Annotated in this window: 107 protein-coding genes, 1 pseudogene and 1 riboswitch (1 of these 109 only partly in view); of the genes and pseudogenes, 66 read left to right on the top strand and 42 right to left on the bottom strand. The window is 72.8% G+C overall.

Going from position 1 to position 113352, the window contains the following annotated elements; translation table 11 throughout:
* Both tal and tkt read right to left on the bottom strand, forming a co-directional pair.
* A protein-coding gene (gene tal / locus A949_RS0122790) for a transaldolase (protein ID WP_019358349.1) crosses the window boundary here: on the bottom strand, positions 1-655 show its 5' portion. Its footprint begins 464 nt before the window's first position; only the first 655 of its 1119 coding nucleotides appear in the window; the start codon lies at positions 653-655; its stop codon lies off the left edge, out of view.
* Between the two features lie 130 nt (positions 656-785).
* Positions 786-2861: a transketolase gene (tkt, locus tag A949_RS0122785; RefSeq protein ID WP_019358348.1), complete on the bottom strand. Its 2076-nt coding sequence runs from the start codon at positions 2859-2861 to the stop codon at positions 786-788.
* A gap of 561 nt (positions 2862-3422) precedes the next feature.
* Between tkt and A949_RS0122780 the strand changes: the two genes are divergently transcribed.
* Positions 3423-4367 carry a heme o synthase gene (locus A949_RS0122780; protein ID WP_019358347.1) on the top strand — a complete coding sequence of 315 codons (945 nt, stop codon included), beginning with the start codon at positions 3423-3425 and terminating at the stop codon, positions 4365-4367.
* A gap of 150 nt (positions 4368-4517) precedes the next feature.
* Here the strand turns inward: A949_RS0122780 and A949_RS0122775 are convergent, their stop codons facing one another.
* The 4 genes from A949_RS0122775 to A949_RS0122760 form a co-directional block, all read right to left on the bottom strand.
* Complete coding sequence (locus A949_RS0122775; protein ID WP_019358346.1) at positions 4518-4835, bottom strand: hypothetical protein; 318 nt, start codon at positions 4833-4835, stop codon at positions 4518-4520.
* A 53-nt stretch (positions 4836-4888) separates the two neighbouring features.
* Positions 4889-5959, bottom strand: coding sequence for a COX15/CtaA family protein (locus A949_RS0122770; protein WP_019358345.1), 1071 nt, complete (start codon positions 5957-5959; stop codon positions 4889-4891).
* Positions 5960-5982: 23 nt separating this feature from the next.
* A complete protein-coding gene (locus A949_RS0122765) occupies positions 5983-6699 on the bottom strand; it encodes an ABC transporter permease (RefSeq protein WP_078565508.1) in 717 nt (238 codons plus the stop codon).
* Between the two features lie 62 nt (positions 6700-6761).
* Positions 6762-7688, bottom strand: a complete 927-nt coding sequence (locus A949_RS0122760) for an ABC transporter ATP-binding protein (protein WP_026004933.1) — start codon at positions 7686-7688, stop codon at positions 6762-6764.
* 211 nt (positions 7689-7899) lie between these two features.
* Between A949_RS0122760 and A949_RS0122755 the strand changes: the two genes are divergently transcribed.
* The 12 genes from A949_RS0122755 (at position 7900) to A949_RS34205 (ending at position 17889) form a co-directional block, all read left to right on the top strand.
* Positions 7900-8709: a helix-turn-helix transcriptional regulator gene (locus A949_RS0122755; protein ID WP_019358342.1), complete on the top strand. Its 810-nt coding sequence runs from the start codon at positions 7900-7902 to the stop codon at positions 8707-8709.
* On the top strand, positions 8706-10127 hold the full coding sequence (sufB, locus tag A949_RS0122750; protein WP_019358341.1) for a Fe-S cluster assembly protein SufB: 1422 nt from the start codon (positions 8706-8708) through the stop codon (positions 10125-10127). Before A949_RS0122755 ends, sufB begins: the two co-directional genes overlap by 4 nt.
* A gap of 201 nt (positions 10128-10328) precedes the next feature.
* On the top strand, positions 10329-11507 hold the full coding sequence (gene sufD, locus A949_RS0122745; protein ID WP_019358340.1) for a Fe-S cluster assembly protein SufD: 1179 nt from the start codon (positions 10329-10331) through the stop codon (positions 11505-11507).
* Positions 11507-11842 carry a non-heme iron oxygenase ferredoxin subunit gene (locus A949_RS0122740; protein ID WP_019358339.1) on the top strand — a complete coding sequence of 112 codons (336 nt, stop codon included), beginning with the start codon at positions 11507-11509 and terminating at the stop codon, positions 11840-11842. The genes sufD and A949_RS0122740 overlap by 1 nt, the downstream gene beginning before the upstream one ends.
* Before the next feature lie 7 nt (positions 11843-11849).
* Entirely contained in the window at positions 11850-12614 is a 765-nt protein-coding gene (gene sufC, locus A949_RS0122735; protein ID WP_019358338.1) for a Fe-S cluster assembly ATPase SufC, read from the top strand.
* Positions 12611-13867, top strand: coding sequence for a cysteine desulfurase (locus A949_RS0122730; RefSeq protein ID WP_019358337.1), 1257 nt, complete (start codon positions 12611-12613; stop codon positions 13865-13867). The genes sufC and A949_RS0122730 overlap by 4 nt, the downstream gene beginning before the upstream one ends.
* A gap of 9 nt (positions 13868-13876) precedes the next feature.
* Positions 13877-14377, top strand: coding sequence for a Fe-S cluster assembly sulfur transfer protein SufU (gene sufU, locus A949_RS0122725; RefSeq protein WP_019358336.1), 501 nt, complete (start codon positions 13877-13879; stop codon positions 14375-14377).
* A complete protein-coding gene (locus A949_RS0122720) occupies positions 14374-14703 on the top strand; it encodes a metal-sulfur cluster assembly factor (protein WP_019358335.1) in 330 nt (109 codons plus the stop codon). Before sufU ends, A949_RS0122720 begins: the two co-directional genes overlap by 4 nt.
* 125 nt (positions 14704-14828) lie before the next feature.
* Complete coding sequence (locus tag A949_RS0122715; protein WP_019358334.1) at positions 14829-15149, top strand: DMT family transporter; 321 nt, start codon at positions 14829-14831, stop codon at positions 15147-15149.
* Complete coding sequence (locus A949_RS0122710) at positions 15149-15721, top strand: TetR/AcrR family transcriptional regulator (RefSeq protein WP_019358333.1); 573 nt, start codon at positions 15149-15151, stop codon at positions 15719-15721. The genes A949_RS0122715 and A949_RS0122710 overlap by 1 nt, the downstream gene beginning before the upstream one ends.
* Positions 15722-15780: 59 nt before the next feature.
* Positions 15781-16767 carry a 2,3,4,5-tetrahydropyridine-2,6-dicarboxylate N-succinyltransferase gene (dapD, locus tag A949_RS0122705; RefSeq protein WP_019358332.1) on the top strand — a complete coding sequence of 329 codons (987 nt, stop codon included), beginning with the start codon at positions 15781-15783 and terminating at the stop codon, positions 16765-16767.
* Between the two features lie 138 nt (positions 16768-16905).
* A complete protein-coding gene (locus A949_RS34205) occupies positions 16906-17889 on the top strand; it encodes an EI24 domain-containing protein (protein ID WP_051019592.1) in 984 nt (327 codons plus the stop codon).
* A gap of 79 nt (positions 17890-17968) precedes the next feature.
* Here A949_RS34205 and A949_RS0122695 read toward each other — a convergent pair whose 3' ends face one another.
* Positions 17969-19891: an endonuclease/exonuclease/phosphatase family protein gene (locus tag A949_RS0122695; RefSeq protein ID WP_106428880.1), complete on the bottom strand. Its 1923-nt coding sequence runs from the start codon at positions 19889-19891 to the stop codon at positions 17969-17971.
* 505 nt (positions 19892-20396) lie between these two features.
* Between A949_RS0122695 and gap the strand changes: the two genes are divergently transcribed.
* The 14 genes from gap to A949_RS0122625 all read left to right on the top strand — a co-directional run bounded on the left by gap (position 20397) and on the right by A949_RS0122625 (position 38875).
* Positions 20397-21401, top strand: a complete 1005-nt coding sequence (gene gap, locus A949_RS0122690; RefSeq protein ID WP_019358329.1) for a type I glyceraldehyde-3-phosphate dehydrogenase — start codon at positions 20397-20399, stop codon at positions 21399-21401.
* 177 nt (positions 21402-21578) lie between these two features.
* On the top strand, positions 21579-22778 hold the full coding sequence (penM, locus tag A949_RS0122685) for a pentalenolactone synthase (protein WP_019358328.1): 1200 nt from the start codon (positions 21579-21581) through the stop codon (positions 22776-22778).
* A gap of 366 nt (positions 22779-23144) precedes the next feature.
* On the top strand, positions 23145-23996 hold the full coding sequence (ptlH, locus tag A949_RS0122680; RefSeq protein ID WP_019358327.1) for a 1-deoxypentalenic acid 11-beta-hydroxylase: 852 nt from the start codon (positions 23145-23147) through the stop codon (positions 23994-23996).
* A 55-nt stretch (positions 23997-24051) separates the two neighbouring features.
* Positions 24052-25506 (top strand): MFS transporter, encoded by a 1455-nt coding sequence (locus tag A949_RS0122675; RefSeq protein ID WP_019358326.1) that lies wholly within the window; start codon positions 24052-24054, stop codon positions 25504-25506.
* A 96-nt stretch (positions 25507-25602) separates the two neighbouring features.
* Positions 25603-26382 (top strand): 1-deoxy-11-beta-hydroxypentalenate dehydrogenase, encoded by a 780-nt coding sequence (gene ptlF / locus A949_RS0122670; protein WP_019358325.1) that lies wholly within the window; start codon positions 25603-25605, stop codon positions 26380-26382.
* Between the two features lie 2 nt (positions 26383-26384).
* Positions 26385-28199: a neopentalenolactone/pentalenolactone D synthase gene (ptlE, locus tag A949_RS0122665; protein WP_019358324.1), complete on the top strand. Its 1815-nt coding sequence runs from the start codon at positions 26385-26387 to the stop codon at positions 28197-28199.
* Between the two features lie 34 nt (positions 28200-28233).
* Positions 28234-29133: a neopentalenolactone/pentalenolactone F synthase gene (gene ptlD, locus A949_RS0122660; RefSeq protein ID WP_019358323.1), complete on the top strand. Its 900-nt coding sequence runs from the start codon at positions 28234-28236 to the stop codon at positions 29131-29133.
* On the top strand, positions 29130-30143 hold the full coding sequence (locus A949_RS0122655; protein WP_019358322.1) for a polyprenyl synthetase family protein: 1014 nt from the start codon (positions 29130-29132) through the stop codon (positions 30141-30143). Before ptlD ends, A949_RS0122655 begins: the two co-directional genes overlap by 4 nt.
* Positions 30144-30245: 102 nt before the next feature.
* Positions 30246-31259 carry a pentalenene synthase gene (gene ptlA / locus A949_RS0122650; protein ID WP_019358321.1) on the top strand — a complete coding sequence of 338 codons (1014 nt, stop codon included), beginning with the start codon at positions 30246-30248 and terminating at the stop codon, positions 31257-31259.
* A 109-nt stretch (positions 31260-31368) separates the two neighbouring features.
* Positions 31369-32763, top strand: a complete 1395-nt coding sequence (gene ptlI / locus A949_RS0122645) for a pentalenene oxygenase (RefSeq protein WP_019358320.1) — start codon at positions 31369-31371, stop codon at positions 32761-32763.
* Positions 32760-33755, top strand: coding sequence for a 4-hydroxy-3-methylbut-2-enyl diphosphate reductase (gene ispH / locus A949_RS0122640; protein ID WP_019358319.1), 996 nt, complete (start codon positions 32760-32762; stop codon positions 33753-33755). The genes ptlI and ispH overlap by 4 nt, the downstream gene beginning before the upstream one ends.
* Before the next feature lie 69 nt (positions 33756-33824).
* Positions 33825-35000: a flavodoxin-dependent (E)-4-hydroxy-3-methylbut-2-enyl-diphosphate synthase gene (gene ispG / locus A949_RS0122635; protein ID WP_078565499.1), complete on the top strand. Its 1176-nt coding sequence runs from the start codon at positions 33825-33827 to the stop codon at positions 34998-35000.
* A gap of 365 nt (positions 35001-35365) precedes the next feature.
* A complete protein-coding gene (locus tag A949_RS0122630; RefSeq protein WP_019358317.1) occupies positions 35366-36976 on the top strand; it encodes a hypothetical protein in 1611 nt (536 codons plus the stop codon).
* 342 nt (positions 36977-37318) lie between these two features.
* The gene (locus tag A949_RS0122625) at positions 37319-38875 is read left to right on the top strand and encodes an MFS transporter (RefSeq protein WP_051019601.1); all 1557 of its coding nucleotides are present in this window, start codon (positions 37319-37321) and stop codon (positions 38873-38875) included.
* A gap of 19 nt (positions 38876-38894) precedes the next feature.
* Here A949_RS0122625 and A949_RS0122620 read toward each other — a convergent pair whose 3' ends face one another.
* From A949_RS0122620 to A949_RS0122610, 3 genes are all read right to left on the bottom strand, one after another.
* Positions 38895-39443 (bottom strand): DUF1648 domain-containing protein, encoded by a 549-nt coding sequence (locus tag A949_RS0122620; RefSeq protein WP_019358315.1) that lies wholly within the window; start codon positions 39441-39443, stop codon positions 38895-38897.
* 97 nt (positions 39444-39540) lie between these two features.
* Positions 39541-39756: a hypothetical protein gene (locus tag A949_RS0122615; RefSeq protein WP_019358314.1), complete on the bottom strand. Its 216-nt coding sequence runs from the start codon at positions 39754-39756 to the stop codon at positions 39541-39543.
* A 118-nt stretch (positions 39757-39874) separates the two neighbouring features.
* Positions 39875-40525 carry a TetR/AcrR family transcriptional regulator gene (locus tag A949_RS0122610; RefSeq protein ID WP_019358313.1) on the bottom strand — a complete coding sequence of 217 codons (651 nt, stop codon included), beginning with the start codon at positions 40523-40525 and terminating at the stop codon, positions 39875-39877.
* Between the two features lie 294 nt (positions 40526-40819).
* On the opposite strand from A949_RS0122610, the gene A949_RS0122605 reads away from it, so the two are divergent.
* Positions 40820-42013, top strand: coding sequence for a TerD family protein (locus A949_RS0122605; RefSeq protein ID WP_026004930.1), 1194 nt, complete (start codon positions 40820-40822; stop codon positions 42011-42013).
* A gap of 90 nt (positions 42014-42103) precedes the next feature.
* Here A949_RS0122605 and A949_RS0122600 read toward each other — a convergent pair whose 3' ends face one another.
* The 4 genes from A949_RS0122600 to A949_RS0122585 form a co-directional block, all read right to left on the bottom strand.
* Positions 42104-42574 carry an SSI family serine proteinase inhibitor gene (locus A949_RS0122600; protein WP_019358311.1) on the bottom strand — a complete coding sequence of 157 codons (471 nt, stop codon included), beginning with the start codon at positions 42572-42574 and terminating at the stop codon, positions 42104-42106.
* Positions 42575-42931: 357 nt separating this feature from the next.
* Positions 42932-43279 carry a GlsB/YeaQ/YmgE family stress response membrane protein gene (locus A949_RS0122595; protein WP_019358310.1) on the bottom strand — a complete coding sequence of 116 codons (348 nt, stop codon included), beginning with the start codon at positions 43277-43279 and terminating at the stop codon, positions 42932-42934.
* 96 nt (positions 43280-43375) lie between these two features.
* Positions 43376-44212 carry an NAD-dependent epimerase/dehydratase family protein gene (locus tag A949_RS0122590; RefSeq protein ID WP_019358309.1) on the bottom strand — a complete coding sequence of 279 codons (837 nt, stop codon included), beginning with the start codon at positions 44210-44212 and terminating at the stop codon, positions 43376-43378.
* A gap of 182 nt (positions 44213-44394) precedes the next feature.
* Positions 44395-45165: an IclR family transcriptional regulator gene (locus A949_RS0122585; RefSeq protein ID WP_019358308.1), complete on the bottom strand. Its 771-nt coding sequence runs from the start codon at positions 45163-45165 to the stop codon at positions 44395-44397.
* A gap of 148 nt (positions 45166-45313) precedes the next feature.
* Between A949_RS0122585 and A949_RS0122580 the strand changes: the two genes are divergently transcribed.
* Both A949_RS0122580 and A949_RS0122575 read left to right on the top strand, forming a co-directional pair.
* Complete coding sequence (locus A949_RS0122580; protein WP_051019591.1) at positions 45314-46879, top strand: aldehyde dehydrogenase (NADP(+)); 1566 nt, start codon at positions 45314-45316, stop codon at positions 46877-46879.
* A gap of 39 nt (positions 46880-46918) precedes the next feature.
* Complete coding sequence (locus A949_RS0122575) at positions 46919-47983, top strand: aminotransferase class V-fold PLP-dependent enzyme (RefSeq protein WP_019358306.1); 1065 nt, start codon at positions 46919-46921, stop codon at positions 47981-47983.
* Positions 47984-48119: 136 nt separating this feature from the next.
* Here A949_RS0122575 and thpD read toward each other — a convergent pair whose 3' ends face one another.
* From thpD to ectA, 4 genes are all read right to left on the bottom strand, one after another.
* A complete protein-coding gene (gene thpD, locus A949_RS0122570; RefSeq protein ID WP_019358305.1) occupies positions 48120-49019 on the bottom strand; it encodes an ectoine hydroxylase in 900 nt (299 codons plus the stop codon).
* A gap of 172 nt (positions 49020-49191) precedes the next feature.
* The gene (locus tag A949_RS0122565) at positions 49192-49596 is read right to left on the bottom strand and encodes an ectoine synthase (RefSeq protein ID WP_019358304.1); all 405 of its coding nucleotides are present in this window, start codon (positions 49594-49596) and stop codon (positions 49192-49194) included.
* A gap of 137 nt (positions 49597-49733) precedes the next feature.
* Entirely contained in the window at positions 49734-51002 is a 1269-nt protein-coding gene (gene ectB, locus A949_RS0122560; protein WP_019358303.1) for a diaminobutyrate--2-oxoglutarate transaminase, read from the bottom strand.
* Positions 51003-51093: 91 nt separating this feature from the next.
* Positions 51094-51609, bottom strand: a complete 516-nt coding sequence (gene ectA / locus A949_RS0122555) for a diaminobutyrate acetyltransferase (protein WP_019358302.1) — start codon at positions 51607-51609, stop codon at positions 51094-51096.
* Positions 51610-52121: 512 nt separating this feature from the next.
* Here ectA and A949_RS0122550 point away from each other — a divergent pair.
* The 6 genes from A949_RS0122550 (at position 52122) to A949_RS0122525 (ending at position 59493) form a co-directional block, all read left to right on the top strand.
* The gene (locus tag A949_RS0122550) at positions 52122-53219 is read left to right on the top strand and encodes an amidohydrolase family protein (protein WP_026004928.1); all 1098 of its coding nucleotides are present in this window, start codon (positions 52122-52124) and stop codon (positions 53217-53219) included.
* 160 nt (positions 53220-53379) lie between these two features.
* Positions 53380-54882 (top strand): carboxyl transferase domain-containing protein, encoded by a 1503-nt coding sequence (locus tag A949_RS0122545; protein WP_019358300.1) that lies wholly within the window; start codon positions 53380-53382, stop codon positions 54880-54882.
* A 10-nt stretch (positions 54883-54892) separates the two neighbouring features.
* Positions 54893-55750, top strand: coding sequence for an ABC transporter ATP-binding protein (locus A949_RS0122540; protein WP_026004927.1), 858 nt, complete (start codon positions 54893-54895; stop codon positions 55748-55750).
* The gene (locus A949_RS0122535; RefSeq protein ID WP_019358298.1) at positions 55747-56724 is read left to right on the top strand and encodes an ABC transporter substrate-binding protein; all 978 of its coding nucleotides are present in this window, start codon (positions 55747-55749) and stop codon (positions 56722-56724) included. Before A949_RS0122540 ends, A949_RS0122535 begins: the two co-directional genes overlap by 4 nt.
* A 4-nt stretch (positions 56725-56728) precedes the next feature.
* Positions 56729-58822, top strand: a complete 2094-nt coding sequence (locus A949_RS0122530) for an iron ABC transporter permease (protein WP_019358297.1) — start codon at positions 56729-56731, stop codon at positions 58820-58822.
* A 260-nt stretch (positions 58823-59082) separates the two neighbouring features.
* Positions 59083-59493 carry a J-domain-containing protein gene (locus A949_RS0122525; RefSeq protein ID WP_019358296.1) on the top strand — a complete coding sequence of 137 codons (411 nt, stop codon included), beginning with the start codon at positions 59083-59085 and terminating at the stop codon, positions 59491-59493.
* Positions 59494-59535: 42 nt separating this feature from the next.
* Here A949_RS0122525 and A949_RS0122520 read toward each other — a convergent pair whose 3' ends face one another.
* The 10 genes from A949_RS0122520 to A949_RS0122475 form a co-directional block, all read right to left on the bottom strand.
* Positions 59536-60849 (bottom strand): alpha/beta fold hydrolase, encoded by a 1314-nt coding sequence (locus A949_RS0122520; RefSeq protein ID WP_019358295.1) that lies wholly within the window; start codon positions 60847-60849, stop codon positions 59536-59538.
* Positions 60850-60901: 52 nt separating this feature from the next.
* Positions 60902-62017 carry an Rv2231c family pyridoxal phosphate-dependent protein CobC gene (gene cobC, locus A949_RS0122515; protein WP_019358294.1) on the bottom strand — a complete coding sequence of 372 codons (1116 nt, stop codon included), beginning with the start codon at positions 62015-62017 and terminating at the stop codon, positions 60902-60904.
* A complete protein-coding gene (locus A949_RS0122510) occupies positions 62014-62529 on the bottom strand; it encodes a cobalamin biosynthesis protein (protein ID WP_019358293.1) in 516 nt (171 codons plus the stop codon). Before A949_RS0122510 ends, cobC begins: the two co-directional genes overlap by 4 nt.
* The gene (locus tag A949_RS0122505) at positions 62526-63908 is read right to left on the bottom strand and encodes a cobyrinate a,c-diamide synthase (RefSeq protein WP_019358292.1); all 1383 of its coding nucleotides are present in this window, start codon (positions 63906-63908) and stop codon (positions 62526-62528) included. The genes A949_RS0122510 and A949_RS0122505 overlap by 4 nt, the downstream gene beginning before the upstream one ends.
* 34 nt (positions 63909-63942) lie before the next feature.
* Positions 63943-64551, bottom strand: coding sequence for a cob(I)yrinic acid a,c-diamide adenosyltransferase (cobO, locus tag A949_RS0122500; RefSeq protein WP_019358291.1), 609 nt, complete (start codon positions 64549-64551; stop codon positions 63943-63945).
* Positions 64551-66719 (bottom strand): putative cobaltochelatase, encoded by a 2169-nt coding sequence (locus A949_RS0122495; protein WP_019358290.1) that lies wholly within the window; start codon positions 66717-66719, stop codon positions 64551-64553. The genes cobO and A949_RS0122495 overlap by 1 nt, the downstream gene beginning before the upstream one ends.
* Before the next feature lie 268 nt (positions 66720-66987).
* Positions 66988-68595 (bottom strand): cobyric acid synthase, encoded by a 1608-nt coding sequence (locus A949_RS0122490; protein WP_019358289.1) that lies wholly within the window; start codon positions 68593-68595, stop codon positions 66988-66990.
* On the bottom strand, positions 68592-69566 hold the full coding sequence (locus A949_RS0122485) for a cobalamin biosynthesis protein (RefSeq protein ID WP_019358288.1): 975 nt from the start codon (positions 69564-69566) through the stop codon (positions 68592-68594). Before A949_RS0122485 ends, A949_RS0122490 begins: the two co-directional genes overlap by 4 nt.
* Positions 69567-69726: 160 nt before the next feature.
* Positions 69727-69850: riboswitch (cobalamin riboswitch) on the bottom strand.
* Between the two features lie 190 nt (positions 69851-70040).
* Entirely contained in the window at positions 70041-70253 is a 213-nt protein-coding gene (locus tag A949_RS0122480; RefSeq protein ID WP_019358287.1) for a hypothetical protein, read from the bottom strand.
* A gap of 17 nt (positions 70254-70270) precedes the next feature.
* Positions 70271-71596, bottom strand: a complete 1326-nt coding sequence (locus tag A949_RS0122475; protein WP_019358286.1) for an inorganic phosphate transporter — start codon at positions 71594-71596, stop codon at positions 70271-70273.
* A gap of 287 nt (positions 71597-71883) precedes the next feature.
* Between A949_RS0122475 and A949_RS0122470 the strand changes: the two genes are divergently transcribed.
* The 5 genes from A949_RS0122470 to A949_RS0122450 all read left to right on the top strand — a co-directional run bounded on the left by A949_RS0122470 (position 71884) and on the right by A949_RS0122450 (position 77870).
* Complete coding sequence (locus tag A949_RS0122470) at positions 71884-73041, top strand: alpha/beta hydrolase family protein (RefSeq protein ID WP_019358285.1); 1158 nt, start codon at positions 71884-71886, stop codon at positions 73039-73041.
* 354 nt (positions 73042-73395) lie between these two features.
* Positions 73396-74661, top strand: coding sequence for a hypothetical protein (locus A949_RS0122465; RefSeq protein WP_019358284.1), 1266 nt, complete (start codon positions 73396-73398; stop codon positions 74659-74661).
* 186 nt (positions 74662-74847) lie between these two features.
* Positions 74848-76446 (top strand): ABC-F family ATP-binding cassette domain-containing protein, encoded by a 1599-nt coding sequence (locus tag A949_RS0122460; RefSeq protein WP_019358283.1) that lies wholly within the window; start codon positions 74848-74850, stop codon positions 76444-76446.
* A 347-nt stretch (positions 76447-76793) separates the two neighbouring features.
* Complete coding sequence (locus A949_RS0122455) at positions 76794-77015, top strand: helix-turn-helix domain-containing protein (RefSeq protein ID WP_019358282.1); 222 nt, start codon at positions 76794-76796, stop codon at positions 77013-77015.
* A gap of 75 nt (positions 77016-77090) precedes the next feature.
* On the top strand, positions 77091-77870 hold the full coding sequence (locus tag A949_RS0122450) for an enoyl-CoA hydratase/isomerase family protein (protein ID WP_019358281.1): 780 nt from the start codon (positions 77091-77093) through the stop codon (positions 77868-77870).
* Positions 77871-77892: 22 nt separating this feature from the next.
* Here the strand turns inward: A949_RS0122450 and A949_RS0122445 are convergent, their stop codons facing one another.
* Entirely contained in the window at positions 77893-78714 is an 822-nt protein-coding gene (locus tag A949_RS0122445) for a hypothetical protein (RefSeq protein ID WP_019358280.1), read from the bottom strand.
* A gap of 214 nt (positions 78715-78928) precedes the next feature.
* Here A949_RS0122445 and A949_RS0122440 point away from each other — a divergent pair, with 214 nt between their 5' ends.
* The 5 genes from A949_RS0122440 to amaP all read left to right on the top strand — a co-directional run bounded on the left by A949_RS0122440 (position 78929) and on the right by amaP (position 81484).
* A complete protein-coding gene (locus A949_RS0122440) occupies positions 78929-79429 on the top strand; it encodes an Asp23/Gls24 family envelope stress response protein (protein ID WP_019358279.1) in 501 nt (166 codons plus the stop codon).
* A gap of 73 nt (positions 79430-79502) precedes the next feature.
* A complete protein-coding gene (locus tag A949_RS0122435) occupies positions 79503-79691 on the top strand; it encodes a hypothetical protein (RefSeq protein ID WP_026004925.1) in 189 nt (62 codons plus the stop codon).
* Positions 79692-79695: 4 nt separating this feature from the next.
* Positions 79696-80076: a hypothetical protein gene (locus A949_RS0122430; RefSeq protein ID WP_019358277.1), complete on the top strand. Its 381-nt coding sequence runs from the start codon at positions 79696-79698 to the stop codon at positions 80074-80076.
* 278 nt (positions 80077-80354) lie between these two features.
* Entirely contained in the window at positions 80355-80876 is a 522-nt protein-coding gene (locus A949_RS0122425; protein WP_019358276.1) for a DUF6286 domain-containing protein, read from the top strand.
* 11 nt (positions 80877-80887) lie between these two features.
* Positions 80888-81484 carry an alkaline shock response membrane anchor protein AmaP gene (amaP, locus tag A949_RS0122420; protein ID WP_026004924.1) on the top strand — a complete coding sequence of 199 codons (597 nt, stop codon included), beginning with the start codon at positions 80888-80890 and terminating at the stop codon, positions 81482-81484.
* Positions 81485-81521: 37 nt separating this feature from the next.
* Here amaP and A949_RS0122415 read toward each other — a convergent pair whose 3' ends face one another.
* The 3 genes from A949_RS0122415 to A949_RS0122405 form a co-directional block, all read right to left on the bottom strand.
* Positions 81522-82301, bottom strand: coding sequence for an SDR family oxidoreductase (locus tag A949_RS0122415; RefSeq protein ID WP_019358274.1), 780 nt, complete (start codon positions 82299-82301; stop codon positions 81522-81524).
* Positions 82302-82365: 64 nt separating this feature from the next.
* Entirely contained in the window at positions 82366-83166 is an 801-nt protein-coding gene (locus tag A949_RS0122410) for an SURF1 family cytochrome oxidase biogenesis protein (RefSeq protein WP_019358273.1), read from the bottom strand.
* A 26-nt stretch (positions 83167-83192) separates the two neighbouring features.
* Positions 83193-84242, bottom strand: coding sequence for a DEDDh family exonuclease (locus tag A949_RS0122405; RefSeq protein ID WP_078534720.1), 1050 nt, complete (start codon positions 84240-84242; stop codon positions 83193-83195).
* Positions 84243-84550: 308 nt separating this feature from the next.
* Here A949_RS0122405 and A949_RS0122400 point away from each other — a divergent pair, with 308 nt between their 5' ends.
* Positions 84551-85435 carry a sterol desaturase family protein gene (locus A949_RS0122400; RefSeq protein ID WP_026004923.1) on the top strand — a complete coding sequence of 295 codons (885 nt, stop codon included), beginning with the start codon at positions 84551-84553 and terminating at the stop codon, positions 85433-85435.
* Between the two features lie 162 nt (positions 85436-85597).
* On the opposite strand, the gene A949_RS0122395 is transcribed toward A949_RS0122400, so the two are convergent.
* Positions 85598-87148, bottom strand: a complete 1551-nt coding sequence (locus A949_RS0122395) for a S8 family peptidase (RefSeq protein ID WP_175488469.1) — start codon at positions 87146-87148, stop codon at positions 85598-85600.
* Between the two features lie 248 nt (positions 87149-87396).
* Between A949_RS0122395 and A949_RS39240 the strand changes: the two are divergent.
* The 3 genes and pseudogenes from A949_RS39240 to moaA form a co-directional block, all read left to right on the top strand.
* A pseudogene (locus A949_RS39240) lies at positions 87397-87732 on the top strand (DUF485 domain-containing protein); the annotation flags it as partial.
* Between the two features lie 98 nt (positions 87733-87830).
* Positions 87831-89477 (top strand): solute symporter family protein, encoded by a 1647-nt coding sequence (locus A949_RS0122385; RefSeq protein WP_019358268.1) that lies wholly within the window; start codon positions 87831-87833, stop codon positions 89475-89477.
* Positions 89478-89753: 276 nt separating this feature from the next.
* On the top strand, positions 89754-90743 hold the full coding sequence (gene moaA, locus A949_RS0122380) for a GTP 3',8-cyclase MoaA (protein WP_019358267.1): 990 nt from the start codon (positions 89754-89756) through the stop codon (positions 90741-90743).
* A 59-nt stretch (positions 90744-90802) separates the two neighbouring features.
* Here moaA and A949_RS0122375 read toward each other — a convergent pair whose 3' ends face one another.
* From A949_RS0122375 to tyrS, 3 genes are all read right to left on the bottom strand, one after another.
* Positions 90803-91066, bottom strand: coding sequence for a hypothetical protein (locus A949_RS0122375; protein ID WP_237735880.1), 264 nt, complete (start codon positions 91064-91066; stop codon positions 90803-90805).
* Between the two features lie 174 nt (positions 91067-91240).
* The gene (locus A949_RS34200) at positions 91241-91624 is read right to left on the bottom strand and encodes a DUF3099 domain-containing protein (RefSeq protein ID WP_019358265.1); all 384 of its coding nucleotides are present in this window, start codon (positions 91622-91624) and stop codon (positions 91241-91243) included.
* 118 nt (positions 91625-91742) lie between these two features.
* Complete coding sequence (gene tyrS, locus A949_RS0122365) at positions 91743-93161, bottom strand: tyrosine--tRNA ligase (protein ID WP_019358264.1); 1419 nt, start codon at positions 93159-93161, stop codon at positions 91743-91745.
* 262 nt (positions 93162-93423) lie between these two features.
* Here tyrS and fabG point away from each other — a divergent pair, with 262 nt between their 5' ends.
* The gene (fabG, locus tag A949_RS0122360; protein WP_026004921.1) at positions 93424-94128 is read left to right on the top strand and encodes a 3-oxoacyl-[acyl-carrier-protein] reductase; all 705 of its coding nucleotides are present in this window, start codon (positions 93424-93426) and stop codon (positions 94126-94128) included.
* A gap of 2 nt (positions 94129-94130) precedes the next feature.
* Entirely contained in the window at positions 94131-94901 is a 771-nt protein-coding gene (fabI, locus tag A949_RS0122355) for an enoyl-ACP reductase FabI (RefSeq protein ID WP_019358262.1), read from the top strand.
* A 114-nt stretch (positions 94902-95015) separates the two neighbouring features.
* Here the strand turns inward: fabI and A949_RS0122350 are convergent, their stop codons facing one another.
* Positions 95016-95735 carry a FadR/GntR family transcriptional regulator gene (locus tag A949_RS0122350; RefSeq protein ID WP_051019590.1) on the bottom strand — a complete coding sequence of 240 codons (720 nt, stop codon included), beginning with the start codon at positions 95733-95735 and terminating at the stop codon, positions 95016-95018.
* A 23-nt stretch (positions 95736-95758) separates the two neighbouring features.
* Here A949_RS0122350 and A949_RS0122345 point away from each other — a divergent pair, with 23 nt between their 5' ends.
* The 4 genes from A949_RS0122345 (at position 95759) to A949_RS0122330 (ending at position 98355) form a co-directional block, all read left to right on the top strand.
* Entirely contained in the window at positions 95759-97174 is a 1416-nt protein-coding gene (locus A949_RS0122345; protein WP_051019597.1) for a CynX/NimT family MFS transporter, read from the top strand.
* 17 nt (positions 97175-97191) lie between these two features.
* A complete protein-coding gene (locus A949_RS39545; protein ID WP_254693415.1) occupies positions 97192-97308 on the top strand; it encodes an SGM_5486 family transporter-associated protein in 117 nt (38 codons plus the stop codon).
* Between the two features lie 160 nt (positions 97309-97468).
* Positions 97469-97723, top strand: coding sequence for a hypothetical protein (locus tag A949_RS0122335; RefSeq protein ID WP_019358258.1), 255 nt, complete (start codon positions 97469-97471; stop codon positions 97721-97723).
* A 116-nt stretch (positions 97724-97839) separates the two neighbouring features.
* Positions 97840-98355, top strand: coding sequence for a SixA phosphatase family protein (locus A949_RS0122330; RefSeq protein ID WP_026004919.1), 516 nt, complete (start codon positions 97840-97842; stop codon positions 98353-98355).
* Between the two features lie 43 nt (positions 98356-98398).
* On the opposite strand, the gene serB is transcribed toward A949_RS0122330, so the two are convergent.
* Positions 98399-99643, bottom strand: coding sequence for a phosphoserine phosphatase SerB (serB, locus tag A949_RS0122325; protein ID WP_051019589.1), 1245 nt, complete (start codon positions 99641-99643; stop codon positions 98399-98401).
* 395 nt (positions 99644-100038) lie between these two features.
* Between serB and A949_RS0122320 the strand changes: the two genes are divergently transcribed.
* The 4 genes from A949_RS0122320 (at position 100039) to A949_RS0122305 (ending at position 105143) form a co-directional block, all read left to right on the top strand.
* The gene (locus A949_RS0122320) at positions 100039-102750 is read left to right on the top strand and encodes an FHA domain-containing protein (RefSeq protein WP_026004918.1); all 2712 of its coding nucleotides are present in this window, start codon (positions 100039-100041) and stop codon (positions 102748-102750) included.
* Between the two features lie 168 nt (positions 102751-102918).
* Complete coding sequence (locus A949_RS0122315) at positions 102919-104085, top strand: GAF domain-containing sensor histidine kinase (protein ID WP_026004917.1); 1167 nt, start codon at positions 102919-102921, stop codon at positions 104083-104085.
* The gene (locus A949_RS0122310) at positions 104078-104716 is read left to right on the top strand and encodes a response regulator (RefSeq protein WP_019358253.1); all 639 of its coding nucleotides are present in this window, start codon (positions 104078-104080) and stop codon (positions 104714-104716) included. The genes A949_RS0122315 and A949_RS0122310 overlap by 8 nt, the downstream gene beginning before the upstream one ends.
* A 187-nt stretch (positions 104717-104903) precedes the next feature.
* Positions 104904-105143, top strand: coding sequence for a chaplin (locus A949_RS0122305; protein ID WP_019358252.1), 240 nt, complete (start codon positions 104904-104906; stop codon positions 105141-105143).
* A gap of 39 nt (positions 105144-105182) precedes the next feature.
* On the opposite strand, the gene A949_RS0122300 is transcribed toward A949_RS0122305, so the two are convergent.
* Complete coding sequence (locus A949_RS0122300; protein WP_019358251.1) at positions 105183-106013, bottom strand: hypothetical protein; 831 nt, start codon at positions 106011-106013, stop codon at positions 105183-105185.
* 105 nt (positions 106014-106118) lie between these two features.
* Between A949_RS0122300 and A949_RS0122295 the strand changes: the two genes are divergently transcribed.
* The 4 genes from A949_RS0122295 (at position 106119) to A949_RS0122280 (ending at position 109285) form a co-directional block, all read left to right on the top strand.
* Positions 106119-106910, top strand: coding sequence for an ABC transporter ATP-binding protein (locus tag A949_RS0122295; RefSeq protein ID WP_019358250.1), 792 nt, complete (start codon positions 106119-106121; stop codon positions 106908-106910).
* Between the two features lie 21 nt (positions 106911-106931).
* On the top strand, positions 106932-107354 hold the full coding sequence (locus A949_RS0122290; RefSeq protein WP_019358249.1) for an NfeD family protein: 423 nt from the start codon (positions 106932-106934) through the stop codon (positions 107352-107354).
* Between the two features lie 73 nt (positions 107355-107427).
* Positions 107428-108393, top strand: a complete 966-nt coding sequence (locus tag A949_RS0122285) for an SPFH domain-containing protein (RefSeq protein ID WP_019358248.1) — start codon at positions 107428-107430, stop codon at positions 108391-108393.
* A 124-nt stretch (positions 108394-108517) separates the two neighbouring features.
* Positions 108518-109285, top strand: coding sequence for a sulfite exporter TauE/SafE family protein (locus A949_RS0122280; RefSeq protein WP_019358247.1), 768 nt, complete (start codon positions 108518-108520; stop codon positions 109283-109285).
* 24 nt (positions 109286-109309) lie between these two features.
* Here A949_RS0122280 and A949_RS0122275 read toward each other — a convergent pair whose 3' ends face one another.
* Positions 109310-109819, bottom strand: coding sequence for an HNH endonuclease (locus A949_RS0122275; RefSeq protein WP_019358246.1), 510 nt, complete (start codon positions 109817-109819; stop codon positions 109310-109312).
* Between the two features lie 568 nt (positions 109820-110387).
* Entirely contained in the window at positions 110388-110927 is a 540-nt protein-coding gene (locus A949_RS0122270) for a YbhB/YbcL family Raf kinase inhibitor-like protein (protein ID WP_019358245.1), read from the bottom strand.
* A gap of 179 nt (positions 110928-111106) precedes the next feature.
* On the opposite strand from A949_RS0122270, the gene A949_RS0122265 reads away from it, so the two are divergent.
* Positions 111107-111538 (top strand): barstar family protein, encoded by a 432-nt coding sequence (locus tag A949_RS0122265; protein WP_019358244.1) that lies wholly within the window; start codon positions 111107-111109, stop codon positions 111536-111538.
* Positions 111539-111574: 36 nt separating this feature from the next.
* Here the strand turns inward: A949_RS0122265 and A949_RS0122260 are convergent, their stop codons facing one another.
* A complete protein-coding gene (locus tag A949_RS0122260; RefSeq protein WP_019358243.1) occupies positions 111575-112357 on the bottom strand; it encodes a sporulation protein in 783 nt (260 codons plus the stop codon).
* Positions 112358-112462: 105 nt separating this feature from the next.
* On the opposite strand from A949_RS0122260, the gene A949_RS0122255 reads away from it, so the two are divergent.
* Positions 112463-113167: a DNA-3-methyladenine glycosylase gene (locus A949_RS0122255; protein ID WP_019358242.1), complete on the top strand. Its 705-nt coding sequence runs from the start codon at positions 112463-112465 to the stop codon at positions 113165-113167.
* Positions 113168-113352: the final 185 nt, after the last annotated feature.

Genomic DNA, 113352 nt, shown 5'->3' with positions numbered 1-113352 from the left:
CCAGCGCCGCCAGCCGCTTGTCGACCTCGGTGTCCACGCGGGAGACGAAGAAGGAGGCCACGGAGTGGATCTGCGACAGGTCGATGCCCAGCGCCTTGGCCTTCTCCAGGCCCGCCATGTAGGCGTCCATGACCGCGCGGTAGCGCTCCAGCGAGAAGATCAGCGTGACGTTGACGCTGATGCCCTTGCCGATGGTCTCGGTGATGGCCGGGAGGCCGGCCTCGGTGGCCGGGATCTTGATGAACGTGTTCGGACGGTCCACCAGCCAGGCGAGCTGCCGGGCCTCGGCGATGGTGGCCTGCGTGTTGTGCGCCAGGCGCGGGTCGACCTCGATGGAGACCCGGCCGTCCTTGCCGCCGGTCGCCTCGTGGACCGGGCGGAGGATGTCGGCGGCGTCGCGGACGTCCGCGGTGGTGATCATCCGGACGGCCTCGTCGACCGAGACGCGGCGGGCGGCCAGGTCGGAGACCTGCTGCTGGTAGCCGTCGCCCGCCGAGATCGCCTTCTGGAAGATGGTCGGGTTGGTCGTCACACCGACCACGTGCTGCTCGTCCTTCAGCTCGCCGAGGTTGCCCGACGTGATGCGCTTGCGCGACAGGTCGTCCAGCCAGATCGCGACGCCTTCGTCGGAGAGGCGCTTCAGTGCGTCTGTCATGGGATTCGCATCTCCAGTGCTCGTTGGCTTCTTGTTGTGCCGGGTGCGCCGCGGGGACCGGCCGCCCGGCTGGGGCGGCCGGGCCGCCGGGGCACCTCCCGGGCCGGGGCCGGGGAGGTGCCCCGCACGGTCAGCGTGCGGCCGCCTGCAGCGACTCCTTCGCCGCCAGGTGCACGGCCTCGGCGGTGAGGCCGAACTCCCGGAAGAGGACCTTGCCGTCCGCCGAGGCACCGAAGTGCTCCAGCGACACGATCCGCCCGGCCTCGCCCACGTACCGGTGCCAGGTCAGACCCACGCCCGCCTCGACGGCGACCCGCGCCTTGATGTCCGGGGGCAGCACGCTGTCCCGGTAGGACTGCTCCTGCTCCTCGAACCATTCCAGGCACGGCATCGAGACCACCCTGGTGGGCACCCCCTGCTCCTGGAGCCGCTCGCGCGCCTCGACGGCGAGCTGCACCTCCGAGCCGGTGCCGATCAGGACCACCTGCGGGTGGCCGCCCTCGGCCTCGAAGAGCACGTACCCGCCCTTGGCCGCGGCCGGGTCGGCCTCGTAGGTCGGTACGCCCTGCCGGGTGAGGGCCAGACCGTGCGGCGCCGGCTTGCTGGTGTGGCGGCGCATGATCTCCGCCCACACCGCGGAGGTCTCGTTGGCGTCCGCCGGACGGACGACGTTGAGACCGGGGATGGCGCGCAGCGCGGCCAGATGCTCGACCGGCTGGTGCGTCGGACCGTCCTCGCCCAGACCGATGGAGTCGTGCGTCCACACGTAGGTGACCGGCGCCTTGAGCAGCGCGGCCAGCCGGACGGCGGGACGCATGTAGTCGGAGAAGACCAGGAACGTACCGCCGTAGATCCGGGTGTTCCCGTGCAGCGCGATGCCGTTCATCGTCGAACCCATCGCGTGCTCGCGGATGCCCCAGTGCACCGTACGCCCGTACGGGTCGGCGCCCGGCAGCGGGCCGCCCTCCGGCAGGAAGGAGGTGTCGGCGAACGTGGTGTTGTTCGACCCCGCCAGGTCGGCTGAGCCGCCCCACAGCTCGGGGACGACCGGGCCCAGCGCCTTGAGCACGCTGCCGGACGCCTTGCGGGTGGCCACCGACTCACCGGCGGGGAAGACGGGCAGCGCCTTCTCCCAGCCCTCCGGCAGCCGGCCCGCGCGGATCCGGTCGAACTCGGCGGCCCGCTGCGGGTTGGCGGCGCGCCAGGTGGCCATCCGCTTGTCCCACTCGGCCTGCATCGCGCGCCCGCGGTCGCTGGCCTCGCGGACGTGCGCGAGGACCTCGTCGGAGACGGCGAAGTGCTGGTCCGGGTCGAAGCCCAGGACCCGCTTGGTGGCCGCGACCTCCTCCTCGCCGAGCGCGGAGCCGTGCGCCGCCGCGGTGTTCTGCGCGTCGGGGGCCGGCCAGGCGATGATGGAGCGCATCGCGATGAAGGAAGGGCGCCCGGTCTCGGCCCGCGCCGCCTCCAGCGCCGCGTGCAGGGCCTCGGGATCCAGGTCCCCGTTCTCCTGCTGGTCCACCCGCTGCACGTGCCAGCCGTAGGCCTCGTACCGCTGCAGGGTGTCCTCGGAGAAGGCGGTCGCCGTGTCGCCCTCGATGGAGATGTGGTTGTCGTCCCACATGACGATCAGATTGCCGAGCCGCTGGTGGCCGGCGAGCGAGGACGCCTCGGCCGACACGCCCTCCTCCAGGTCGCCGTCGCTGGCGATGACCCAGACCGTGTGGTCGAAGGGGGAGTCGCCCTCGGCCGCCTCCGGGTCGAAGAGCCCCCGCTCGTAGCGGGCCGCCATCGCCATGCCGACCGCGTTGGCGACGCCCTGGCCCAGCGGGCCGGTCGTCGTCTCGACGCCCGCCGTGTGCCCGTGCTCGGGGTGCCCGGGGGTGCGGCTGCCCCAGGTGCGGAACGCCTTGAGGTCGTCCAGCTCCAGGCCGTATCCGGCCAGGAAGAGCTGGATGTACTGGGTCAGGCTGGAGTGGCCCGCGGAGAGGACGAAGCGGTCCCGGCCCGTCCAGTCCGGATCGGTCGGGTCGTGGCGCATCAGCTTCTGGTAGAGCAGGTACGCGACGGGCGCCAGGCTCATGGCCGTACCGGGATGGCCGTTACCGACCTTCTGCACGGCATCCATGGCCAGGACTCGAACCGTGTCCACGGCCTGCTGGTCCAGGTCGGTCCACTCAAAATCTGTGGTGGTCGGCTTGGTGCTCACCCTGCGTCAGGGCTCCTCTCCACATGTTCGATGGCCGGTGTCTGTGCGCTCACCGGGCGGTGTCGAGCGTACCTCTGCCGGGACGTGCGACTTTTCGACAGTTCACTCTGTGGTCGTCACGGGTGGTCACCCTTCGCGCCGCGGCCGACGGCCGGGAGCCGGCCCCGGACAGCCGGCCGTCCTCCCGGTCCGCGGCGAGCGACGCCGGAGCACCACTCCCAGGCTGACGTCTGTTCCCCCGATCCGCCCGTCGGACACGACCCGGTTGCCGCGGAAGCCGGGTCCGGCGGGAGGCGGGCCCCTCCTGAGCCGCCCGGAGGGGTGCGGCCCGGCCGGAGCCGCCGGCGCCGCGGCGCCCGCCCGCCGCCGGGCCCGCCCGGACGCCCGGGCCCGGGCTCCTCAGCGGTGCCCGGGCCCCGGGGCCAACACGGTGACCCCCCATGACCGGCGAGGTATCGCCAACGTCTAAAGTGGCGTGGTACGCGCGAGCTTGACCCGGGCCTGCACCTTTCCTTCTGTGCGCCGGTGCGGGCTCGCTGATTCCTTATGACGCGATCAGGGGTGTCCGTGACGGCCGTCGAATCCCGTCCTGCGGGGGCGCTGGAGCCCAGCGGTCACCGGCCGACCGGTGCCCGCGTCAAGGCGTTCATCGAGCTGACCAAGCCGCGGATCATCGAGCTGCTCCTCATGACCACCATCCCGGTCATGTTCCTGGCGGCCCAGGGTGTCCCCGACCTCTGGCTGGTGGTGATCACCTGCCTGGGCGGCTATCTGTCGGCCGGCGGTGCCAACGCGCTCAACATGTACATCGACCGGGACATCGACGCGCTGATGCACCGCACCGAGCGGCGCCCCCTCGTCACCGGCATGGTCAGCCCGCGCGAGTGCCTGGCGTTCGGCATCAGCCTGGCGGTGGTCTCCACCCTGATGTTCGGGCTGCTGGTCAACTGGCTCTCCGCCGCGCTGTCGTTGGGTGCGCTGCTCTTCTACGTCGTCGTCTACACGATGCTCCTCAAGCGGCGCACCTCGCAGAACATCGTGTGGGGCGGTATCGCGGGCTGTCTGCCGGTCTTCATCGGCTGGTCGGCGGTGACCAACGAGCTGAGCTGGGCCGCCGTCATCCTCTTCCTGGTGATGTTCTTCTGGACCCCGCCGCACTACTGGCCGCTGTCGATGAAGGTCACCGAGGACTACAAGCGGGTCGGCGTGCCGATGCTCCCGGCCGTGGCGGGCAATGTCGTGGTGGCCAACCAGATCGTGGTCTACAGCTGGGTGATGGTCGTCGTCTCCCTGCTGCTGTGGCCCCTCGGCTACGTCGGCTGGTTCTACCCGCTCGTCGCGGTGCTGGCGGGCGGACTGTGGCTCTGGGAAGCCCACGCGCTGCGGGCCCGCGCCCGGGCCGGGCTGACCGGCGCCAAGCTCAAGGAGATGCGGCTCTTCCACTGGTCGATCACCTACGTCTCGCTGGTCTTCGCAGCGGTCGCCATCGACCCCTTCCTGCGCTGAGCGCCGCGTCTCCTCCCGCACCGCGCGCACCCCGCCCACCACGAACGAGCCGCCCCGGCCGCGCACCACGACGCACGGAGGGCCGGTCCCTCCCGGCGACGGGAGGGACCGGCCCTCGGCGGTGTCGGCGCCGGCCGGGGTACGCCGCTGCTAGCGGCCGCCGGGTGCGCCCAGTTGGACACCGGCCATGCGCTCCCACTCATAGGGTCCGGTGCGCATGTGCTCGGCCATCTCCCCGTCGAAGCTCTCCCGCAGGGTGACGCCCTCGGCCCGCACGGCCTCCTCGGCGGCCTCCTTGGAGGGGGCCATCAGGTCGCCCCAGGTGCCGTCCGCACCGACCAGGGAGATCCGGAAGCCGACCTGTCCCACGTAGGCGATCTGTGCCTCGGCGCTCCCGCCGTGCCGCTGCGCGAACGCGCCGGTCTGCTTGACGAGGCGGGCCGTCCGCTTGCTGCTGTCTGCTGCCATGCCCCGATGCTACCCGTGAGTAGTCGAGGCGGCGAGAGGCACCGGGACGCGGGTCAGCGGCTCGGAGCCGGAGCCGGAGCCGGTTCCGCCGCGGCGGCAATCGGCGCCGTGCCCAGGGAAGCACCGGAAGGAGCGGGAGCCGCGTCCCCGGCAGCCGCCGGGAGACCGCGCTCCCGGGTGGAGAGCACCACCCGCAGCACGCCGATCCACACCAGCGTCGAGCCCAGCAGATGCAGCCCGACCAGGACCTCGGGCAGATCGGTCGCGTACTGCACATATCCGAGGGCGCCCTGCGCCAGCAGCACCAGGATCAGGTTCCGCACCGTCCTGCGCGGACCGGCCGGCGCGTCCATCAGGCGCAGCCCGAGGGCGAGGACGAGGGCCAGCAGCACCACGATCCAGGCGAACGCCGCGTGGGTGCGGGTGGCCAGCTCCACGGCGACCGGCATCCGGTCCACCTCGCTGCTGTCACCCGCGTGCGGCCCCGCCCCGGTGACCACGGTGCCCGCGACGACCAGGCAGGCCGTGAAGCCGAGCAGGACGTGGGTGAGCCTGCGCACCGGCCTGCCCACCAGCGGCCGGGGCGGCGCGTCGCCCTCCCGCGCGCGCAGCCAGGTGAGGGTGGTGACGGTCAGCAGCGCGGTCGCGGCCAGGAAGTGCCCGGCGACGACGAAGGGGTTCAGCTTCACCCACACCGTGATGCCGCCCACCACGCCGTTGCCCACCACGACCCAGAACTGCGCCCAGGCGAGCCGGCTCAGGCCCCGGCGGGCGGGCTTCGCCGCCCGTACGGCGACGATGGTCCAGCCGACCGCGGCCGAGACCACCCAGGTCATCATGCGGTTGCCGAACTCGATGGCCCCGTGCACCCCCATGGCGGAGGTGGCCGTGAGGCTGTCGTCGCTGCACTTGGGCCAGGTGTCGCAGCCCAGGCCCGAGCCGGTCAGCCGCACCGCGCCGCCGGTCACCACGATGACGATGCTCATCAGCAGCGCGGCCAGTGCCGCCCGCTCCACGGTGCGGGGCGAGGGGGTCCAGCGCGCGGCGATGTACGCGACGGGGTTACGTACGAGTTCGAGCAGTTTCGGCACGAAGCCATGGTAGAGGGCCGCTTGTGCGCGCATTCACGAGGGTCGCCCGGGGGGCGTCACTCCCACTTGAAGAACCGCGCGGCGGCCCCGAGGCCCAGTACCGCCCAGACCGCCAGCACCCCCAGATCGCCCCACGGCATCCCGGTCCCGTGCCGGAGCACCTCGCGCAGCCCGTCGGAGAGGGCGGAGATGGGCAGCAGCCGCAGCACGCCCTGCACGGCGTCCGGGAACCGCTCCAGCGGGACCACGACCCCGCCGCCCACCAGCAGCAGGATGAACACCAGATTGGCCGCCGCCAGCGTGGCCTCCGCCCGCAGGGTGCCGGCCATCAGCAGCCCGAGTCCGGAGAAGGCCGCCGTGCCCAGCAGCAGGAGGAGCAGCACCGCGCCGGGGTTGCCGTGCGGCGACCAGCCCAGCGCCAGCGCCACCACGCTCAGCAGCAGCACCTGCAGGGCCTCGATCACCAGCACCGAGCAGGTCTTCGCGGTCATCAGCCCCCACCGCGGCAGCGGCGAGGCGCCCAGCCGCTTGAGGACGCCGTAGCGGCGCTCGAAGCCGGTGGCGATGGCCTGCCCGGTGAAGGCGGTGGAGAGCACGGCCAGCGCCAGGATGCCGGGCGCCAGGAAGTCGACCCGGGAGCCGCGGCCGGTGTCGACGATGTCGACGGCGCCGAAGAGCACCAGCAGCAGCGTCGGGATGACGACGGTCAGCAGCAGCTGCTCGCCGTTGCGCAGCTGGGTGCGGGTCTCCAGCCACGCCTGCGCCCGCACCATGCGCGGCAGCGGCGCGGCTCCCGGCGCGGGCGCGTACCTGCCGCCGGCGGTACCGGTTCCGTTCACGAGCGCAGCTCCTTCCCCGTCAGTTCCAGGAAGACGTCCTCCAGCGTTCTGCGCTCCACGGAGATCCGGTCGGGCAGGACGCCGTTCTGCGCGCACCAGGACGTCACGGTGGCCAGGAGCTGCGGGTCGACCGTGCCGGTGAGCCGGTAGCTGCCGGGGCTGAGCTCGGCCGCGCCGGTCTGCGGCGGCAGCGCTTTGAGCAGCGACTTCAGGTCGAGCCCCGGGCGTCCGGTGAAGCGCAGGGTGTTCTCCGCGCCGCCCCGGCACAGCTCCTCGGGGGAGCCGTGGGCGATGACCCTGCCGCCGTCGACGATGGCGACGTCGTCGGACAGCTCCTCGGCCTCGTCCATGGCGTGGGTGGTCAGCAGCACCGTCACTCCGTCGGCGCGCAGCTCGCGCACCAGGTCCCAGGTGGCGTGCCGGGCCTGCGGGTCGAGCCCGGCGGTCGGTTCGTCCAGGAAGACCAGCTCGGGGCGGCCCACCAGGGCCAGTGCCAGACCGAGCCGCTGCTGCTGGCCGCCGGAGAGTCTGCGGTAGGGGGTGCGGCCGCAGCCGCCCAGGCCGAGGCGGTCGATCAGCGCGGGCACCTCCAGCGGGTGCGCGTGCAGTGCCGCCATGTGGCGGAGTGTCTCCTCGGCTCTGGCCGTGGGGTAGATCCCGCCGCTCTGGAGCATCACCCCGATCCGGGGCCGCAGCTCGGCGCCCTGGGCGATCGGGTCGAGGCCGAGCACCCGCACGGTGCCGGAGTCCGGCCTGCGGTAGCCCTCGCAGGTCTCGACGGTGGTGGTCTTACCCGCTCCGTTGGGGCCGAGGAACGCGGTGACGGTGCCCCGCGCGACGGTCAGATCGAGTCCGTCGACGGCGGTCCTGCTGCCGTACCGCTTCACCAGCCCGGCGACCTCCACAGCCGCTGAACTTCGCATGCAGGCAGTCTAGGGAGCGGGCCGCGGCGCTCCTGCGGCGGGCTGCGGCGGGCTGCGGCGGCCCAACCGGCGGACGCAGGCCCGCCGGTTAGGCCAGCCTTACGTGATGTACTCCATCGGGGCTGGTCAGGGCTGTCGCTTGCCGGGTTCGGCGGAATTAAGCAACAATGGCGTTGTGAAAAAGAGGGACCACGCTCGGGAGCATCGACCGATGGCCGCACCGGCCACCGGCGGAGCCGCGTCGGGCCCCTCCGCGCAGGATGAACAGCACGGCACGCGGAACAAGGTCGCGCGCTCCGTCCTGGATCACGGCCCTTCCACCGCGGCCGAGCTGGCGCTGCGGCTGGAGCTGACCCAGGCGGCCGTCCGCCGTCATCTGGACGCGCTCGTGGCCGAGGGCGTCGTGGAGCCCCGCGACAAGCGGGTCTACGGCTCGCGCGGCCGGGGCCGCCCCGCCAAGGTCTTCGCCCTGACCGACTGCGGGCGGGATGCGTTCGACCAGGCGTACGACGAGCTCGCCGCCGACGCCCTGCGCTGGATCGCCCGGACCGCCGGGGACGGCGAGGTCGGGGAGGCCGCGGTCGCGGCCTTCGCGCGCGCCCGGGTGGAGGCGCAGGCGGAGAAGTACCAGGAGGCCCTGGAGCGGGTCGTGCCCGAGGACCGGGTGCGGGCCCTGGCGCAGGCGCTGACCGCGGACGGGTACGCTGCCACCGCGCGTGACGCGCCCGCGCAGGCCGGCGAGCAGCTCTGCCAGCACCACTGCCCGGTGGCCCACACGGCCGAGCAGTTCCCCCAGCTGTGCGAGGCGGAGACGGAGGTCTTCTCGCGACTGCTGGGTACGCATGTCCAGCGGCTGGCGACCATCGCGCACGGCGACGGAGTGTGCACGACGTTCATCCCCAGGACACATCCGCACCCCGGGACCGTCGCGGCCCGGCCACCGGCAGCCAGGACCCCCGCACGACCACCGAAGACCAGCAACGCCACCAACGTGAACGACGCCGGGAGGAACCCCGCATGACCGCTCCTACGGAGACTGCTCACCCTGAGCTCGAGGGGCTGGGCAAGTACGAGTACGGCTGGTCCGACTCCGACGCCGCGGGTGCAGCCGCGAAGCGCGGCCTCTCCCAGGATGTCGTCCGCGACATCTCGGAGAAGAAGAACGAGCCCGACTGGATGCTCAAGCTGCGCCTCAAGGGGCACAAGCTCTTCGAGAAGAAGCCGATGCCCAACTGGGGCTCGGACCTGTCGGGCATCGACTTCGACAACATCAAGTACTTCGTGCGGTCCACCGAGAAGCAGGCGCAGTCCTGGGAGGACCTGCCCGAGGACATCAAGAACACCTACGACAAGCTCGGCATCCCGGAGGCGGAGAAGCAGCGCCTGGTCGCCGGTGTCGCCGCGCAGTACGAGTCGGAGGTCGTCTACCACCAGATCCGCGAGGACCTGGAGAAGCAGGGCGTCCTCTTCCTGGACACGGACACGGCGCTGCGCGAGCACCCCGAGCTGTTCCAGGAGCACTTCGGCACCGTCATCCCGGCCGGCGACAACAAGTTCGCCGCGCTGAACACGGCGGTGTGGTCGGGCGGCTCCTTCATCTACGTGCCGCCGGGCGTGCACGTCGACATCCCGCTCCAGGCCTACTTCCGGATCAACACCGAGAACATGGGCCAGTTCGAGCGGACGCTGATCATCGTCGACGAGGACGCCTATGTGCACTACGTCGAGGGCTGCACGGCGCCGATCTACGACTCGGACTCGCTGCACTCGGCCGTCGTCGAGATCATCGTCAAGAAGGGCGGCCGCTGCCGCTACACGACCATCCAGAACTGGTCGAACAACGTCTACAACCTGGTCACCAAGCGCGCCGTGGCCTACGAGGGCGCGACCATGGAGTGGGTGGACGGCAACCTCGGCTCCAAGGTGACGATGAAGTACCCGGCGGTCTACCTCATGGGTGAGCACGCCAAGGGCGAGACGCTGTCCGTCGCCTTCGCGGGCGAGGGCCAGCACCAGGACGCGGGCGCCAAGATGGTCCACATGGCCCCCCGCACCTCCTCGAACATCGTCTCGAAGTCGGTGGCCCGCAGCGGTGGCCGGACCTCCTACCGGGGTCTCATCGAGATCGGTGAGGGCGCCGAGGGCTCCAAGTCCAACGTGCTGTGCGACGCGCTGCTGGTGGACACCGTCTCGCGCTCCGACACCTACCCCTACGTCGACGTCCGCGAGGACGACGTGACGATGGGCCACGAGGCGACCGTCTCCAAGGTCAGCGACGACCAGCTCTTCTACCTGATGAGCCGCGGTCTGTCCGAGGACGAGGCCATGGCGATGATCGTGCGCGGCTTCGTCGAGCCGATCGCCAAGGAGCTGCCCATGGAGTACGCGCTGGAGCTGAACCGGCTGATCGAGCTGCAGATGGAAGGAGCGGTCGGCTGACGCCGCCCGCCCCCGTTCCGAGTCATCCGTGACCCCTTCTCCGACCAGGTGAGCGAGCCGAAGGGGGCGCCGGTGCCGAAGTGGAGAACGCGCGCGGGTCCCGGATGACGAGGGAGCGAGCACGATCGAACGCCGGCACCGGGTCCGAGCCCCCGGAGGCGGGCGCACACAAAGAGGCAGAAAGCGAGCAACACGACAGCCATGGCTGAGGCCCAGAACATCCCCGTCGGTTCCAACACCACGGGATCCATCGCGGTGGCCGCAGAGTCCACCACCGCCACCAGGATGAGCGCCCCGCCGTCCTTCGACGTGGCGGACTTCCCGGTGCCGCACGGCCGCGAGGAGGAGTGGCGCTTCACTCCTCTGGACCGGCTCAAGGGCCTGCACGACGGTACGGCGCAGGCGACCGGCTCGGTCAAGACCGAGGTGTCCGCGCCCGACGGGGTCACCGTCGAGAAGGTGTCGCGGGACGACGCGCGCGTCGGCCGTGCCGGCAAGCCGGTGGACCGGGTGGCGGCGCAGGCGTTCTCCGCGTTCGAGAAGGCCAGTGTCATCTCGGTGCCCAAGGACGCGGTGCTGACCGAGCCGGTGCGGGTGTCCCTGCACGGCGAGGGCGGTGTGACCTACGGCCACACCGTCTTCGACATCGGCGCCTTCGCGGAGGCCGTCATCGTCATCGACCACACCGGTGACGCGGTGCGCTCGGCCAATGTCGAGTTCGTGCTCGGCGACGGCGCCAAGGTGACCGTCGTCTCCGTGCAGGACTGGGACGACACCGCCGTGCACTGCTCGCAGCACAACGCGCTGGTGGGCCGGGACGCGACCTTCAAGTCGGTCGTGGTCACCTTCGGCGGCGACCTGGTGCGGCTCAACCCCCGGGTCAGCTACGCCGGCCCCGGAGCCGAGGCCGAGCTGTACGGCCTGTACTTCACCGACGCCGGGCAGCACCAGGAGCACCGGCTGCTCGTCGACCACGACACCCCCAACTGCCGCAGCAACGTCGCCTACAAGGGCGCGCTCCAGGGCGACGACGCGCACGCGGTGTGGATCGGTGACGTGCTCATCCAGGCGGCGGCCACCGGCACCGACACCTACGAGCTGAACCGCAACCTGGTGCTCACGGACGGCTCGCGTGTCGACTCGGTCCCCAACCTGGAGATCGAGACCGGCGAGATCGTCGGCGCCGGGCACGCCTCGGCGACCGGCCGCTTCGAGGACGAGCAGCTCTTCTACCTGATGGCGCGCGGCATCTCGGAGCGCGAGGCGCGCCGGCTGGTGGTGCGCGGCTTCTTCGCCGAGCTCGTCCAGCAGGTCGGCATTGCGGACGTGGAGGAGCGCCTCCTCGCCCGGATCGAGGCGGAGCTGGAGGCGTCGGTCTGATGAGCGAGAGCTTCGTCAGGGCCGCCTCGCTGGGCGACCTGGAGGAGGACACCCCGCTGCGGGTGGAGCTGGACGGCGTTCCGGTCTCCCTCGTGCGCACCGAGGGTGAGGTGTTCGCCGTCAACGACATCTGCTCGCACGCCAATGTGTCGCTCTCGGAGGGCGACGTGGAGGACTGCACCATCGAGTGCTGGCTGCACGGCTCCCGCTTCGACCTGCGCACCGGCAAGCCCTCCGGGCTGCCCGCCACCCGCCCCGTCCCCGTGTACCCCGTCAAGATCGAAGGAGACGGCCCCGATGCGGCAGTGCTCGTCTCCGTCACACAGGAGTCCTGAAGTCCCCATGGCAACGCTTGAGATCAACGACCTGCACGTCTCCGTCGAAACCGAGGGCGGCCCCAACGAGATCCTGCGCGGTGTCGACCTGACCGTGAAGCAGGGCGAGACGCACGCGATCATGGGGCCGAACGGCTCCGGCAAGTCCACGCTGGCCTACTCGCTGGCGGGGCACCCCAAGTACACCGTCACCAGCGGCTCGGTGAAGCTCGACGGCGAGGACGTCCTGGAGATGTCCGTCGACGAGCGCGCCCGCGCGGGTGTCTTCCTCGCCATGCAGTACCCGGTCGAGGTCCCGGGTGTCTCCGTCTCCAACTTCCTGCGCACCTCCGCCACCGCCGTCCGCGGCGAGGCCCCCAAGCTGCGTACCTGGGTCAAGGAGGTCAAGGAGGCCATGGAGCGCCTCTCGATCGACCCGAAGTTCGCCGAGCGCAACGTGAACGAGGGCTTCTCCGGCGGTGAGAAGAAGCGGCACGAGATCCTGCAGCTGGAGCTGCTGAAGCCGAAGATCGCGATCCTGGACGAGACCGACTCCGGCCTCGACGTGGACGCGCTGCGCGTCGTCTCCGAGGGCGTCAACCGGGTCCGGGAGACCGGCGAGGTGGGCACCCTGCTGATCACGCACTACACCCGCATCCTGCGCTACGTCAAGCCCGACCACGTGCATGTCTTCGCCAACGGGCGGATCGCCGAGTCCGGCGGTGCCGAGCTGGCCGACAAGCTGGAGGAAGAGGGCTACGAGGAGTACGTGAAGGGTGGTGCCACTGCGTGACACAGCTCCCGGGTCTGCTGGACACCGAGGCGATCCGTAAGGACTTCCCGATCCTGGACCGCCTGGTGCACGACGGGCAGAAGGTCGTCTACCTGGACAACGCCGCCACCTCGCAGAAGCCGACGCAGGTGCTCGACGCCCTCGCCGACTACTACGAGAAGCACAACGCCAACGTCCACCGCGGCGTGCATGTGCTGGCCGAGGAGGCCACGGCGCTGTACGAGGGCGCGCGCGACAAGGTCGCCGCGTTCATCAACGCGCCCAGCCGCGACGAGGTGATCTTCACCAAGAACGCCTCGGAGTCGCTCAACCTGGTGGCCAACATGCTCGGCTGGGCCGACGAGCCCTACCGCGTCGAGCGGGACACCGAGATCGTCATCACGGAGATGGAGCACCACTCCAACATCGTTCCGTGGCAGCTGCTCTCGCAGCGCACCGGCGCGAAGCTGAAGTGGTTCGGTCTCACCGACGAGGGCCGGCTGGACATGGCCGGGGTCGAGGAGCTGATCACGGAGCGCACCAAGGTGGTCGCGCTCACGCTCGTCTCCAACATCATGGGCACCTTCAACCCCGTCGAGGAGATCGTGCGGCGGGCGCAGGAGGTCGGCGCGCTGGTCGTGGTGGACGCCTCGCAGGCGGCCCCGCACATGGTGCTGGACGTGCAGGCGCTCCAGGCCGACTTCGTGGCCTTCACCGGCCACAAGATGTGCGGTCCCACCGGCATCGGCGTGCTGTGGGGGCGCCAGGAGCTGCTCAACGACCTGCCGCCGTTCCTCGGCGGCGGGGAGATGATCGAGACCGTCACGATGCACTCGTCGACGTACGCTCCGGCGCCGCACAAGTTCGAGGCGGGCACCCCGCCGATCGCGCAGGCGGTCGGGCTCGGTGCCGCCGTCGACTACCTCGGCGCGATCGGTATGGACCGGATCCACCAGCACGAGCAGGCACTGACGGAGTACGCGGTGCGCAAGCTCCAGGAGATCCCGGACCTGCGGATCATCGGCCCCGCCACGGCCGAGGACCGCGGTGCCACGATCTCCTTCACACTGGGTGACATTCATCCGCACGATGTCGGCCAGGTGCTGGACGAGCAGGGCATCGCGGTGCGGGTGGGCCATCACTGCGCCCGCCCGGTCTGCCTGCGGTACGGAATTCCTGCCACCACGCGAGCGTCGTTCTATCTGTACTCCACGCCCGCCGAGGTGGACGCCCTGGCGGACGGGCTGGAACACGTACGGAATTTCTTCGCTTAGGGGCTGTCGGTGAAGCTGGACTCGATGTACCAGGAAGTCATCCTGGACCACTACAAGCATCCGCACGGGCGCGGGCTGCGCGACGGCGATGCCGAGGTGCACCACGTCAACCCGACGTGCGGTGACGAGATCACCTTGCGTGTGCGGTACGACGGCGACACCATCGAGGATGTGTCGTACGAGGGCCAGGGCTGTTCGATCAGCCAGGCCAGCGCCTCGGTGCTGAACGAGCTGCTGGTCGGCAAGGAACTGCCCGAGGCCCGCAGGATCCAGGAGACGTTCCTGGAGCTGATGCAGTCCAAGGGTCAGCTCGAGCCGGACGACAGCATGGAGGACCTGCTGGAGGACGCCGTGGCGTTCGCCGGGGTCTCGAAGTACCCGGCGCGGGTGAAGTGCGCGCTGCTGAGCTGGATGGCGTGGAAGGACGCGACATCCAAGGCGTTCAGCGGGGCGGACGTGAGCGCGCAGGAGCCGGGGGAAGCCGACTCGGCCAAGGAGAAGACGGCATGACCGAGATGACCACCAAGCCCGCGAGCGAGGAAGAGGTCCGCGAGGCGCTCATGGACGTCGTCGACCCGGAGCTGGGTATCGACGTCGTCAACCTCGGCCTGATCTACGGGATCCACGTCGACGACGCGAACATCGCCACCATCGACATGACGCTCACCTCGGCGGCCTGTCCGCTGACCGACGTCATCGAGGACCAGGCGCAGTCCGCGACCGAGGGCATCGTCAACGAACTCAGGATCAATTGGGTCTGGATGCCCCCGTGGGGCCCCGACAAGATCACTGACGACGGGCGCGAGCAGCTCAGGGCGCTGGGCTTCAACGTCTGAGCGCTCCGGCAGCTGTTCCGCGTACGGCGGGTGACGGCCGCGCACCTTCGGGGTGCGCGGCCGTTTCGCATGGCCGGAAACCTTCCTGTGTACGACCGTACGCAACGTTGTGTACGCTCGTACGCATGACCTATGTGACGCTGGCGGCGGCGATCCTCGCGGAGGTACTGGGGACGACCGCGATGAAGTACAGCGAGGGCTTCAGCAGACTGGTGCCCTCGCTGCTGACGGCGGCCGGCTATCTGGTGGCGTTCGTGCTCCTCGCGCAGACGCTCAAGAGCCTGTCCGTGGGGACCGCCTATGCCATCTGGTCCGGTGCGGGGACGGCGGCGATCGCGCTGATCGGCATGGTGTTCATCGGCGAGTCGGTCACCGCCGCGAAGATCCTCGGCCTGCTGCTGGTGATATGCGGAGTCGTGGTGCTCAACCTGGGAGGCGCGCACTGATGGGACGGCGATACGACCCCGAGCGGCGGCAGCGGATCATCGACGCCGCGATCCGGCTGGTGGAGCTGAAGGGCATCTCGGCACTCAGCCACCGCTCCGTCGCGGCCGAGGCGGACGTGCCGCTGGGCTCCACCACCTACCACTTCGGGAGCCTGGACGATCTGCTCGTCGCGGCGCTCCAGCAGGTCACCTGCGGGCCGCAGTCCGAGATCGAGACCTGGGACCGGGAACTGTCCGGCCGGGAATCCCTGCTGGATGTGATGGTGCGGATCCTGGAGGAGTACGCCTCGGGAGCGCACGGACGCATCCGGCTGGAGTACGAGCTCTATCTCGCCGCCCTGCGCCGCCCGCCGCTCCAGCCGGTCGCGGCGGCCTGGATCGACGACTGGGTCGAGGTGGTCGGCCGGCACACCGCGGACCCGGCCACGGCCCGGGCGCTGGCCGCGCTGATCGACGGACTGCTGCTGCAGATCCTGCTCACCGACCGCCCCTTCGACCGGACGGAGGTCCGCTCGGCGCTCGCCCGGGTGCTCGGCGGCCCGGGCCCGGCCGCGGACGGTGACCGCTCCTAGCCTGACCGGCCCGTGGACCGGTTCGTCATCGCCCGCCCGCTCCGGATAGCGTTCGAGGTATGACCGACGCACCCACTCTCCGCACCACCGGCGCCGTCGCCGCCGGCCTCGCCACCGTCGCCGACGGCACGGTCCTGGACACCTGGTTCCCCAGCCCGGAGCTCGTCGCGGAGCCCGGCCCGGCGGGCAGCGAGCGGCTGAACGCCGAGCGCGCCGCCGAGCTGCTCGGCAGCGCCGCGCCGCAGGCACTCGGGGAGGACCCGCGCCGCGGCGTCGAGATCGTCGCCGTCCGCACGGTCATCTCCTCCCTGGACGACAAGCCGCTGGACGCGCACGACGTGTATCTGCGCCTGCACCTGCTCAGCCACCGCCTGGTACGCCCGCACGGGCTCAGCCTGGAAGGGCAGTTCGCGCACCTGGCCAATGTCGCCTGGACCAACCTGGGTCCGGTGCCGGTCGACCAGGTCGACCGGGCCCGGCTCGCCGCCCGTGCCTCCGGTGCGCACCTGGCGGTGACCAGCGTGGACAAGTTCCCGCGGATGACCGACTACGTGGTCCCCAAGGGCGTCCGGATCGGCGACGCCGACCGGGTCCGGCTGGGCGCGCACCTCGCCGAGGGCACCACCGTCATGCACGAGGGCTTCTGCAACTTCAACGCCGGCACCCTGGGCACCTCCATGGTCGAGGGCCGGATCAGCGCGGGAGTCGTCCTCGGCGACGGCACCGACCTGGGCGGCGGCGCCTCGATCATGGGCACCCTCTCCGGCGGCGGCAAGCAGGTCGTCTCCATCGGCGAGCGCTGCCTGATCGGTGCCGAGGCGGGCATCGGGATCTCGCTCGGCGACGACTCGGTCGTCGAGGCCGGCCTCTATGTCACGGCCGGTACCCGCGTCACCCTCCCGGACGGGAAGATCGTCAAGGCGCTGGAGCTGTCCGGCGCCAACAACCTGCTCTTCCGCCGCAACTCGGTCACCGGCGCCGTCGAGGCCCTGCAGCGCAGCGGCTCGTGGGGCGGCCTGAACGAGGCGCTGCACAGCCACAACTGAGCCGGCCGGGTGCGTCCGCGCCGCCACGCCACCGCTGGAGCGGAGCGCGGCGGCGCGGCGTCACAACTGCGCAACCGATCGGGAGGGCGGCGGGCGCACCCGTCCCGCACCCGGGCCCGCAGGCCGTAGGCTTGCCATATGCGTGATCTTGGGGCCGGGCTGCGGTACTTGGGGCGGGGACAGCGGTGGGTGCTCACCCACGGGCGGTGGTTCGGGTTCGGGCTGCTGCCCGCGCTGATCACATTCGTCCTCTACGCGGCGGCCCTCGTCGCGCTCGGCTTCTACGCCGACGACCTCGCCGCCTGGGCCACGCCCTTCGCCGACGACTGGGACGCCACCGGCCGCGCCCTGACCCGCGGTGCCTTCGCGGTCATGCTGTGGTGCGCCGTGCTGATGCTGGCCGTGGTGACGTTCGCGGCGGTCACCCTGCTGATCGGCGACCCGTTCTACGAGAAGCTCTCCGAACGGGTCGAGGAGAGCGAGGGCGGACTGCCCGGGCAGGTCGTCGACCGGCCCCTGTGGCGGGAGCTGTGGACCTCGCTGTGCGACAGCGCCTACGTGCTCTTCCGGACGCTGCTGTTCACGGTTCCGCTCTTCTTCCTCGGCTTCGTCCCGCTGCTCGGGCAGAGCGTCGTCCCGGCGCTCGGCTTCTGCGTCGCGGGATTCTTCCTCACCCTGGAACTCGCCTCGGTCGGGCTGCAACGCCGGGGCGTCCCGGTTCGGGAGCGGCTGGCGATGCTGCGCCGGCGCAAGGCCCTCGCGCTGGGCTTCGGAGTGCCCCTGGCGCTGGCCTTCCTGGTGCCGCTGCTCGCCGTCCCGCTGATGCCGGGTGCCGTCGCGGGCGCGACCCTGCTGGTGCGGGACCTGACCGGAACCCGGCCCGGGCCCGGCGCACCCGGAGCGGCGCCGGGTGCCGGAGGGCCGCCGCCCCAGGGTCCGGCCGGCCGCCCGGGCCCGGTCCCCGGAGCGCCGGGCGCCCCGTACGGCGCCCCTCCGGTACCGCCCCACGGCGCGCCGGGGACACCGCCCCACGGCTCGCCCGGGGCGCCCCCGCACGGCGGACAGCCCGCTGTTCCGCCGCCGTCCGGGCACCGGGGCGGCAAGCCGCCGCGGTGGGCCTGACCGACCCGCCGGTGAGCGGCGGGACGGGCGCGCCGCCCCGCAGCCGTCCGGGCCGGGACCGCCTCGCGGCGGCGCCTGCTCAGCGGCGGGTGATCCGGACGACCGACGGATCGTGGTCGCTGACCTGGTCGGCGAACTCCGCGTTGATGTGGACGATGTCGTACTCGGGCCGCCCGGCGCCCGGGCTGGTCAGCAGATGGTCCAGGGTCTGGGAGTTCCCGTTGTAGACGTAGCCGTACCGCTCGTCGCGGGGCAGCCGGTCGAGCGGGCTGGTCAGCGCGTGGCCCGAGCGCAGCGTGCGCAGGGTGGGGGAGAAGGGGAAGTCGTTGAAGTCGCCGCCCGCCACGACCACCGCTTCCGGGTCGACGTCCCGCAGCGTGCGCACGAAGCCGTTCACCGCCTCGGCCTGTGCGACGCGCTGCTGTTCCGAGTGCCGGGCGGGCGGCTGGATGCGGCCCTCCATCGGCTGGTCGCCGCCCTTGGAGCTGAAGTGGCCGGCGATCACGAAGACCGTGCTGCCCCGGAAGCGGAACTCGCCCGCCAGCGGCTTGCGGCTGTCCTCCCAGGCGGCGTCCCGCGGTGCGATCCGGCCGGGTGAGGCGGACAGCGCGGGCTCGCCGCCCCGCTCCAGGACCCGTACCGGGGTGGTGGCGTCGCCGCCGGGCCGGTCGGTGAAGGACACCCGGGCGGGGTTGTAGAGGAAGGCCACGCGGATGTTGCCGCCGGGCCGGCCGCCGTCCGCCTTGTCCTCCGGGTCGATCTGGCGCCACGCGTAGGAGGGCCCGCCCGCCTTCCGGATGGCCTCGGTCAGTCTCGTGAGCGTCCGCTCCGCGCCGACGGTGCCGTCGTCCTGCGGCCCCGAGTCGCCCTGGACCTCCTCGACGGTGACGATGTCGGGGGAGGAGAGGTTGGTGACCAGGCCCTCGGCCAGCCGCTCGAACTTGGCGGGCTCGGAGGCGGGGGAGAGGTTCTCGACGTTGTACGTCGCCACTGCCAGTTCGTTCCGCCGCTGCCTGCGGGTCCGTTCGCGCTCCAGGCCGTTGTCCCGGAGCTCGCCCAGTGCGGTGGCGCGCAGCGTGTAGCCGCCGTACTGCTCGTAGTCCAGCGGGCCTTCGGTGGTGCCGCGCAGCGAGTCGCCGACGTCGGCCTCGGGGAAGGGGTGCGTGTCGAGGGGGAGCAGCGAGGAGATCTTCATCCGGGCGCCGTTGCGGTCCTCGTAGGAGCCGTAGAGGGTGCCGCCGCGCGGAGTCGGGTGCTGGTCCGGGTCGGTGGTCACCCACAGGTCGTGGTAGCGGCTGGTGGGACCGGTGACCCGCACGTCGTGCACGGAGACGCGCATGCCCTCCAGCGACTCGTAGCGGTCCAGCGCGTAACGGTCCGGGCGCAGCGGCCGGTTCTCGATGCTCCCTCCCTCGAGTGCTCCGGATCCGGGGGGACCCCCAGCCGCGTCCGGCGCGTACGCCTCCGGTACCGAGTGCGCGGTGAGCCGGACGGCCCTCGGCAGCCTCCCGCGCGGGCGGTGGCCGGTGGTCCGCCAGGTGGCGCCGCTCAGTTCGGTGACCGACTGGTTGCCCGCCTCCTTGCCGCCCGGGTAGTACTCCTGCACCTTCCCGGTCACCCGCAGCGCGTCGCCGGTCTCGACCCCGGGGCTGTCCCCTCCGGTGTGGACGTAGATCCCCTCGCTGGTGGCCCGGTCGCGGTCGGGGTGCGGGTCCTGCAACCAGAAGCCGCGTGCCGCACCGAAGTCGCGGACCCCGGTGACGACACCGGGTACCCCGGTGACCTCCCGGCCCGCGAACGGGGAGAGTCGGGTGCGGCCCTGGATGTCGTGGATGCGCGGAGCGTGCGCGGCGCCGGCGCCGGGCGCGTCGGCGGCCCCGGCGGATGAGGGCAGCACGAGCAGCCCGCAGCAGGCGGCGGCGACGGCGGCCGGTGCGGCCCGGAGCCGCCGGAGCGGTGTCCGGGGCCGGAGCGAGGGTCGGGGCGAGGAGCGGGGCGGCAGGAACGGCGGGCGGAACGGCACCTGGGCCTCCGGGTGTAGGGGGAGCGTGTACGGCGGTGCACGGGCATTCTCTACGCGCGTAAAGCATGGCGGGCCGATGCCGGTTGTCAAGGTCGTGACGGTTCGGCCAACTCCTTCGCCGCATCCCTTCGGGCTTGAGGAACGTCGGGCCGCGGTTCACGCCGGCTGGTGATCCTGGTCCCTGTGCCGTGGATGCCGATGCGGGCGGCCGGCTCGCGCGGTGTCGGCTGCGACGGCTTCCCCGCCGCGGGAACCGGATGCGGTGGGGGTTGATTTCTCGAACGCGCCGGTGAGGGACCAGCTGCCGCCAAGTCGGTTGTGGGATCGGCACGCTGAGCGTGAATCACCCTGGAAATGTATCGCAAACTTATATAAGCTCGTGCTTGATCGCGTGCCGGAGCCTCGTCCGGGCACACGGCTGCATTGCACCTCGGCGCAACGGCGCGTCAAAGACTTCTAGAGCGCTAGGTGAGGAACAACGCCCATGACTGTGCGAATCGGCATCAACGGCTTCGGACGCATCGGTCGCAACGTCTTCCGTGCGGCGGCTGCGCGGGGTTCGGAGCTGGAGGTCGTCGCTGTCAACGACCTCGGTGACGTGCCCACGATGGCCCACCTGCTCGCCTACGACTCGATCCTGGGCCGCTTCCCCGAGGAGGTCACCGCCGAGTCGGGCGCCATCCGTGTGGGGGACCGGACGGTCAAGGTGCTCGCCGAGCGCGACCCGGGCGACCTGCCCTGGGGCGACCTCGGAGTGGACATCGTGATCGAGTCCACCGGCATCTTCACCGACGCCGCGAAGGCGCGTTCACATGTTGAAGGCGGCGCGAAGAAGGTCCTCATCGCGGCGCCGGCCAAGGACGAGGACATCACGGTGGTCCTGGGGGTCAACGACGGCGACTACGACCCCGAGCGCCACACCATCATCTCCAACGCATCCTGCACCACCAACTGCCTCGGTGTGCTGGCCAAGGTGCTGCACGACGCCGTCGGCATCGACAGCGGCATGATGACCACGGCGCACGCCTACACGCAGGACCAGAACCTCCAGGACGCCCCGCACAAGGACCTGCGCCGGGCCCGGGCCGCGGCCATGAACATCGTGCCCACCTCCAGCGGCGCCGCCAAGGCCATCGGCCTCGTCCTCCCGGAGCTCGCCGGCCGGATGGACGCCTTCGCGCTGCGGGTGCCCGTGCCGACCGGCTCGGTCACCGACCTCACGGTCACCACCAGCCGCGGTACCACGGTGGACGAGGTGAAGGAGGCGTACGCGGCGGCGGCCTCGGGACCGTACAAGGGCGTGCTGTCCTACGCGGACGCGCCGTTGGTCAGCAGCGACATCGTGGGCGACCCGGCCTCCTGCGTGTTCGACGCCGGGCTCACCCGGGTGTCCGGCCCGCAGGTCAAGGTCGTCGGCTGGTACGACAACGAGTGGGGCTACTCGAACCGCCTCATCGACCTGGCACTGCTCGTCGGATCGTCTCTGTAGTCAGCAGCCCGACCCGGCGCCCGCACCACCCGCACGTCAGCAATGATCGTCCGCCGGACCGGCGGCCGGCATCTCCGCGCGCCCCTCGACCGGTGCGCGGCGCACCCGACGTCACCGACGCCGTCGGCGTGCCCGGATGTCCGACGAAGCCATGCCTGACTCATGAGGACGGGGGACATGGAGGAACTGCCGACACTACCGTTCGACAATCCGTCCGTGCTCGGCGTCGCGCCCCGGATGCGCACGCTGCAGCAGGAGGGGCCGATCACCCCGGTGCGGGCGGCCGGTGAGGACGCCTGGCTGGTCACCCGCTACGACGAGGTCAGGGCGCTGCTCGCCGACCGCCGGCTCGGTCTCAGCAACCCCTACCCGGCGCGGCAGGCCAAGACCACGGCCCGGAACACCATGATGGCGCTGATGGCCGGGGACGATTACGAGACCGAGGCCGCCGACCATCCGCAGCTGCGTGAGCTGCTCGTCCCCCGGTTCTCCACACGCCGGATGCGCATGATGAAGTCCCGGATCGAGCAGCACGTGGACGAACTGCTCGACCAACTGGCCGCCGGCCCCCAGCCCGCCGACCTGCACCGCGCGCTGTCGTTTCCGCTGCCGACCATGGTGGTCTGCGATCTGCTCGGAGTGCCGTGGGCCGACCGGGAGCGGTTCGGCCAGTGGGCGAGAGGCACCTTCGACCAGAGCGACGACGGCCGGCACTCGGCGCACACCTTCCAGCAGGTCGTCGAGTACACCACGGAACTGGTGGCGCGGAAGCGCACGGAGCCGGGCGACGACATCCTGTCCGAACTGATCGCGGCCAAGGACGGTTCGCTGTCCGACGCGTACATCGCCCAGTTGGGCAACGCCGTGCTGCTGTTCGGCTACGAGACCACCATCGTCCGTATCGACCTGGGCACTCTGCTGATGCTGCGCAATCCGGAGCAGCGTGCCCTGCTGGCCGATAAGCCCGAACTCGCCCCGGGCGCGGTCGAGGAGATCCTGCGCCTGGCCGTGGGCGGCAAGGGGTCCAACGCGCTCGTACCCCGCTACGCGCACAGCGACATCACCGTCGGTGACACCGTGATCCGGACGGGGGAGGCGGTGCTGCTCGCCATCGGCGCGGCCAACGTCGACGGCCACGCGTACCCCGAGCCCGACCTGATGGACATCACCCGGGACAGGCCCAGACCGCATCTGTCGTTCGGGCACGGCACCCGGCACTGCGTCGGCCGTGTGCTGGCCCGGATCGAACTGACCGCGGTGTTCGAGCGGCTGTTCCGCAGGCTGCCCGAGCTGCGGCTCGCGGTACCCGAGGAGGAACTGCGCTGGCAGGAACACCGGATCACCGGCGGGTTCGATGAAATCCCCGTTACCTTCTGAGCGGCACCGCCCGAGCGACCGCACGGCCGTCCACCGTTCCCGGGGCCGGACCGCACTGACGGGGCCGGGGGCGGCTCCCGCGCCGGTGCGGCGCCTCGCCGGCCGCACGGACGCCGGTGCTCCGGTGCCACCAGGCGGCCTCGTGAGACGCGTGCCCGCGCCCGCGCGGTCGCGGCGGCCCGGCATCCACCCACTCCCGCTCACGGGCTCGTCCCCGCGGCCGGACCCGGCCCTCGGACCCCCGGATGTCAGCACCGGCCGTTCCGGCGGCCGCCTCTCGTCGACTCCGCCTCACCCGGCGCCCTCGAAGACGCCGGTCTGTTCGGAAGTTCAATGCTCCTTCCCCCATCACGAGGACAAGGAACCATGACGGACACTTTCAGCGACTACGTCGACTGCACGCCCCTTCTGGACGACCATCAGGCCCTCGAACGGTTCTACGACGAGCACGGCTACGTCTGTCTGCGCGGCGCGCTGGACCCTGAACTCGTGCGGACCGCCGCCGAGCAGATGCTCGAGGGGCTGATCGCACTCGGCCACGCCGCGCCCGGCACCACGCTCGAGAACCTCGCCATCGACTCCTTCGAGGCGGTCGACGAGGTCGCCATGCACGACTACGTCAAGTACGACGACCTGTGGAACCACCCCTCGACCGTCAAGGTCTGGGAGAAGGTCTTCGGGGAGCCCGTCTTCGTCTTCGAGTCCACGACGATCCGCTACTACCCGTCCGCCGCGGGGTCCGAGGAACCCAGCTTCCTGACGCCGCTGCACCAGGACGGCTTCTACATAGGCCCGAACAAGGACTTCCGCACCGCCTGGATACCGCTGCTCCCGACGAGCCGGGACACCGGCGGCGTCGCCCTCGCCGACGGCAGCCACAGGAAGGGCCCCCGCGAGCACGTCGTCACCGAGAACTTCCGCCGGTTCGGCCACCCCGTGCGCGGTGTCCCGGCGGAGGAGTTCGGCGGGGACGGGCAGCTGCTGTTCTCCCCCATGGAGCCGGGCGACGTGCTCCTGTTCCACGCCTTCATGTGCCACAAGTCCATCCCGAACGTCTCGGCGAACCCGGCCCGCATGCGGATGTCGATGGACACCCGCGTCCAGCCCGCCTCCTCGCACCGCGGGTTCAACGCGCTGACGCCTTGGCCGGAATCCGCGAAGGACGCCTCCAAGGGAATCCTGTCCAAGATCACCGGTACTCCCACCGCCGTCGAGTGACGTCGGCCCCGCACCCTCTCCAACCGTCCCCCACGCACCCCCGGGCAGGCAGCACATGACGAATCGCGAGGGACTCTCCCCGCCCAAGGAGCCCGGCGCGACGCCGGCGTCCGCCGCCGGTCCGGAACCGGCCGCCGCGGGGCTCGGCGGTGTCGCCCTCGTGGTGGTCCTCATCGGGTACGCCCTGTCCATCGTGGACGCCTCCATCGTCAATGTGGCGCTGGACCCGATCGGTGCGGATCTCCACGGCGGTCCGGCGGCGCTGGAGCTGGTGGTGTCCGGCTACGGCCTCACCTACGCCCTCGGCCTGGTGCTGGGCGGACGGCTGGGCGACGCCTTCGGGAGGCGGGAACTGTACGCGTACGGGCTGGCGGCGTTCACCGTCACCTCGGCGCTGTGCGGACTCGCGCCGACCATCGAGTTCCTCGTCACGGCCCGGCTGCTCCAAGGGGCCGCCGCCGCCATGCTCGTACCACAGGTGCTGGCGACGATCCAGGCGGTCAGCCAGGGCCGCGAGCGGGCCCGCGCGATCGCCATGTACGGCGTGACCGCGGCCCTCGGCATGGTCGTCGGGCAGATCCTGGGCGGGCTGCTGGTCTCGCTGGACATCGCCGGGGTCGGCTGGCGGTCGGTCTTCCTGATCAACGTGCCGGTCGGGGTCGCCGCACTGCTGGCGATCCGGCGGGTCCCCGCGACCAGGGCCGGGACCAGGCCCGGTTTCGACCCGCTGGGCACCCTGCTGTTCGGCGCCACCATGGTCTGTGTCCTGGCCGTGGTCGTGGCGGGTCCCGATCTGGACTGGCCGCTGTGGCTGTGGTCGCTGCTCGTGGTCGCCGCGGCGGGGCTGTCGGCGCTGGTGCGGGTCGAGCGCGGGCTGGAGGCGCGGGGCGGCTCACCGCTGCTGTCCCCGTCGGTGCTGTCCCATCCGGGCACGCGCCGGGGGCTCGCGGCCGTGGTGCCCTTCCAGGCCGGCTTCGGCGCCTTTCTGTTCGTCTACGCGCTGATCGCGCAGGGACACTTCGGCTTCCACGGGCTGGCCTCCGGCGGGGGGCTGGCGCCGTTCGCCGTGGCGTTCTTCGCGGTCGCGCAGTTCACCCCGAAGATCGTGGCGGCCCTGGGCGGCCGGATCGTCACCCTGGGCGCCCTCGTCCAGGGCGCGGGTCTGGTGCTGCTGGCGCTGGTGATGGGGCTGGGCTGGCCGCATCCCTCCCTGACGCTCGTGCTCATCGGGATCGCCCTCTTCGGCGCCGGTGCGGCGCTGATCGGTCCCACGCTGTTCCGGATGATCCTCGCCGACGTACCTCCCGCACAGGCCGGCATGGGCAGCGGTGTGCTGGTGACCAGCCAGCAGATGGCGACCGCGCTGGGCACGACCGTCGGCGGAACCCTCTTCGTCTCCCTGGACGGCCCGTTCTCGACGGCGACGGCGGCCGTCCTCGTCCTCGCCCTGCTGACGTGCTTCGCGGCGGCCGTCCTCGTGATCAGTCTGAAGCTCCCCGACCCCCGCTGACCTCCCCCTCCCGAACGGCGCCACCGGAACCGGACCTTCTCGCGAGCAACAGCGCGCTGTCCTTCGCCGCAGCCGCGCGCAGAGCGGAGAGAGCCAGTGGACCTGCAGATCAGGACAGCCGTGGTGACCGGCGCCGCCAGCGGCATCGGCCTCGCTCTCGGTGCCCGCTTCGCGCGCGCCGGCCTCGGCGTGCTCATGACGGACATCGACGAGGCGGTGCACCGCCGGGCGTCCGAACTCGCCGCACAGGGCGCCCGGGTCACGGCGGTGACGGCCGACCTGACCGATCCGCATGCCGTCGACCGGCTCGCGGACACGGCGTTCGACCGGCTCGGCGGCATCGACGTGGTGTGCAACAACGCGGGGGTGCTCGGCCCAGTGGGGCAGCCGCTGTGGGAGGTGCCGCTGGAGCGGATGCGGCAGGTCTTCGAGGCCAACCACTGGGCGCACGTCCTGGTGGCCCGCGCCTTCGTCCCCCGGCTCCTGGAGCGCGGCCGCCCGGCCCATCTGATCCACACGGCCTCGATGTCCGCATTCGTCGTCGGCGCCGGCAGCGCGGCCTACGCCGCCTCCAAACACGCCGACCTCGCGGTCGCCCGCAGCCTGCGGGCCGATCTGCGGGGCACCGGGATCCGGGTGTCGGTGCTGTGCCCCGGCCGGGTCGACACCCCCATGGTGCAGGGCCTGGCGGCCCCGCGGGGTGCCGGCGGTGACACGTCGGTCAGCGCCGAGGACGTCGCCGGGCTCGTGTGGGAAGCCCTCGGCTCCGACCGGTTCTACCTGTTCAGCAACCCCGACGCCCCGCAGCGGCTGCGTGCCCAGTTCGACGAGGTGTGGCGTCATGTTCCCCTTCCGTCCCCTTCCCCCGAGGAGTAGCTGTGGCCCGCGCCGACAGCGACGACCGTAGCGACGAGACACCGGCCATCGACCTGGAAGCGGTGAGGGAGAAGTACCGGCAGGAACGCGACAAGCGCAGCGCCGGTCGCACGTACCAGTTCGCGCGCGGTGACTTCAGCCGCTATGCGCGCGACCCCTACACCGAGCGGAAGGAACGCGAGCCGCTCACCGACGAGGTGGACGTCGCCGTCGTCGGCGCCGGCATCGGCGGCCTGCTGACCGGCGCGCACCTGCGCGAGGAGACCGGCCTGGAGCGCATCCGGCTGATCGACGAGGCGGGCGACGTCGGCGGCACCTGGTACTGGAACCGCTTCCCCGGCGTCCGGTGCGACGTCGAGAGCTACATCTACATGCCGATCCTCGAGGAGATCGGGACGATACCCACCGAGAAGTACTCCACCGGCCCCGAGATCTTCGCGCACCTCCAGCAGATCGCCCGCAGATACGACCTCTACCGCGACGCCCTCTTCCAGACCACCGTCACCGAGCTGCGCTGGGACGAGGCCGCCGGGAAGTGGCTGGTGAGCACCGACCGCGGGGATGTCATCCGGGCCCGGTACGTGTCCATGTCGATCGGCCTGATGCACCGCCCGAAACTCCCCGGGCTGCCGGGGCTGGAGACGTTCGCCGGACACTCCTTCCACACCAGCCGCTGGGACTTCGACTACACCGGCGGCGACAGCACCGGCGGTCTGACCGGGCTGACGGACAAGACCGTCGGCGTCATCGGCACCGGCTCGACGACGGTCCAGATCGCCCCGCACCTCGCCGAGTGGGCCGAACAGCTCGTCGTCTTCCAGCGGACCCCGGCGGCGGTCGACGTCCGCGGCAACCGGCCCACCGAGCCGGACTGGGCGGACAGCCTCGAACCGGGCTGGCAGCAGCGCCGCATGGAGAACTTCCACGCGCTGACCTCCGGCATCCCGCAGGACGAGGACCTGGTCCAGGACCGCTGGACCCAGACCACGGCCGAGCTGGCCGCCGCGATCCTGCCCACCGGCGACACCGGGGGCGACCCGAAGGAGCGGGCGCTCGCCGCCGAACAGGCGGACTTCCGCAAGATGGAGGAACTGCGCGCCCGCATCGACAGCTTCGTCGACGACCCGGCCACCGCCGCCGCCCTCAAGCCGTACTACCGCGTGTACTGCAAGCGGCCCTGCTTCCACGACAGCTACCTGCAGACCTTCAACCGGCCCAACGTGACCCTGGTCGACACCCAGGGGCAGGGTGTGGAGCGGCTCACCGCGGCCGGGGTGGTCGCGAACGGCCGGGAGTACCCGCTCGACTGCCTGGTCTTCGCCACCGGATACGAGCACGAGTTCGCCGTCCCGTACACCGACCGCGCCGGCTACGACATCGTCGGCCGCGACGGCCTGAGGCTGTCGCAGAAGTGGGCGGACGGCGCGCACACCCTGCACGGGTTGCAGGTGAACGGCTTCCCCAACTGCTTCATCCTGTCCAAGATCCAGGCCGGCCGGCACGTCAACATCGCCTACATGCTCGGCGAGCAGGCCCGGCACCTCGCGCACATCGTCAAGTGCGTGGAGGAGCGTGGCCACCGGGTCGTGGAGGCGTCCGGGACCGGCGAGAAGGAATGGGTCGAGGAGATCCTCCGGCTCGCCAGCAGCGACATCGACTTCCTGGAGAACTGCACACCCGGTCTGTACAACAACGAGGGCGATCCGGCCGGGCTGCCGCTGCTCAACTCCAGTTACGGCGGCGGCTCCGTGGAGTTCGTGAACATCCTCCGGCGCTGGCGCGAGGCGGGTGACCTCGCCGGTCTGGAACTGCGCTGACCATCCCACCGTTTCACGAAAGGCGGCAACGCCCATGGACGTCACGCCGATCCCCGGCGCCGCTCTCGGCGCCGTCGTACACGGCTCCCAGGTCACCGGCGACCTGGGCAGCTCCCAGTGCGAGGAGATCCGGGCGGCGCTCGACGAGCATCTCGTGCTCGTCTTCCGCGGCCACGAAACCCCCTCCTACGCGGAGTTCCTGGCCTTCGGAAGTCGCTTCGGGTACATCCCGAAGACCGGCCTGACCAGCGGTGCCCACCCCGACCACAACGAGATCCTGATCGTCTCCAATCTGCTGGAGGACGGCCGCAAGATCGGTGTCGGGGACGCCGCCTGGATGGCGTGGCACACCGACTACTCCTTCCGCCCCCGTGTCTCCCAGGTCGGCTTCCTGGAGGCCCTGGAAGTGCCGCCCTCCGGCGGCGGACAGACCCTCTTCACCGACATGTACGCCCTGTACGACTCGCTGCCGCCCGAGGAGCGCCGGCGCCTGCACTCCTACCGGGTCCGGCACGGCCTGCGCACCGGGTACGAGGAGACCATCGAGGAAGAGCTGCAGGGCGAGGTGTCCCTCGGCGAGAGCGGCAGGCGGATCCAGCCCGAGGACGGCACCTCCACCGTCCACCCGCTGATCGCCCGCAATCCGCGGACCGGCCGTCAGTCGGTCTACGTCAGCACCCTGAACACCAAGCGGATCGTCGACCTCGCCCCCGACGAGAGCCGCAAACTGCTCGACGAACTGCTGTCGCACGCGGGCAGACCCGAGCACACCTACGCCCACACCTGGCAGCCCGGGGACATCGTCATGTGGGACCAGCTCGGCACCATCCACGCCAAGCAGCCCTTCGACCCGGCCGAACGGCGCCTCATGCGGCAGGTCGTCAGCATCTTCGACGACCCGGCCGCTCCCTGGCATGCGGAGGCCGCCGTATGAGCACCGCGCCCACGCGTCTCAGCCACAGCCGGGCCACCATCACACCGGCACTGCGGGCCGCCGTCGACCGGCTGGACCACCGCTCACGGCACCAGGCCGCCTATCACTTCGGCTGGATCACGGCCGGCGGGGCGCCCACGAACGGCGATGCCGGCAAGGCCGTCCGGCCGGCGCTCGCGCTGCTGTCCGCCGAGGCGGTCGGTGCCTCCCCGCAGGTCGCCCTGCCGGGCGCCGTCGCCGTGGAACTGGTGCACAACTTCTCCCTGGTGCACGACGACCTGATGGACGGCGACGAGGAACGCCGCCACAAGCGCACCGTGTGGAAGCTGTGGGGCTCCTCCAGCGCGATCCTGACCGGTGACGCGATGCTGACGCTCGCCCAGGAGGTGCTGCTGGACGCGGGGACTCCGACGGCCGTGCCCGCCGCCCTGCTGCTGGCCCGCACCACCCGGCACCTCATCCGGGGGCAGGTCCAGGACCTGTCCTTCGAGCGGCGCCCGTACGTCACGGTCGACGAGTGCCTCGACATGGCCGCCGACAAGACCGGCGCGCTGCTGTCGGCGAGCTCCGCGATCGGCGCCGTCCTGGCCGGAGCACCGGCGGCGACGGTGGATGCGCTGGCCCGCTACGGCGACGAGGTGGGCCGCGCCTTCCAGCTCACCGACGACGTCCTCGGCATCTGGGGCGACCCGGCCGTCACCGGCAAATCGGTCCACTCCGATCTGCGCGCCCGCAAGAAGTCCCTGCCCGTCAGCTACGCGCTCCAGCAGGGCGGCACGCTCGGCGTCGAGCTGGGCACCTGGCTGTCCGCGCCCGGCGAGCCCGGCGAGGAGGAACTGCGGCGCGCGGCCGAACTGATCGACGGGGCCGGTGGCCGGGAGTGGGCCCTGGCCGAGGCCGCCCGGCGGATGAAGCTGGCCGAGGACGCGCTGCTCGGCGTCGACCTGGACGCCGGTGCGCGCGAGGAACTGCTCGCGCTCGGACGCTTCGTCGTCGACCGGGACGGGTGAGTTCCCGGCCGGGACGTCCGCACCCCTACCCGCCACCCCCGACATCCCTTTCCCGCTTCCCGCACGGCATCGAGCCCGTTCCCCCACGAGAAGGATTTCCCCATGCCGCAGGACATCGACATCCGAATACCCCTGCCGGGCCGGCAGAGCCCCGATCATGCCCGGGCCGAGGCGGAGCAGTTGGCGTGGCCGCGCTCGCTCGGTCTGATCAAGTCCGACATGGCGGCCGAACGCCATCTGCGGGGCAGCTACGCCGACCTGGCCTCCCGTTTCTACCCGCACGCCACCGGCACCGATCTCGACCTGGGCGTCGATCTGATGTCGTGGTTCTTCCTGTTCGACGACCTCTTCGACGGGCCGCGCGGCGAGGACCCCGAACAGGCCGGGCAGCTGACCGGTGCGGTGGCGGCCGCGCTGGACGGTCCGCTGCCGGAGGAGGCGCCGCCGATCGCCCACGGCTTCGCCGACATCTGGCGGCGCACCCGCGAGGGCATGACCCCGGCCTGGTGCGCGCGCAGCGCCCGGCACTGGCGCAACTACTTCGACGGGTACATCGACGAGGCGGCGAGCCGCTTCTGGAACCGGCCGTGCGACTCGGCCGCGCAGTACCTGGGCATGCGCCGGCACACGATCGGCGTGCAGCCGACGGTGGACCTCGCCGAGCGCGCGGGCCGTTTCGAGGTGCCGCACCGGGTCTTCGACAGCACGCTGCTGTCCGCGATGCTCCAGGTCGCCGTCGACGTCAACCTGATGCTCAACGACATCGCCTCGCTGGAGAAGGAGGAGGCCCGCGGCGAGCAGAACAACCTCGTCCTGATCCTGCACCGGGAGCACGGCTGGTCCAGAAGCCGCAGCATCACCCACCTCCAGGACGAGGTGCACGCCCGGCTGGAGCAGTTCCTGCTGCTCGAGTCGTGTCTGCCGCGGCTGGGCGAGATCTACCGGCTCGACCCGGACGAGCGCGAGGCGCTGGAGCGCTACCGCACGGACGCGATACGCCCGGTGATCCGCGGTTCCTACGACTGGCACCGCTCCTCGGGCCGCTACGACGCCGAGTTCGCCCTCGCCGCCGGCTCCCGGGGCTACCTGGAGGAACTCGGCAGCACCGCCCGCTAGTGCCCCCTGCCCCCGCACCGCGCACCTCCGCCCGGCCGCCGCGGACAGCCGGCCTCCGGCCTGGAGGGGCGGACAGCCAACCGCCACAACACGGGAAGTTGAGAATCGGATGACCGAGGAGAGCACCTTTTCAGCGGGAACGGCGCCCGGGGCCTTCCCCGTGGTGGGACACGCCCTCCAGATGATGCGGCACCCCGTGAACTTCATGACGTCGCTCTCGGCCCACGGCGACCTGGTCGAGATCAAGATCGGCCCCACCAGGGCCTATGTGCCGACCCATCCCGAACTGCTGCGGCACGTCCTGACGAACGACCGCATCTTCGACAAGGGCGGCGTCTTCTACGACCGCGCCCGCGACATCGCCGGCAACGGCCTGGTCACCTGCCCGTTCGCCGACCACCGCCGGCAGCGCCGGCTGATGCAGTCCGCGTTCACCCGCGGCCAGCTCAAGCGCTACTCCGAGGCCATGCACGCCGAGATCGAGGCCACGGCCTCCCGGTGGCAGGACGGCATGGTCGTCGACGCCTTCCAGGAGATGTACGGCATGGCCCTGCGCACGGTCGGCCGCACCCTGTACTCCACACCCGTCAGCCCCGAACTGGCGGCGCAGGTGGAACGTTCCTTCGACGTCGTGCTCAACGGCCTGTTCCGGCAGATGTTCCTGCCGGCCTCGGTCCGCCGCATGCCCCTGCCGTCCAACCGGCGCTACAGGAGCAACCTGGACTTCCTGCACGCGACCACCCAGCGGCTCATCGACGACTACCGTGCGGACGGGACCGAGCGCGACGACCTGCTCGCCGCCCTGCTCGCCTCCCGCGACGACGACGGCGGCCGGCTCGCGGACCGGGAGATCCACGACCAGGTGATCACCGTGATGGCGGCCGGCACCGAGACCGTCGCCGGTACCCTCACCTGGGTCTTCTACCTGCTCTCCCAGCACCCGGAGATCGAGGCCGCGCTGTACGAGGAGATGGACACCGTTCTGGAGGGGCGTGCCCCGCAGTGGGACGACCTGCCGAAGCTCTCCCTGACCGACCGGATCATCTCCGAGACGCTGCGACTGCACCCGCCCGCCTGGCTGTTCACCCGGCTCACCGCCGCCCCGACCGAACTCGCCGGCCGCCGGCTGCCCGCCGGCTCCACCGTCGTCTTCAGCCCCGCCGCGGTCGCCCAGTACGCGGACGCCTTCGACGACCCCGCGACGTTCGACCCCGACCGCTGGCTCCCGGACCGGGTCGCGCCCGCCTCCCGGCACGCCTACGTGCCGTTCGGCACCGGCGCCCGCAAGTGCATCGGCGACCTCTACGCACGCACCGAGGCCGCGCTGGGGCTCGCCACCATCCTCGGCCGCTGGCGGGTCACCTGCGAGCCCGGCATGGACATCCGCCCGGTTCCGCTGGCCACCGTCTACCACCCGCGCCGGCTGCGCCTGCGACTGGACGCGCGCACCCCGCGCCGGACGGCCGCCGCCGTCCCCGCGCCGGCCGGGGGTGACCCGACATGAGTGCGGGGAACGTCGTCCTGGCCCAGCCGCGCGGCTTCTGCGCGGGGGTCCGGCGCGCCATCGGCATCGTCGAGCGGGCGCTGGACATGCACGGGGCGCCGGTGTACGTGCGCAAGGAGATCGTGCACAACCACCACATCGTCTCCGAGCTGCGGACGCGCGGCGCGGTCTTCGTCGACAGCGAGGAGGAGGTCCCGCACGGCGCGGTCTGTGTCTTCTCCGCGCACGGCGTCTCCCCCGGAGTGCGCACCGCCGCAGCGGACCGGCAGCTCGACGTCATCGACGCCACCTGCCCGCTGGTCTCCAAGGTCCACCAGGAAGCGGTGCGCTTCGCCCGGGACGGCCGCACGATCCTCCTCGTCGGCCACGAGGGCCACGAGGAGATCGAGGGCGTCCTCGGCGAGGCCCCCGACCGGATCGTCGTCGTCGAGACCGAGGACGACGTGCGCCGCCTCGGCCTGCCCGACGACACCCCGGTCGCCGTGCTCACCCAGACCACCCTCTCGTTCGACGAGACCGGCCGCGTCGTCGAGGCCCTGCGCGCCCGCTTCACCGACCTGATCACCCCCGGCGACGACATCTGCTACGCCAGCCAGAACCGGCAGAACGCCGTCAAGGACCTGGCACGCGACAACGACCTGGTCCTGATCGTCGGCTCGCGCAACTCCAGCAACTCGCTGCGCATGGTGGAGGTGGCCCGCGACCACGGTGCCGCCGCCCATCTGGTGCCCGACGCACAGCACCTGCAAGCGGCCTGGCTGGAGAACGTGTCCTCGGTCGGCATCAGCGCCGGGGCCAGCGCGCCGGAGACCCTCGTCGGCGGGCTCGTCACCCGGCTCGCCGCACTCGGATTCGACCGGGTCGAACTCCAGCGCGGCCTCGCCGAGGACGTCGTCTTCGCGATGCCCGGCCGGCTCGCCGACCCGGTCTCCGGCCGCGTCCCGCGGACACCGCTGGCCGACGAGCGCACGCCCGCCCCCGGCGGGGGATGAACCCGCGGCACCCAGCCAGCAGCCGCCACCCGGTCCGCCCGGACCGGCCGACCACCTTGGGGAACTGCCATGCCTGTCGCTCTCGGACTGCCCACGGTGCCGCCGAGGCCGGCTGGACGCCGTGCCAGCCGTCAGATCCAGGTGGGGACCGTACCCGTGGGCGGCGACGCCCCGGTCTCGGTCCAGTCCATGACCACGACCCGCACCTCCGACATCGGCGCGACCCTCCAGCAGATCGCCGAACTCACCGCGTCCGGCTGTCAGATCGTGCGCGTCGCCTGTCCCACCCAGGACGACGCCGACGCGCTGCCCACGATCGCGCGCAAGTCCCGGATCCCCGTGATCGCGGACATCCACTTCCAGCCGAAGTACGTGTTCGCCGCCATCGAGGCCGGCTGTGCGGCCGTGCGCGTCAACCCGGGCAACATCAGACAGTTCGACGACAAGGTCCGCGAGATCGCGCGTGCAGCGCAGGACCACGGCGTCCCCGTCCGGATCGGGGTCAACGCCGGGTCGCTCGACCGCCGTCTGCTGCGGAAGCACGGCAAGGCCACCCCGGAGGCGCTGGTCGAGAGCGCACTGTGGGAGGCCTCGCTGTTCGAGGAGCACGACTTCCGGGACATCAAGATCTCCGTCAAGCACAACGACCCCGTCGTCATGGTCGAGGCCTACCGGCAGCTCGCGGCGGCGTGCGACTATCCGCTGCACCTCGGCGTGACGGAGGCGGGCCCGGCCTTCCAGGGCACGGTCAAGTCGGCTGTCGCGTTCGGCGCGCTGCTGTCCCAGGGCATCGGCGACACCATCCGGGTGTCCTTGAGCGCGCCGCCCGCCGAGGAGGTGAAGGTCGGCCTCCAGATCCTGGAGTCCCTGAACCTCAAGCAGCGCGGACTGGAGATCGTGTCCTGCCCGTCCTGCGGGCGGGCCCAGGTCGACGTCTACAAGCTGGCCGACGAGGTCACGGCCGGGCTCCGGGACATGGACATCCCGCTGCGCGTGGCCGTCATGGGGTGCGTGGTGAACGGTCCGGGAGAGGCCAGGGAAGCGGACCTCGGCGTGGCCTCCGGCAACGGCAAGGGACAGATCTTCGTCCGGGGCGAGGTCGTCAGGACCGTACCCGAATCGAAGATCGTCGAGACGCTCATCGAGGAGGCGCACCGACTCGCGGAGCTGCTGCCACAGGACTCGTCCGGGGCCTCCCCCGCGGAGGCCGCTTCCTCGGCGGGGCAGCCGGGCTCGGACGGGTGATCACCGGTCCGACGGCCTGCGCCCGGACCCGGCGCCGGCAGTTCGTGGCCCACGGCGGCGGCCGGCCCGGGCATCCGGCCGGACACCCGGGCCGGCCGACCGGACCCGGCCCGCTTCCGGGCCCCGTCGGACGGCCGTGACCTGGGCGGAACGGTACGTCGTCGGCGGCCACACGCGGTGCGCAGCGGGCCCGGCCCCGCCGGGAACCGGCCACAGCCGGACAGGCGGGGGCACCGGTGCCGGGGCCGTCTCCGTCCTTGTCACATGCCTGCTGCACGATTCGGGCACCCGGGGACAGAACCCTTCTACGATGGGTCCCCGCACTGTCCGGCAACCCGTAGCACCTGTAGGAGATGAACCCGCACATGACCGGTGACGACCGTCCCACCCTGCCGCCCGTCCGGCTCCCCTCCGATGCCGAACTGGCGCGGGACGCACTGGCCGCACCGCTCCTGGCGCGCGCTGTGGAACTCACCCGCTGGGCGCGCGCCGGCGGTCCCGCGGGCGCGGGCATTCCGGTGGGTGCCGGAGGCGAACTGCTGGCCGAGCAGCTCAAGCAGGCCGCCGCACACCTGGGCCTGTCCGGAGACGAGGAGGCACCCGCCCTCGCCGCCGACGCGTGGAACTTCGCCGTGGACACCGGACTGCTGGCGGTCGAGGAATTCGAGGAGACCGAGGAGGCCGAGGCGGCCGGGCAGGGCGCCGAGACCGTCGATGGGCCGGGCAGCGACGACCCGGTGGGCACGGCCGCGCCGGAGCCGGAACTGGGCGGACTGACCGGCGCCCCGGGCGCTGCCGCGCCCGCTCCCGAGGAGATCCTCGGGCTGTGGCGCAGCGGCCTGGAGACGGTGCTCGCGGACGCCGCGACACCCAGCTTCGAGGAACTCCTGGACGGTATCGAGGGCGCCGTCGGCCCGGACGGCGAGATCGACCCGAACACCATCGACCTCGACGCGCTGGACTGGAACCCGGAGGAGGAGGCCGAGGCCCTGGACAGCGCCCTGGGCAACCTCTACCTGCTCACGGCCACCGACCCCGCCGTCGCCGCCGGGTCGATGGTGCCGCTGCCGGTGCTGGCCGCCTCGATGACCGTGCCCGAGGGCATGGACGAGCCCACCGACGAGGTGCTCGAAGAGGTCTCCAGCACGATGATGCGGCTGGACGAGCAGTTCCGGATGCTGGAGCCGACCGGGCTGGTCGTCCACCAGCCGGTGGACGAGGCCCTCACCCGCGAGGACGAGGGCGAAGAGCCCTACGACGCCGCGGAGTCGGGCGCCGAGCCGGACGAGGAGGACGTCTCCCGCTACGGCATGGTGCGGCTCACCCCGCTCGGCCTCCACGGCGTGCGCGAGCGGATGCGCGAGGCCGGGCTGGACGTCCCCGCGGTCGGCGACCTGGCGCACGCCGGAGCGGACGCGCTGCTGGCCGCGCTGCCGGTCTACACGGAGGAGAACGCCAGCAGCGAGATCCAGGGGTGGTTCGCCGCCCGCGACGCCGACGGCCCCACCGGCGGCGACGGCACGCCGGCGGCCGCGCGGGAACTGCTCGCGGCGGCGCGCGGCGGCGACGAGGCCGCGCCCGTCCGCCGGCTCGCCTGCCAGCAGGCGCTCTCGTTCGCCGGGCCCGAGGCCGAGCCCGCGCTGCGCGAGGTGCTTGAGGACCGGCAGTTGGGCGGACTGGCCCGGGTCTGGCTCGCCGAGCGCGGCGCCGGGAACGTGCCGCAGCCCGACGAGGAGATGGTCTTCTGGCTGACGATCGACACCATCGCAGCCCAGGTCGCGACCGCCGGTGAACCGGATGAACTGCGCGATCTGGTACGGGATCTGGTCGACCAGCACACCGGCTTCTTCGACAAGGCGTGGCGGGTCGAGCACCCCGCGACCGGGGACGTGCTGGAGACGATGGGGCGGGTGCACCCGGACAAGCGGATCGCCAAGGACGCCCGCAAGGCCGCGTTCAAGGCCCGCTCGCGCTGACCGCGCACGGATCCCCGCCCGGCCGGGATCCGCCCTCCCTCACTCCCGCACCGGGCGACCGGCCGCCCGTGCCGACCTGCCTCCGCCCTGCCCGCCCGCGCCGCGCGGGCGTTCCGTACCGACACTGACGTGACCGCCCGCACCCACCGCCGGCGGCGCCGTACGGGACGCCCGGCGGTGCGTGCGGGGACGCCCGGCGGTGCGTGCGCGGTCCGCATCGCGGACGGTGTGCGAAGTGCGGCGAGTCCGGCAGCCCGCTCCCGGGATCCGCTCCCGCTGTTCCGTACGATCGAGCAGATCGGGCCTTTTCGGCTATCCGGAACAAAGGGTGTGAGCAACGACGTGACAGAGAGCCCCAAGCGGCAGTCCGGGGGCGCAGCTGCGGCCCGCCAGGTACCGCAGGCGGTGGCCGCGCTGCCCCAACAGGTACGCGACGAACTGGTCTCCAGACTGCGCCGCGCGGGCCGCCCGTTCACCAAGGACGATGTGCAGGTCGTCCAGGAGCCCATGCTCAAGCGGGCGGTCAGCGCCTCCGCACTCGGCAACTGCATGGAGTGGTTCGACTTCGGCGTCTACAGCTACCTCGCCGCCACCATCGGCAAGGTCTTCTATCCGGGCGCCTCCGACGCGGCGCAACTCCTCGCCTCGTTCGCGACGTTCGCCGCGGCCTTCGTCGTCCGTCCGCTGGGCGGCCTCTTCTTCGGACCGCTCGGCGACAAGCTGGGCCGCCAGAAAGTGCTCGCCGCGACCATGGTCCTGATGGCCTTCGGCACCTTCCTGATCGGGTTCATCCCCGACTACGGCACGATCGGCATCGCGGCCCCGATCCTGCTGCTCCTCGCGCGGATGCTGCAGGGATTCTCCACCGGCGGCGAGTACGGCGGCGCCACCACCTTCATCGCGGAGTTCTCGCCCGACCGCAGGCGCGGATTCCTCGGCAGCTGGCTCGACTTCGGCACCTTCATCGGCTACGCCCTCGGCTCGGTCCTGGTCACCGTGCTCAACATCGCGCTGACCGACAGCCAGATGCTCTCCTGGGGCTGGCGCATCCCGTTCCTGATCGCCGGACCGCTGGGACTGATCGGCCTGTACATGCGGCTGAAGCTGGAGGAGTCCCCCGCCTTCCAGCAGCAGTTGGACGAGCACGACCAGGCCGTCGCCGAGCGCGAGCAGAAGCACGAGTTCCGCACCATCCTGCGCCGGTACTGGGAGCCGCTGCTGGTCTGCATCGGCCTGGTGCTGCTCTACAACGTCACCAACTACATGGTGACCGGCTATCTGCCGACCTACCAGACGGAGGTGCTGGGCCGGGGCGGCACCACCTCCGATGTGCTGGTGCTGGTCGGCATGGTGTGGGTGGTGGTGCTCATCACCTTCGTCGGCCGGCTCAGCGACCGGATCGGGCGGCGCCCCGTCTACCGCGGGGCCGCCGTCGGCCAGATCGTGCTGGCCCTCCCCGCCTTCCTGCTGCTGCGCTCGGACGGTTGGCTGCTGCCCGCGCTCGGCGTGCTCGTCCTGGCCACCCTGCTGGCCGGGTTCGCCGCGCCGTCGGCCGCCACGCTGCCCGCGCTCTTCCCCACGAGCGTGCGCTACGCCGCCATGGGGATCGGCTTCAACTTCTCGGTGGCCGCCTTCGGCGGAACCACCCCGCTGGTCACCGAGGGCCTGGTCAGCGCCACGGGCAGCAACTTGGTGCCCGGCTGCTATCTGATGGTCAGCGGGCTCGTCGGCCTGCTCGCCGTGCGCTTCATGCCGGAGACCGCGGGGGTGCCGCTGCACGGCTCGCAGCCGATGGTCAGCACGGAGCAGGAGGCCAAGGAGCTGATCTCCGCCAGCCGCGACCTCCGGGCCCTGCAAATGCGAACGGCGACGGCGGAGGGGGTTGCCGGTCCCGGATAGCCGGGACCGAGCCGGACGGTCATTCCGCGCCGGGCTTCGCGGCCCGGCCGGACCCCTGTCGGCGGTCCCGGAAGGCCGCGGCCAGCACGGCGGCGGTGCCGAGCGCCGACGGCAGCAGGGCGAGCAGCAGCATCCCGGTCCGGGGCTCGCCTTCGGCGGGTGGTTCGACGGCCCACATCAGGCTGCAGGCAACGGCGATGGTCACCCCGAGGCAGCAGCCGAGAAAGAGCTGCGCCCGGGCCAGGCCCAGCGCTCCCTGCGCCGTCTGCGGCCGGTTGACCAGGCTCGACGTCTGCCGTCCCGGCGGCAGGTCGCGGACCGGGGTGATCCGCAAGGTGGCGGACGCCATCCCGGTCAGCAGCGCCAGCATGCCCGCGTACACGAGGACGGGCAGGAAGACGGTGCCCACCGATTTGTCCGCGTACCGGTCCACTCCGCTGCTGCCGAAATGCTGCGGAACCTGGTGCGGAAGCCGGGGGTAGACCATGATTCCCCACACCAGAAGCCCGGCCAGCACCAGCACTCCGGGTACCAGCCACCGCCACGGGAACCCGGCACCGCCGGGCACGCCCCCGCTCCGGCCCCCATGCTGTCGCGTTTCCCGCACGCCCCGCCCTCCCGTCGTCCCTCCCCGTCGGCCCCCGCCTGCCCCGCGGGGCGCGGGCTCATTCCGCCGCGCGCCCCCAGACCAGGTGGTTGCCGCCCTGCCACTCGATGACCGACTCGTCGTACAGATCGACCGTGGCGATGTCCAGTCCGGCGCGGGCGAGGAACTCGATCAGATCGGTGAGCCCGTAGGCGGTGCCCAGCGTCTCACCGTGCACACTGACGCGGCGACCCCCGCCGGATGCGGGTGGATGGACGACGACGAACGCACTCATGACTCCAGGCTGCGCCCGCGGCAGCCGGGATGCACCTCGGAACGCGGGGGCGTCGCGCCGACCGCGGTGGCTCTGCCGGGCCGGCCGACAGGACCGGACACTCCGTCCCGGCGCGGCCTCAGCGCCCGGCCGGCTCCCCGGCCCCGGGCCCGGGGAGCGCCTCCCGCAGAGCCAGCTCGGCCAGGGCGCGTGCGGCGCCGACCGGGTCGTCCACGAGCTCCAGACCGCGCATGACCATGGCGCCCTCGTGCAGCACCGCCAGCCGGTCGGCCAGCCGCGCCGGCTCCCGCGCACCGGCCGCGACCGCGAGTTCGTGGAGATAGCCGTGCATCCAGTGCTTCTGCCCGATGATCACACGGCGCCCCGGGTGCGCGGGGTCGGGCAGCTCCGCCGCGGCGTTGACGAATCCGCAGCCGCGTGGATTGTGCTGCCTCGTCCACTCCGCGAGTGCGTCGAAGGTGGCCAGCAACTGCGCGGAGGCCCCGGTGTCCGCGGCGTGCGCCGCCACCCACGAGGTCAGCCAGGAGCGCCAGCGCCGGTCCCGCTCGCGCAGATACGCGGCGATCAGCGCGTCCTTGCCGCCGAACCGGTCGTAGAGGGTCTTCTTGGTGGTGCCGGCCTCCTTGGCGATCAGATCGACGCCGACGGCCGTGATGCCGCGCTCGTAGAAGAGAGTGCTGGCCGCGTCCAGAATCCGCCGGGCGCCGGGCGTCAGCTCCTCCGGGGCCGCCGGCTGCGCCGCCGCCGATTCCGCTGTCCCCGTCCCCACTGCTCGCAGCTCCCTTCATCGACGCCCCGCCGTGCCGGACCCTGCCCGCACCGCGGTAAACAGGTCTGTCTATGCCACTGTACTCCGGCGTGGCCGGGGCGAGCGGCCGTGCGCGGCGCCCCGCGTGCTGCCTGGTGCCGGGCCCCGTCGCCTCCTGCCGTGGTACCGCCGTCGGCCGGGACCGGGCGGTTCCCCGCGCGCCGGACGCGCGGGGCGCGGCCCGGAGGCGGGTACACCTCGACCCCAGCAAAGGAACCGCAAAGCCCGGCCGGTCGTTACCCCGGCATGACGGCAATGACTCCCGGCTCCAACCTTCCGCTGACCGCGCAGCGCGTCGCGGTGGAGGTAACCGCACCCAGCAAGCTCGACGTCTCGGCACTGCTGCTGAGCCCGGAGGGCAAGGTCCGCTCGGACGACGACTTCGTCTTCTACAACCAGCCGACCGCTCCCGGCGTGACCCACACCGGCGGCGCCACCGACACCATCACCGTCGAGACCGGCGCGGTGCCCGCCGGGATCGACAAGGTCACCGTCCTCGCGAGTCTGGACGCCCCCGGCGCCACCTTCGCGGGCACCGAACCCACCGCCACGGTCCGGGACGCCGCCACCGGCGCCGTACTGGCCACCTTCACCCCGCCGCAGCTCGGTGCCGAGACGGCGCTGCAGGTGGTGGAGGTCTACCGCAGGAACGGCGCCTGGAAGGTGCGTGCCGTCGGCCAGGGGTACGCCAACGGGCTGGGCGGGATCGCCTCCGACTTCGGCGTGCAGGTGGAGGAGCCCGCCGCCCCGCCCGCGGCCGCCCCCGCGGCACCCGCCGCCCCGCCGGTCGCCACTCCCGCCCCGCCCGCGGCGGCACCCGCCCCCGCTGCGCCGGCTGCCCCGGCCGCTCCCGCCGGGACGGGGAAGATCAACCTGGACAAGGGGCGGGTGAGCCTGCAGAAGAACCAGACGGTGTCGCTCGTCAAGGGAGGCAGGCCGCTGCTCACCTCGGTGCGGATGGGGCTCGGCTGGGAGCCGGTCCACCGGGCCGGGAAGCGGGCGAAGGAGATCGACCTCGACGCCTCGGTCATCGCCTACGACGCCAACCGGAAGAAGGTCGACGCCTGTTACTTCGGCAAGCTGGCCATTCTGGGCGGTGTCATCCAGCACTCGGGCGACAACCTCACGGGCGAGGGCGACGGGGACGACGAGGTGATCACCGTCCACCTCGGCGACATCCCGCCCCAGGTGACGGGGCTGGTCTTCACCGTCAACTCCTTCTCCGGCCAGAAGTTCACGGACGTCGCCAAGGCGTACTGCCGGCTGCTCGACGGCGGTGGCGGGGAGTTGGTCCGCTTCGACCTGACCCAGTCCGAGTCGCGGACGGGTGTTCTGATGGCGAAGTTCATCCGCCAGTTCTCCGGCGAGTGGGAGATGACGGCGCTGGGCGAGTACGTCGACTCGCGCACGGTACGGGGCATGGTGAAGCCCGGCGCCGCCGCGCTGTAGCGCCACCGCGCCGCCCCGCCGGGAGCGCGGCGGGGCGGCCCGGCCGCACTGCGTGGTCCGGCCCCGCCGGGACGCCTCCCCGGGACCGGGTCAGAAGTCGAAGACGGGGCCCGTCGCCTGATGCATCACGCAGGCGTTCGGGAAGGTCTTCTTCCAGTTCACGGCCTGCCCCCGGTGGCTGCCGCGGGCGGCGACGGTCACCGGGTCGTACTGCATGGTGCAGCGGCCGTTTCCGGCGGGCAGGGCGTCGAGATCGCCGTGCGCCGCGTCGAGCGCCGCGCAGGTCTCCGCGGCCCTGGGGTGGTGTCCGTGCGGCGTCGGCTCGCAGTGCAGCATGACGCCCCGGATCCAGGTGTCGCCGGAGCCGGAGACGGTCAGCAGGACGCCCTGGGTACCGCTGTCGGAGCCGGGCCCGGTGTGCGGGCCGCGGGGCGCGGAGTCGGCGGGGGCGTTCGTGGCGCCGGCGGCGGGCGCGGCCTGTGAGGTCAGCAGGGGTACCGCCAGGGCGGCCGCGGCCAGGGCGGTACGGACGAGATGGCGGGCGGAGGTTCGAGTGCTCACGGCCTCCTAACGAGACCGGCCGCCGGGAGGATACGGGGCCGCAGCTCGCGGGCGGCGGCGACCGCCGGGCGGGCTTCCCCGCGTGCCGGTGCGGCACGCGGGGAGCCGCACTCAGGACTGCGGACGGCGGCCGTGGTTGGCCGCGTTGCCGCGGCGGGCCTTCTTCTTGCGCCGACGCTTGGACGACATGGCGTCTCCTTTCACGCGAGGGATGTATACCTCCGCGTTTCTACCACCCACCCGCTTCCGGTTCCGAACCACCCGGACCGGGGGAGCGCGGAGGACGTCTGCTGTGAGACGTCCGTGCCCCCTGTGCGGGACCGGGGTCGGCCCGCACCCGGTGCCGCGGTGCGGCGGTCAGTGGCGGTCGCGGGAATGTCCGAAGAGCAGCCGGTAGACGATCAGCAGTACCAGTGCCCCGGCGACGGCGGCGATCCAGAGGCTGGGATCCACCACGTTGTTGGCTATCGGACGGTCCAGGAAGGTGGCGGAGAGCCAGCCCCCGATGAACGCCCCGGCGACACCGATGAGCACGGTGCCCACGAGGCCGCCCGGATCGCGGCCGGGCAGCAGGATCTTGGCCACCGTGCCCGCGACCAGACCGAGGACGATCCAGCTCAGCACGCCCGAGTGCGTGAGGTCGGAGAGCAGGTCCGAACCCGCGTCCTGTGCGTCGGCGAGCTGGTTGAGCGGTGTGGCGAGCATCTCAGGGGCCTCCCCGTGGCTGGTCGGTTGCTGATCCATCATGCCTGCCCCGCCCGTCGCCCCGTCCGCCCCGTCCGGCCCCGCGTGCGGCGGCACTCAGTGCGGCCACCTCGGCGGACGGGTGCAGAACTCGCCCCCCAGATGTGCCTGATCGGGGTCCCGGGTGTCCAACTCCCCGTACTGGGCGATGAGTTCCGCCGCGAAGGGCTCCGAGTCGTCACGCGGCGTGTAGCCCAGGGCGCGGGCCGGGGCGAGATCCCACCACAGCCGGGTGTTGGCGGAGGAGCCGTGGACGACCGTGTGGCCGACGTCCGGCGCGGTCAGTGCCGCGTGCAGGAGCCGGGCGCAGTCGCCGAAGCTGAGCCAGGTCGACAGCCCCCGCACGGAGGTCGGTGCCGCCTGGCAGGAGCCGATCCGGATGGAGACGGTCTCGATGCCGTGCCGGTCCCGGTAGAGCTGCGCCAGGTCCTCGCCGAAGGACTTGGAGAGGCCGTAGAAGGTGTCGGGGCGGTGCGGGGTGTCCGGCGGGATCAGCGCCGCGCCGTCCGCGGGGACGGGGGTGAAGCCGACCGCGTGGTTGGAGGAGGCGAAGACGACGCGGTGCACGCCCTCGGCGCGGGCGGCTTCGTAGAGCGCGTACGTGCCCCGGATGTTGGCGTCGAGGATCTTCTCGAACGTGGACTCCAGGGAGATCCCCGCCAGGTGCACGATCGCCTCCACGCCCCGGACCGCGATGCGCAGCGCGTCGGCGTCCGCTGCTCCCAGGTCCAGTACGTGCGCCTCGGGTGCGTCCGGGACCGGGCGCATGTCCAGCAGCCGCAGGGTCCAGCCGTAGCCCGGCAGCAGCTCCCGCATCCGGGTGCCGAGACCCCCGGCGGCGCCGGTCAGCAGGACGGTGCGGGGCGCGGACCCGGCCGCGGGACTCTCGGGCACGTACGGTCTCCATCCGGTCGTCCGGCGGCGCTTCGGTCCCGGGGCGCCGATGCGGGCGCAGCGGGGCGGCCACCAGGGGGAAGGTGACGCTACGAAGGGCCGCCCCGCCCGTCAAGACGCCGCCCCGCCCGGTGGCGGTCCGGCCCCGCTCCCGGGGGCCCGGCGGACCGGCGGGCAGCCCGTCAGAGGGTGCGGGTGGCGTACACCAGCCGGTCCCGCGCGTCGAACAGCGCGTGCTTGACCGTCTGTTCGTGCTCGGGTGTCAGCCGGGCCGCCGGCACCGAGCAGCTGATGGCGTCCCGGGCCGGGGTGCGGTAGGGGATGGCGACGCCGTAGCAGCGCAGCCCCAGCGTGTTCTCCTCGCGGTCCAGCGCGTACCCCTGTTCGCGCACCAGCCGCAGCTCCTCCAGCAGTTGTGCGCGGTCGGTGCTGGTGTGCTCGGTGAGCCGCTCCAGCGTCTCCGGGAGCATGGCGCACACCTGCTCGTCCGAGTGTGCCGCCAGCAGCGCCTTGCCCAGCGCGGTCGAGTGCGCGGGCAGCCGGCGGCCGACGCGGGCGACCGGGCGCAGATGGTGCGGGGACTGCCGGACGGCGAGGTGGACGACGTCGGTGCCGTCCAGCCGGGCCAGGTGGACGGTCTCGGTGGTGTCGGCCAGGAGGTGGTCGAGTGCGGGCTTGGCCGCGGCCACGGCCTCGTCGCCGTCGATGTAGGACGTCCCCACCAGCAGCGCCCGCACCCCGATGCCGTACCGGGTGCCGGTGGCGTCCGTCTCGACCCAGCCGAGGTCGGCCAGGGTGCGCAGCAGCATGTAGAGGCTCGACTTGGGGTAGCCGACCGCGGCCTGGACGGCGGCGAGGGTGTGCATCCCCGGCCGGGCCGCGAAGAACTCCAGCAGTTCCACCGTCCGTACGGCCGACTTGACCTGCGATCCCCCCGCTTCGGTACCCGGCATCGACCTTGACCCCTCTGTTCGCGCAGCTCTACAGTCCGGAAGGAATTCATCCACAGGGATGTCGTTCAGCATACCGAACACACTCTGCGGGCCCCGGAACGCTGCCGGGCTCGCGGGGGAGCCGATCCGCCAGACCAGGAGGACCCCGGTGGCAGCAGCACCAGTGTGGAGCGTCGACCCCCGTACCGGAAAGCAGCGCGAACAGGTCGCCGACGAGGCCACGGCGGCCGACGTGGACGCGGCCGTACAAGCCGCGCACCGGGCGCTCCCGGCGCTGGCCGACCGGGTCGCCCGGGCGGCCTTCCTGCGCGCCGCGGCGGAGCGCCTGGAGGCCGACGGCGAGCGGATCGTCGCCGCCGCCGACGCCGAGAGTGCCCTGGGCCTGCCCCGGCTGACCGGTGAACTGGGCCGCACCACCGGACAGTTGCGGGCCTTCGCCGACGAGGTCGAGGACGGCGGGCACCTCGACGTCATCATCGACCGCGCCGACCCCGCACGCACCCCGCCCCGCCCCGATCTGCGCCGCTACAAGCTGCCGATCGGCGTCGTCGCCGTCTACGCCGCCTCCAACTTCCCGCTGGCCTTCTCCGTCCCCGGCGGCGACACCGCCAGCGCCCTCGCCGCCGGCTGCCCCGTCGTGGTCAAGGCGCACCCCGACCACCCGGCCACCTCCCAGCTGTGCGCGGCGGCACTGCGCGCCGCCGCCGCCGACACCCGGCTCCCCGAGGACGTCGTCTCCGTCGTGCACGGGTTCGAGGCGGGCGTCGAACTGGTGCGGCACCCCCGGGTGTCGGCCGCCGGGTTCACCGGCTCGGTCAAGGGCGGCCGTGCCCTCTTCGACGCGGCCGCCGCCCGGCCCCGCCCGATCCCCTTCCACGGCGAGCTCGGCTCGCTCAACCCCGTCCTGGTCACCCCCGCCGCGGCCGCCGAGCGTGCCGAGCAGATCGGCGAGGGGCTCGGCGGCTCCATGACCCTGGGCACCGGACAGTTCTGCGTCAAGCCCGGCCTGGTGCTGGTGCCCGACGGCGCCGACGGCGACCGGCTGCTGGCGGCGCTCTCCGGTGCGTTGCGGGCCACCGCGCCCGGCCATCTGCTCGACGACCGGATGCGGGAGGCGTTCCTGGCGGGCACCGCCGGACGGGCCCGCCTCGCCTCCGTCGCGGCCCCGGTCGCCGCCGGGACCGGCGAGGACGAGCGGACCGTGCGGCCCGGGCTGTTCGCCGTCGCCGCCGCCGACCTGGGTGCGGAGCACGAGCTGCTGTTCGAGGAGTGCTTCGGCCCGGTGACCGTCGCCGTCCGGTACACCGACGAGGCCGAGGCCGAGGCCGTGCTCGGGCGGATCGAGGGGAGCCTCACCGCCACCGTGCACCTCGGCGCCGACGAGGCCGCCGGCGGCGGCGGTGCCGCCCGGCTGGTCGCGCGGCTCACCGCACTGGCCGGACGCGTGCTGGTGAACGGGTGGCCCACCGGTGTCGCCGTCGCGCCCGCGCAGCACCACGGGGGGCCCTACCCCGCCACCACCTCGACCTCGACCTCGGTGGGGGCCACCGCGCTGGAGCGCTGGCTGCGGCCGGTCGTCTTCCAGGACACGCCCGAGGCGCTGCTCCCGCCCGAGCTGCGCGACACCAATCCGCTGGGCCTGCCCCGCCGGATCGACGGCGTACGGGAGCAGCCGGCGGGGGACGGGGCCGTGCGCGGGCCCGTCGCCGGGTAACCGGTGGACCCCGGCCACCGGGCCCGGGACACTGGGCGGATGGACCAACGTGTGCTCGCCGCCGAGTTCCAGCCCGAGGTCACCTACTGCAACACCGCGTCCCAGGGCCTCCTCCCCACCCGTACCGCAGCCGCGCTCACGACGGCCACCTCCGACATGGCGGCCGGGCGGATCGACCATGCCGCCTACTACGCCGCGGCCGACGCGGCGCGGGCCGCCTTCGCGCGGATCGCCGGGACGACCCCGGACCGCGTCGCGGCCGGCAGCGCGGTCTCCACCCACACCGGACTGGTCGCCGCCTCGCTCCCCTCCGGTGCGGAAGTGCTCGCTCCGGAGGGCGACTTCAGCTCCGTCGTCAACCCGTTCACGGTGCGGGACGATGTGACGCTGCGCACCGTGCCCCTGGCGGAACTGCCCGAGGCGGTGGCCGACTCCACCGCGCTGGTGGCCCTCAGCGCGGTGCAGTCGGCGGACGGCCGGGTCGCCGACCTGCCGGCCGTCCGGGCCGCCGCCCGCGCACACGGTGCCCGGGTGCTGCTGGACGCCACGCAGGCCGCGGGCTGGTTCCCCGTCGAGGCGGACGACTACGACTACGTCGTGTGCAACGCCTACAAGTGGCTGCTGTGCCCGCGGGGCGCGTCGTTCCTGGTCGTCTCCGCGCAGGCGCAGCAGGAAGGAGCGCTGCTGCCGCTGCACGCGGGCTGGGTGGCGGGCGCCTCGCCGTGGGACGACTGCTACGGCCCGATCGCCCGGCTGGCCCCGGACGCCCGGGCGTACACGGAGTCGATCGCCTTTCTGCCGTACCTCGGCGCGGTGCCCTCGCTCGCCCTCGTCGAGGAACTGGGCGGCCCGGAGGTGATCGGCGCGCACGACCGGGCGCTGGCGGCCCGGTTCCGCGCGGGGGTCGCCGAACTGCCCGGCGGATACGAACCGGTGCCGGGGGACTCGGCGATCGTCGCGGTACCCGGTCTCGGGCACGCCGTCGAGAAGCTGGCCGCCGCCGGGGTGGCGCTCGCGGCCCGGGACGGCAATCTGCGGGCCAGTTTCCATCTGCACAACACCGAAGCGGATGTGGAGCGGCTGCTCGACCTGCTGGCCGGCTGACCCGGGGCCGGTGTCCGGAGGTCCCGGCCGTTCCGGAGGCCCCGGCCGGTTGTCGGGCCCGGGCCGCACCGGCCCGTCCTCGCATGGTGCGGGGGCGGGACCCGCGGGTCCCGCCCCCATCAGGGCACCGGCCGCGTCACTTCACCGGGGTGAAGTCCCGCGCCCCGATGAACTCGGGGCGGCGGACGGGTGCGGCGAACGGTTCCACTGCCTCGTTCTCGACGCTGTTGAAGACGATGAACACATTGCTCCGCGGGTAGGGAGTGATGTTGTCACCGCTGCCGTGCATGCAGTTGCAGTCGAACCAGGTCGCCGAGCCGGGGCTGCCCGTGAACAGCTTGATGCTGTGCGCCTCGGCGAACTTGGTCAGGGACTCGTCGGAGGGCGTCCCCGCGTCCTGCATCTGCAGCGACTTCTTGTAGTTGTCCTTCGGTGTCTCGCCCGAGCAGCCGAGGAAGGTCTTGTGCGACCCCGGCATGATCATCAGACCGCCGTTGGTGTCGTAGTTCTCCGTCAGCGCGATCGAGACCGACACGGCCCGCATGTGCGGCATGCCGTCCTCCGCGTGCCAGGTCTCGAAGTCGGAGTGCCAGTAGAATCCCGTGGCGCCGAAGCCCGGCTTGACGTTGATCCGGGACTGGTGGACGTAGACGTCCGAGCCCAGGATCTGCCGTGCCCTGCCCACGACTCGCGGGTCCCGCACCAGTCGGGCGAAGACCTCGCTGATCTTGTGCACCTCGAACACGGTCCGGATCTCGTTCGACTTCGGCTCCACGATGGAGCGTTCGTCGGTGAGCATCTCCGGATCCGAGGTGAGCCGTTCCAGTTCCCCGCGCAGCACGTCGACCTCGTCAGGGCCGACGAGCTGGTCGTCGGCGAGGAACCCGTCCCGCTCGAAGCCCGCCAGCTCCGCGGCCTCGATCGGCCCCGGAGTACCCGGTTCGGACCACACGACGGGGTCCATCCGCGGGATGGCCACCTCGGTGGTTCCACGGGTCGGGTACAGGTCGGCGATGCGCTCGGGTGCGGTGGTCATGGTTGTGCCTTCCTCTCCTCTCGTACGGCCCTGTTCACATGGCGAAACGGCCGGGACGACCGAAGTGGACCGGCGAACGGTCCCCCAGCACGGCGGGGCTGTGCCTCAGCGTGTCAGTACGGCGGAGCAGATGCCCCGCCGTACTGCGGCGCGTCGCAGCTCTGCCCCGGGGTCAGCCCTCGTCGGGCTCGGTGAGCAGCGGGTAGACGCCGTTCTCGTCGTGGTCCTCACGGCCGGTGACCGGCGGGTTGAAGACACACACGCACCGGAAGTCGGTCTTCGGTCGCATCGTGTGCTTCTCGTGCCCGTTGAGCAGGTACATCGTGCCGGGGCTGATCCAGTGCTTCTCGCCGGTCTCGTCGTTGGTCAGTTCCGCCTCGCCCTCGACGCAGAGCACGGCCTCGATGTGGTTGGCGTACCACATCGAGGTCTCGGTGCCCGCGTAGAGCACGGTCTCGTGCAGGGAGAAGCCCACCTTCTCCTTGGCGAGCACGATGCGCTTGCTCTCCCAGGTGCCTGACGCCGCCTTGACGTGTCGGTCGGTGTTCTCGATGTCTTTGAAGGAACGAATGATCACGGCGTGATGGTGCCTTTCTCTGTGTGCATGACGGAAGAGCCTCCCCCTGTCCATTCCGGCGGAGCGCTCTCCCGGCGGTGTCCACTACGGAAGAGGCCCGTCCCGGCGGGTAGCCGGGACGGGCCGATCCATGCGGGTCAGGCGGTTTCGCGAACTGCCCGGGCCAGGATACGCAGCCCTTCGTCCAGTTCGTCGGGGCTGATGGTCAGCGACGGCAGGAGCTTGACGACCTCGCTCGCCGGCCCCGAGGTCTCGATGAGCAGCCCCAGGTCGAAGGCCCGCTTGGCCACCGCGTTGGCGCGGCTCTTGTCGTGGAACTCCAGGCCCCACACCAGGCCGCGGCCGCGGTAGTCGGCCACCTCCGCGGGGTGCTCCTCGGCGATGGCCTTCAGCTGCGCCTCGACCTGCTCGCCGCGGGAGAGCGTCTGCTTCTCCATCTGGCCGTCCGCCCAGTAGGTCTGCAGGGCGGCGGTCGCGGTCACGAAGGCCGGGTTGTTGCCGCGGAAGGTGCCGTTGTGCTCGCCCGGCTCCCAGATGTCCAGCTCCGGCTTGAACAGGGTGAGCGCCAGCGGCATGCCGTAGCCGCCGATGGACTTCGACAGGGTGATGATGTCCGGCTTGATGCCCGCCTCCTCGAAGGAGAAGAAGGCACCGGTGCGGCCGCAGCCCATCTGGATGTCGTCCAGGATCAGCAGCATGTCGTGCCGCTCGCACAGCTCGGACAGGGCCCGCAGCCACTCCGCGCGGGCGACGTTGATGCCGCCCTCGCCCTGCACCGACTCGACGATCACGGCGGCGGGCTTGTTCAGACCGGAGCCCTGGTCCTCCAGCAGCCGCTCGAACCAGACGAAGTCCTCGGTGGTGCCGTTGAGGTAGTCGTCGAACGGCATCGGGGTGCCGTGCACCAGCGGGATGCCGGCGCCCGCGCGCTTGAACGCGTTGCCGGTGACCGCGAGCGAGCCCAGCGACATGCCGTGGAAGGCGTTGGTGAAGGAGACGATCGACTCGCGGCCCTTCACCTTGCGGGCCAGCTTCAGCGCCGCCTCGACGGCGTTGGTGCCGGTCGGGCCGGGGAACATCACCTTGTGGTCCATGCCGCGCGGCTTGAGGACGAGCTCCTGGAAGGTCTCCAGGAACGCGCGCTTGGCGCTGGTGGACATGTCCAGCCCGTGCACCACGCCGTCGCGCTCGAGGTAGTCCAGCAGCGCCCGTTTGAGGACCGGGTTGTTGTGGCCGTAGTTGAGGGTGCCCGCTCCGGCGAAGAAGTCCAGGTAGGTGTGGCCGTCCTCGTCGTACATGTGCGCGCCCTGCGCGCGGTCGAAGACGGTCGGCCAGCCACGGCAGTAGCTGCGCACCTCCGACTCCACGGTTTCGAAGACGCTGAGGTCGGGCGGGGTGATGGTCACAGCTTGCTCCAGGGAGTGAGTCGTGTGCGAAGAAAGTCTGGTTATGGGCGGTCGGCGACGGTGCCTACCCGCCGGGGTGCGGCCGTATACGTCAGCGCTTCGATGCGCCGGGAAACACGACCGGACCGATCCGGTACAGCACTTCCGGCAGGTGGCCGTCCTCCGGGAAGAGGGCGGCGTCGAACAGCACGTCCTTGGCGACCGCGGCCGAGTGGCGCTGTGCGTAGGAGGTGAACAGCCGGTTGGAGGGGGTGTTGTCCGGGGTGACCGTGGTCTCGACGCTGTCGATGCCGAGCTCCTCGGCGACGCGGAGCGTCAGTCCGTCCAGCATCGCGGCGGCGAGTCCGCGGCCGCGGGCGGCCTCGTCGACGGCGACCTGCCAGACGAGGAGGGTGCGCGGCTGCTGGGGGCGCACATAGCCGGTGATGAATCCGACCGGCTCACCCGCGCCGTCGCGGGCGACCACCGAGGTGGCGGCGAAGTCGCGGCACCACAGCAGGTAGCTGTACGAGGAGTTCAGGTCGAGGGTCTTCGAGTCGCGGGCGATGCGCCAGATCGCGGCTCCGTCGTCCACACGGGGTGTGTCGAGCTTCAGTCCCTCCGGCATTTCGAGAAAGTCTCTGTGGGCACCTGCATGGTCTGCTTGTGCGGCGGTCATGTGAATTCAATTTACCCAGCAGAATCTGAAACTGCACGGGGGAGAGGGGTTACGCACAAGGGGGTCCCTGTGTTATCGCGCACGGGCGTGCGGGCGCGCAGACCCGCCGGGATCGGCCCGAATTTAAGCGGATGTGTCCGTGTATAGCAGTCGACCTATGGAGTACGTCACAGTGCTATAACGTCGTCGGCACCGGCCCCGGATTGACGAGTCACAGGTAACAAAATCTTAGCGTTTGAGCTTGCGGAAAGCGGGCAGAAGAATAAGGACGGCTGCACCGGAAAAGTGACCCGGATTGCATCGTAAAGCTGGAGACCGCGACGTGTCTGCCCTTTCGGCGGATCCGTTGCTCGATTCTTCGCTTTCGGATCCGTCGGTGTTCACGCCCCCGTCCCCCGCCGGACCGCTCCCGCCGCGGGCGCCCTGGACGCCGCTGCGCCCCGCACTCGTACAGTGCGGGCATGAGCGAGCGCGCGAGTCTGCATATCAAGGGGCGGGTGCTGGTCGGGCCCGAGGACGTACGGGACGAGCTGTGGGTGGTGGACGGGCACGTCACCTACCGGCGGCCCGCCGCCTCCGGCGGCACCGGGCCCGACGTGCTGACCGGCTGGGTGCTCCCGGGGCTGGTGGACGCGCACTGCCACGTCGGCCTGGACGCGCACGGCCCGGTGGACGACTCGACCAGCGAGAAGCAGGCGCTCACCGACCGGGAGGCGGGCGCGCTGCTGCTGCGCGACGCCGGATCGCCCTCCGACACCCGCTGGATCGACGACCGCGACGAGCTGCCCCGCATCATCCGCGCGGGCCGCCACATCGCCCGTACCCGCCGCTACATCCGCAACTACGCGCACGAGATCGAGCCGGGCGACCTGGCGGCGTACGTGCGCCGTGAGGCGCGGCGCGGCGACGGCTGGGTCAAGCTCGTCGGCGACTGGATCGACCGGGACGAGGGCGATCTGAGCCCCTGCTGGCCGCGCTGGGCCCTCGAGGAGGCCATCGCGGCCGCACACCGGGAAGGCGCCCGGGTCACCGCGCACTGCTTCGCCGAGGACTCGCTGCGCGACCTGGTGGAGGCCGGGATCGACTGCATCGAGCACGCCACCGGGCTGACCGAGGAGACCATCCCGCTCTTCGCCGAGCGCGGGGTCGCCATCGTGCCCACCCTGGTCAACATCGCCACCTTCCCGGCCCTCGCCGCGGGCGGCGAGGCCAAGTTCCCCCGCTGGGCCGCCCATATGCGCTCCCTGCACGCCCGCCGCCACGACACCGTACGGGCCGCCTGGGACGCGGGTCTCCCCGTCTTCACCGGCACCGACGCGGGCGGCTCGCTGGCGCACGGGCTGGTCGGCCAGGAGGTCGCCGAACTGGTGACGGCGGGCATACCGGCGCTGGACGCGCTCGCCGCCGGCACCTGGGCCGCCCGGGACTGGCTGGGCCGCCCGGGCCTCACCGAGGGCGCGCCCGCCGACTTCGTCCTCTACGAGGCGGACCCGCGCGCCGACGTCCGCGTCCTGCAAGCCCCCAGCCACGTGGTGCTGCGGGGGCGTGTGGTGCGCTGACCAGGGGCCGGTGCGGGTCGCCGGAGTGCGGGGCGCTCGGGATGCTCCGGACGCAGGCCGCCGGGACGGGGTGGAGTGCGAAGGACGCGCACCGCGGAACCGGGCCGGTGGCCCGGCAGGCCCCGCTGACAGACGGGCGCGCGTGCCCCAGCCTGGACCCATGAGCCCCTCCGGACCCAGGACCAGTGCGCGTACGCTGCTCGGCCGGCTGGCGACCGGCTTCCGGGAGTGCCACTCCGGCGGGCCGCCGGCCGGGCCCGAAGCGTCCCGGGCCGACGGCCCGCTGGGCTGGCCCGGGTACGACGCGATGCGCGCGCGGGCGCACGAGCGCACCGGGGAGCAGGAGTCGGTGGTGTGCGGCACCGGGCGGATCGGCGGGCGGGACGCCGTACTGCTCTGCTTCGAGTTCGGCTACCTCGGTGGCTCCCTGGGGGAGCGCACGGGCGACCGGATCGAGGCGGCCCACACCCGGGCGCGGGAACTGCGGCTGCCGCTCGTCACGCTCGTCGCCACCGGCGGCAGCCGGATGCAGGAGGGGATGCGGGCCCTCGTCCAGCTCCAGCGGGTGGCCCGGCAGAGCGCGCTGACCCGTGCGGCCGGACTGCCGCAGCTCGCGGTCGTCCGCGACCCGACCACCGGCGGCGGCTGGGCCACGCTGGCCGCGGGCGCCGACGTGGTGCTCGCACTGCCCGGAGCGCAGGCCGCGTTCGCGGGCTCCCGGGTACGGCCCGGCGGAGCCGATCCCGCCGCCTACACCGCGGAGGCCCAGCACGCGGCCGGGCACCTCGACCGGATCGTGCCCGAGGCGGAGCTCGCCGGGACGCTCACCCGCTGGCTCACCCTGCTCACCCCGGCGTCCGGCGGCCGGGCGCGGCCCGAGCCGGCCCCGGTGCCGGAGGCGCTGCCCGGACCGTCCGGCGGGCGGCTGCCGGCAACCGGTGCCGAGGCCGTCGCGCGCGCCCGCGCGGCGGGCCGCCCCCGCGCCGCCGCCTATCTGGACGCCTGCCTCACCGGCCGCGAGGAGATCAGCGGTGACCGCTGCGGTGGTACCGATCCGGGAGTGCTGTGCGGATTCGGGCGGCACGCGGGCCGCACGGTGGCCTACGCGGCGCAGTGCGGCACCCCCACCGGTCCGGCCGGCTACCGCACCGCGGCACGGCTGATCAGGCTGGCCGACCGGCTGCGCATCCCGGTCCTGACGCTGATCGACACCCCCGGTGCCGCCAACGGGCCGGAGGACGAGCGCGCCGGTGCGGGCCCCGCCATCGCCGAGGTGTTCTCCGCCGTCGCCGAGGCCACCGTCCCGCTCACCTCTCTCCTGATCGGCGAGGGCGGCTCGGGGGGCGCTCTGGCCCTGGCCGCGCCCGGCAATCTGTGGGCCACGCCCGACAGTTACTTCTCGGTCATCGCCCCGGAATCGGCCGCCGCCATCCTCAAGCGCGGCCCCGACCAGGTCCGGCGGACCGCCGAGGAGCTGCGGCTGCGCCCGCAGGACGCCGTCGAACTGGGCGCGGTCCGCGGTGTGGTGGGCCCGGCGCCCGGTGCGGCGGCGGAGCGGGGCGAGCCCCGAGGCGCCGCGCGCGGGGACCGGGGGCGGGGGAGTAGCCGCCCGCCGCGGCGTCCGGGCCGGGGGGCCGATGGCCGAGTAGTAAGGGTAGGCTAACCTTTGCCAGGTGAATGCCGGTGAAGAGACCCCGAAGGCGCGGCGCCCCCGCGGTCAAGAGCTGTCCGCCACGGACGTCACCGTGGCCTACGACGGCGTCGACGTCGTCCATGACGCCTCGTTGACGCTGCGCCCCGGCCAGGTGACCGTCCTGGTGGGCCCGAACGGCAGCGGGAAGTCGACGCTGCTGCGCACCCTCGCCCGGCTGCAGCGGCCCCGCAGCGCGACGCTCACCCTCGACGGCGAGACCGACGGACTGGCCCTGACCCCGCGCGAATTCTCCCGCCGCGTCACGCTGCTCACCCAGGGACGGCCGACCCCCAGCGGACTGACCGTGCGGGACGTCGTCGAGTTCGGCCGCTATCCGTACCGCGGCCGCTGGGGCAAGGCGGATCCGGACGGCCGCGCCGCCGTGGACCGCGCGCTGGCCCTGACGGGCCTCGCCGACCTGGCCGAACGGGGCGCCGAGCACCTCTCCGGAGGCCAGCTCCAGCGGGTGTGGCTCGCGAGCTGCCTCGCCCAGGACACCGGGCTGCTGCTCCTCGACGAGCCGACCACCTACCTCGACCTCCGGTACCAGGTCGAACTCCTCGACCTCGTCCGGGACCTGGCGGACGAGCACGGCGCCGCCGTCGGCGCCGTCCTGCACGACCTCGACCAGGCCGCCGCCGTCGCCGACCGGATCGTCCTGCTGGACGCGGGGCGGATCGTCGCCGACGGCCTCCCCGAGGACGTGCTGACGCCCCAGCGGCTCACCGACACCTACGGCATCCGCATCGACGTCGACACCGATCCCCGCACCGGCCGGCTGCGCACCCGCGCGATCGGCCGGCACCACTCGCGAAACGAGAGGCTCCGCACCGCATGAGACACCTCCTCCTGGGCGCCGCGGCCGTCGCCGCGGCACTCACCCTGACCGCCTGCGGCACCACCGAGCCCACGGCCGACGACGCCGGGAAGAAGAGCGACCCCGTCACCCTCACCGGCGCCTCCGGCAAGAAGGTCGAACTGGACGCGCCCGCGAAACGGGTCGTCGGAACCGAGTGGCACGAGGTCGAACTCCTGGTGTCCCTCGGCGTCGACCCGGTCGGCGTCGCCGACGTCAAGGGCTACCGGACCTGGGACACCGCGGTTCCGCTGAAGAACGAGCCCCGGGACATCGGCACCCGCGGCGAGCCCAGCATGGACACCGTCGCCGCGCTGAAGCCCGACCTCGTCGTCGCCAGCACCGACCTGCCGCCGAAGGCGGTGAAGCAGCTGCGCAGGATCGCCCCGGTGCTGGAGGTGCGGTCCGCCGACGCCTCCGACCCGATCGGGCACATGAAGGACAACCTCGACCTGGTCGCCGAGGCCACCGGCACCACGAAGCGGGCCGAGAAGCTCAAGCAGGACTTCGACGCGCACCTCGCCGACGGCAGGAAGACCCTCGCCGACGCCGGTCTGGAGGGCGCCGAATACGCCTTCGCCGACGGCTACGTCAACTCCAACCAGGTCTCGATCAGGCCCTACACCAGCGGCTCGCTCACCGGCGCCGTCAACGGGAAGCTCGGCCTGAAGAACGACTGGAAGGTCGAGGGCGACAAGGCCTACGGCCTCGGCAGCACCGACGTCGAGGGCCTCACCGAACTCGACGACGACGTCCACTTCGCCTACATCGGCAACGACGGCGACAAGAGCAGCACGCCGTTCACCGGTGCCCTGGCCGACGACTCGGTGTGGAAGTCGCTGCCGTTCGTCAAGAAGGGCAACGTCCACCGGCTGCCCGACGGCATCTGGATGTTCGGCGGTCCCGAGTCGATGAACCAGTACATCGACGCGGTCGTCGAGGCCCTGGCGGAGTAGCCGCATGGCCGTCACCGCGAACCCCTCCGGCCCCGCTCCGCCGGCCGCGCCCCGCGAGGCCGGGACCCGGCAGGGCCCCGCCCGGAAGGGCGCGGCCGCGGTGGCGGCCGCTCTGCTGCTGCTCGTGGCGGGACTCGCGCTCGTCGACATCACGCAGGGCACCGCCTCGGTCGGTGCCCCCGAGGTCTGGAAGGCACTCACCGGCCGGGCCGACCCCTCCGACGCGTCCGTCGTGATCGCCTCCCGGCTGCCCAGGATGACCGCGGGGCTGCTCGTCGGCGCCGTACTGGGCGCCGCGGGTGCCGCCCTGCAGGCGGTCAGCCGCAACGTGCTCAGCTCCCCCGACACCCTCGCCGTGAACGCGGGTTCCTATCTGGCGCTCGGGCTGGCCGCCGTCACCGGAGTCTCGCTGCCGCTGTTCGCCTCCTCCGGAATCGCCTTCGCCGGGGGGCTCGCGGCCGCCGCCGTCGTGCTCGGACTCTCCGGCCTGGGCGCGGGCACCGTGCGGCTCGTGCTCGCCGGCAGCGCCCTGACCCTCGGCCTCACCGCCGTCACCCAGGCGCTGCTGCTGCTCTACCCCGAGGAGACCCACGGCCTCTACCAGTGGAGGCAGGGCAGCATCGCGCAGCACGGGTTCGACGGTGTGCTGCAACTGGCGCCCATCGGCCTGGCCGCCTTCCTCGGGCTGCTGCTGGCCGCACGGCGGGTCGACGCCCTGGCCCTCGGCGACGACGCGGCCCGCGGCCTCGGCGTCCCCGTCCGCGCCACCCGCGTCACGGGCGTCGTCCTCGCGACGCTGCTGTCCGCCGCGGCCGTCACCCTCGCGGGGCCGATCGGCTTCGTCGGGCTGTGCGCCCCCGCCCTCGTCCGCCCCCTGGCCCGCCGGTACCGCGCCTTCACCCGGGCGCGGACCCGCATCCCCGCGGCGGGGCTGGCCGGAGCGGCGCTGGTACTCGGCTCGGACGTGCTGCTGCGCGCCCTCGTGCCCGCGGACACCGCGGTCGCCGTGCCGACCGGCGTCGTCACCAGCCTCGTCGGCGCCGTCTTCCTGATCGCGATGGCCACCCGGGTGCGGGACACCGCCGGAGCGGCTGCGCAGGACCGGCTGCGCCTGCGCAGCCGGACCGCCTTCCTCACCACCGCGGCCGTCCTGGTGGCCGGGCTCGTCGCGGTGGCCGTCGCCGCCGTCCTGCTGGGGGACGCCAAGCTGCTGCTGGGCGACGTGCTCAACTGGGCCCAGGGCAGGGCGGGCCGGACCGTGTCGTTCGTGCTGGACACCCGGGTGCCCCGGGCCCTCTGCGCGCTCCTCACCGGTGCGGCGCTCGCGCTGGCCGGGACGCTCGTCCAGGCCGTGACCCGCAACCCCCTCGCCGAGCCGTACGTCCTGGGTGTCTCCGGCGGCGCCGCACTGGGCGCCGTGGCCCTGGTGACGACGGTGCCCCTGGCCGGCTCGTGGAGCGTGGCCGGGGCGGCGTTCGCGGGCGCCGCGCTCACCGCCGTGCTGGTCTTCGGACTCGCCGCCCGGGGCGGCTTCCGGCAGAACCGGCTGGTCCTCGTCGGGTTCGGCTTCGCCACCGGGACCGCCGCGCTGATCAGTCTGCTCATCATCCTCACCGACCCGTTCAACGCCATCAAGGCCCTCACCTGGCTGTCGGGTTCCACCTACGGGCGGACCCTGGCCGACGCGGTACCGCTCGCGGCGGTGCTCGCCGTCGGCGTCGCCGTCGCGGTCGCCCGGCGCAGGGAACTCGACCTGGTGTCGCTCGACGAGGACACCCCGCGGCTCCTCGGGCTGAACCTCGGACGCGCCCGGCTCGGCTTCCTCGTCCTGAGCGTGGTGCTCAGCGCCTCCGCGGTGGCGGCCGCCGGTGCCATCGGCTTCGTCGGGCTCGTCGCGCCGCACGCGGCCCGTGCCCTGGTGGGCAGGCAGCACCACCGGGTGATCCCGGTCGCGGTACTGCTCGGCGCCATTCTGGTCGGCTCCGCCGACGTGCTGGGCCGCACCGTGATCGCCCCCGCCCAGTTGGGTGCCGGACTGGTGACCGCCGTGATCGGTACGCCGTACTTCCTGCACCTCCTCGCCCGCAGCCGCCGGTAGCGCACCGGACCGCCCCCGCCGTGCGGCAGGGCGGGCCGCCGGTGCGGCCGCGCGAGGACCGGCCGGCGGCACCCGCGCGGGGTCCGCGAACCACCGGTGTCCGCGCCCCGTCACCGGGCCGCCGGGGAGGGCCGGTTGTGTGCGCGTCGCGGGAAGCCGTCTGTGCGCCCGCGCCGTCGCCTGGGACAATGGGGGCGACGCCCGCCACGGCGACCGTCGGCACCGACCACCGACGGCGGACCCGAAGCGAAGGATGCGCCATGACCGAACGCAAGCCGCCCGGAATCAGCTTCGAGAGCTGGGCCGACCGGCAGATCAGGGAGGCCGAGGAGCGCGGCGAGTTCGCGGACCTGCCGGGCACCGGGAAGCCGCTGCCCGGCCTGGACAAGCCGTACACCGAACAGTGGTGGGTCGAGCGCAAGATGCGCGACGAGAACCTCTCCTACCTGCCGCCCTCCCTCGCGCTCCGCAAGGAGGCGCAGGAGGCCCGGGAACAGGCGGCGCGGGCGCGCTCGGAGGCGGAGGTGCGGCGGATCCTCACCGAGATCAACGAGAAGATCGACGAGGCCGTCCGCCGCCCCCCGGAGGGCCCGCCGCACCGCCTCGTCCCCTTCGACGTGGAGAGCGCGGTGCGGGAGTGGCGCTCGGCCCGCCGCACCGAAGGCCGCTGAGACACCCGCCGGGCACCCGGGCCGGCCGGCCCGGCCGGCGCCTCACACCTCGCCGCGGGCCATCCCCACCAGGCGCTCCAGCACCGCGCCCCCGCTGACCCGCAGCCCGTCGTGCTCCCACTCGTCGGTCACCCAGGTGCGCACCCCGGCCACGGCGCGCGCGGTGGCCAGCGAGTCGTCGCGGTCGACGTACATGTCGTCGTGGTAGACGGCCGCGTACACCGGCACCTCGTTGCGGGCCAGCCGCCGCGGGTCGTACAGGTCCGGCCAGTCGCCCCGCTCCGCCAGCAGCCGCGCCGTCTCGCGCAGCGGTACCAGCGCCGGGTCGAGGTCGAACATCCACGGGTAGATCATCTCCCCGGTGAGGAGCACCGGCCCGTCCCCGGACAGCGCGCGCCCCGCGTCGAACTCCGGGAACTCCGCGCGCACCCGCTGCGCCGCCCACCGGGTACCGCCGGTGCTCACCGAGCGCTGCGCCCAGATCGGTTCGTGCAGCGCGGCGAAGAGCGGGTTGGCCGCCAGCGAGACCTGCGCCCGCACGCCCTCCAGGAAGCCGTCCGACAGCTCCGGCCCCGCCGTGCCCCCGATCCAGGCGTCCTCCAGCAGGTAGTGCAGCCGGTGCGATCCCGAGCCCTCGCCCAGCAGCATGCCCAGGTACTGGAACCGCTCCACCGTCAGCGGGCTCCCGTCCGGGAGCCGCACCTCGTGCTCCGCCAGGTGGGCCGCGATCCGCCGCACCGCCGCCACGTCCTGCGGGTAGCGCGCGTAGTGCGCCGCGTTCTTGGCGGCCACCCGCGGGTAGGCCGCGCGGTAGGCGTCCTCCGGGCCGGTGCGCAGCCCCGGCAGACCGCCGGTCACGAACGCCTCCCGGATCCCCTCGGGCGCGAGCGAGAGGTAGGTGAGGGTGCAGAAGCCGCCGAAGCTCTGCCCGAGCGTCGACCACGGCACGTCCTCGCCCAGCAGCCGCTTCCTGATCAGCTCCGCGTCCCGGACGATCGAGTCGGCCCGGAAGTGCGCCAGATGGCCGGCCTGCTGCCGCGCGGTGCCGCGCGCGGCGAGGGACTGCCGGTTGGCGGGGGAGGAGCGCCCGGTGCCGCGCTGGTCGAGCAGCAGCACCCGGTAGTGCCGCAGTGCGACCTGGAGCCAGTCGGCCCGGCCCACCGGACGCGGCGCACCGTTGCCGGGCCCGCCCTGGAGGAACAGCAGCCACGGCAGTTCCTCGTCCCGGCGGTCCGCGGCGGCCACCTCGCGTGCGAACACCTCGATCCGCTCCCCGTCCGGCCGCGCGTGGTCCAGCGGGACGGCGAAGACGTGGTCCCGCAGCACGGTGCCGGGGTGCCGCAGCACGGTGGGCATGGCGTTCCTCCTTCGGTCGTTCCGGCTTCGGTCGTTCCGGGTGCGGGGCGGCTCAGCGCGTGCCCGCGGCGTCCAGTGTCTCCAGCGCCCGCTCCAGCGCCGCCGCGAACCGGTCGGTCGTCGCCGGGTCGCGCACCGCGACCCGGAACCACTCCGGGCCGAGCCCGGGGAAGGTGTCCCCGCGCCGCACGGCGAACCCCAGCTCCCGCAGCCGGTCGCGCAGCGCGGCGGCGCGGGGGTGCCGCACCAGCAGGAACGGGCCCTGCGGTGCCGGGGTGGCCTCCCGCACCCCGGCCGCGGCCAGCGGCGCCAGCCGCTTCCGCAACCGGTCGCGGTCCGCCGCGAACCGGAGGGCCGCCTCCTGTGCCTCGGCCAGCGCCTCGGGGGCGGTGCACGCCCGCGCCGCGACCAGGGCCGGGGCGGAGACGGGCCACAGCGGCTGCTGACGGGCCAGGGCGCGCACGGTCGCCGGGTCGCCGAGCACATAGCCCACCCGCAGTCCGGCCAGCCCCCAGGTCTTGGTCAGGCTGCGCAGCACGACCGTCCGCCCGGGCAGCCGGGTGAGCAGCGGCACCAGCGACTCCCGCTCCTCGGGTACCGCGTCCATGAACGCCTCGTCGACGATCAGCGTGCGCCCCTCGCGGGCGAGTCGCGCCAGCTCCGCGGCGGGGTGCAGCACGGATGTCGGGTTGGTCGGGTTGCCGACCACCACCAGATCGGCCGCCTCCGGCACGGCGCCCGCCGTCAGCCGGAAGCCGTCCTCCGGCCGCAGCAGTACCCGCTCCACCCGGTGGCCCGCGTCCCGCAGGGCCGCCTCCGGCTCGGTGAACTGCGGATGCACCACGACCGGGCGGCGGGCCGGAAGGGCCCGGGCGAGCAGCACGAACGCCTCCGCGGCGCCCGCCGTCAGCAGCACCCGCTCGGCGGGCAGCCCGTGCCGCTCGGCCACCGCGGCGCGGGCCGGCCCGCCGTCGGGGTAGGCGGCCAGCGTCGCCAGCGAGGCCGCCAGCCGCTCCCGCAGCCACGCCGGGGGTGTGCCGGTGCGCACGTTGACGGCCAGGTCGGTCAACCCGGCTCCGTCGCCGCGCACTTCCGCGTCCCCGTGGTGCCGCAGCCCGTCCGCGGCCGCCGGTGCGTCCCCGGACGAGCCGGGCCCGTGCCCGTTCACCGCTCCCGCCCCGGGACGGCGAGGGCGGCGACGGCGGCGGTGGCGCGCACCGGGGCTCCGGCCGCCGGACGCGACTTCGTCTTCGGGACCAGCAGCACCGGGGCGCCGCCCCGCACGGTCGTCCCGCCGCCGCCTCCGCAGGCCAGCAGCGCCGCCGCCTCGGCGACCGAGGGCGTGCCCACGGCCGCGCGGGAGAAGTCCGAGGGGTGCGGTACCCGCACCCGGGCCAGCGTCCGCGCGTCGTAGGCGATCAGCGGCAGGTCCAGCCGCCGGGCCGCCGCCAGCAGCCCGGGTTCGGCGGCCCGTGCCTGGACGGTCGCGAGCGCCGTCGCCCCGCCGGAGGGGGCGCCGTCCGCCGGGAACCGCTCCCGTCCGCCGGCCCCGTCCGCCGGGAGCACGGCTGCCAGCACACTCACCACCACATCCAGCACCTCCTCCGCCTGCACGCCCGCGCAGGTGCCCACTCCGACGGTGACGAGCCGCGGCCCGGCGCCCGTGCCCGGAGCGCTCATGCGACGCTGCCCGCCGGGCTCCCGGCCTCCCACCGCGCCGCGCAGCGCGCCGCGAACCGGGCCGCCATCCGCGGTGCGGCGGCCCAGTGCACATGCAGGTAGGAGGCGTGCACGTTGCCCTGGACGAAGCCTTCGGTGCGGCGTTCGGGCCGCACCAGCCCCCAGGCGGGCACCTGCCCGGCGCCCGGCAGCAGTTCGGTGCGGTGGAACTCGTGCCCGCGTACCCGGGTGCCCGCCTCGGCCAGGGCGCTGTCGGCCACGGCGACCGCCTCGCGGTAGCCCAGCGTCAGCCGCTCCGCCATCCGCCCGCGCGCGTCGAGCACCCCGCACATCGGCTTGCCGTCCAGCTCCCGCGCCAGGTAGAGGAGCCCGGCGCACTCGGCCGCGATCGGTCCGCGGAAGGCCGCGATCTGCTCCCGCAGGGGGCGGTTTTCAGCCAACTCCGGTGCGTACACCTCGGGGAAACCGCCTCCGACGACCAGTCCCGCCGTGCCGTGCGGCAGCGCCCGGTCCCGCAGCGGGTCGAAGGGGACGACCTCGGCACCCGCGGCCCGCAGCAGCTCGCCGTGCTCGGCGTAGGAGAAGGTGAACGCCTCGCCGCCGGCCACCGCCACCCGCGGCGCCCGGGCCACCGGCCGCGCCTCCAGCTCGGCGGCCGGGTCCCACGCCTCCTCGGGCAGCGGCGGCGCCTGCCGCGCGAGCGCCAGCAGCGCGTCCAGATCGCAGCCGGTGCGCACCTGCTCCGCGAGCGCCGCCACCGACTCCACCGCCTCCGCGCGCCGCTCCGCGACCGGCACCAGCCCCAGGTGCCGGGAGGGCGCACGGACCGCCTTCGCACGGCGCAGCACCCCCAGCACCGGCACGCCCGAACCCTCCAGGGCCTCCCGCAGCAGCTCCTCGTGCCGGTCCGAGCCCACTTTGTTGAGCACCACCCCGGCAACCCGCACCTGCGGGTCCCAGGAGGCGAAGCCGTGCACCAGCGCCGCCACCGAACGCGACTGCGAGGAGCCGTCCACCACCAGCACCACCGGGGCCCGCAGCAGCTTGGCGACATGCGCGGTCGACGCCAGCTCGCCCTGCCCGGCGGCACCGTCGTACAGCCCCATCACGCCTTCGACGACCGCGAGATCCGCCCCGGCGGCGGCATGGCCCAGCAGCGGGGCGATCCGCTCCGGGCCGCACAGATAGGCGTCCAGATTGCGGCCCGGGCGGCCGGTCGCCAGCGCGTGGTAGCCGGGGTCGATGTAGTCGGGTCCCACCTTGTGCGGCGAGACGGCCAGCCCTCGCGCGCTGAACGCCGCCATCAGCCCGGTGGCCACGGTCGTCTTCCCGCTGCCGGAGGACGGCGCGGCGATCACCAGGCGCGGGGTGCGGATCACGCGGCGGCTCCCGGCCGCCCGGCAGCGCCACCGCTCACCACTCGATGCCCCTCTGCCCCTTCTGGCCCGCGTCCATGGGGTGTTTGACCTTCGACATGTCGGTGACCAGGTCGGCCGCGTCGATCAGCTGCTGCGGCGCGTTCCGGCCGGTGATCACCACGTGCTGGGTGCCGGGGCGGTCCCGCAGTACGGACACGACCTCCGCCGGGTCCACCCAGCCCCAGTGCATCGGGTAGGCGAACTCGTCCAGCACCAGCAGCCGGTAGGTCTCGGCCGCCAGGTCCCGCTTGACCTGCTCCCAGCCCTCCCGGGCCGCCGCCTCGCTGCCCATCTCGCCGTCCTGGACGTTGCGCTGGATCCAGGACCAGCCCTCGCCCATCTTGTGCCAGGTCACGCTGCCGCCCTCGCCCGAGTCGCCGAGCACCTTCAGGGCGCGCTCCTCGCCGACCCGCCACTTCGCGGACTTCACGAACTGGAACACCCCGATCGGCCACCCCTGGTTCCAGGCGCGCAGCGCCAGCCCGAAGGCGGCCGTCGACTTGCCCTTGCCGACGCCGGTGTGGACCGCCACCAGCGGCCTGTTGCGCCGCTGGCGGGTGGTGAGACCGTCCTGGGGCACGACCTCCGGCTGTCCCTTCGGCACTATGCGGCCCTCCCTGTGTGCTTGCCTGCCTGCCGTGCGCCGCGCGCGTCCGTCGTGTGCCGGACCAGGTCCGTCACCGCGTCCGCGCGCAGCTCCTCCAACGTGACCGCCTCGCCGCCCAGTTCGGCGGCCAGCTCGCGGGCCAGCCCCAGCCGTACGTGCCCCGCCTCGCAGTCCACGACCACCGAGGCGGTGCCGTCCGCCGCCAGCAGCCGCGCCGCCTGCCGGGCCCGCACCAGCGGCTCCGGGCCGCCCGTCGCGCGGCCGTCCGTGACGGTGACCAGCAGCGGCCGCCGCGCCGGGTCCCGCAGCCGCTCGACCCGCAGCACCTCCCGCGCCCGCAGCAACCCGGCGGCCAGCGGGGTGCGCCCACCGGTCGGCAGCGACTCCAGCCGCGCCGCCGCCGCGTCCACCGACGAGGTGGGCGGCAGCGCCACCTCGGCCGCACCGCGCCGGAACGTCACCAGGCCCACCTTGTCCCGCCGCTGGTAGGCGTCCAGCAGCAGCGACAGCACCGCGCCCTTGACCGCGCCCATCCGCTGCCGGGCCGCCATCGAGCCGGAGGCGTCCACCACGAACAGCACCAGGTTGCCCTCGCGGCCCTCCCGCACGGCCTCCCGCAGATCGTCCCGGCGCAGCACGAGTCCGCTGCCGCGGCGGCCGCGAGCGTGCTGGTGCGGGGCCGCCGCCTGCACGGTGGCGGCCAGATGCAGCTTGCCCAGCGTCCCCTGCGGGCGGCGCGACCCGGTGGTGCGGCCGTGCGAGGTCCGGGCCCGCGAACGCCGGCCCGCCGCGCCCTCGCCGAGCCCCGGGACGGTCAGGGTGCGCGCCGCGAACGGCTCGCCGGACGCCGCGGTGCCCTGGGGCCCCGCGGGTGCGTCGGGGTCGGGCGTGCCCTGCCCGGAGTCGGGCGCCTGCGCCGAGGACCCGGGGGAGGGCTGCGGGCCGGACTGTTCGGTGGTCCGCTCGGCGGGGTCCGGCTGCGGCTGCTCGGGGACGGACGGCTCGCCGCCCGCGCCGTCCCGCGACTCCTCCCGCGGCGGCGCCGCGCCGCCGCCGCCGGGGCCGCCGCCGTCCGGCCCGCCGCCGGGGCCGTCGTCGGGGCCGTCCGGTCCGCCGGGTTCTTCCGGACCGTCCGGCCCGGGGCCGCCGTCGGGCTCGCTGTTCTCCTCCAGCGTGCGATCCAGCTTGTCCTCGTCCAGGCCCGGGGCGTCGAACGGATTGCGCCTGCGCCGGTGCGGGAGCGCCAGCAGCGCCGCCTGCCGGACATCCGCGGACTCGACCCGGGTCCGGCCCGCCCAGGCGGCGAGCGCCACCGCGGTGCGCGCCATCACGATGTCCGCCCGCATGCCGTCCACCTCGAACGCGGCGCAGGCGGCGGCGATCTGCCGCAGCGCCGCGTCGTCCAGCTCCACGGCGGGCAGCAGCGCGCGGGCCGCCGCGACCCGCTCGCGCAGCTCCCGCTCGTCGTCCGCCCAGCGCGCCGCGAAGCCCGCCGGGTCGTCGTCGTGGGCGAGCCGCCGCCGCACCACCTCCACCCGCTCCTCCGGATCCCTGGAGGCGGCCACCTCGACCGTCAGCCCGAACCTGTCGAGCAACTGGGGGCGCAGCTCGCCCTCTTCCGGGTTCATGGTGCCGACCAGCAGGAACCGGGAGGCGTGCCGGACGGAGACGCCCTCGCGCTCCACGTAGGAGGCGCCCATGGCGGCGGCGTCCAGCAGGACGTCGATCAGGTGGTCGTGGAGCAGGTTGACCTCGTCCACGTACAGGATGCCGCGATGCGCGTCCGCCAGCAGCCCCGGCTCGAACGCCTTCACGCCCTCGGCGAGGGCGCGTTCGATGTCCAGCGCGCCCACCAGCCGGTCCTCCGAGGCGCCGACGGGCAGCTCGACCATGCGCGCCGCGCGGGCCTGCGCGGCGGCCGTCTCGTGCGGCCCGTCCGGGCACTCCGGGTCGGGCGCGGCGGGGTCGCAGCTGAACCGGCAGCCCGCCACCACGGGCACCTGCGGCAGCAGGTCCGCCAGGGCCCGGACGGCGGTGCTCTTGGCGGTGCCCTTCTCACCCCGCACCAGCACACCGCCCACCGCCGGACTGACGGCGTTGAGCAGCAGGGCCAGCCGCAGGTCGGCCATGCCGACGACCGCGGTGAACGGATACCGGGCGCTCATGCGCTGATCACTCCTTCGAGTGGCTTTCGTGCTGTGCTGGCGGGGTTGGCGGGGTTGGCGGGGCTGGCGGGTTTGGTCGGGCTGATCGGGTCGACCGGGCTGTGTCGAGCCGGTCGAGCCGGTCCAACGGGTCCTGGTGGTCCCGCTGGTCCTGCCGCCGGCCGCGTCCGCCGCGTCCGCCGCGTCCGCCGCGTCGGCCACGCCGCGCCGCGCCGGTGCCGGGCCCGCTGTGCCGCGCACCGCGCCGTGCCGCCCGGACCCGGGCTTCTCACGGCGCCCCCGGCGGTACGAACGGCAGCCCCTCCGGCACACCGTGCTCGATGAGCCGCAGCAGCGCGTCCGTGTCCGCGTGCTCCTCGATCAGGTCGCCGAGCCGGTCGAGCTGCTCCTCGCGCAGCGCCGCGAACCGGGTGTCCGGCGCCGGTTCGAACGCGCGGCCCGCGTCGGCGGCGACCTGCCGCAGGAAGGCGCGGCGGAAGCCGTCCGACTCCAGCGAGCCGTGCCAGTGGGTGCCCCACACGGTGCCGACCCGGCAGCCGTCCGCGGGAGCGCCGTCGTCGTCGGCGGTGCGCAGAAACGGCTCGCCGCCCCGCACCTCGGCCACTCCGTGGTGGATCTCGTACCCCTCCACCGGCTCGCCCAGCGCCAGCCCGTGCGGGCGTGCCAGCGTCTTGTCCGGCGCGAACCGCACCCGCACCGGCAGCAGGCCCAGGCCGTCGACCTCGCCCGCCCGTGACTCGACGTCGTCCTCGATGCGCTCGCCCAGCAGCTGGTAGCCGCCGCAGATCCCCAGCACCGGCCGGCCCTCCGCCGCGCGCCGCGCCAGCGCCGCCGCCAGCCCCCGCGCCCGTACCCACTCCAGGGCCCTGACCGTCCCGCGGGTGCCCGGCACCACCACCAGGTCCGCGTCGGCCAGCTCCTCGGGGCGGTCGCTGAACCGCACCACCACACCGGGTTCGGCCGCCAGCGCGTCCACATCCGTGAAGTTGGACATCAGCGGCACCGGCAGCACCGCCACCCGCAGCACGTCCGCGCCGTACGGGCCCGCGACGGCGGACTCGCGCACGGTCCCGCGCAGCGACACCCGCAGCCCGTCCTCCTCGTCGATGCCCAGCCCGTGCCGGTAGGGCAGCACGCCGAGCGTGGGGCGCCCCGTCAGCTTCCGCAGCATCTCCAGGCCGGGCTCCAGCAGCGACCCGTCGCCGCGGAACTTGTTGACCAGATACCCCGCGAGCAGCGCCTGGTCCTCCGGTGCCAGCAGCGCCGTCGTGCCGAAGAGCGAGGCGAACACCCCGCCCCGGTCGATGTCGCCGACCACCAGCACCGGCAGCCGGCAGGCCCGGGCCAGCCCCATGTTGACGATGTCGCTGCGCCGCAGGTTGATCTCGGCCGGGCTGCCCGCGCCCTCGCAGACGACCGCGTCGTGGGTGCGCCGCAGCTCCTCCAGACAGCCCGCGACCGTCTCCAGCAGCTCCGCGCGCCCCGCGGGCGGCGCCCCCTCGCCGTCCGCCCCGTCCCCGGCGGGCCCCCCGCCGCCCGGGTGCCGCCCGAAGTAGCCCCGCGCCGACATCTCGCCGACCGCCTTGCCCAGCAGGACGACCTGGCTGGTGCGGTCGCCGCCCGGCTTCAGCAGCACCGGGTTCATCAGCGCGCTCGGCTCCACCCGGGCCGCGGCCGCCTGCATGGCCTGGGCGCGGCCGATCTCCGCTCCGTCGGCGGTGACATAGGAGTTGAGCGACATGTTCTGCGCCTTGAACGGCGCGACGCGTATCCCCTTGCGGGCCAGCCAGCGGCAGATGCCCGCCGTCACCACGCTCTTGCCCGCGTCCGAGGTCGTCCCCGCGACCAGCAGTCCGCCTGTTCCGCGCCCGCTCACCGTGCTCCTCCCGCCGCGCGGGCCCGCCGCAGGCGGCGCACCGCCGCTCCCGTCAGACAGCTCGTCACCAGGGCCAGTTGCCCCACCCGGCGCGACAGCCGCACGGCCCGCTCGATGTCGGCGCTGCGCACGTCGCGGCCGGAAGCGTTGAGGACGGGCCGGTGCTCGACCCGGCCGCCGTAGGCGAGCGTGCCGCCCAGCCGCACCCCGAGGGCGCCCGCGAACGACGCCTCCACCGGGCCCGCGTTGGGGCTGGGGTGCCGGCGCGCGTCGGCCCGCCAGGAGTGCAGGGCACCGCGTGGATCGGGTCCGGCGAGCGTGGCCAGCACGGCGGTCAGCCGCGCTCCCGGGCCGCCCGCCACATCGTCCAGCCGCGCGGCGGCCCAGCCGAAGCGGCGGTGCCGCGAGGAGCGGTGACCGACCATCGCGTCGAGCGTGTTGACGGCGCGGAAGCCCACCAGACCGGGGACACCGGCCAGCGCGCCCCAGACCAGGGCCCCCACCACGGCGTCCGAGGTGTTCTCCGCCACCGACTCGACCACGGCACGGGCCACTTCCGGTGCCTCCAGCCGCTGCGGGTCGCGCCCGCACAGCGCGGGCAGCCGCTCGCGGGCCAGTTCCAGGTCCCCGGCCTCCAGCGCGCCGCACACGGCCCGCGCCTCCCGGGTCAGCGACGTCCCCCCGAGGACGGCCCAGGTCGTGGCCGCGGTCAGGACGAGTTCGGGGAGCGGTGCGGCCGCCCGGCTGCGCGCGGCACGGCACGCGGCACCGGCCGCGGCGACGGCGCCGCCCGCGGCGAGGAGGGTGTGCAGCGCGCCCGCACCCCGGTGGTCGCGCCACAGGCGGCGCTCCAGTGCTCCGGCGGCCCGGCCGAAGACGGCCACCGGGTGGCCGCGCCGCGGGTCGCCCAGCAGCGCGTCGGCGGCGAACCCCAGCAGGATCCCGCGCACCCGGACGTCAGCGGCGCCCATCAGCGGACAGGTCCGGCGCACTCACCCACGGCAGCGGTTCCCGCGACGGTGTTCCCCGCGGCAGCGGCGGGCACGTCGGCGGCGGATATGGCGGCACAGCCACGCATCTCGGCGTCCTCACTCAGGGTCCTCGCCCTGGCTCGACTCGACCGGCGGCGAGAGTCTCCTGGCTCCCGGATCCACACCGCCCCCGGCCTTCCAGCCCGTGCGGGCCGTGGCTTCGTCGGGGGGTGGCGCTCCCCGGTGACAGTGGCGGGACCGCGCCGGATTCACACCGGCTTCCTCTCCATGCCGCCGTTTGGCACGGGAAGTCCACCACGCCGGTCCGGCCCCGTCAACTCGCCCTTGACCTGCGACGGGGCTGCGAGCAGCGATGTCGGTGAGGGGGTACGGGATGCTCCCGTACCCCCTCACCGACATCGCCCGTCCGGCCCCGGCGGCCCTGCCGGGGGCCGCGGCCGGACGGGTGCGGGCTCAGCCCGCGATCAGATAGATCCCGTACGCCACCGCCGCCAGGCACAGCCCGTAGCAGGCGTAGGCGCCGGTGCGGGCCAGCGCCGAGGGAGCGGTGCCGGCGGTGCGCGGCGAGCCGGCGACGATGCCGAGGGTGAAGATGCCGACGAGTCCCACCGTCGCCACCAGGCTGACGCCGAAGACCTGGCCGAGTGCGGCCCAGTCGATGTGCATGCGGTCGTCCCTTCTGCCTAGCTGAGGCTGCTCGCCGACGCGGGGCGGCCGGTCGGTTGCGGGGTCTCGGAGGCGGCTGCCTCCTCGGCGGAGCCGATCGCCACTCCGGCGGGCGGCGGGGGCGGGGCGACGGCCCGGACGGCGGTGGTGACCACGCCGGCGGGCACGGACACGGGTGCCGGCTCCGCGGTCGGTTCGGCGGCCGGGCCGGGGATCCCGGTGGGGTCCGCCGCGGTGGGGGCGTCGCCGTTGACGTTGGTGTGGTCCACCGGCGTGCGCCGCGAGCGGGCCCAGATGGCGCCGCAGAGTGCGAGAGTGAGGACGGCGACCGCCGTCACACCCCAGTCGCCCTGCTCGGCCAGCAGCGCGGCGCCGGCCGCGACCCCGCCGGCGGCGGGGAGTGTCAGCGCCCAGCCGACGACCATCCGGCCGGCCGTTCCCCACCGCACCACGCCGCCCTTGCGGCCGAGGCCGGAGCCCATCACGGCGCCCGAGCACACGTGGGTGGTGGAGAGGGAGAAGCCGATGTGCGAGGAGGCCAGGATGGTGGCCGCCGCGCTGGTCTGGGCGGCGAAGCCCTGCGGCGGCTGGATGTCGGTGATGCCCTTGCCCATGGTGCGGATGATGCGCCAGCCGCCCAGGTAGGTGCCCAGTGCGATGGCGAGCCCCGCCGAGGCGATGACCCACACCGGCGGGTCGGAGCCGGGTGCCAGCGCGCCGCCGGTGACCAGGGCCAGGGTGATGACGCCCATGGTCTTCTGTGCGTCGTTCGTGCCGTGGGCGAGGGAGACCAGCGCGGCCGAGGTGATCTGCCCGGCACGGTAGCCCTTGGCGGTCCGCTCCTCGTCCGCGCGCCGGGCGACCCGGTAGGTCAGCCGGGTGGCGAACAGGGAGGCCAGGCCCGCGACCACGGGCGCGGCCAGCGCCGGGATGAGGACCTTCATGACGACGACGTCACCGTTGACCGCGCCGGTGCCGACCGCGGCGAGGGTCGCGCCGATCAGTCCGCCCATCAGGGCGTGCGAGGAGCTGGAGGGCAGCCCCGCGAGCCAGGTCAGCAGGTTCCAGATGATCGCGCCCACCAGCCCCGCGAAGATCACTTCAGGCCGGATGCCGGAACCTTCGTCGATGATTCCCGAGGAAATGGTCTTGGCCACCTCGATGGACAGGAAGGCGCCGAGGAGGTTGAGGACCGCCGACATGGCGACCGCCGCCCGCGGGGCCAGCGCCCCGGTGGAGATGGTCGTGGCCATGGCGTTGGCCGTGTCGTGGAAGCCGTTCGTGAAGTCGAACACCAAGGCCGTGACGATCACGATCCCGATGAGAAGCGTGATGTGTTCCATTCACCAGGCACAATCAGTTCGAGGGGCATTGACGTCGTGAACGTAAAGACGGCGAGTGAACGGAAGGTGAACTGGGGCGGGCATCGAAGTGTCGCCCCCTGACGCCTGTTGTGTGGGCCAGGTCACACCGTAATCAGCGGGCCGCGCGGAGCCAACGCGACGCGGCCGCCCGCCGGCCAACACCCCGGCGTGCGCTGCCGCTTCCCTCCCGGTTCCCCCGGTCGGGTGTCACCCTCCCGGCCCGCCCCGCTGGTTTCCCGCCTCCGATCGCGTCAACACTGTGGAGGATGCGCCTGCGAACCGCGGCCCTGGCCGCCACCACCGTGCTCGGTACCGGCGTGGCCACCCTGGCGGCCGGACGGTACGCGGCCGACGCCGCGCTGCGCCCCCCGCGGCCCCGGGGCGACGCCGGCAGCGGGCCCACCGCGGGGTTCGAGGGCACCCGGCTGACGGTGCACTCGCACGACGACGGCAAGGTCGCCGTCACCCGCTCCCTGGCCGCCCAGCTGCCCGGCGTCTACGGCCTGACCGGACGCGGGGTGCACGCCGTCGTCGGCCCGGTGCTGGCGGACGCGACCGCCGCGCGGCCCCGCCCGCACGCCGTGGTACGGGAACTGCGCCGCGTGGACCGCGGGCGGCTGAGCGTCGGCACCACCGTCCGCCTCACCCCGCAGGTGTACGTCGGGGACCCCGGCGAGGCACTCGGGACGGCGTACGCGGACGTCGAGATCCCCGGTGAACTCGGCCCGCTGCCCGCCTGGTTCGTCCCCGGCGACCGCGGCGTCTGGGTGATCGCCGTGCACGGACTCGGCGCCACCCGTGAGCACCCCCTGGCGCTCGTCCCCTTCTACCGGCGGTTCAGCGTCCCGGTGCTCGACATCGCCTACCGCGGGGACCCCGGCGCGCCCCCGTACCCCGACGGCATCGGGCACCTGGGCAACTCCGAGTGGCGCGACCTGGACGCCGCCCTCCGCTACGCGGTGCAGCACGGCGCCCGGCGGGTGATCCTGCACGGCTGGTCCAGCGGTGCCACGATGGCGCTGCACACCGCCGCGAACTCCCCGCTGCGGGACCGGGTGGCCGGCCTGGTGCTGGACTCGCCCGTACTGGACTGGCCGGCCACCGTGCGTGCGCTGGCCGCCTCCCGGGGCACCCCGCGCGCGCTGCTGCCGCTCGTCGTGCGCGCCGTGCAGGGCCGCGCCGGTCTGCCCGAGGGACGGGACGTCGCGGTGGTGGACTCCGCCAGGCTCGCCGTGCCCACCCTGGTGCTGCACGGCCCCGACGACACCGTCGCGTCCGTGGACAGCTCCCGGGCGCTGGCCGCGCGACGCCCCCGGCTGATCTCCTTGCGCGAGGTCCCGGACGCTCCGCACGCCGCCATGTGGAACGCCGACCCGCACGGTTACGAGGAGGCGCTGCGCCGCTTCATCACCCCGTTGATCTGAGGTCCCGCAGCCCCGGGACCCCGCCGATCCGAGGCCCCGCGGGTCCGGGACCCCGTCGAACCGAGGGCCGCCGGGCCGGTGCCCCGCAGCCGGCGGGTCGCGCCGCCCGGATGAGGCCGCGTCACCCTGAGTCCTCCTCAGCCGCCCCCGGGCGGCTCGCCGGAGGGGATGAACGACCGGAATCGGCACCCCAGGTTTGGGTTTCCACGGCACAGCGTGAAGACTGCCCCTGTGACGACGTCCCGTACCCCGGGGGACAACCGGCTCCGGCTCGTTCCCCGACAACCCGTCGCCGCCGCCCGGCGCACCGTGACGACCAGGCGATCCGCCAGGACGCCACCGCCCCCGGACGGTGTGCTGCCCCGCGACCAGCTCGCCCGGTATGCCCGCGACTGCCTCGCCGAGGCCGTGCGCGTGGCCCGCTGGGCCGCCGCCACCGGCCGCTCGCCGCAGGCCGGCACCGAGACCGAACGCGCGGCCGAAGCGCTGCGGTTGACGGTCCCGGTGCTGCGCGCCCACTGGGACCGGGCCAAGCTGGCCGGCCTCATCGAACTCCACGGGGAGACCGCCCGTGCCGGATGGCGGCTGCGGGCCTGGGACCACGACGACAGCGCCGTGCTGCGCGGCTGGGTCGCCCTCTTCGACGCGTGGTCGCTCGCGCACCCTGCCCCGCTGCCGCACGAGCAGAGCCTGGTCGCGGAGATCGTCGAGGCGGTGCCGCAGTTCCTGTCGGTGATGCACCTCTCCGGTGGCCCCGTCACCTTCGACCTGCTGCACGACCTGCTCGCCGAGCGCATCGCCGAGCTGCGGGCCGAACGCGACCAGGAGCCGAACCGCGCGACGGTCGGCGTCGCCCTGCCCGGGCTGCTGGACTGGGCGCTGGACGGGCTCTGCGCCGTCGGCGCGCTGACCCGCTGCGCGGACGAGGAACCCGCTCCGGAGACCCGTGTGCGGCAGGGCTCGGCCGTCCTCACCCCGCTCGGCAACTGGGCGGTGTGGACCAAACTGGAGCAGATCTGCGTGGCCGCGCAGAGCCCGGCCGGGAACATCGAGCAGTCCGCCGGCGAGATGCTGCGCGGCTGCGCCCGGATGACCCCGGGTCCGGCCCGGGACGAGTACCGCGCCTGGCTCGCCGCGCGCCCCACCTCACCGGCGGTCACCGAGCTGCTGGAGGCGGCCCGGGGTGAGGACGCGCTCATCCGGGGGCTGGCCTTCGAGGCGCTGCGCGTGGTGGGGGCACCCGCCGAGGAGGCGGTGCAGGAGGCCGCGGAGGAGCCCACCCTGCGGCCCTACGCGCTGCTGTGGCTGGCCGAGCAGGCGGGCACCGATCCGGAGGACCTCTCGGGCGGCGCACCCGGTGTGCTCACCCGGCAGGAGGCGACCTGGCTGTGGGTGGACACCGCGGCCGCCGTCACCGACCACGGCGAGGAGCGCCTGCTGGTCGACCATCTGGGCACCGCCGTACAGGGCTCGGTGCCCAAGCTGCTGGAGGAGGTCCGGGCGACGGGGCACCCGCGCACGGTGCAGGTCCTGGTCGCGCTCGCCGCCGCGCATCCCGACCCCGCGCTGGCCAAGGCCGTGCGCCGGGCCGCCTTCCAGGTGCACACCGGAGGGGAGTGAGGCGGGGCACGCCCGCCCTCCCGCCGCACCCGGCGGGCCGCGGTGTGCGGCAGTGCTCCGGAAATGCGTTTGCCTTCCGCCGGTAGACTGGTCCGCATGCCTCATCTCCTCGTGCATTAGGCGTGCGTACGCCGCTTCCGCACTTCTTCCGTACGCACGTCCACAGTCCTGCCTTGGAGTCTTCCAGTGATCACCGCAACCGGTCTTGAGCTGCGCGCCGGAGCACGCGTCCTCATCGAGTCGGCCACCTTCCGGATCGCCAGGGGCGACCGCATCGGCCTGGTGGGGCGCAACGGCGCGGGCAAGACGACGCTCACCAAGTGCCTGGCGGGTGAGGGCACGCCCGCCGCCGGCTCCATCACCAGCAGCGGCGAGGTCGGCTACCTCCCGCAGGACCCGCGCACCGGAGACCTCGACGTGCTCGCGCGCGACCGCATCCTCTCCGCCCGCGGTCTGGACGTGGTGCTGCGCAAGATGCAGGAGAACGAGGAGCGCATCGCCGCCGGCAAGGGCGCCACGCGCGAGAAGGCGATGAAGAAGTACGAGCGCCTGGAGACCGAGTTCCTCACCAAGGGCGGCTACGCGGCCGAGGCGGAGGCGGCGACCATCGCCGCCAGCCTCGGCCTTCCCGACCGGGTGCTGGGCCAGCCGCTGCACACCCTCTCCGGCGGTCAGCGGCGCCGCGTCGAGCTGGCCCGCATCCTCTTCTCGGACGCCGACATCCTGCTGCTGGACGAGCCGACCAACCACCTGGACGCCGACTCGATCGTCTGGCTGCGCGACTTCCTCAAGACCTACCGCGGCGGCCTCATCGTCATCTCCCACGACGTCGACCTGGTGGAGACGGTGGTCAACAAGGTCTTCTACCTGGACGCCAACCGGTCGGCCATCGACATCTACAACATGAGCTGGAAGCAGTACCTCACCCAGCGTGAGGACGACGAGAAGCGCCGCCGCCGGGAGCGGGCCAATGCGGAGAAGAAGGCGGCGGCCCTCAATTCCCAGGCCGACAAGATGCGGGCCAAGGCCACCAAGGCCGTGGCGGCCAAGAACATGGCGCGCCGTGCCGAGAAGCTGCTGTCCGGGCTGGAGGGCGAGCGGCAGAGCGACAAGGTGGCCAAGCTGCGCTTCCCCGATCCGGCGCCCTGCGGCAAGACCCCGCTGATGGCCGAGGACCTGTCGAAGTCCTACGGCTCGCTGGAGATCTTCACCGGCGTCGACCTGGCCGTCGACCGGGGCTCCCGCGTCGTCATCCTCGGTCTCAACGGTGCGGGCAAGACGACGCTGCTGCGGCTGCTGGCCGGGGTCGAGGAGCCGGACACCGGCAAGGTCGTGCCCGGCCACGGGCTGAAGCTCGGCTACTACGCGCAGGAGCACGAGACGCTGGATCCCGAGCGCACGGTGCTGGAGAACATGCGCTCGGCGGCGCCGGACATGGATCTGGTCGAGATCCGCAAGACGCTGGGCTCCTTCCTCTTCTCCGGCGACGACGTGGACAAGCCCGCCGGGGTGCTCTCCGGCGGGGAGAAGACCCGGTTGGCCCTGGCCACGCTGGTCGTCTCCTCGGCCAACGTGCTGCTGCTGGACGAGCCGACCAACAACCTCGACCCGGCCAGCCGGGAGGAGATCCTGGGCGCCCTGCACACCTTCACCGGAGCCGTCGTGCTGGTCACCCACGACGAGGGCGCCGTCGAGGCACTGGAGCCGGAGCGGATCATCATGCTGCCGGACGGGATCGAGGACCTGTGGGGCCAGGAGTACGCGGACCTCGTCGCCCTTGCTTGATCCATCCGGGATGGATCATTCGGCCGACGGTTGATCCTTCATCTGAGTGAGTGCGGCTGGTACTCCGGCGCGGCCCGACGGCCGGCCGGTGCCCCCGTGGCAGCAGGCGGCGACGGTCCGGACCGATTCCTCCGAATCGTCTTTGACCTGCTGTTTTCCTCGTTCATACGCTCCGGTATCCGGTATGCACGTGCATCTGCACGGAGAGCGGAACGGTGTCCGCCGGGTGCTCCCGGCGTGCACAAGTTCCCGAGCCGCCCATGAAGACCTTGCCGAATGGGTGGCCAGATGTGCAGGGAGGGGTGATCATGAGAAGCACAGAGCGCACTTCCCATGAGGAGGCACGGGTGGCCGAGACTCTGAAGAAGGGCAGCCGGGTTACCGGCGCCGCGCGCGAGAAGCTCGCGGCAGACCTGAAGAAGAAGTACGACTCCGGAGCGAGCATCAGGGCGCTGGCCGAAGAGACCGGCCGTTCCTACGGGTTTGTGCACCGGATGCTCAGCGAGTCGGGTGTGACCCTGCGCGGACGCGGCGGAGCGACCCGAGGCAAGAAGTCGAGCTCCTCCTGAGGAGGCTTTCGAGCGGACCCTCCGGTAGTTACTCTTCAGTTGGCAATACTGCTGGGTAACCACCGGAGGACCTCGATGACCCTGCTCAACCAGGACGGCGTACACGTCGCCGCCGACGGCGAGGTGGCCACGGTCACCCTCACCAACCCGGCCAAGCGCAACGCGCAGACGCCCGCCACCTGGCGGGCACTGGCCGAGGCGGGGCGCGTGCTGCCGGGCACGGTCCGGGTCGTCGTGCTGCGCGGCGAGGGCAAGTCCTTCTCCGCCGGGCTCGACCGGCAGGCTTTCGAGCCCGAGGGCTTCGACGGCGAACCGTCGTTCCTGGACCTCGCGCACGGTGGTGACGAGGAACTGGACGCCGCCATCGCGGAGTACCAGGAGGCCTTCACCTGGTGGCGCCGCTCCGACCTGATCAGCGTCGCGGCGGTCCAGGGGCACGCCATCGGCGCCGGGTTCCAGCTCGCACTCGCCTGCGACCTGCGGGTCTGCGCGCGGGACGTGCAGTTCGCCATGCGCGAGACCAGCCTGGGGCTGGTGCCCGACCTGACCGGGACGCACCCGCTGGTGCACCTGGTCGGTCCGGCGCGCGCCCTGGAGATCTGCGCCACCGGCCGCTTCGTCCACGCCGAGGAGGCCGAACGCGTCGGGCTCGCCAACCTGGTGGTGCCCGTCGACGAACTGGACGGCGCCGTCACCGATCTGGCCGCCGCGCTGTTGGCCGCACCGCGGGGAGCCGTCGTCGAGACCAAGGCGCTGCTCGCCGGTGCCGGCACGCGCGGCTTCGACGAGCAGCGCGCCGCCGAGCGCGCCGCCCAGGCACGCCGCCTCCGCGACCTGGCCGGGCTCGGCGACTAGCCGCCCGCTTCCGTCCGGCGGCTCACCTCCGGTCGACGGCGGCCACCAGGACCGCCACCGTCACCCCGCCGGAGGTGCCGAGCGCCCCGCGCGCCGCGGCACCCGCGGCGCGCGCGGTGTCCAGCACGCGCCGGGCGGGCGAGACGGCCACCCTGAGCAGCACATGGCAAGGGCCCGCCCCCGGGTCGCCCTCGATGCGGACGGCACCGAACCGCGGCCCCACGGCGACATGCGTGAAGGCGGGCCCCTGCGCGGGGGCGAGCCGGACCACGCCCTCCACGGCGAGCACGGCCCGGGCGACGCGGCCGGCGGCCTCCTCCTGCTCCGTCCCCGCGGCCGCCGCCCGCCCCTCCGGCCCCGCGCCACGCGCCGCGGGCTCCGGCCCGGAATCCGGGGCCTCCGCGCTCTCCCGCGGGCCGGACCCCTCCTCCTGGCCGCGCCCGCCTCCCGCGCCGCCCGCCTCCACCAGCTCGGTCACCCGCAGGTCCACATACTCCAGCGGCAGACCCAGCTCACCCTCGGCCGCCGCCAGCAGGGTGCGCCGCACCTCCTCGGCCGCGGTCGGAACCGGACGGTCGGCGTACACGGCCAGATTCGCGGTCAGCGTCAGCGGCCCCGGCGGCAGGGCGCCGGCGGGTGCGGGTACGGCGGACTCGGCGGTGGCGCGCGGGCCGGAGGGGTCCAGCCGCACCGCGCTCAGCCGGGCGCCGGGCACCGACCGGTGCAGCTCCGCCAACGCCGCCTCCTCCGCGACCCAGGCGCCGTCCGCCGCCTCGCCCAGCGGCAGGATCCGCCCCAGTCCGAGCTGCTGCCGTACCTCCGTGGTCGCCCGTTCCGCCGCCATGGCGCGCACTTCCCTTCCGTGTCCGCCGCCGTTCCCGCCGTGAGAGAACCTTCCGCGCCGACGGCGCGCCCGCGCGGACCGCACGGCGTACGGGGGGCAAGGGTCACCCGCACGGAGGAGTGCACCGGATCTGCGCGCGCGCCGTCGGCCGGGATGTGCCTACGTTGAGTGCCGGAGCGGCAGGCCGCTTCGAACCTCCGAGAGGGGCGCAGAGATGTCCGAGACCAGTACGTCCAACCGCTCCGAGAACCGCAGCGGCAGCGCCGGACGGCAGACCGGCGGGGGAACGGACCAGGGCCGCCGCGGGCCGGGGGCGGCGGCTGTCCGGGGCCGCACCACCATCGCCGACGGCGTGGTCGAGAAGATCGCGGGCATGGCGGCCCGCGACGTGGTCGGCGTCCATGCGATGGGCGGCGGTATGGCCCGGACCTTCGGCGCCGTGCGCGACCGGGTCCCCGGCGGCGGCAAGTCGGTCAGCCGGGGCGTCAAGGCCGAGGTCGGCGAGGTGCAGACGGCGCTCGATCTGGAGATCGTCGTCGACTACGGCGTGTCGATCGCCGACGTGGCGCGCGCGGTGCGGGAGAACGTCGTCTCGTCCGTCGAGCGGATGACCGGCCTCGAGGTGGTCGAGGTCAACATCGCGGTGAGCGACGTCAAGCTGCCCGACGAGGAGGACGACGAGGACGAGGACTCCGACCGCAGCCGCGTGCAGTGAGCCGCCGCGGCACACCGGGGCACGGGCCCGAGCGCCGCGTGCCCCGCCCCGGCGCCGACCGAAGGAGCGCAGGATGAGTATGGCCTTTGCCGGCCTGATCGCCGGACTGGCGCTGGGCTTCGCCGGATACTTCGGCGGATTCGGAGCCTTTGTGCTGGTCGCGGCGCTGGGGGCCGTCGGCTTCCTGGTGGGACGGTTCGCGGACGGAGACCTGGAGGCGGGGGACTTCTTCCGGGGCCGGGACGGCGAGCGCCGCAGGTGACTCCGTGACGGATGCCCAGATCTCCGCCGGTGAGCGGGGGGCGACCAGGATCGCCGACCGGGTGGTCGCCAAAGTGGCCGCACAGGCCGCGCGCGAGGCGCTGCGCCAGACCCGGGCCGGGGCCGGCCCGTCCGCCGCCGGGCCCTCGGCGGGACGGTCGGTGCGCCGTACCGCGGTCACCGTCCGGGAGCGGACCGCGCGGGTACGTCTCGGGCTGGAGCTCGGCTACCCCTCGGATCTCGGCGCGCAGTGCGGCGCCGTACGCCGCCGCGTCATCGCGCGGGTGGGCGAGCTCGTCGGCATGGACGTGCCGGACGTGGCACTGGACATCGAGCGGCTGACCTCGGCGCAGCTGCGGGGCGAACGCTCCGGGAGGGTGCAGTGACCCCAGCAGGCGACACGGGCGCTCCGCACCCGGCCGGTTCCGGCCGGCGAGGAGCGGGCGCCACGTCCGGGAAGACCCCGCAGGCTCCAGGGGCCCCCGGATCCCCCGGGGCTTCTGAGGCCCCCGAGACCCCCGACACTCCGGAGGGCCCCTCGGGTCCGGAGCCCCCCGGACCGGCGTCGCCCGACGCGTCGGGGCCGTCCGGCTCCGGTTCCGCTCCTCCCGAGGAGACGGGCGAAGCCGGCTCGGGCGAAGGGAAGGCCGGCCGGTTCTGGTCGGTGCGCAGGGGGCCGTCCGCCGTCGTCGCGCTGCTGCTGTTCGCGGGCACCGGGATCCTGCTCTACGACGCGGCCTCCGTGCGGGCCGGACGCGCGGGGATGGCCTGGCGCCGGACGCTCACCGACGAACTGGCCTCCCGCCGCCTCGACGACGTCCTCATGCTGGCGGGTGCCGCCGTGCTCGCCGCACTCGGACTGTGGCTGCTGGTACTGGCACTCACCCCCGGCAAGCGGTCGCTGCTGACGATGCGGCCGGACGTCCCCCGGGTGCGCGCCGGACTCGAACGCTCCGCGGCGGCGCTGGTGCTGCGGGACCGGGCCATGGAGGTCTCGGGCGTGCAGGCGGTGCGGGTCACCGTCTCCCGCCGCAGGGTCCGGGCCCGGGCGACGGCGCACTTCCGCGACCTGGACCGGGTGCGCGGCGACCTGGACGGCGCGCTGCGGTCCGGCATCGCGGAGCTGGGCCTGGCCAGACGACCCGGACTGGCCGTCCGGGTGCGGCGGCCGGCGAAACGACGGTGAGGCGAGGGACGATGCTGCGGACTGTTGACCGGGTGCTGCTCGCGCTGGTCGGGCTGGTGCTGCTCGCGCTCGGCCTGGCGGTGCTCTTCGCGGGTTTCGACCTGCCCCGCCGATGGGGGGTCACCATGCCCGCGGACTGGCCCTGGAGCCGGCCCGATGACGTGGTCCTGAGCGACACCGAGCGCACCCGGTGGACCGATGAGGGCTGGTGGTGGCCGGTGGCGCTCGCCGTCCTGGCCGTGCTGTTCCTGCTGTTCCTGTGGTGGCTGCTGGCGCAGTTGCGGTGGCAGCGGCTGGACGGAGTCGAGATCGACAGCGGGGACGGCGAGGGCGCCGTCCTCCGGGGGCGGGCCCTGGAGGACGCCGTCGCCGCGGAGGCCGAGTCCCAGCCGGGCATCGACCGGGCACGTGTCGTCCTGACGGGGAAGCGCGGCCGCCCGCGGGCCCGCGTCGGGCTGGTGCTGACCGCGCACGCCAAGCCGGGCCCCGCGGTGCACCGGCTGCACCGCGAGGCACTGGCCCACGCGGTGAACTCGGCCGGGCTGCGCGAGCTGCCGGCCGAGGTCAGGATGCGGGCCGCCCGGCACCGTGCGGAACGCGTGAGCTGATCGCCGGAGCGGCCCGGCTCCGGGCGGCACCCGGCCCTCAGAACCCGTGCAGCGCCCCGCCGTCCACCGGCAGCATCACCCCGGTCAGATACGAGGCCGCGGGGGAGAGGACGAAGGCGGCCGTCCGGCCGAACTCCTCCGGTGTGCCGTAGCGGCGCAGCGGGATGCCCGAGCAGTTGCGCTCGCGGGCGGCGTCCCCGTCCCCGGAGAGGGAGTCCAGGTACTGCATCCGCTCGGTGCCGATCCGGCCGGGCATCAGCCCCAGCACCCGGATGCCGCGCGGGCCCAACTCGTTCGCGAGGCTCTTGGCGAACCCCGCCAGTCCCGGGCGCAGCCCGTTGGAGAGGGTCAGCCCGGGGATCGGCTCGCGCACGGACCCGGACAGCACGAAGCCGACCACTCCGCCCTCGCCCAGCTCACCTGCCGCCGTGCGGGCCAGCCGCACGGCGCCGAGGAAGACGTCGTCGAAGGCCGTCCGCCACTGCTCGTCGGTGAGCTGGTCGGCGGGTACGCCCGCCTGGGGGCCGCCGACGCTGACGAGGAGGCCGTCGAACCGCCCGAACCGCTCCCGGGCGGCGGCGATCACCCTCGCCGGGGTCTCGGGGTCGGCGTTGTCGGCGCCGATGCCCAGCGCCCGGCCCTCGGCGCCCGACGCCTCCACCCCGAGCTGCGCCGCCGCCTCCTCGGCCGACTTCTCCGAGCGGCCGGTGACGACGACGCGCGCCCCTTCGGCGAGCAGTTGTGCGGCGGTGGCGAACCCGAGCCCGCGGGTGCCCCCGGTGATGACGTAGACGCGCTGCGAAAGTCCAAGGTCCATGGGGAGCAGTCTGCCTGACCGCGCCGCCGCACCCGAAGGTGCGGTGCCCGGGCTGCCGCCGGTCTCAGACGGGCTCGGCCACCGGCTCCGGTCGCTCCGGGGCTTCGGCCGCCGCGCGCCGCTCCTTGACCTCGCGGCGCACCAGGACGACCCAGCCGACCGGTACCGCGGCGGTGAACAGCCACCACTGCACGGCGTAGGCCATGTGCGGACCGATCCCGCTGTGGTCGGGCTCGGGCAGCACCTCCGGCTGCTGTCCGCCGGGCCGGGGCGAGGTTTTCGTCAGCTGGATGAAGCCCCCCAGCAGCGGGTGGTCCACCTCTGGGGCCTGCTTCCGGCTGTTGATCAGCATGACCTGGCGGTCGGGCAACCCCTGGGTGTCCTTGATCCCGCTGGCTTCGGTGGTCTCGTCCGGCATCATCCGGCCGACGACGCCGACCCGGCCCCGCGGCGGCTCCGGCACCTGGGGGAAGGCCGTCAGATCGCGGTCCGCGCGGATCCAGCCGCGGTTGACCAGGACCGCCGAACCGTCGTCGAGGACGAGCGGGGTGACGACGAAGTAGCCGATGGTGTCGCGGTCCGGGCCGGTGCGGTGCCGGACGACGACCTCGTGCGCGGTGTCGTAGGTACCGTGCGCGGTGACCGTGCGGAACTTGTCGCGGTCGGCGGGCCGGCGGCCCCTCCCGGTCAGTTCGGTGACCGGCACGGTGGGCGCCGACAGGCTCGCGGCCACCTCCTCGTTGCGCGCGACCCGGCTCTCGTGCCGGTGCAGCTGCCAGAAGCCCAGCTTGATCATCGCGGGGATCAGCACGAGGCCGAGCAGGGTGAGGATCACCCATTGCCGGGACAGCAGGAAGCGGTACACGTCTACCGACGGTACCCCCCGGCGGTTCACCCCTCCGGTGCGGGGGCCACGTCCTGCAGGAGCTGGGTGAAGGCGGCCTCGTCGACGACGGGGGTGCCGTGGCTGCGGGCCTTCACCACCTTCGAGGTGGGGGAGTCCGGGTCATTGGTGACCAGGAGACTGGTGAGCCGCGAGACGCTGGTGGCGATGTGGAGGCCCGCCTCGATGGCCCGGTCCTCCAGCAGGTCCCGGTCCACCGAGGTGTCCCCGGAGATGGCCACCCGCATCCCCTGCACCAGGCGCCCCTCCGGTTCGTAGCGTCCCGGGTTGGGGTACGGGCAGGCCGGGCGCTTGCGCGCGGGCCGCCAGGTGCCGTACCCGCGGCCGGAGGTGCGGTACCCGGCACCCGTCCCGCCGCCCGGGCGGCGCGGGACCACCGCGTCCGACCACTCGGTCAGCGGCTGGCACGCCAGCAGCGGCAGCCGCACCCGCTGCCGCGCCGCCAGATGCAGGCTGGGGCGGAACGCCTCGGCCAGCACCCGCGCGTCGTCCAGCGCGTGGTGCGCCCGCTGCTGGACCACGCCGTAGTGCGCGGCCAGGGACTCCAGTTTGTGATTGGGCAGCGGCAGCGACAGCTCCTTGGACAGCGCGATGGTGCACAGCCGCTGGCGCACCGGCGCCTCGCGTTCGGCACGCGCGTACTCCCGCGCGATCATCGACCAGTCGAAGATGGCGTTGTGCGCGACCAGTACGCGGCCCGCCAGCCGGGTGGCGAACTCCTCGGCGATCTCCCCGAAGAGCGGCGCGTCGGCCAGCGCCTCGGCGGTCAGCCCGTGGATCCAGGTGGGGCCGGGGTCGCGCTGCGGATTGACCGGCGTGTACCAGCGGTCCTCGACCTCGCCGCGTGCGTCCAGGCGGTAGACGGCCGCGGAGACTATCCGGTCGTCCCGCGCGAGGCCCGTGGTCTCCACGTCCACCACCGCGTAGCCGTCCGGATATCCGGTGGGCCAGTCGGAGGGCGGCTGGGAGTCGGCGGCGGGCTGCGCGGGGATGCGCGGGGAGGTCCCGTCCGTGCGTGCCGTCTGGTCTTCGAGCATGGTCACAGAGAATACGGGGCGCTACTGACAGCGCCGCACGCCGTGTCCGCGCCCCCGCGTCCGGGCTTGCGGTGTCCCGCTCCGCCGGCGAAGCGCTCAACTCCCGTACGGCACGGCCGACGACGGTCCGCGGTGCCTCCGCGGCCGCGGCCGGGCGGAGCGGACGGACGCCGGGCCGCGGCCCGGGCGGCACCCCTCCGCGCGGTACCCGTTCCGGGAGGGAAGGGGCGGATGCGGCGTGGCCGGGATTCCATACCAAGCGGTAACAACCTCTGGCGCGGGGCTTCCGGCGGCCTTACCTTGCTGACATGCCGTCTAGCCTGCCCGATGTGGTCCTCTGGTCCATCCCCGCGTTCGTCCTGCTCACCGTCATCGAAATGGTGAGCTACCGCCTCCATCCGGACGAGGACGCCGCCGGATACGCCGCGAAGGACGCCGCGACGAGCATCACCATGGGGCTCGGCAGCCTGGTGTTCGACGCGCTGTGGAAGATCCCGATCGTCGCCCTGTACGCGGCGGTCTACGAACTCACCCCGCTCCGCGTGCCGATCCTCTGGTGGACCCTGCCCCTGATGCTGCTCGCGCAGGACTTCTTCTACTACTGGTCGCACCGGGGCCACCACGTGATCCGCATCCTGTGGGCCTGCCACGTCGTGCACCACTCCAGCAGGAAGTTCAACTTCACCACGGCGCTCCGCCAGCCCTGGACGACCTGGACCGTGTGGCCGTTCTACCTGCCGATGATCGCCTGCGGCGTCCACCCGGCGGCCCTCGCGTTCTGCTCCGCCACCAACCTCGTGTACCAGTTCTGGATCCACACCGAGCGGATCGGGAAGCTCCCGCGCCCCGTCGAGTTCGTCTTCAACACGCCCTCGCACCACCGCGTGCACCACGCGTCCCAGGGCAGCTACCTGGACCGCAACTTCGGCGGCATCCTGATCGTCTGGGACCGGCTCTTCGGCTCGTTCGTGCCGGAGACCGACCCCTGCGTCTTCGGCCTGACCAAGAACGTCAACTCCTACAACCCGCTGCGCGTCGCCACGCACGAGTACGCGGCCATCGCCCGCGACGTGCGCGCGGCGCGCGGCTGGCGGGAGCGCGGCGGACGGATCTTCCGCGGCCCCGGCTGGCAGCCGGCCGAACAGCCCGCCGAGCCGCAACGCGCCGCGGCCGAACTCGCCGCCGACCGGTAGCCGGACCGGCGCCAGCGGAGCGCGGGAAGACGGAAGGAACGCGAGCACGGGAAGACGGAGAAGACGGAAAAGGGGGCCGGACCGCTGGCTACGCGGTCCGGCCCCCTGTGCCGACCGCCCGGGCCGCCATGCGGCCGGAGCGGTCGGCACTCCGTCACGGCGTCACTTGGTGACGGCCGCCAGCGCGTCCACGAGCCCGTGGCCGTAGAAGCTGTTGTTCCCCCGCACACCGGTGCAGGTGGCGGCGTAGGTGCCGCGGTTGCCCGGGTCGTAGCTCTCCGGGCAGGGCAGGGTCTGGGCCTGCGCCTTCAGCAGCCAGGAGACCTCCTGGGCGCTGGACTTGGGGTGGGTGCTCTTGATCAGCGCCGCCACACCCGCGACCTGCGGACCGGCCATCGAGGTGCCCTGGAGGTAGGCGTACTCGCCGTTCGGCATGGTGGACAGCACACCGCCGTCCTTGGCGGGCTCCTCCGGAGTCTGGAACGCGCGGTCACCACCGGGCGCCGTCACGTCGATCTCGTACCGGCCGTAGTTGGAGTAGTACGACTTCAGGTTCTCCGGGCCGGTCGCCGAGACGGAGGTGGTGCCCTCCAGCATCGCCGGCACGTCCTTGCAGTGCTCCGGGTCGATGGTCCGCTCGACCGGGGTGCCGTCGTCCGGGCTGCTGGCGTCCTTGATCTCGTCAGCGGCCAGGTCGTTGGACGAGTTGCCCGCCGAGGTGACCGTGGTGACGCCCTTGTGCTGCGCGTACCGGACGGCGCGCTGCACCGACTCCATGATGGCCTTCTGGTCGACCTGGTCGTCGCAGTTGTAGAGCCACGGGTCGACGTAGTAGCTGTTGTTGGTGACCTCGATGCCGTGGTCGGCCGCGAACACCATGGCGCAGACCACGGCCTCGCTGTAGAACAGCGCCGTGTCGGGCTCGCTCACCTTCAGGGAGGCGACCTTCACGTTGGGCGCGGTGCCCGCGATGCCGACACCGTTGCGGGGCGCGGCGATGATGCCCGCCACGTGGGTGCCGTGGTAGTCCTCGCTCGGGTCGTACGGACGCCAGGCGCCGGGCGAGGTGTCGGCCTTGCCGCCGACGCAGTTCGCGGACTGCCTCTTGGAGAAGTTGGCCTTCAGGTCCGGGTGGGTGTCGTCCACGCCGGTGTCGATGACGCCGACGGTGACCTTCCTGCTGCCCTCGTTGACCTTGGCGGCCTTGTCGGCCTTGATGGCCCGCTTGTCCCACTGCAGGGACTCCAGCGGCTCCTGGTCCTTGGCCCGCGCCGCGGTCAGCGACGACTTGGCCTTGGGCTCCTTGACGAAGTGCGGCTTGCCCACCTCGGTGGTGCTCGCCGCCTTGAGCGGAGCGGTGCGGGTGGCGCCCGCCGAGTCGACACCGTCGACGTTGCGCAGTGTCTCGCCGAACTCCGGGTTGCTGGAGTGCGCGACGATGACGCCTATTTTCCGGTAAGTGGCTATGACCTTGCCGTCAGCCTCGCGTATTTCCTTCTTGACACGTTTGACGGTACGGCCACTGGTTTCGGTGTTGACGATGTAGCTGAGCTTCTCGCCGGCCTTCGCCTTGGGTGTCGCGGCCTCGGCCGCGGCCCGCTCGGTGGTCTGTGCGTTCGCGGAGGCCGCGCCCGCCAGGCCGAGGGTGGCGGTCAACACCAGTCCCAGCGGCACCGCCACAGCACGCCGCCGCCTGGATGGTCTCACATGCATGGGGTCTCCATGTCGTCTGAAGTTGTCCACAGACGACGGAAGTTATCTCTGGGAGCCAGGTAACTGCAATGGATTGATGGAGAAAGTCCGAAGGCTGTACACAACCGTGATCGGTCTTATCTGTTTCAACTACCGACCCCTGTTGCGGGCGCGACGGACGATCTACGATGCGCCCACTGCTCGTCATTGAGACGTGGGTCACACTCTCTCGAACGCTCCGTCCCCCTCACGTTCCGTCAGGAGTCACCGTGGACACCGCCCCAGAGCACGCGCACCCCGGCCCACCGGGCCCCCGCGACTACACGGACGTCCAGCACAGTGCCGAGTTCGGTGAACTCCGGCGCGGCTACCGCTCGTTCGTCTTCCCGCTCACCGTCGGGTTCATCGTCTGGTACCTGCTCTACGTCCTGCTCTCCAACTACGCGGGCGGCTTCATGAGCACCGAAGTCGTCGGCAACGTCAACGTCGCCTTCGTCTTCGGACTGGCCCAGTTCCTGACGACCTTCCTGATCGCCTGGTGGTACTCGCGCTTCGCCGCAGTGAAGCTCGACCCCAAGGCGGAAGCGCTCAAGACGCGGCTGGAGGCGGAGAACCTGCAGCGGGCCACCGGGGCCGAAATCGGCCACCAGGCCACACCCCGGGACGAGGACAAGGGCCAGCTCGCCGGTCAGGAGGACGACGCATGAGTCTCACCCAGCAACTCGCGGCCCCCGCCGCCCAACTGGCCGCCGAGGGCGCCGGCGAGCACCGCACGCTGATCATCACCCTCTTCTCCGTCTTCGTCGCCATCACCCTCGGCGTCACCGTCTGGGCGGGACGCCGGACCAAGGACGCCACCGACTTCTACGCGGGCGGACGCCAGTTCAGCGGCTTCCAGAACGGTCTGGCCATCTCCGGCGACTACATGTCCGCCGCGTCCTTCCTCGGCATCGCCGGAGCCATCGCGCTCTCCGGGTACGACGGATTCCTCTACTCCATCGGCTTCCTCGTCGCCTGGCTCGTGGCGCTGCTGCTGGTCGCCGAACCGCTGCGGAACTCCGGGCGCTACACCATGGGCGACGTACTGGCCTACCGGATGCGGCAGCGCCCCGTACGGACCGCCGCGGGCGTCTCCACCATCATCGTCTCGATCTTCTACCTGCTCGCCCAGATGGTCGGCGCCGGCGCCCTCGTCGCACTGCTGCTGGGCATCACCGGCGAGACCGGCAAGAACCTGATCGTCGTCTTCGTCGGCATCGTCATGATCCTCTACGTGACGGTCGGCGGCATGAAGGGCACCACCTGGGTGCAGATGATCAAGGCGTGCCTGCTGATCGGCGGCACCGTCGTGATCACCGTGCTGGTGTTCCACAAGTTCAACTACAACCTCTCCGCCCTGCTCGGCGCCGCCGCCGAGAACAGCGGCAAGGGCGCGTCGTTCCTGGAACCCGGACTCAAGTACGGCGTCTCGACGACCTCCCGGATCGACTTCATCTCCCTGGGCATCGCCCTCGTGCTCGGCACCGCCGGACTCCCGCACATCCTCATCCGCTTCTACACCGTGCCCACCGCCAAAGCCGCCCGGAAGTCCGTCAACTGGGCCATCGGCATCATCGGCGTCTTCTACCTGATGACCATCGCGCTCGGCTTCGGCGCCGCCGCGCTGCTCAGCCGCCAGACCATCACCGACTCGAACGCCGCGGGCAACACCGCCGCGCCGCTGCTCGCCCAGGAGATCGGCGGCGGAGCGGACTCCACCGGCGGCGCCGTCCTGCTGGCGATGATCTCCGCGGTCGCCTTCGCCACGATCCTCGCCGTCGTCGCCGGACTCACCCTCGCCTCCTCGTCCTCCTTCGCGCACGACCTGTACGCCAACGTCATCCGCAGGGGAAAAGCCACCGAGAAGGAAGAGGTCAAGGCCGCGCGGGTCTCGGCGGTCATCATCGGCGGCGTCGCCATCGGCCTGGGAATCTTCGCCGGCAAGCTCAACGTCGCCGGGCTCGTCGCCCTCGCCTTCGCGGTCGCCGCCTCCGCGAACCTGCCCACGCTCCTCTACAGCCTCTTCTGGAAGCGCTTCACCACCACGGGTGCGCTGTGGTCGATCTACGGCGGGCTCGTCTCCTCCGTGGTCCTGGTGTTCTTCTCGCCGGTGGTCACCGGCAAGGAGACCTCCATGTTCCCCGACGCCGACTTCGCCTGGTTCCCGCTGCAGAATCCCGGCCTCATCTCCATTCCGCTGGGCTTCCTGCTCGGCTGGATCGGTTCCCTCCTCTCCAAGGACGAGGGCGCCGGAGGCGCCAAGTACGCGGAGCTCGAGGTTCGCTCCATGACAGGAGTAGGCGCCCACTGACGGCGGGCGCCCCCCTTGCGGGGGCGCCGCCTCCCCCCGTCACGGCCTCTCGGCGGCAGCCGAAGGACGACGGGGGCGTGCCCCCACAACGCGTCGCACCCCCGCGACGGGGGGGAACCGACCCCGCGAAGACGCCCCCCGCGAAGGGAGTCGCGGATGCGGCGGGCGGCGCGGCAGCGCCCTCGCAGGTGCGACCCCGCAACAGCGGAAGCTGTCGGATGTCACATACGTGACTTACGCTGCGAAGCAGATCACGCACTTGGGAGGGCCGTCAGCATGCTGCTCGACACCTATGGGCGGGTCGCCACCGACCTGCGCGTCTCGCTGACCGACCGCTGCAATCTGCGCTGCACGTACTGCATGCCGGAAGAGGGGCTGCAGTGGCTCGCCAAGCCCGAGCTGCTGACCGACGACGAGATCGTCCGGCTGGTCCGGATCGCCACCGCGGAGCTCGGCGTCACCGAGGTCCGCTTCACCGGCGGTGAGCCGCTGCTGCGTCCGGGGCTCGCCGGTATCGTGGCGCGCTGCGCCGAGCTGCCGGCCCGCCCCAGGATGTCGCTGACCACCAACGGCATCGGGCTGGAGCGCACCGCACAGGCCCTGCGCGAGGCCGGGCTGGACCGGGTCAACGTCTCGCTGGACACGCTCGACCCGGAGACCTTCCGGCGGATGACCCGGCGCAAGCGCCACGCGGATGTGCTGCGCGGGCTGGCCGCCGCGCGGGCGGCGGGGCTGACACCGGTGAAGGTCAACGCGGTGCTGATGCCGGGGATGAATGACCAGGAGGCCCCCGGGCTGCTGTCCTGGGCTCTGGAGGAGGGCTACGAGCTGCGCTTCATCGAGCAGATGCCGCTGGACGCACAGCACGGCTGGCAGCGCGAGGGCATGATCACCGCCGGGGACATCCTGGCGTCGCTGCGCACCCGCTTCACGCTGACTCCGGAGCAGCAGGAGGAGCGCGGCTCCGCGCCGGCGGAGCGCTGGCTGGTGGACGGCGGCCCACAGCGGGTGGGGGTGATCGCCTCGGTCACCCGTCCCTTCTGCCGGGCCTGTGACCGCACCCGGCTGACCGCGGACGGGCAGGTGCGCACCTGCCTGTTCGCCACCGAGGAGTCCGATCTGCGGGGTGCGCTGCGCGGCGGCGCTTCGGACGCGGAGGTCGCGGCGCTGTGGCGGCAGGCGATGTGGGGCAAGAAGGCGGGCGCCGGGATCGACGACCCGTCGTTCGTCCAGCCGCAGCGCCCGATGTCGGCCATCGGGGGCTGACCCGGGCGGACAGGCCGCCCGCCCGGTCGCCCGAAGAGGGGTGGGGCCGGGGTGCGTGGTCAGTCGCCGTCGGGTGCGTGCCATTCGGTGAGTGGCACGGTGTCCTTCAGGAAGCCGCGGGCCCCCAGGAACTTCGACAGGTGTTCGCGGTGTTCCTCGCAGGCCAGCCAGGTCTTGCGGCGGTCGGGGGTGTGCAGCTTGGGGTTGTTCCAGGCGAGCACCCACACGGCCGGCTCGCGGCAGCCCTTGGCGGAGCAGATCGGGGTCTCGGGTCCCTCTTCGGAGGGGGAGGCGGAGGGGATCACCGCTTCATCCTGCCTCACGGTCCGGACATTAAGCGACGCCGGGCAGCCACGGGGGGAGCCGCCCGGCGTCGGTCCATCGCTCCGACGGGGGATGCGGAGCGCAACTGAAGTATGGCATGCGGGAGCGGTCGTGGTGCACCGGAACCGCAGGATTGATCTGAGGTTTTCTTGAGGTTTGTGCGAAGAACCAGATCAACTGCGGTCGCTCGTGGCCTCGTTCGAGGCCCGATCCGCGTCGTCCGGTGTGGTTCTGTCGCCCGCTTTCGTCACTCGGGACCCCTCCAGCGCCCGCTGCGGAGGTTCCGGCGGAGGAGCGGCCGGGGGAGCCGAAGGCGCGTTCTCGCGGCCCGCATTGGCGATCACCACGGCGATGTAGGGCAGGGTCAGTCCGATCACCAGCGTGGCCACCGCCAGCGGGCGCTCCACGTTCCACAGCACCACGGTGAGGATGACGGCGAGGGTGCGGACCAGCATGGAGATCACATAGCGCCGCTGCCTTCCGCGCACGTCCTCCTCCAGGCCCTGCCGGGCCCCGGTGATCCGGAAAACCTCGTGCTGGTGCTGCTTCCGCGTCACTTTTCACCACCTGCTCGCCCGCCGTTCCCAGCGGCCCTGCGCGGGGATCCGGACTCTTCCCACGGTACGCCTCGGATGCGTCCGCCACGAGACCGGGGCGCCGCGCGGGCCGGTCCGGTCACAGCCCGCGGATCTCGGCCACCTTGCGGCCCGCCTTCAGGTACAGCGCGTCGGCGAGCCCGTCGGCCTGCGCGGCGACCGCCTCCCGGGCGACCTCCGCGAGCGGGCGCAGCGCCTCCGTCTCGGAGAGCACCACGGACTGCTGTTTCCGGCCCGCCTTCTCGACGATCAGCCGCAGCCCGTTCTGCTTCGCGATGCGGCGGGCGGCCGACGCGCTCGGGGTGAACTCCAGGACCTTGGTCAGCACCGCGGCGACGCCCTCCTCACCGTGCTCGTCCAGCGCGACGCCGGGGAGCGTCTCCAGGTCGGAGAAGGACTTCTTGGAGAACTGGGCCACGAAGTGGGCGCGGGCCGCCATCGCCGCCGGCACTCCGTGCAGCGCTGCGACGACCTCGCCGGCCAGCACCTTCTTCAGGTCCATGGGGTGCAGTGCGCCCGCCTCGATGCGGGCCGTCACCTGGTCGATCTCGGTGTCGGTCCACTCCGTCCAGGCCTGCAGGTAGGGGGCCATCAGCCGGTCCGGAATCGACATGATCTTGCCGAAGACCTCGTCGGGAGCGCTGCCGAGCCCCACGTAGTTGCCCTTGGACTTGGACATCTTGGCGCCCGAGCCGTCCGTGCCTTCGACCAGCGGCATGGTGACCACGAGCTGCGGCTGCTGCCCGCGCACCTCCATCATCCGGCGGCCCATCTGGAGGTTGAGCAGCTGGTCGACCCCGCCCAGCTCGACGTCGCAGTCCAGCTCGACCGAGTCGAGGGCCTGCGCGACGGGGTAGAGCAGCTCGGACATCGTCAGGCCGGAGCCCTCCGAGAGCCGGTTGCGGAAGTCCTCCCGCTGGAGCAGTGCGGAGACCGGCACCTGCGTCAGCAGCCCCAGCAGTTCCGGCAGCGTGAACGGGGCCAGCCAGTCGCTGTTGCGCGCGAAGCGCACCTTCTCGAAGTCGAAGAACGGCCGCACCTGCTCCTGGTATCCGGAGAGGTTCCGCGCGATGTCCTCGTCGGTCAGCGGGGGACGCTCGGCCGTGCGGCCCGAGGGGTCGCCGATCTTGGCGGTGAAGTCGCCGATGATCAGTGTGACGTCGTGGCCCATCCGCTGGAAGCGGCTGAGCACGAGGACCGGCACCGCGTGTCCCAGGTGCACGTCCGCCGCCGTGGGGTCGATGCCCAGCTTGATGTGCAGGCCCTTGCCCTGGGCTGCCCGCTCCGCGATCCGCTCGGCCAGCTTCTCCACCGACGGCAGCAGATCGACCGACCGCGCCCCGATCAGCTCGGCCTGCTCCGCGGCGGGCAGGTCGCTCAGGTCCAGCGAGCGCCGCGCCCCGGTCTCCGCGAGCAGCCGCTCGACGTTCGTGTCGGAGGAGAGGTCCTGGGCCAGCAGCTCGCTGGCGCGCTGTACGGAGTCGCCGAGGCGTGTCACGTCACTGTCCTGGTGTGGTGGGTGCTCGATACGGTCACGGGAAAGTCTATGCGCCCGTACCCGCGCCGGAGGCCGGGGCAGTTCACCCCCCGCCGGGGAACGGGCGTTTCTGTAGGGACCCCACAGGAGGCCGCGGATGCCCCTGTCCGTGCCCGAGTGCTCGCGGCCCGGTGGCGCCGGATAGGTTCTGTTTGCGACAGACCGCGACAGCAGTCTGTTCGCGACAGACCGCGACAGCAGAAGCAGGAAGGGTGGGCGCACAGTGAGCCGCTCAGTGCTCGTGACCGGAGGGAACCGCGGCATCGGCCTCGCCATCGCCCGTGCCTTCGCCGAGGCAGGCGACAAGGTCGCCGTCACCTACCGCTCCGGAGAGCCGCCCGAGGGCTTCCTCGGCGTCAAGTGCGACATCACCGAGCCGGAGCAGGTGGAGCAGGCGTACAAGGAGATCGAGGAGAAGCAGGGCGCGGTCGAGGTGCTCGTCGCCAACGCGGGCGTCACCCGTGACCAGCTCCTGCTGCGGATGTCCGAGGAGGACTTCACCTCGGTCGTCGACACCAACCTCACCGGCACCTACCGGGTGGTCAAGCGTGCTTCCCGCGCCATGCTGCGGGCCCGCAAGGGCCGCATCGTGCTGATCTCCTCGGTCGTCGGGCTGATGGGCCAGGCCGGGCAGGCCAACTACGCGGCCTCCAAGGCCGGGCTCGTCGGTTTCGCCCGCTCGCTCTCCCGCGAGCTCGGCTCCCGCAACATCACCTGCAACGTCGTCGCGCCCGGCTTCGTCGACACCGACATGACCCGTGCGCTCACCGAAGAACAGCGCGCCGACATCGTCAAGCAGGTACCGCTGGGCCGTTACGCGGCCGCGGAGGAGGTCGCCTCCTCGGTCCGCTTCCTGGCGTCCGACGAGGCCGCGTACATCACCGGAGCCGTCATTCCCGTGGACGGCGGATTGGGCATGGGTCACTGAACATGAGCGGAATCCTCGCTGGAAAGCGCGTCCTGGTCACGGGCGTCATCACCGACGGGTCGATCGCCTTCCACGCGGCGAAGGTCGCACAGGAGCAGGGCGCCGAGGTCATCCTCACCGGCTTCGGCCGGCTCTCCCTGGTCGAGCGCATCGCCAAGCGGCTGCCCGAGGCCGTGCCCGTCATCGAGCTGGACGTCAGCAACCAGGAGCACCTGGACGGGCTCGCCGACCGGATCCGCGAGCACTGGGGTCCGGACGCGCGGGTGGACGGCATCGTCCACTCGATCGCCTTCGGCCCGCAGGGTGCCTTCGACTTCCTCGGCGCGGCCTGGGAGGACGTGAGCACCGCCGTGCACGTCTCGGCGTACTCGCTCAAGTCGCTCACCATGGCCTGCCTGCCGCTGCTGCACGAGGGCAGCTCGGTCGTCGGCCTCACCTTCGACGCGCAGATCGCCTGGCCGAAGTACGACTGGATGGGCGTGGCCAAGGCGGCCCTGGAGTCCACCAGCCGCTACCTCGCGCGGGACCTGGGTCCGCAGGGCATCCGCTGCAACCTGGTCTCGGCCGGGCCCATCAAGTCCATGGCGGCCAAGTCCATTCCGGGCTTCGAGGAGCTGGCCGACGTGTGGAACCACCGGGCCCCGATCGGCTGGGAGCTGACCGACCCGGAACCGGCCGGCCGCGGGGTCGTCGCCCTGCTGTCGGACTTCTTCCCCCGTACCACGGGCGAGATCGTGCACGTCGACGGCGGTGTGCACATGATGGGGGCCTGACCCCCCGCCGGGGCGCGGCCGGTACCGGTCGGCGGTACGGCGGTCCCGTCCCGCGGCCCGGCCCCCGGCCCCCGGCCCCCGGCCCCCGGCCCCGGCCGGCGGCGGGGCGGTCCGCTACAGCGCTCCGTGTCCCCACTCCGCCGTGTGCGAGGCCGCCTCCTCGGAGGCGGCCTCCGCGTCCTGCGCCCGGATGGCGTCCAGCAGCCGGGTGTGGTCCATGTGGTTCTCCGGGCGCAGCTCCTCGCCCACGTCCTGCCGCAGATAGGCCCGCAGCACCTCGCCGAGGTCGGCGTACACCCCGGTCAGCACCTCGTTGTGGGAGGCGGAGAGCACGCCCATGTGCAGACTGCGGTCGGCGTCGATGAAGCGTTCGACGTCGCCGGAGTCCCACGCCGCCTCCCGGCGCTCCAGCATGCCGTCGAGTTCCCGCAGGTCCGCTTCCGTGCGCCGGCGTGCCGCCAGCCGGGCGCCCGCGGTCTCCAGCGCGGACCGCAGTTCCGCCACGTGCCGCAGGTCGGCGCCGGCGAAGCGGCGGTGCATCACTCCGGCCAGCTCGCTGGTGGCCAGCACATAGGTGCCCGAGCCCTGCCGGATGTCCAGCAGCCCGTTGTGCGCGAGGGCCCGCACCGCCTCCCGCACCGTGTTCCGGGCCACCCCGAGCTGTTCGACCAGCTCCGGTTCGGTGGGGATGCGGCTGCCCACCGGCCACCGGCCCGAGGTGATCTGCTGGCGCAGCGTCGCGATCACCTGGGCGGCCAGGGGAGCGCGCTGGGGTGCCGAGAGCGGGGGCGGCGAGGGCGCCGAGGCAGAGGAAAGCGGTTGGGCAGCATTCATCCCATGATTCTATGATGGGCCGCATGGCATCGGCAGACGACGACAGCAGGAACTCCGCGACCACCACCGAGCCGGGGACCCGCACCGGCCCCACGCGCTCCGCCCGAACCCCGGCCGCCCGGCCCGAACCCGGTACCGCGACGCCCGCGGTCTCCCGCCGGCTGCTCGCTCTCGTCGCCGCCGGACTCGTCATCGCGGCCCTGAACCTGCGCCCCGCCATATCGGGACTCGGCCCGCTGCTGGAGGAGGTGCGGCGCGGGCTGCACATGAACGGCACGGTGGCCGGGCTGCTGACCTCGGTACCGCCGCTGTGCTTCGCCGTCTTCGGTGGCCTCGCCCCACGGCTGGCCCGGCGCCGCGGCCCGGCGCCCGTCGTGCTGGCCGGCATGGCCGCCATCGCCCTCGGACTCGCGCTGCGGCCGCTGGCCGGCGGCACCGGCACCTTCCTCGCCGGCACGGCGCTGGCCCTGGCCGGGATCGCGGTGAGCAACGTGCTGATGCCCGTCATCGTCAAGCACTGGTTCCCCGACCGGGTCGGCTCCATGACCGGGCTGTACTCGATGGCGCTCGCACTGGGCACGGCGGGCGCCGCCGCCGTCACCGTGCCGCTGACCGACGCGCTCGGTGGCGGCTGGCGTGCCGGGCTGGGCGCATGGGCGGTGCCGGCGGCGGTCGCCCTCCTCCCGTGGGCGGCGATCTCCCGCGACCGCTCGGCCCGCACGCCCGAGCCGCACGCCGCGGAAGAGGCCGTCCCCGCACGCACCGCCGAGGGTGAGACGGCGGGGCAGGCCCGCGACGGGGGCCGCACCGAGCCGGCCGACGCGGCGCGTGGCCCGGCGGCCCCGGAGACCGCGCCGGGGCTGCGGATCGCCGCGTCGCCCACGGCGTGGGCCCTCGCCGTCTTCTTCGGCCTCCAGGCGTCCGCCGCCTACATCACCATGGGCTGGCTTCCGCAGATCTTCCGCGACGCCGGGGTCTCCGCCTCGGCGGCCGGCGTGCTGCTCGCGGTGACCATGGGCATGGGGGTGCCGCTCTCCTTCGTCCTGCCCAAGCTGGCCGCCCGGATGCGGCACCAGGGGCCGCTGGTGGTCGCGCTGGGCCTGTGCGGGCTGGTGGGCTACGCGGGGCTGTGGCTGGCCCCCGCCGCCGGCGCCTGGGCCTGGGCCCTGGTGCTGGGCGTCTCCAACTGCGCCTTCCCGCTGGCCCTCACCATGATCGGAATGCGTTCCCGGTCCCACTCCGGCGTGGTCAAGCTCTCCGCCTTCGCGCAGAGCACCGGCTATCTGCTCTCCATCCCCGGCCCGCTGCTGGTCGGCTCGCTGCACGACGTCACCGGCGGCTGGCACGCCCCGCTGCTGCTGATGGCCGGGCTGATGCTGGCCCAGATGGCGACGGGCCTGCTGGCGGGCCGGGACCGCGTCATCGAGGAGGGGCGCTGAGTGGCAGACTGGCCCACATGCCAGTGCTCGAACCGAATCCCCCGGAACCGCGGAAGAAGCTGCTGCTGATCTTCGGCGCCATGATGGCGGTCACCGTCGTCATCGGCGTGATCGCCAGCATCGCCGCCGGCTGACCTCTCCACCCCCGCCGCCGGGGTGGTGCTGTCACCACCATCCCCTAGGGGCCCTGCGTCAGGGGCGAGTGGGGGGCTTGCCGGATGGGCCGGGGGGCGGGTGCTCCGTAGTGTCGGAGGCCAGGAGAAGGAAGGCCGAAGCACCCCGGAGGCGAGCCTCATGACAGCCCCCGCGCACCCCGTGCCGGACCGGAGCAGGAACGACCGCCCGGCCCAGGGCGCCGCGCTCCCGCGCCGCGCGTGCGACGCGTCGCAGACCCGGCTGCCCTGGTGGGGCGCGCTGCTGCCGGTGCTCGGCTTCGCGCTGCTGCTGGTCCTCCTGGTGGGCGGGGGGCAGGCGGACGCCGCCCAGCGCGCCGCCGACAGTCCGCTGCTCTCCTTCCTCACCCATCTGTGGGGTTCCGTCCTGGGATGAGCCGCCGCGCGGGGCCGGGGCGGCCGGTGTGCGGCGGGTCACCGTCCGTCGACCGTGCCGGACCGACCCGTCAACACCCCGCGACCGGCAGCGCGTTTCGTGCGAAGCTGGGACGCATGAGCGTCGATGTGCCCCGCAGTATCGTCCTTCTCCGGCACGCCAAGGCGGACTGGCCGCAGGTGGCGGACCACGAGCGGCCCCTCGCGGAGCGCGGCCGCCTGGACGCCCCGGCAGCGGGTGAATGGCTCGCCGGCCAGGGCATCACTCCGCAACTCACCCTCTGCTCGACCGCCACCCGGACCCGCGACACCTGGAAGCTGGCCGTCTCGCATCTCCCGCAGCGTCCCAAGACGGTGTACGAGGAACGCCTCTACGAGGCGCCGCCCGGTGCGATCATCGAGGTCATCAACGAAGTCCCCGACGAAGTGCGCGACTTGCTGGTCATCGGCCACAACCCCGGCATGCAGTCGGTCGCCGAGGTGCTCGCCGGGGAAGCCGACCGCGAGGCGCAGGAGCGGCTGGCCCGCGGCTTTCCCACGGCGGCCGTCGCCGTCCTGCGGTACACCGGGTCCTGGAAGTCGGTGGAGCCGGGGAGCGCGCAGCTGACCCACTTCTGGGCGCCCCACGAGTGAGGCGCGCCCCCGTGTGAGGCGCGCCCCGCGGAACCCGGCGCGGTCAGAGAGCCTCGGGCCGCTCGGCGCCGGTTCCGTCCGCGGCCTCCACCTCTTCGCGCGTGATGCCCAGCAGATAGAGCACGGTGTCCAGGAACGGCACGTTCACCGCGGCGTGCGCGGCCTCCCGGACCAGGGGCTTGGCGTTGAAGGCGACGCCGAGCCCCGCCGTGTTCAGCATGTCCAGATCGTTGGCGCCGTCGCCGATGGCCACGGTCTGCGCGAGCGGCACGCCCGCCTCGTCGGCGAACCGGCGCAGCAGCCGCGCCTTGCCCGCCCGGTCGACGATCTCGCCGGTGACCCGTCCGGTCAGCTTGCCGTCGACGATCTCCAGGGTGTTGGCGGAGGCGAAGTCCAGCCCCAGCTCCTCCTGCAGCGCGTCGGTGACCTGCGTGAAGCCGCCGGAGACGACACCGACCTGGTAGCCGAGCCGTTTGAGGGTGCGGATCAGCGTGCGTGCCCCGGGGGTGAGCTGCACCGCCTCGCGCACCCGGTCGACGACCGAGGCGTCGAGCCCGGCCAGGAGCTCGACCCGGGCGTGCAGCGACTGCTCGAAATCCAGCTCGCCTCGCATCGCCCGCGCCGTCACCTCGGCGACCTGCTCCGCACAGCCCGCATGGGCGGCGAACAGCTCGATCACCTCGTCCTGGATGAGGGTGGAGTCCACGTCCATCACCACCAGCCGCTGGGCCCGCCGCTGGAGCCCCGAGGCGACGACGGCGACGTCGATGCCGTACTTCGCGGCCTCCAGCGCCAGCGAGGTGCGCAGCAGCGCCGTCTCGGTGCCCGAGACATCGAACTCGACGGCCAGCACCGGATATTTGGCGAGCCGGAAGATGCGGTCGATGTTGCCGCCGGTGGAGGTGATGCTGGCCGCTATGGCGGCGGTGGACTCCGCGGTGAGCGGATGCCCCAGCACGGTGACGTGCGAACGTCCGGTGCCGCGGGGGCGGTTGTCGCCCGTGCCGGAGATGATCTCGGCGATCATGCCCATCGACTCGGCCCAGCTGTGCACGGTCGCGCGCAGCTCGCCCTCGGAGCCGGGGCCGGTGGTGGGCGCGGTGACCAGGGCGCACAGCGTGATGCGACCGCGGGTGACCAGTTGCTCGATGTCGACGACCTCGACGGCGAAGGCCGCGAGGGTGTCGAAGAGGCCGGCGGTGATGCCGGGCCGGTCCTTGCCGAAGATCTTGACCAGCAGGGTCGGGGTGTCGGCGTACGACGGAGGCTGGGCCACAGGTGTGCTCATGGTCCTCTCACATTACCGCCGCGCGGCTGCGGAACCCTGCCGGGGCGGTGCGAGTGCGGCCGGACGCCACGAAGGGGTACCGCTTCCACCCCTCTCGTCATGATCGGTCGGGATCGGTCACGATCGGCTCCGGTCCGTGCGCACAGCTGCACCGGAAGCACCTTCCTGTGAATTCCTGCGGCTTCCTGCGGCTTCCCACGGTTCTTCCGCGGTTCTCCCGCTCCTCTCGCCGCGCGCCTGCACGGGTTCCACGGGGTTCCCCGACGGAACGGTCACAGCCTGGTCCCTACCGCTGGCCCGGCTTCCTGTCGGGCGGCCGAGCCTGGAATAGTTCCTCACGATGTTCGCCATCCCTAGACTCCCTCGCTGCAGGGGGTAACTCGGGGGACAACTTTGTGGGGCATGGAGTGCCGGAACTCGTACTGGAATTGAACGGACAGACCTGGACGCTCGATCCGTCCAGGGCCTACACCCTCGGCCGCGATCCCCAGGGGGACGTGGCGATCGAGGACGCCAGGGTCTCCTGGCGGCACGCCACGGTGCGCTGGGGAGGGCGCGCCTGGGTCATCGAGGACCACGGCAGTACCAACGGCACGTATGTGCAGGGCCGGCGGATCCAGCAGTTGGAGCTGGCACCCGGCATGAGCGTCCATCTGGGCAATGCCACCGACGGGCCGCGGCTCGGCTTCTCGGGCGGGGCGCCCGCCGGGCAGGCTCCGGCGGGCGGGATGTACGGCGGACACACCGCGCCCCAGCAGCAGGGGCAGCCCCAGCAGGCTGCGCAGGCCGCGGCCCAGCACAGTGCCCCGACCCAGCAGCCGCAGGTCGGGGGAGCGCCCGGCTGGGGCCAGCAGCCTCCGCAGCCCCAGCAGCCGCACCCCGGCTGGCAGCAGCAGGCCCCGCAGATGCCGCAGCAGATGCAGCACGCGGCCCCGCCGCAGTACGCGCAGCAGCCGCCCCAGCAGCAGATACCGCAGCAGCACATGCAGCCGCAGGGCGGCCCCGGGGCGCACGGCATGGGCGGCCCCGCGCCGGGGCCGGGCGCTCCCGGCGCCGGCGGCCAGGGCGGAGCGCCGCCGCAGGGTGCGGGCGACCGCAGCCCGACCACCTTCCACCAGCTCTCCCTCGGCCGGGTGATGCGCATCGGCCGTGCGCTGGAGAACGAACTGGTCGTCTCCGACCTCCAGGTCTCGCGGAACCACGCGGAGTTCCACTCCTCGCCCGACGGCCGGTGCGAGATCCACGACCTGGGCAGCCACAACGGCACCTACGTCAACGGCCAGCCGATACCGCGCTCCGGCACGGTCGCCATCTCCCCGCAGGACATCGTCGGCATCGGCCACTCCACCTTCCGGCTGGTCGGGGACCGGCTGGAGGAGTTCGTCGACACCGGCGACGTGTCCTTCTCGGCCCGGCACCTGACCGTCAAGGTCGACGGCGGCAAGGTGATCCTCAACAACGTCACCTTCGGCGTCCCCGAGAAGTCGCTGATCGGCGTGATCGGCCCGTCCGGCTCCGGCAAGTCCACGCTGCTGCGGGCGCTGACCGGCTACCGCCCCGCCGACGCCGGCGAGGTCCTCTACGACAACCGGAACCTCTACAAGCAGTTCGCCGAGCTGCGGCAGCGCATCGGCCTCGTCCCGCAGGACGACATCCTGCACAAGGAGCTGAAGGTCCGCACCGCGCTGCGCTACGCGGCCAAGCTCCGCTTCCCCGGCGACGTCGCGGAGGCCGAGCGCAACGCCCGGGTCGAGGAGGTGCTGGCCGAACTCAAGCTCGACATCCACGCGGACAAGCGCGTCACCTCCCTCTCCGGCGGCCAGCGCAAGCGCGTCTCCGTCGCCCTGGAGCTGCTCACCAAGCCCTCGCTGATCTTCCTGGACGAGCCCACCTCGGGTCTCGACCCGGGCATGGACCGCGACGTGATGCAGCTGCTGCGCGGCATGGCCGACGACGGGCGCACCGTGCTGGTCGTCACCCACTCGGTCGCCGAGCTGGGACTGTGCGACAAGCTCCTGGTGATGGCGCCGGGCGGCGGCGTGGCCTACTTCGGCCCGCCCGAGGAGGCGCTGAACTTCTTCGGCTACGACTCGTGGGCGGACGTCTTCTCCGCCTTCGAGAACTACCGAGACTACGACTGGATGGGCCGCTGGCAGGGCTCGCAGCACTACCAGATGTACGCGGCCGACATCGACGCCCAGCACCCGCAGCAGGACCCGTACGCGGCTCAGCAGCAGGCCATGCAGCCGACGCGGCTGCAGAAGCCGCAGAGCTGGGGCAGCCAGCTGTGGACGCTGATGAGACGCTATCTCTCGGTGATCTCCGCGGACCGCTCCTTCCTGGTGCTGTCCTTCGTCACCCCGCTGCTCCTCGGCCTGGTCAGCACCCTGATGCCGTCCGACTACGGACTGACGGCGCCACCGGGCAAGACCAACGGCGACGCGGGCCCCATCCTGCTCATCCTCGCCATCGGCGCCTGTTTCTCGGGCGCGGCCAATTCGGTCCGGGAGCTGATCAAGGAACGGGTCATCTACGAGCGGGAACGGGCCACCGGCCTCTCCCGGTCGGCCTACCTGATGTCCAAGGTGATCGTGCTGGGCCTGGTCGCGGCCGTCCAGGGCCTCCTGATGTGCATCGTCGGCTTCTACCCGCGCGACCTTCCCGAGGAGGGTCTGCTCGCCGCCAACCCCGCCATCGAGATGACGCTGGTGGCCATCGCGCTCGGCGGCACCTCGATGATGTTCGGCCTGATCATCTCCTCCCTGGTGAAGACCTCGGAGAAGACGATGATCCTGCTCGTGCTCTTCGCCGTCATACAGGTCGTCTTCACCGGTGTGCTCTTCAAGCTCTTCGACAGCCCAGGCGTGGAGCAGTTCGCCTGGCTGATGCCGTCCCGGTGGGCGATGGCGGCTCTCGGCGCGACCGTCGAGCTCGGCCGGCTGATGCCCCAGGACAAGAAGGACCCGACCAACACCGACCCGCTGTGGGACCACTCGCTGGGCCAGTGGGTGATGGACGTCGGCGTCCTCGCCCTGATGGGTGTCCTGTGCTACTTCGTCATCATCCGGCTGCTGCGCCGCCACGAGCCGGAGATCATGCGCAAGTGAGCGCCTGACCGCGCGGTCCGCACGCAGAAGGGGTCCCCTCGTCCGGGGCCCCTTCTTCGTGTCTCCGCTCCTCCGGCCCGTGCGTCGCCGGACCTAGGACCTCCGGCCCGTCCCGCCCCTGGCCCGGGTCCGATCCGTTCCCCGGTGCCGCCGGGTACCGTGCTCGGCATGGTCCCCCGATCCGGGCTCGCCGCGGTCAGCGCGGCACTGCTCGCCATGAACCGCCGGCTCGAGGTGCGCGACGTCCTCCAGACGATCGTCGCCTCGGCCCGCGATCTGCTCGACGCCGAGTACGCGGCGCTGGGCGTCCCCGACGACCAGGGCGGCTTCGCGCAGTTCGTCGTCGCGGGAGTGAGCGACGAGCAGTGGAAGGCCATCGGCCCGCTGCCGCGGCAGCACGGCATCCTCGCCGCGATGCTGCAGGACGCCACTCCGCAGCGGCTCGCCGACGTCCGCAAGGACTCCCGGTTCGGCGGCTGGCCCGCCGCGCACCCCATGATGGCCGACTTCCTCGGCATGCCCATCGCCGACGGCGAGCAGGTGCTGGGTGCGCTCTTCCTCGCCAACAAGCGCTGCGCGCCCCCGGGGGAGCAGAGCCGTCCGGCGTCCCGGGAGCGGAGCTGCGCCTTCACCGAGGACGACGAGGAACTGCTGCGCCTGCTCGCGCAGCACGCCGCCATCGCGCTGACCAACGCGCGGCTCTACGAGCGCAGCCGCGAGCTGACCATCGCCGAGGAGCGCACCCGGATCGGCCACGAGCTGCACGACGCGGTGGCCCAGAAGCTCTTCTCGCTGCGTCTGACGGCCCAGGCGGCCACGGCCCTCGTCGACCGCGATCCCGCGCGGGCGAAGGCCGAACTGCACGAGGTGGCCCGGCTCTCCGGCGAGGCCGCCGACGAGCTGCGGGCGGCCGTCGTCGAACTGCGGCCCGCGGCGTTGGACGAGGACGGTCTGGTCGCCACGCTGCGCACCCAGGCCCAGGTCCTGGACCGTGCGCACAGCGCCGAGGTGGACTTCGTGTGCGAGGGCGTGCGCGCCCTGCCCGCGGCCCAGGAGGAGGCCCTGCTGCGGGTCGCCCAGGAGGCCCTGCACAACGCGCTGCGGCACGCGGACGCGGGCCGCGTCCGGGTGTCCCTGGCGCGCCGCGGTCCGTCCGCCGTCCTCACCGTCACCGACGACGGCAAGGGTTTCGACCCCGGCGCCGTGCGCTCGGCCGGCCGCCATCTGGGCCTCGTCTCGATGCGCGACCGGGCCTCCGGCGTCGGGGGCACGTTGACTGTCCGCTCGGAGCCCGGCAAGGGCACCGCTGTCGCTCTGGAGGTGCCCGGTGGCTGAGCCGATCCGTGTGCTGCTCGTCGACGACCACCAGGTCGTACGGCGCGGGCTGCGCACATTCCTGGAGGTGCAGGACGACATCGAGGTCGTGGGGGAGGCCGCGGACGGTTCCGAGGGGGTGGCACGCGCCGAGGAGCTGCGGCCGGACGTCGTCCTGATGGACGTCAAGATGCCCGGGACCGACGGCGTCGAGGCGCTGCGCACGCTCCGTGAGCGGGACAACCCGGCGAGAGTGCTGATCGTCACCAGCTTCACCGAGCAGCGCACCGTCGTCCCGGCGCTGCGCGCGGGGGCCGCGGGGTATGTCTACAAGGACGTCGACCCCGAGGCGCTGGCCGGCGCCATCCGCTCCGTGCACGCGGGACATGTGCTGCTGCAGCCCGAGGTCGCCGGGGCGCTGCTCACCGGCGACCAGAGTCCGTCCGCCGGGCGCGGCCCCGCGCTGACCGAGCGGGAGCGGGAGGTGCTCGGGCTGATAGCGGACGGCCGCTCGAACCGTGAGATCGCCCGCTCGCTCGTGCTGTCGGAGAAGACGGTCAAGACGCACGTCTCCAACATCCTGATGAAGCTCGACCTGGCCGACCGGACCCAGGCGGCCCTGTGGGCGGTCCGCCACGGGGTGACGGGGTGACGGCCCGGACTCCCACCCCTCGTCGACGGCCGGGAATCGGTCATCCGTTCCCAGTGGAGCGAATTTCATACTGTCGTGTGGTCGTCATCTTTTCGGCGCACCCTCCCGGCTGATGCCCCGTTCTCCATGGCGTGCCCGCGGCGGTCGGCCGCGGCACGGTTCCGCAGACGCACAGGGAGAACACCCCATGAACACTGCCAAGAAGGCCGCCCTCGTCCTCGCCGCCGCGGGCGTCGCCGCCGGGGCCTCCGCCGGCTCCGCGTTCGCCCAGAGCGACGCGCAGGGCCAGGCCGCCAACTCGCCGGGCGTCGGCTCGGGCAACCTCGTGCAGGCCCCGGTCCACGTGCCCGCGAACGTGACGGGCAACTCCGTCAACGTCGTCGGCGTCCTCAACCCCGCCTTCGGCAACCTCACGCACAACAGCTGAGGCACGCGGGCCCGGACACCGGGAGGCGGGCGGCGCCAATCAGGCCCGTCCGCCCTCCCGGCGCCGCTCCAGCTCCTCCGCGTAGGCGTTGTAGGCCGCCACCTGCGCACGGCGGGCCGTGCGCTCCACCGGGCGCAGCGCCTCGGCCCGGGACGCCATCTCCGCGGCGCTCACCGCGCCGCCGTGCTCCCGCCCGTCGCCCCCGCCGTCCCCGTGGGCGATGGAGACCAGCGCCGCGACCCGCTGCCCGAGTTCCAGCACCCGCACGGCGCGCGGCGGATAGCCCGGGGCCAGCAGCTGCCTGCCCGCCTCCATCCGCGCCCGGTACGCCTCCAGGGCCGCATCGGCCACCGGCCCCGAGCCCGCGACGTCGAGCCGCGTCAGTACCTCGGTCGCCTCCCGCATGGCCTCCGCCAGCTCCCGCTCGGCCTCCGCCAGCGAGGGCACATCGGCCGGCGGAGCCTCCCGCACCGGCAGGCACTCCCACCGCACCTCCGTGTGCACGTCCTCCGGGGCGCCGTCCGCCGGCCCCGCCGCGTGCACCTCCGGCACCAGGCCCAGCGCCGTCCCGTGCACCAGCACGGCCTCCTCGGCCTCCATCGCCCGCGCGTTGAACTCCGGCGGCCCGCTCAGTCCCAGCGGATGCCCCGGCACCGGCAGCGCCACCCGCAGCCCCGCCGCGCCCAGCGACCGCAGCTTCCCCAGCGCCAGCGTCAGCCCGACCGGGTCGCCGTCGTCCCCCGGCAGCGCGACGCGGTGCCGGGTGTCCTCGGCCACGATGCGCTCGGCCGCCTCGTCGGGCGCGACGAGTCCGGCGAGCAGTGCGTTTCCCCAGGCGGCCAGCCGCCCCGAACGAGGTTCTGTGAGCATGGACCAAGCCTAGGGAACGGGCTTCGCACACGGTGGCGTAGGTTTTCCCCTGGGGAATGTGCCCATAGGCACCTCAACGCGACTGCAATAGGAGACAACGCGCTCATGAGCGAAGTACTGGAGCTGGTGGACGTATCCGTGGTCCGCGACGGACGTGCTCTGGTGGAAGATGTCTCCTGGTCGGTCAAGGAGGGCGAACGCTGGGTCATCCTCGGCCCCAACGGCGCGGGCAAGACCACACTGCTCAACCTCGCCTCCAGCTACCTCTTCCCGACCTCCGGCACCGTCGATGTGCTGGGCGAACGCCTCGGCAGCGTCGACGTGTTCGAGCTGCGCCCCCGGGTGGGGATGGCCAGCATCGCGATGGCCGAGAAGCTGCCGCGCCGCCAGACCGTGCTGGAGACCGTGCTCACCGCCGCCTACGGCATGACGGCGCACTGGCAGGAGAGCTACGACAAGGTCGACGAGGACCGCGCCCGGGCGTTCCTCGACAGGCTCGGCATGTCCGACTACCTGGACCGCAGGTTCGGCACCCTCTCCGAGGGCGAGCGCAAGCGCACCATGGTCGCGCGCGCCATGATGACCGACCCCGAACTGCTCCTGCTGGACGAGCCCGCGGCCGGACTCGACCTGGGCGGCCGCGAGGACCTCGTCCGGCGTCTCGGCCGGCTGGCCCGCGACCCGTACGCCCCCTCCATGCTGATGGTCACCCACCACGTCGAGGAGATCCCGCCGGGTTTCACCCACGTCCTGATGATCCGCCAGGGCCAGGTGCTGGCCGCCGGCCCCCTGGAGACCGAGCTGACCTCCCGGAACCTCTCGCTGTGCTTCGGCCTGCCGCTGGTCGTCGAGGCGCAGAACGGGCGCTGGACCGCACAGGGCCTGCCCCTGCGCTGAGCGTGCGCCTACCATGGCCGTGTGGACGCATGGGTCTGGTGGCTCGTAGCCGCCGCAGCGCTGGGGATCCCGCTCATCATCACGGCCATGCCGGAGTTCGGCATGCTGGCGGTGGGCGCGGTGGCGGCCGCCGGAACGGCGGGGATCGGCGGCGGGCCGGTGGCCCAGGTCGTCGTCTTCGCCCTCGTCTCCACGGCGCTGATCCTGGTCGTACGGCCGATCGCACGCCGGATGCGCACCGAACGCCCCGCGCTGGCCAGCGGCGTCGACGCACTCAAGGGACGGCGGGCCGTGGTGCTGGAGCGGGTCGACGGCGACGACGGCCGCATCAAGCTCGCCGGAGAGGTCTGGTCCGCGCGGGCGCTGGACACCGACACCGCCTTCGAGCCCGGCAGCCAGGTGGACGTGGTCGAGATCGACGGAGCTACGGCTGTCGTGATGTGATGGCTATGAGCAGCCGAACACGGGCAGTGATTCTTCAGTCAGCGACTTCTGAGATCATGCAGGGGGCAAGGCCATGGACGCCATCATCATCGTCCTGATCATCCTGGTGGTGCTTGTCTTCATCGCACTCATCAAGACGATCCAGGTCATTCCGCAGGCCAGTGCGGCGATCGTGGAGCGCTTCGGCCGGTACACCCGCACCCTCAACGCGGGCCTGAACATCGTCGTCCCGTTCATCGACACCGTCCGCAACCGTGTCGACCTCCGGGAACAGGTCGTCCCCTTCCCCCCGCAGCCGGTGATCACCCAGGACAACCTGGTGGTGAACATCGACACCGTCATCTACTACCAGGTGACGGACGCCCGGGCCGCCACCTACGAGGTCGCCAGCTACATCCAGGCGATCGAACAGCTCACCGTCACCACGCTGCGGAACATCATCGGCGGGATGGACCTGGAGCGCACCCTCACCTCCCGCGAGGAGATCAACGCGGCGCTGCGCGGAGTGCTCGACGAGGCGACCGGCAAGTGGGGCATCCGCGTCAACCGCGTCGAACTCAAGGCCATCGAGCCGCCGACCTCCATCCAGGACTCGATGGAGAAGCAGATGCGGGCCGACCGCGACAAGCGCGCCGCCATCCTCCAGGCGGAGGGCGTCCGCCAGTCGCAGATCCTCACCGCCGAGGGCGAGAAGCAGTCCGCCATCCTGCGCGCCGAGGGCGAGTCACGCTCCGCGGCCCTGCGCGCCGAAGGTGAGGCCCAGGCCATCCGCACCGTCTTCGAGTCGATCCACGCCGGCGACCCGGACCAGAAGCTGCTCTCCTACCAGTACCTCCAGATGCTCCCGAAGATCGCCGAGGGCGACGCCAACAAGCTCTGGATCGTCCCCAGCGAGATCGGCGACGCGCTCAAGGGCCTCGGCGGCGCCCTGGACACCTTCCGACCGGACTCCGGTGGCAACGGCGGCGGTACCCCCGCTCCGCCCAGCGTCGCCAAGCCCCCGCGGCCCCCGCGCGAGCAGCCCCCGCTGGACTCCTGACCCGGCCCGCCGTCCGGTCCGCGAACCCGGACGGCGCCGTCCAGCAGCCGGACCCCCGTACCCAGCCGCAGCCCCTTCGGGCATGATCGGTTCCACTGGAACCGAACACCGGAGGGGCTGCCGCGTGACCATATGGGAAGCCGTTGCCGTCTGCGCGGCAGGCGTCGGCGCCGGAGGCATCAACACCGTCGTCGGCTCCGGCACGCTCCTGACCTTCCCCGTGCTGCTCGCCGTCGGCCTGCCGCCGGTGACCGCCAACGTCTCCAACTCGCTCGGGCTGGTCCCCGGCTCGATCAGCGGAGCGATCGGCTACCGCCGGGAGCTGCGCGGCCAGGGACACCGTGTGCTGCGGCTCGGCCTCGTGGCCCTCCTCGGAGGGCTGGGGGGCGCCATCCTGCTGCTCACCCTGCCCTCCAGCGCCTTCGACACGATCGTCCCCGTGCTGATCGCGCTCGCCCTGGTCCTCGTCCTCCTCCAGCCCCGACTGGCCGCGGCCGTCCGCCGGCGCCGCGAACGGGACAGCAGCAGCGGCCACCCGCATGGCGGTGTGCCGCTCCAGGGCGGAATCCTGTTCGCCAGCGCCTACGGCGGCTATTTCGGCGCGGCCCAGGGCGTCATCTATCTGGCCCTAATGGGGCTGCTCATCCCCGACGACCTGCAGCGCATCAACGCCGTGAAGAACGTCCTGGGCGCCGTGGTCAACGGCACGGCCGCCGTGTTCTTCCTCTTCGTCGCGGACTTCGACTGGACAGCCGTGCTGCTGATCGCCCTCGGCTCGGCCGCCGGGGGCCAGCTCGGCGCCAGGATCGGGCGCAAGCTGGCCCCCGGGGTGCTCCGGGGCGTCATCGTCGTCGTCGGCCTCGCCGCGATCGCGCAGCTCCTGCTGCGGTGACCCGGGCGAGCCCGCCGCCTTCCCTCAGGCCGTCGCCGGCAGCGTCAGCCACTCCGGGAGCGCCTCCCCCTCCGCGAGCCCCAGCGCCAGCAGCAGCGCATCGGCCGGGGTCGGCTCGAACGGCTTGACCAGCAGCTTCATCCCCGCCTGGCCCGGTGTCCTGGCGGCCTTGCGGTGGTTGTCGGCCGCGCACGCCGCGACCGTGTTCAGCCAGGTGTCCCCGCCGCCGTGCGACCGCGGGACGATGTGGTCCACCGTGGTCGCCCGGCGTCCGCAGTACGCGCACCGGTGCCGGTCCCGCACCAGGACGCCCCGCCGCGACCACGGTGCCCGTTGTCGGAACGGCACCCGGACGTACCGGCGGAGCCTGATCACCTGCGGCACCGGCAGCTCCACCTGCGCCGCACGCACCCGCAGTCCGGAATGCGCCTGCTCGACGACGGCCTTGTCCCGCATCACGAGCACCACCGCACGCCGCAGCGACACCGTCGACAGCGGCTCGAAGCTCGCGTTCAGTACCAGCGTCTCCCGCATCCCGACCGCCTCCCCTTCTCCCGTCCCCCGCCGCTTCGCGCCGGGTGGCACCCACTGTGCCGCTGTCCACCGGGGCCGACAACGCAATTTCGCCGGGAAGTACGGCAGGTGAAGGGGCCGGGAACGGTGGATCGCGGCGGGGCATCGCGGGCCGGGCCCGGGTTCGGAGGCTCCGGGCTTTCGGGGGTCCCGGGCGTTCCGGGCTTTCGGGCGAGGAGCCGCCGGGACCGGCCACGGGAGCCCGCGCGGCGGACGGGCTCCGGGAGCCCGTGGAGAGAGAGCGGAACGGCCACCCGGGCCGGACGAAGGAAGCAGGCAGCCGACGCGGTCGTCCGGCCCCCGGCCGGACTCCGGCGGACGGCAGCACTCGCTGGTGCCGGCCGCCCCCGCTCGCGGTGATGGACCGCGCCGCGGTGCCGACTGCCCGGTATACGGTGCGCCGCGCACACGGCGCGGCGCAACGGAATTTCTCCGCCCGGCCCGGGCCCGGCAGGCGCGCTCCCGGGCTTCCGGACCCCGACACCCGTGTCGGGGACCCGGCAGCCCGGTCTCCCGGACGGCGGTGGGCTCAGCCCTCGGCCGGGATCTCGTACTCGCCGATGAGCCGGCCCCGCGCCAGGGTGTGGAAGCGCAGATTGAACCCGACGACCGCCGGGGAGGCGTCGGCGTCCGGGCCGAGCTTCTCGGTGTCCACGGCGTACACGGTGAACACATATCGGTGCGGGCCGTCCCCGGGCGGCGGCGCGGCCCCGCCGAAGTCGCGCGTCCCGAAGTCGTTGCGCACGTGCACGGCGCCTTCGGGGAGCCCCTGCATCCCGCCCGTACCGGCGCCCTCCGGCAGCTCGGTCACGGTGGCGGGGATGTCGAAGACGGACCAGTGCCAGAACCCGCTGCCCGTCGGCGCGTCCGGGTCGAAGCAGGTCACCGCGAAGCTCTTCGTCCCTTCGGGGAAGCCCTCCCAGCGCAACTGCGGAGAGGTGTTCCCCTCCGCGTACACCTGTGCGGTACCCAGATGGCCGCCGTCCGGCAGATCGTCGCTCAGCACGCGAATCGACGGCACCTGGGGGTGGAAGTCATGGGGGAGCGGGCGCCGTTGCTGGTCGGTCACGTCGTGAACCTCCTCGTCACGCGAATCGCTGTAACGGCCAGCCTAACGATCCTGACCGCCTCTCTTTGCCACCATGACGGGGAGCGACAGCACACCCCGTACATCCCAGCCCTGTGCCCGCAGGAGTCAACGCCATCAGGTGACTGACCACGACGAGACCCCGAAGCGGTGGTGCGACCATGACCAGCCCCGTGGACCTGCCCGAGCTGCCCCAGGCCGACCTCCCCGGCCTCTTCGACGACTCGGTGCCCCCCGGCGTCTACCGCCTGCCCTCGGTGGGCCCCGACGCGCTGATGCAGGCGGACGCGGCGGGCTGGTTCGGCGCGGTCGTGGATCTGACCGGCGTCGACAACAAAGCGGAGTTCATGGAGCGTTGCGCCACCGGACTGGAGCTCCCCGACTACTTCGGCCGCAACTGGGACGCGCTGGCCGACCTGCTCACCGACCTGTCCTGGTGCGGGAAGCCCGACGGCTACCTGCTGCTGGCCACCGGCTGGTCCGTCTTCGAGCACGCCGACCCGGGGGACGCCGCCGCCGCGGCGGAGGTCTTCGCCGCGGCGGTCGGCTTCTGGGCGGTACGCGAGACTCCGCTCAGCATCCTGCTCGGCTGAGCGGGGTCTCCCGGCGCAGGGCACCGCGTCGCGGCGTCAGAACCAGTTCCGCTTGCCGCCGACCTCGGCCAGCCACTGGTTGAGGTAGCCCGCCCAGTCGGTCTGCTGGTAGGAGTCGAAGTCCACCGGGAAGGCCCGGAAGGTGTCACTGCCTTCCGAGAACAGGCCGCCCTTCTTGTCCATCTCCAGCACCACGTCCATGCCGCGCGCGTCCGCGACGAACGAGAGCTCGACCTGGTTGAGCCCGCGGTACTGCTCCGGCGCGTAGAACTCGATCTCCTGGTAGAAGGGGAGCTGCTGGCGGGTGTTGCGGATGTGGCCCTTCTCCATGTCGGCCGACTTGAACCGGAACCCGAGCTGCCCGAAGGCGTCCAGGATCGCCTGCTGCGCCGGGAGCGGGTGGATGTCCACCGGGTCCAGGTCACTGGAGTCCAGCGCCCGCGCGATCGCCAGCTCCGTCGTCACACCGATCTGCATCCCCCGCAGCTGCTGGCCCATGAACGCGGTGATCGGCGTCTCCCACGGCACCTCGAGTGCGAAGGGCACCACGTGCGAGTCGCCCTCGTGCAGGGTGAGCTCCCCACCGAGGCGCTGCGTACCGAACTCGATGTTCTGGTGCATCTCGCCGTCGTCGGTCTCCACCTCGACCCGGGCCTGCAGGCCCACGGAGAGCGCCTGGATCTCCTGGGTGACCGAGCCGCCCTCGATCCGCACCTCGCCCTGCACCACTCCGCCCGGCACCGCGTGCGGCTCGTGCAGCACGGTGTCGACCGAGGCACCGCCCATGCCCATGCTCGCGAACAGCTTCTTGAAGCCCATCCCCTTGTCCTCCCCTGTTCACTCCGGTCCCGCCTCCCGTCGGGAGCACCGGAACCGCTCGCGTACGGGACTCTCCCGTACGCGGTTCTTGTACGCTCGGACGGCATGATCGCAGGCCGAGACCGCAAGCCCAGCACGACCGGCGGCGACCCGCACCTGTCCCGGGACTTCTTCGACCGTCCTGTCCTGGATGTCGCCCCCGACCTTCTCGGACGCGTCCTGGTACGCACGACGAGCGAGGGCCGCATGCGGTTGCGCATCACCGAGGTCGAGGCGTACGCGGGGGAGGCCGATCCGGGGTCGCACGCCTACCGGGGCCGGACGCAGCGCAACGCCTCGATGTTCGGCCCGCCGGGGCACGCCTACGTCTACTTCATCTACGGCATGTGGTTCAGCCTCAACCTCGTCTGCGGCCCCGAGGGGCAGGCGAGCGGCGTGCTGGTCCGCGCGGGCGAGGTGCTGGAGGGAGTGGAGCAGGCGCGGGAACGCCGGCCCAAGGCGAGCAAGGACACGGAACTCGCCAAGGGGCCGGCCCGCCTCGCCACCGCGCTCGCGGTGGACCGTGAGCTGAACGGCACCGACCTGTGCACCCGCGACCCCGCCGCACCGCTCGGCCTCCTCGGCGGCACCTCGGAGGGGCCGGGCCCCACGGCCATCACCCGGAGCGGTCCGCGTACCGGTGTGGGGGGCGACGGCGCACACTTCCCCTGGCGCTTCTGGCTCGCGGACGACCCGACGGTGAGCCCCTACCGTGCGCACAAGCCGCGGAACCGCAGGACCTCGCTTGACGCAGGGCCGTCGACCCCCTAACGTTGTACGAGTCGCTGAAAACGGGACGGCTTGCCACGGACCTGAGGTCCGATGAAAGCTCCCCCGGAAGCGGCCACTCACTACCTACGATGTACCCCAGATCGGGGTTGATTTCGGCACGCCGAAAATCTGACGCCGATGACTCGATTATGAGTCTCCGGGAGAACCCGCTAAAGTAGTGAACA

It is taken from the genome of Streptomyces sp. AA1529 (assembly GCF_000280905.1).
Classification (GTDB): Bacteria; Actinomycetota; Actinomycetes; order Streptomycetales; family Streptomycetaceae; genus Streptomyces.
The sequence above is the reverse complement of the archived record's forward strand: the minus strand, read 5'-3'. Positions and strand labels throughout refer to the sequence as shown.

What these genes read in the sequence shown, in the direction of transcription:
- A949_RS0122575 (WP_019358306.1), top strand. Translation starts at nt 46,919, where the DNA reads ATGGACCAACGTGTGCTCGCCGCCGAGTTCCAGCCCGAGGTCACCTAC.
- A949_RS0122470 (WP_019358285.1), top strand. Translation starts at nt 71,884, where the DNA reads ATGCGCCTGCGAACCGCGGCCCTGGCCGCCACCACCGTGCTCGGTACC.
- A949_RS0122395 (WP_175488469.1), bottom strand. Translation starts at nt 87,148, where the DNA reads ATGCATGTGAGACCATCCAGGCGGCGGCGTGCTGTGGCGGTGCCGCTG.
- A949_RS0122510 (WP_019358293.1), bottom strand. Translation starts at nt 62,529, where the DNA reads ATGAGCGCTCCGGGCACGGGCGCCGGGCCGCGGCTCGTCACCGTCGGA.
- A949_RS0122400 (WP_026004923.1), top strand. Translation starts at nt 84,551, where the DNA reads ATGCCGTCTAGCCTGCCCGATGTGGTCCTCTGGTCCATCCCCGCGTTC.
- A949_RS0122595 (WP_019358310.1), bottom strand. Translation starts at nt 43,279, where the DNA reads ATGCTCGCCACACCGCTCAACCAGCTCGCCGACGCACAGGACGCGGGT.
- A949_RS0122315 (WP_026004917.1), top strand. Translation starts at nt 102,919, where the DNA reads ATGGTCCCCCGATCCGGGCTCGCCGCGGTCAGCGCGGCACTGCTCGCC.
- A949_RS0122295 (WP_019358250.1), top strand. Translation starts at nt 106,119, where the DNA reads ATGAGCGAAGTACTGGAGCTGGTGGACGTATCCGTGGTCCGCGACGGA.
- A949_RS0122740 (WP_019358339.1), top strand. Translation starts at nt 11,507, where the DNA reads ATGAGCGAGAGCTTCGTCAGGGCCGCCTCGCTGGGCGACCTGGAGGAG.
- ptlH (WP_019358327.1), top strand. Translation starts at nt 23,145, where the DNA reads ATGACGGACACTTTCAGCGACTACGTCGACTGCACGCCCCTTCTGGAC.
- A949_RS0122770 (WP_019358345.1), bottom strand. Translation starts at nt 5,959, where the DNA reads ATGCGCGCACAAGCGGCCCTCTACCATGGCTTCGTGCCGAAACTGCTC.
- A949_RS34205 (WP_051019592.1), top strand. Translation starts at nt 16,906, where the DNA reads ATGCGTGATCTTGGGGCCGGGCTGCGGTACTTGGGGCGGGGACAGCGG.
- ptlD (WP_019358323.1), top strand. Translation starts at nt 28,234, where the DNA reads ATGGACGTCACGCCGATCCCCGGCGCCGCTCTCGGCGCCGTCGTACAC.
- A949_RS0122765 (WP_078565508.1), bottom strand. Translation starts at nt 6,699, where the DNA reads ATGGTGCGGGCGCAGGCGTGGCTGGAGACCCGCACCCAGCTGCGCAAC.
- A949_RS0122630 (WP_019358317.1), top strand. Translation starts at nt 35,366, where the DNA reads ATGACCGGTGACGACCGTCCCACCCTGCCGCCCGTCCGGCTCCCCTCC.
- A949_RS0122495 (WP_019358290.1), bottom strand. Translation starts at nt 66,719, where the DNA reads ATGAGCGCCCGGTATCCGTTCACCGCGGTCGTCGGCATGGCCGACCTG.
- A949_RS0122550 (WP_026004928.1), top strand. Translation starts at nt 52,122, where the DNA reads ATGAGCGAGCGCGCGAGTCTGCATATCAAGGGGCGGGTGCTGGTCGGG.
- A949_RS0122715 (WP_019358334.1), top strand. Translation starts at nt 14,829, where the DNA reads ATGACCTATGTGACGCTGGCGGCGGCGATCCTCGCGGAGGTACTGGGG.
- A949_RS0122530 (WP_019358297.1), top strand. Translation starts at nt 56,729, where the DNA reads ATGGCCGTCACCGCGAACCCCTCCGGCCCCGCTCCGCCGGCCGCGCCC.
- A949_RS0122520 (WP_019358295.1), bottom strand. Translation starts at nt 60,849, where the DNA reads ATGCCCACCGTGCTGCGGCACCCCGGCACCGTGCTGCGGGACCACGTC.
- A949_RS0122275 (WP_019358246.1), bottom strand. Translation starts at nt 109,819, where the DNA reads ATGCGGGAGACGCTGGTACTGAACGCGAGCTTCGAGCCGCTGTCGACG.
- A949_RS0122710 (WP_019358333.1), top strand. Translation starts at nt 15,149, where the DNA reads ATGGGACGGCGATACGACCCCGAGCGGCGGCAGCGGATCATCGACGCC.
- dapD (WP_019358332.1), top strand. Translation starts at nt 15,781, where the DNA reads ATGACCGACGCACCCACTCTCCGCACCACCGGCGCCGTCGCCGCCGGC.
- moaA (WP_019358267.1), top strand. Translation starts at nt 89,754, where the DNA reads ATGCTGCTCGACACCTATGGGCGGGTCGCCACCGACCTGCGCGTCTCG.
- A949_RS0122675 (WP_019358326.1), top strand. Translation starts at nt 24,052, where the DNA reads ATGACGAATCGCGAGGGACTCTCCCCGCCCAAGGAGCCCGGCGCGACG.
- gap (WP_019358329.1), top strand. Translation starts at nt 20,397, where the DNA reads ATGACTGTGCGAATCGGCATCAACGGCTTCGGACGCATCGGTCGCAAC.
- serB (WP_051019589.1), bottom strand. Translation starts at nt 99,643, where the DNA reads ATGAGCACACCTGTGGCCCAGCCTCCGTCGTACGCCGACACCCCGACC.
- A949_RS0122605 (WP_026004930.1), top strand. Translation starts at nt 40,820, where the DNA reads ATGACTCCCGGCTCCAACCTTCCGCTGACCGCGCAGCGCGTCGCGGTG.
- sufC (WP_019358338.1), top strand. Translation starts at nt 11,850, where the DNA reads ATGGCAACGCTTGAGATCAACGACCTGCACGTCTCCGTCGAAACCGAG.
- ispG (WP_078565499.1), top strand. Translation starts at nt 33,825, where the DNA reads ATGCCTGTCGCTCTCGGACTGCCCACGGTGCCGCCGAGGCCGGCTGGA.
- A949_RS0122415 (WP_019358274.1), bottom strand. Translation starts at nt 82,301, where the DNA reads ATGGACCTTGGACTTTCGCAGCGCGTCTACGTCATCACCGGGGGCACC.
- thpD (WP_019358305.1), bottom strand. Translation starts at nt 49,019, where the DNA reads ATGACCACCGCACCCGAGCGCATCGCCGACCTGTACCCGACCCGTGGA.
- A949_RS0122335 (WP_019358258.1), top strand. Translation starts at nt 97,469, where the DNA reads ATGACAGCCCCCGCGCACCCCGTGCCGGACCGGAGCAGGAACGACCGC.
- A949_RS0122345 (WP_051019597.1), top strand. Translation starts at nt 95,759, where the DNA reads ATGGCATCGGCAGACGACGACAGCAGGAACTCCGCGACCACCACCGAG.
- A949_RS0122405 (WP_078534720.1), bottom strand. Translation starts at nt 84,242, where the DNA reads ATGCTCGAAGACCAGACGGCACGCACGGACGGGACCTCCCCGCGCATC.
- A949_RS0122265 (WP_019358244.1), top strand. Translation starts at nt 111,107, where the DNA reads ATGACCAGCCCCGTGGACCTGCCCGAGCTGCCCCAGGCCGACCTCCCC.
- amaP (WP_026004924.1), top strand. Translation starts at nt 80,888, where the DNA reads ATGCTGCGGACTGTTGACCGGGTGCTGCTCGCGCTGGTCGGGCTGGTG.
- A949_RS0122545 (WP_019358300.1), top strand. Translation starts at nt 53,380, where the DNA reads ATGAGCCCCTCCGGACCCAGGACCAGTGCGCGTACGCTGCTCGGCCGG.
- A949_RS0122385 (WP_019358268.1), top strand. Translation starts at nt 87,831, where the DNA reads ATGAGTCTCACCCAGCAACTCGCGGCCCCCGCCGCCCAACTGGCCGCC.
- A949_RS0122300 (WP_019358251.1), bottom strand. Translation starts at nt 106,013, where the DNA reads ATGCTCACAGAACCTCGTTCGGGGCGGCTGGCCGCCTGGGGAAACGCA.
- ectA (WP_019358302.1), bottom strand. Translation starts at nt 51,609, where the DNA reads ATGCCGGAGGGACTGAAGCTCGACACACCCCGTGTGGACGACGGAGCC.
- A949_RS0122450 (WP_019358281.1), top strand. Translation starts at nt 77,091, where the DNA reads ATGACCCTGCTCAACCAGGACGGCGTACACGTCGCCGCCGACGGCGAG.
- A949_RS0122435 (WP_026004925.1), top strand. Translation starts at nt 79,503, where the DNA reads ATGAGTATGGCCTTTGCCGGCCTGATCGCCGGACTGGCGCTGGGCTTC.
- A949_RS0122255 (WP_019358242.1), top strand. Translation starts at nt 112,463, where the DNA reads ATGATCGCAGGCCGAGACCGCAAGCCCAGCACGACCGGCGGCGACCCG.
- A949_RS0122440 (WP_019358279.1), top strand. Translation starts at nt 78,929, where the DNA reads ATGTCCGAGACCAGTACGTCCAACCGCTCCGAGAACCGCAGCGGCAGC.
- sufD (WP_019358340.1), top strand. Translation starts at nt 10,329, where the DNA reads ATGGCTGAGGCCCAGAACATCCCCGTCGGTTCCAACACCACGGGATCC.
- A949_RS0122525 (WP_019358296.1), top strand. Translation starts at nt 59,083, where the DNA reads ATGACCGAACGCAAGCCGCCCGGAATCAGCTTCGAGAGCTGGGCCGAC.
- A949_RS0122585 (WP_019358308.1), bottom strand. Translation starts at nt 45,165, where the DNA reads ATGCCGGGTACCGAAGCGGGGGGATCGCAGGTCAAGTCGGCCGTACGG.
- A949_RS0122305 (WP_019358252.1), top strand. Translation starts at nt 104,904, where the DNA reads ATGAACACTGCCAAGAAGGCCGCCCTCGTCCTCGCCGCCGCGGGCGTC.
- A949_RS0122485 (WP_019358288.1), bottom strand. Translation starts at nt 69,566, where the DNA reads ATGGGCGCCGCTGACGTCCGGGTGCGCGGGATCCTGCTGGGGTTCGCC.
- A949_RS0122760 (WP_026004933.1), bottom strand. Translation starts at nt 7,688, where the DNA reads ATGCGAAGTTCAGCGGCTGTGGAGGTCGCCGGGCTGGTGAAGCGGTAC.
- A949_RS0122350 (WP_051019590.1), bottom strand. Translation starts at nt 95,735, where the DNA reads ATGAATGCTGCCCAACCGCTTTCCTCTGCCTCGGCGCCCTCGCCGCCC.
- A949_RS0122445 (WP_019358280.1), bottom strand. Translation starts at nt 78,714, where the DNA reads ATGGCGGCGGAACGGGCGACCACGGAGGTACGGCAGCAGCTCGGACTG.
- A949_RS0122755 (WP_019358342.1), top strand. Translation starts at nt 7,900, where the DNA reads ATGGCCGCACCGGCCACCGGCGGAGCCGCGTCGGGCCCCTCCGCGCAG.
- A949_RS0122775 (WP_019358346.1), bottom strand. Translation starts at nt 4,835, where the DNA reads ATGGCAGCAGACAGCAGCAAGCGGACGGCCCGCCTCGTCAAGCAGACC.
- A949_RS39545 (WP_254693415.1), top strand. Translation starts at nt 97,192, where the DNA reads ATGCCAGTGCTCGAACCGAATCCCCCGGAACCGCGGAAGAAGCTGCTG.
- sufB (WP_019358341.1), top strand. Translation starts at nt 8,706, where the DNA reads ATGACCGCTCCTACGGAGACTGCTCACCCTGAGCTCGAGGGGCTGGGC.
- A949_RS0122535 (WP_019358298.1), top strand. Translation starts at nt 55,747, where the DNA reads ATGAGACACCTCCTCCTGGGCGCCGCGGCCGTCGCCGCGGCACTCACC.
- A949_RS0122615 (WP_019358314.1), bottom strand. Translation starts at nt 39,756, where the DNA reads ATGAGTGCGTTCGTCGTCGTCCATCCACCCGCATCCGGCGGGGGTCGC.
- A949_RS0122260 (WP_019358243.1), bottom strand. Translation starts at nt 112,357, where the DNA reads ATGGGCTTCAAGAAGCTGTTCGCGAGCATGGGCATGGGCGGTGCCTCG.
- A949_RS0122330 (WP_026004919.1), top strand. Translation starts at nt 97,840, where the DNA reads ATGAGCGTCGATGTGCCCCGCAGTATCGTCCTTCTCCGGCACGCCAAG.
- A949_RS0122285 (WP_019358248.1), top strand. Translation starts at nt 107,428, where the DNA reads ATGGACGCCATCATCATCGTCCTGATCATCCTGGTGGTGCTTGTCTTC.
- A949_RS0122475 (WP_019358286.1), bottom strand. Translation starts at nt 71,596, where the DNA reads ATGGAACACATCACGCTTCTCATCGGGATCGTGATCGTCACGGCCTTG.
- ispH (WP_019358319.1), top strand. Translation starts at nt 32,760, where the DNA reads ATGAGTGCGGGGAACGTCGTCCTGGCCCAGCCGCGCGGCTTCTGCGCG.
- A949_RS0122655 (WP_019358322.1), top strand. Translation starts at nt 29,130, where the DNA reads ATGAGCACCGCGCCCACGCGTCTCAGCCACAGCCGGGCCACCATCACA.
- A949_RS0122720 (WP_019358335.1), top strand. Translation starts at nt 14,374, where the DNA reads ATGACCGAGATGACCACCAAGCCCGCGAGCGAGGAAGAGGTCCGCGAG.
- fabI (WP_019358262.1), top strand. Translation starts at nt 94,131, where the DNA reads ATGAGCGGAATCCTCGCTGGAAAGCGCGTCCTGGTCACGGGCGTCATC.
- ptlI (WP_019358320.1), top strand. Translation starts at nt 31,369, where the DNA reads ATGACCGAGGAGAGCACCTTTTCAGCGGGAACGGCGCCCGGGGCCTTC.
- penM (WP_019358328.1), top strand. Translation starts at nt 21,579, where the DNA reads ATGGAGGAACTGCCGACACTACCGTTCGACAATCCGTCCGTGCTCGGC.
- A949_RS0122480 (WP_019358287.1), bottom strand. Translation starts at nt 70,253, where the DNA reads ATGCACATCGACTGGGCCGCACTCGGCCAGGTCTTCGGCGTCAGCCTG.
- ptlA (WP_019358321.1), top strand. Translation starts at nt 30,246, where the DNA reads ATGCCGCAGGACATCGACATCCGAATACCCCTGCCGGGCCGGCAGAGC.